This is a genomic window from Nocardia sp. NPDC127579 (assembly GCF_042672005.1).
In the GTDB taxonomy this organism is placed as follows: domain Bacteria; phylum Actinomycetota; class Actinomycetes; order Mycobacteriales; family Mycobacteriaceae; genus Nocardia.
Genome location: NZ_JBHXVZ010000003.1, coordinates 281996 through 395501, shown reverse-complemented (window position 1 = coordinate 395501; position 113506 = coordinate 281996). Strand labels below are relative to the sequence as shown.

The 113506-nt window shown below is 69.1% G+C and carries 101 protein-coding genes and 3 pseudogenes (1 of these 104 only partly in view); 57 read left to right on the top strand and 47 right to left on the bottom strand.

Annotated elements, in window-relative coordinates:
- Nucleotides 1–146 precede the first annotated feature (146 nt).
- Nucleotides 147–1574, bottom strand: a complete 1428-nt coding sequence (locus tag ACFVMC_RS14205; protein WP_379210221.1) for an MFS transporter — start codon at nucleotides 1572–1574, stop codon at nucleotides 147–149.
- A gap of 102 nt (nucleotides 1575–1676) precedes the next feature.
- Here ACFVMC_RS14205 and ACFVMC_RS14200 point away from each other — a divergent pair, with 102 nt between their 5' ends.
- Complete coding sequence (locus ACFVMC_RS14200; protein ID WP_379210219.1) at nucleotides 1677–2597, top strand: helix-turn-helix transcriptional regulator; 921 nt, start codon at nucleotides 1677–1679, stop codon at nucleotides 2595–2597.
- Between the two features lie 58 nt (nucleotides 2598–2655).
- Complete coding sequence (locus tag ACFVMC_RS14195) at nucleotides 2656–3996, top strand: MFS transporter (RefSeq protein ID WP_379210217.1); 1341 nt, start codon at nucleotides 2656–2658, stop codon at nucleotides 3994–3996.
- On the opposite strand, the gene ACFVMC_RS14190 is transcribed toward ACFVMC_RS14195, so the two are convergent.
- The 5 genes from ACFVMC_RS14190 to ACFVMC_RS14170 all read right to left on the bottom strand — a co-directional run bounded on the left by ACFVMC_RS14190 (nucleotide 3962) and on the right by ACFVMC_RS14170 (nucleotide 9458).
- Nucleotides 3962–5635 carry a bifunctional metallophosphatase/5'-nucleotidase gene (locus ACFVMC_RS14190; RefSeq protein ID WP_379210215.1) on the bottom strand — a complete coding sequence of 558 codons (1674 nt, stop codon included), beginning with the start codon at nucleotides 5633–5635 and terminating at the stop codon, nucleotides 3962–3964. The two genes, ACFVMC_RS14195 and ACFVMC_RS14190, sit on opposite strands and share 35 nt — an antisense overlap.
- A gap of 69 nt (nucleotides 5636–5704) precedes the next feature.
- The gene (locus ACFVMC_RS14185) at nucleotides 5705–6436 is read right to left on the bottom strand and encodes an aspartate/glutamate racemase family protein (protein WP_379210213.1); all 732 of its coding nucleotides are present in this window, start codon (nucleotides 6434–6436) and stop codon (nucleotides 5705–5707) included.
- Entirely contained in the window at nucleotides 6436–7890 is a 1455-nt protein-coding gene (locus ACFVMC_RS14180; RefSeq protein WP_379210211.1) for an NCS1 family nucleobase:cation symporter-1, read from the bottom strand. Before ACFVMC_RS14180 ends, ACFVMC_RS14185 begins: the two co-directional genes overlap by 1 nt.
- The gene (locus ACFVMC_RS14175; RefSeq protein WP_379210210.1) at nucleotides 7887–8699 is read right to left on the bottom strand and encodes a GntR family transcriptional regulator; all 813 of its coding nucleotides are present in this window, start codon (nucleotides 8697–8699) and stop codon (nucleotides 7887–7889) included. Before ACFVMC_RS14175 ends, ACFVMC_RS14180 begins: the two co-directional genes overlap by 4 nt.
- A 63-nt stretch (nucleotides 8700–8762) precedes the next feature.
- Nucleotides 8763–9458 (bottom strand): GntR family transcriptional regulator, encoded by a 696-nt coding sequence (locus ACFVMC_RS14170; RefSeq protein ID WP_379210208.1) that lies wholly within the window; start codon nucleotides 9456–9458, stop codon nucleotides 8763–8765.
- 254 nt (nucleotides 9459–9712) lie between these two features.
- On the opposite strand from ACFVMC_RS14170, the gene ACFVMC_RS14165 reads away from it, so the two are divergent.
- The 8 genes and pseudogenes from ACFVMC_RS14165 to ACFVMC_RS14130 all read left to right on the top strand — a co-directional run bounded on the left by ACFVMC_RS14165 (nucleotide 9713) and on the right by ACFVMC_RS14130 (nucleotide 21193).
- Entirely contained in the window at nucleotides 9713–10633 is a 921-nt protein-coding gene (locus ACFVMC_RS14165) for an ABC transporter permease (protein WP_379210206.1), read from the top strand.
- Entirely contained in the window at nucleotides 10630–11496 is an 867-nt protein-coding gene (locus ACFVMC_RS14160; RefSeq protein WP_379210204.1) for an ABC transporter permease, read from the top strand. The genes ACFVMC_RS14165 and ACFVMC_RS14160 overlap by 4 nt, the downstream gene beginning before the upstream one ends.
- Nucleotides 11493–13468, top strand: a pseudogene (locus ACFVMC_RS14155) (dipeptide ABC transporter ATP-binding protein). Before ACFVMC_RS14160 ends, ACFVMC_RS14155 begins: the two are co-directional and overlap by 4 nt.
- Before the next feature lie 31 nt (nucleotides 13469–13499).
- A complete protein-coding gene (locus ACFVMC_RS14150) occupies nucleotides 13500–15017 on the top strand; it encodes an ABC transporter substrate-binding protein (RefSeq protein WP_379210202.1) in 1518 nt (505 codons plus the stop codon).
- Nucleotides 15018–15023: 6 nt separating this feature from the next.
- Complete coding sequence (locus ACFVMC_RS14145) at nucleotides 15024–16265, top strand: amidohydrolase family protein (protein ID WP_379210200.1); 1242 nt, start codon at nucleotides 15024–15026, stop codon at nucleotides 16263–16265.
- Complete coding sequence (locus ACFVMC_RS14140; protein WP_379210198.1) at nucleotides 16258–17727, top strand: chlorohydrolase family protein; 1470 nt, start codon at nucleotides 16258–16260, stop codon at nucleotides 17725–17727. Before ACFVMC_RS14145 ends, ACFVMC_RS14140 begins: the two co-directional genes overlap by 8 nt.
- 326 nt (nucleotides 17728–18053) lie before the next feature.
- A complete protein-coding gene (zomB, locus tag ACFVMC_RS14135; protein WP_379210580.1) occupies nucleotides 18054–19799 on the top strand; it encodes a flagellar motor control protein ZomB in 1746 nt (581 codons plus the stop codon).
- Nucleotides 19796–21193, top strand: coding sequence for a glycosyltransferase 87 family protein (locus ACFVMC_RS14130; RefSeq protein ID WP_379210196.1), 1398 nt, complete (start codon nucleotides 19796–19798; stop codon nucleotides 21191–21193). The genes zomB and ACFVMC_RS14130 overlap by 4 nt, the downstream gene beginning before the upstream one ends.
- A gap of 10 nt (nucleotides 21194–21203) precedes the next feature.
- Here the strand turns inward: ACFVMC_RS14130 and ACFVMC_RS14125 are convergent, their stop codons facing one another.
- From ACFVMC_RS14125 to ACFVMC_RS14115, 3 genes are all read right to left on the bottom strand, one after another.
- A complete protein-coding gene (locus ACFVMC_RS14125) occupies nucleotides 21204–23036 on the bottom strand; it encodes a VWA domain-containing protein (protein ID WP_379210194.1) in 1833 nt (610 codons plus the stop codon).
- A gap of 118 nt (nucleotides 23037–23154) precedes the next feature.
- Nucleotides 23155–25071, bottom strand: coding sequence for a VWA domain-containing protein (locus ACFVMC_RS14120; RefSeq protein WP_379210193.1), 1917 nt, complete (start codon nucleotides 25069–25071; stop codon nucleotides 23155–23157).
- Between the two features lie 130 nt (nucleotides 25072–25201).
- Nucleotides 25202–26929 (bottom strand): GMC oxidoreductase, encoded by a 1728-nt coding sequence (locus ACFVMC_RS14115; protein ID WP_379210191.1) that lies wholly within the window; start codon nucleotides 26927–26929, stop codon nucleotides 25202–25204.
- 180 nt (nucleotides 26930–27109) lie between these two features.
- On the opposite strand from ACFVMC_RS14115, the gene ACFVMC_RS14110 reads away from it, so the two are divergent.
- Nucleotides 27110–27808, top strand: coding sequence for a TetR/AcrR family transcriptional regulator (locus ACFVMC_RS14110; protein ID WP_379210189.1), 699 nt, complete (start codon nucleotides 27110–27112; stop codon nucleotides 27806–27808).
- A 145-nt stretch (nucleotides 27809–27953) separates the two neighbouring features.
- Entirely contained in the window at nucleotides 27954–29981 is a 2028-nt protein-coding gene (locus ACFVMC_RS14105) for a CocE/NonD family hydrolase (protein WP_379210187.1), read from the top strand.
- 139 nt (nucleotides 29982–30120) lie between these two features.
- On the opposite strand, the gene ACFVMC_RS14100 is transcribed toward ACFVMC_RS14105, so the two are convergent.
- The 4 genes from ACFVMC_RS14100 to ACFVMC_RS14085 form a co-directional block, all read right to left on the bottom strand.
- Nucleotides 30121–31446: a family 1 glycosylhydrolase gene (locus ACFVMC_RS14100; RefSeq protein ID WP_379210185.1), complete on the bottom strand. Its 1326-nt coding sequence runs from the start codon at nucleotides 31444–31446 to the stop codon at nucleotides 30121–30123.
- A 269-nt stretch (nucleotides 31447–31715) separates the two neighbouring features.
- Nucleotides 31716–32531 (bottom strand): class I SAM-dependent methyltransferase, encoded by an 816-nt coding sequence (locus tag ACFVMC_RS14095; protein WP_379210183.1) that lies wholly within the window; start codon nucleotides 32529–32531, stop codon nucleotides 31716–31718.
- 41 nt (nucleotides 32532–32572) lie between these two features.
- The gene (locus tag ACFVMC_RS14090) at nucleotides 32573–34771 is read right to left on the bottom strand and encodes an MMPL family transporter (protein ID WP_379210182.1); all 2199 of its coding nucleotides are present in this window, start codon (nucleotides 34769–34771) and stop codon (nucleotides 32573–32575) included.
- Between the two features lie 184 nt (nucleotides 34772–34955).
- Complete coding sequence (locus ACFVMC_RS14085) at nucleotides 34956–35570, bottom strand: GNAT family N-acetyltransferase (protein ID WP_379210180.1); 615 nt, start codon at nucleotides 35568–35570, stop codon at nucleotides 34956–34958.
- 91 nt (nucleotides 35571–35661) lie between these two features.
- Here ACFVMC_RS14085 and ACFVMC_RS14080 point away from each other — a divergent pair, with 91 nt between their 5' ends.
- Complete coding sequence (locus ACFVMC_RS14080) at nucleotides 35662–36501, top strand: TetR/AcrR family transcriptional regulator (RefSeq protein ID WP_379210578.1); 840 nt, start codon at nucleotides 35662–35664, stop codon at nucleotides 36499–36501.
- Between the two features lie 204 nt (nucleotides 36502–36705).
- Here the strand turns inward: ACFVMC_RS14080 and ACFVMC_RS14075 are convergent, their stop codons facing one another.
- Nucleotides 36706–37848: an FAD-dependent oxidoreductase gene (locus ACFVMC_RS14075; protein WP_379210178.1), complete on the bottom strand. Its 1143-nt coding sequence runs from the start codon at nucleotides 37846–37848 to the stop codon at nucleotides 36706–36708.
- A 257-nt stretch (nucleotides 37849–38105) separates the two neighbouring features.
- Between ACFVMC_RS14075 and ACFVMC_RS14070 the strand changes: the two genes are divergently transcribed.
- From ACFVMC_RS14070 to ACFVMC_RS14035, 8 genes are all read left to right on the top strand, one after another.
- Complete coding sequence (locus tag ACFVMC_RS14070) at nucleotides 38106–39197, top strand: ROK family protein (protein WP_379210176.1); 1092 nt, start codon at nucleotides 38106–38108, stop codon at nucleotides 39195–39197.
- An 18-nt stretch (nucleotides 39198–39215) separates the two neighbouring features.
- Nucleotides 39216–40715, top strand: coding sequence for a sugar ABC transporter ATP-binding protein (locus ACFVMC_RS14065; protein WP_379210174.1), 1500 nt, complete (start codon nucleotides 39216–39218; stop codon nucleotides 40713–40715).
- Nucleotides 40712–41725 (top strand): ABC transporter permease, encoded by a 1014-nt coding sequence (locus ACFVMC_RS14060; protein WP_379210172.1) that lies wholly within the window; start codon nucleotides 40712–40714, stop codon nucleotides 41723–41725. Before ACFVMC_RS14065 ends, ACFVMC_RS14060 begins: the two co-directional genes overlap by 4 nt.
- Before the next feature lie 26 nt (nucleotides 41726–41751).
- Nucleotides 41752–42798 (top strand): substrate-binding domain-containing protein, encoded by a 1047-nt coding sequence (locus tag ACFVMC_RS14055; RefSeq protein WP_379210170.1) that lies wholly within the window; start codon nucleotides 41752–41754, stop codon nucleotides 42796–42798.
- A 16-nt stretch (nucleotides 42799–42814) separates the two neighbouring features.
- Complete coding sequence (locus ACFVMC_RS14050) at nucleotides 42815–43978, top strand: Gfo/Idh/MocA family protein (protein ID WP_379210169.1); 1164 nt, start codon at nucleotides 42815–42817, stop codon at nucleotides 43976–43978.
- Nucleotides 43975–44994, top strand: a complete 1020-nt coding sequence (locus tag ACFVMC_RS14045) for a sugar phosphate isomerase/epimerase family protein (protein WP_379210167.1) — start codon at nucleotides 43975–43977, stop codon at nucleotides 44992–44994. The genes ACFVMC_RS14050 and ACFVMC_RS14045 overlap by 4 nt, the downstream gene beginning before the upstream one ends.
- 703 nt (nucleotides 44995–45697) lie before the next feature.
- Complete coding sequence (locus ACFVMC_RS14040; protein WP_379210165.1) at nucleotides 45698–48343, top strand: hypothetical protein; 2646 nt, start codon at nucleotides 45698–45700, stop codon at nucleotides 48341–48343.
- Nucleotides 48344–49105: 762 nt separating this feature from the next.
- Nucleotides 49106–49690 carry a hypothetical protein gene (locus tag ACFVMC_RS14035; protein WP_379210163.1) on the top strand — a complete coding sequence of 195 codons (585 nt, stop codon included), beginning with the start codon at nucleotides 49106–49108 and terminating at the stop codon, nucleotides 49688–49690.
- A gap of 32 nt (nucleotides 49691–49722) precedes the next feature.
- On the opposite strand, the gene ACFVMC_RS14030 is transcribed toward ACFVMC_RS14035, so the two are convergent.
- From ACFVMC_RS14030 to ACFVMC_RS14015, 4 genes are all read right to left on the bottom strand, one after another.
- Nucleotides 49723–50667: a hypothetical protein gene (locus ACFVMC_RS14030; protein ID WP_379210161.1), complete on the bottom strand. Its 945-nt coding sequence runs from the start codon at nucleotides 50665–50667 to the stop codon at nucleotides 49723–49725.
- A gap of 183 nt (nucleotides 50668–50850) precedes the next feature.
- The gene (locus tag ACFVMC_RS14025; protein WP_379210159.1) at nucleotides 50851–52038 is read right to left on the bottom strand and encodes a site-specific integrase; all 1188 of its coding nucleotides are present in this window, start codon (nucleotides 52036–52038) and stop codon (nucleotides 50851–50853) included.
- A gap of 27 nt (nucleotides 52039–52065) precedes the next feature.
- Nucleotides 52066–52677, bottom strand: coding sequence for a DUF998 domain-containing protein (locus ACFVMC_RS14020; RefSeq protein ID WP_379210158.1), 612 nt, complete (start codon nucleotides 52675–52677; stop codon nucleotides 52066–52068).
- 54 nt (nucleotides 52678–52731) lie between these two features.
- Entirely contained in the window at nucleotides 52732–53595 is an 864-nt protein-coding gene (locus tag ACFVMC_RS14015) for an SDR family NAD(P)-dependent oxidoreductase (RefSeq protein WP_379210576.1), read from the bottom strand.
- Between the two features lie 177 nt (nucleotides 53596–53772).
- Here ACFVMC_RS14015 and ACFVMC_RS14010 point away from each other — a divergent pair, with 177 nt between their 5' ends.
- The 5 genes and pseudogenes from ACFVMC_RS14010 to ACFVMC_RS13990 all read left to right on the top strand — a co-directional run bounded on the left by ACFVMC_RS14010 (nucleotide 53773) and on the right by ACFVMC_RS13990 (nucleotide 59868).
- Nucleotides 53773–54183, top strand: coding sequence for a hypothetical protein (locus ACFVMC_RS14010; RefSeq protein ID WP_379210156.1), 411 nt, complete (start codon nucleotides 53773–53775; stop codon nucleotides 54181–54183).
- Nucleotides 54184–54224: 41 nt separating this feature from the next.
- Nucleotides 54225–54824 carry a TetR/AcrR family transcriptional regulator gene (locus tag ACFVMC_RS14005; protein ID WP_379210155.1) on the top strand — a complete coding sequence of 200 codons (600 nt, stop codon included), beginning with the start codon at nucleotides 54225–54227 and terminating at the stop codon, nucleotides 54822–54824.
- Nucleotides 54821–55693 (top strand): annotated as a pseudogene (locus ACFVMC_RS14000) (SDR family NAD(P)-dependent oxidoreductase); the annotation flags it as partial. The gene ACFVMC_RS14005 and the pseudogene ACFVMC_RS14000, both read left to right, overlap by 4 nt.
- 480 nt (nucleotides 55694–56173) lie before the next feature.
- The gene (locus ACFVMC_RS13995; RefSeq protein WP_379210153.1) at nucleotides 56174–59332 is read left to right on the top strand and encodes a PQQ-binding-like beta-propeller repeat protein; all 3159 of its coding nucleotides are present in this window, start codon (nucleotides 56174–56176) and stop codon (nucleotides 59330–59332) included.
- Nucleotides 59329–59868, top strand: coding sequence for an HAD domain-containing protein (locus ACFVMC_RS13990; RefSeq protein ID WP_379210151.1), 540 nt, complete (start codon nucleotides 59329–59331; stop codon nucleotides 59866–59868). The genes ACFVMC_RS13995 and ACFVMC_RS13990 overlap by 4 nt, the downstream gene beginning before the upstream one ends.
- Here ACFVMC_RS13990 and ACFVMC_RS13985 read toward each other — a convergent pair.
- Nucleotides 59865–60443 carry a TetR/AcrR family transcriptional regulator gene (locus ACFVMC_RS13985; protein ID WP_379210150.1) on the bottom strand — a complete coding sequence of 193 codons (579 nt, stop codon included), beginning with the start codon at nucleotides 60441–60443 and terminating at the stop codon, nucleotides 59865–59867. The two genes, ACFVMC_RS13990 and ACFVMC_RS13985, sit on opposite strands and share 4 nt — an antisense overlap.
- On the opposite strand from ACFVMC_RS13985, the pseudogene ACFVMC_RS13980 reads away from it, so the two are divergent.
- Nucleotides 60377–61051: pseudogene (locus ACFVMC_RS13980) on the top strand (DUF2867 domain-containing protein); the annotation flags it as partial. The gene ACFVMC_RS13985 and the pseudogene ACFVMC_RS13980 overlap by 67 nt on opposite strands.
- A gap of 108 nt (nucleotides 61052–61159) precedes the next feature.
- On the opposite strand, the gene ACFVMC_RS13975 reads toward ACFVMC_RS13980, so the two are convergent.
- The 4 genes from ACFVMC_RS13975 to ACFVMC_RS13960 are packed head-to-tail and all read right to left on the bottom strand — an operon-like array spanning nucleotide 61160 to nucleotide 63928.
- The gene (locus ACFVMC_RS13975; RefSeq protein ID WP_379210148.1) at nucleotides 61160–61933 is read right to left on the bottom strand and encodes a MerR family transcriptional regulator; all 774 of its coding nucleotides are present in this window, start codon (nucleotides 61931–61933) and stop codon (nucleotides 61160–61162) included.
- Between the two features lie 11 nt (nucleotides 61934–61944).
- On the bottom strand, nucleotides 61945–62730 hold the full coding sequence (locus tag ACFVMC_RS13970) for an alpha/beta fold hydrolase (RefSeq protein WP_379210146.1): 786 nt from the start codon (nucleotides 62728–62730) through the stop codon (nucleotides 61945–61947).
- 47 nt (nucleotides 62731–62777) lie between these two features.
- On the bottom strand, nucleotides 62778–63203 hold the full coding sequence (locus ACFVMC_RS13965; RefSeq protein WP_379210144.1) for a tautomerase family protein: 426 nt from the start codon (nucleotides 63201–63203) through the stop codon (nucleotides 62778–62780).
- Nucleotides 63204–63226: 23 nt separating this feature from the next.
- Nucleotides 63227–63928, bottom strand: a complete 702-nt coding sequence (locus ACFVMC_RS13960) for an SDR family oxidoreductase (RefSeq protein WP_379210142.1) — start codon at nucleotides 63926–63928, stop codon at nucleotides 63227–63229.
- Nucleotides 63929–64022: 94 nt separating this feature from the next.
- On the opposite strand from ACFVMC_RS13960, the gene ACFVMC_RS13955 reads away from it, so the two are divergent.
- Entirely contained in the window at nucleotides 64023–64502 is a 480-nt protein-coding gene (locus tag ACFVMC_RS13955) for a winged helix-turn-helix transcriptional regulator (protein WP_379210574.1), read from the top strand.
- Between the two features lie 67 nt (nucleotides 64503–64569).
- On the opposite strand, the gene ACFVMC_RS13950 is transcribed toward ACFVMC_RS13955, so the two are convergent.
- Complete coding sequence (locus ACFVMC_RS13950) at nucleotides 64570–65031, bottom strand: hypothetical protein (RefSeq protein WP_379210141.1); 462 nt, start codon at nucleotides 65029–65031, stop codon at nucleotides 64570–64572.
- A gap of 231 nt (nucleotides 65032–65262) precedes the next feature.
- Here ACFVMC_RS13950 and ACFVMC_RS13945 point away from each other — a divergent pair, with 231 nt between their 5' ends.
- The gene (locus tag ACFVMC_RS13945) at nucleotides 65263–66198 is read left to right on the top strand and encodes a tyrosine-type recombinase/integrase (RefSeq protein ID WP_379210139.1); all 936 of its coding nucleotides are present in this window, start codon (nucleotides 65263–65265) and stop codon (nucleotides 66196–66198) included.
- Between the two features lie 56 nt (nucleotides 66199–66254).
- Here ACFVMC_RS13945 and ACFVMC_RS13940 read toward each other — a convergent pair whose 3' ends face one another.
- The 6 genes from ACFVMC_RS13940 to ACFVMC_RS13915 form a co-directional block, all read right to left on the bottom strand.
- Nucleotides 66255–66635, bottom strand: coding sequence for a hypothetical protein (locus ACFVMC_RS13940; protein WP_379210138.1), 381 nt, complete (start codon nucleotides 66633–66635; stop codon nucleotides 66255–66257).
- A 318-nt stretch (nucleotides 66636–66953) separates the two neighbouring features.
- Nucleotides 66954–67397 (bottom strand): hypothetical protein, encoded by a 444-nt coding sequence (locus ACFVMC_RS13935; protein WP_379210136.1) that lies wholly within the window; start codon nucleotides 67395–67397, stop codon nucleotides 66954–66956.
- Nucleotides 67398–67486: 89 nt separating this feature from the next.
- Nucleotides 67487–67762: a hypothetical protein gene (locus ACFVMC_RS13930; RefSeq protein WP_379210134.1), complete on the bottom strand. Its 276-nt coding sequence runs from the start codon at nucleotides 67760–67762 to the stop codon at nucleotides 67487–67489.
- Between the two features lie 219 nt (nucleotides 67763–67981).
- On the bottom strand, nucleotides 67982–68761 hold the full coding sequence (locus ACFVMC_RS13925; RefSeq protein ID WP_379210132.1) for an AAA family ATPase: 780 nt from the start codon (nucleotides 68759–68761) through the stop codon (nucleotides 67982–67984).
- Nucleotides 68762–69187: 426 nt separating this feature from the next.
- Complete coding sequence (rmuC, locus tag ACFVMC_RS13920) at nucleotides 69188–70573, bottom strand: DNA recombination protein RmuC (RefSeq protein ID WP_379210130.1); 1386 nt, start codon at nucleotides 70571–70573, stop codon at nucleotides 69188–69190.
- Nucleotides 70574–70772: 199 nt separating this feature from the next.
- Complete coding sequence (locus tag ACFVMC_RS13915; protein WP_379210128.1) at nucleotides 70773–73808, bottom strand: Tn3 family transposase; 3036 nt, start codon at nucleotides 73806–73808, stop codon at nucleotides 70773–70775.
- A 477-nt stretch (nucleotides 73809–74285) separates the two neighbouring features.
- On the opposite strand from ACFVMC_RS13915, the gene ACFVMC_RS13910 reads away from it, so the two are divergent.
- On the top strand, nucleotides 74286–75266 hold the full coding sequence (locus ACFVMC_RS13910; RefSeq protein ID WP_379210127.1) for a hypothetical protein: 981 nt from the start codon (nucleotides 74286–74288) through the stop codon (nucleotides 75264–75266).
- A gap of 302 nt (nucleotides 75267–75568) precedes the next feature.
- Here ACFVMC_RS13910 and ACFVMC_RS13905 read toward each other — a convergent pair whose 3' ends face one another.
- Both ACFVMC_RS13905 and ACFVMC_RS13900 read right to left on the bottom strand, forming a co-directional pair.
- Nucleotides 75569–75769: a hypothetical protein gene (locus ACFVMC_RS13905; RefSeq protein ID WP_379210125.1), complete on the bottom strand. Its 201-nt coding sequence runs from the start codon at nucleotides 75767–75769 to the stop codon at nucleotides 75569–75571.
- Nucleotides 75766–76485, bottom strand: coding sequence for a hypothetical protein (locus ACFVMC_RS13900; RefSeq protein WP_379210123.1), 720 nt, complete (start codon nucleotides 76483–76485; stop codon nucleotides 75766–75768). The genes ACFVMC_RS13905 and ACFVMC_RS13900 overlap by 4 nt, the downstream gene beginning before the upstream one ends.
- A gap of 151 nt (nucleotides 76486–76636) precedes the next feature.
- On the opposite strand from ACFVMC_RS13900, the gene ACFVMC_RS13895 reads away from it, so the two are divergent.
- The gene (locus ACFVMC_RS13895; protein WP_379210121.1) at nucleotides 76637–77065 is read left to right on the top strand and encodes a MarR family winged helix-turn-helix transcriptional regulator; all 429 of its coding nucleotides are present in this window, start codon (nucleotides 76637–76639) and stop codon (nucleotides 77063–77065) included.
- 4 nt (nucleotides 77066–77069) lie between these two features.
- Nucleotides 77070–77588 carry a hypothetical protein gene (locus ACFVMC_RS13890; RefSeq protein ID WP_379210119.1) on the top strand — a complete coding sequence of 173 codons (519 nt, stop codon included), beginning with the start codon at nucleotides 77070–77072 and terminating at the stop codon, nucleotides 77586–77588.
- Nucleotides 77589–77904: 316 nt separating this feature from the next.
- On the opposite strand, the gene ACFVMC_RS13885 is transcribed toward ACFVMC_RS13890, so the two are convergent.
- Genes ACFVMC_RS13885 through ACFVMC_RS13875 form a run of 3 tightly spaced genes read right to left on the bottom strand, consistent with a single transcriptional unit; the run spans nucleotide 77905 to nucleotide 79822 of the window.
- The gene (locus ACFVMC_RS13885; RefSeq protein WP_379210117.1) at nucleotides 77905–78558 is read right to left on the bottom strand and encodes a GNAT family N-acetyltransferase; all 654 of its coding nucleotides are present in this window, start codon (nucleotides 78556–78558) and stop codon (nucleotides 77905–77907) included.
- 53 nt (nucleotides 78559–78611) lie between these two features.
- Nucleotides 78612–78860 (bottom strand): hypothetical protein, encoded by a 249-nt coding sequence (locus tag ACFVMC_RS13880; protein WP_379210115.1) that lies wholly within the window; start codon nucleotides 78858–78860, stop codon nucleotides 78612–78614.
- Entirely contained in the window at nucleotides 78857–79822 is a 966-nt protein-coding gene (locus ACFVMC_RS13875; protein WP_379210113.1) for a helix-turn-helix transcriptional regulator, read from the bottom strand. The genes ACFVMC_RS13880 and ACFVMC_RS13875 overlap by 4 nt, the downstream gene beginning before the upstream one ends.
- 53 nt (nucleotides 79823–79875) lie before the next feature.
- On the opposite strand from ACFVMC_RS13875, the gene ACFVMC_RS13870 reads away from it, so the two are divergent.
- Both ACFVMC_RS13870 and ACFVMC_RS13865 read left to right on the top strand, forming a co-directional pair.
- Complete coding sequence (locus ACFVMC_RS13870) at nucleotides 79876–80451, top strand: DinB family protein (protein ID WP_379210111.1); 576 nt, start codon at nucleotides 79876–79878, stop codon at nucleotides 80449–80451.
- Nucleotides 80448–80909 carry a VOC family protein gene (locus tag ACFVMC_RS13865; protein ID WP_379210109.1) on the top strand — a complete coding sequence of 154 codons (462 nt, stop codon included), beginning with the start codon at nucleotides 80448–80450 and terminating at the stop codon, nucleotides 80907–80909. Before ACFVMC_RS13870 ends, ACFVMC_RS13865 begins: the two co-directional genes overlap by 4 nt.
- Before the next feature lie 7 nt (nucleotides 80910–80916).
- On the opposite strand, the gene ACFVMC_RS13860 is transcribed toward ACFVMC_RS13865, so the two are convergent.
- Nucleotides 80917–81711 (bottom strand): class I SAM-dependent methyltransferase, encoded by a 795-nt coding sequence (locus tag ACFVMC_RS13860; protein WP_379210107.1) that lies wholly within the window; start codon nucleotides 81709–81711, stop codon nucleotides 80917–80919.
- 46 nt (nucleotides 81712–81757) lie between these two features.
- Here ACFVMC_RS13860 and ACFVMC_RS13855 point away from each other — a divergent pair, with 46 nt between their 5' ends.
- Nucleotides 81758–82342, top strand: coding sequence for a TetR/AcrR family transcriptional regulator (locus ACFVMC_RS13855; RefSeq protein ID WP_379210106.1), 585 nt, complete (start codon nucleotides 81758–81760; stop codon nucleotides 82340–82342).
- A 24-nt stretch (nucleotides 82343–82366) separates the two neighbouring features.
- Here the strand turns inward: ACFVMC_RS13855 and ACFVMC_RS13850 are convergent, their stop codons facing one another.
- On the bottom strand, nucleotides 82367–82828 hold the full coding sequence (locus ACFVMC_RS13850) for a MarR family winged helix-turn-helix transcriptional regulator (RefSeq protein WP_379210104.1): 462 nt from the start codon (nucleotides 82826–82828) through the stop codon (nucleotides 82367–82369).
- An 86-nt stretch (nucleotides 82829–82914) separates the two neighbouring features.
- On the opposite strand from ACFVMC_RS13850, the gene ACFVMC_RS13845 reads away from it, so the two are divergent.
- Both ACFVMC_RS13845 and ACFVMC_RS13840 read left to right on the top strand, forming a co-directional pair.
- On the top strand, nucleotides 82915–83238 hold the full coding sequence (locus tag ACFVMC_RS13845; RefSeq protein ID WP_379210103.1) for a rhodanese-like domain-containing protein: 324 nt from the start codon (nucleotides 82915–82917) through the stop codon (nucleotides 83236–83238).
- Between the two features lie 112 nt (nucleotides 83239–83350).
- Nucleotides 83351–83923 (top strand): DUF308 domain-containing protein, encoded by a 573-nt coding sequence (locus ACFVMC_RS13840; RefSeq protein ID WP_379210101.1) that lies wholly within the window; start codon nucleotides 83351–83353, stop codon nucleotides 83921–83923.
- Here ACFVMC_RS13840 and ACFVMC_RS13835 read toward each other — a convergent pair.
- Entirely contained in the window at nucleotides 83901–84596 is a 696-nt protein-coding gene (locus ACFVMC_RS13835) for a FadR/GntR family transcriptional regulator (protein ID WP_379210099.1), read from the bottom strand. The genes ACFVMC_RS13840 and ACFVMC_RS13835 overlap by 23 nt on opposite strands.
- A 134-nt stretch (nucleotides 84597–84730) precedes the next feature.
- Here ACFVMC_RS13835 and ACFVMC_RS13830 point away from each other — a divergent pair, with 134 nt between their 5' ends.
- The 5 genes from ACFVMC_RS13830 to ACFVMC_RS13810 are packed head-to-tail and all read left to right on the top strand — an operon-like array spanning nucleotide 84731 to nucleotide 89668.
- Entirely contained in the window at nucleotides 84731–85870 is a 1140-nt protein-coding gene (locus ACFVMC_RS13830) for an acetamidase/formamidase family protein (protein ID WP_379210097.1), read from the top strand.
- The gene (locus tag ACFVMC_RS13825; RefSeq protein ID WP_379210095.1) at nucleotides 85870–87027 is read left to right on the top strand and encodes an amidase family protein; all 1158 of its coding nucleotides are present in this window, start codon (nucleotides 85870–85872) and stop codon (nucleotides 87025–87027) included. The genes ACFVMC_RS13830 and ACFVMC_RS13825 overlap by 1 nt, the downstream gene beginning before the upstream one ends.
- Nucleotides 87028–87036: 9 nt before the next feature.
- Nucleotides 87037–87999: an ABC transporter substrate-binding protein gene (locus tag ACFVMC_RS13820; protein ID WP_379210093.1), complete on the top strand. Its 963-nt coding sequence runs from the start codon at nucleotides 87037–87039 to the stop codon at nucleotides 87997–87999.
- Complete coding sequence (locus tag ACFVMC_RS13815) at nucleotides 87996–88868, top strand: ABC transporter permease (protein ID WP_379210091.1); 873 nt, start codon at nucleotides 87996–87998, stop codon at nucleotides 88866–88868. Before ACFVMC_RS13820 ends, ACFVMC_RS13815 begins: the two co-directional genes overlap by 4 nt.
- 8 nt (nucleotides 88869–88876) lie before the next feature.
- Nucleotides 88877–89668: an ABC transporter ATP-binding protein gene (locus ACFVMC_RS13810; protein WP_379210089.1), complete on the top strand. Its 792-nt coding sequence runs from the start codon at nucleotides 88877–88879 to the stop codon at nucleotides 89666–89668.
- Between the two features lies 1 nt (nucleotide 89669).
- Here the strand turns inward: ACFVMC_RS13810 and ACFVMC_RS13805 are convergent, their stop codons facing one another.
- Nucleotides 89670–90923: an amidohydrolase family protein gene (locus ACFVMC_RS13805; protein WP_379210087.1), complete on the bottom strand. Its 1254-nt coding sequence runs from the start codon at nucleotides 90921–90923 to the stop codon at nucleotides 89670–89672.
- 84 nt (nucleotides 90924–91007) lie between these two features.
- Complete coding sequence (locus ACFVMC_RS13800; RefSeq protein ID WP_379210086.1) at nucleotides 91008–91634, bottom strand: GntR family transcriptional regulator; 627 nt, start codon at nucleotides 91632–91634, stop codon at nucleotides 91008–91010.
- Between the two features lie 198 nt (nucleotides 91635–91832).
- Here ACFVMC_RS13800 and ACFVMC_RS13795 point away from each other — a divergent pair, with 198 nt between their 5' ends.
- The 6 genes from ACFVMC_RS13795 to ACFVMC_RS13770 all read left to right on the top strand — a co-directional run bounded on the left by ACFVMC_RS13795 (nucleotide 91833) and on the right by ACFVMC_RS13770 (nucleotide 98028).
- Nucleotides 91833–92579 carry a sulfite exporter TauE/SafE family protein gene (locus tag ACFVMC_RS13795; protein WP_379210084.1) on the top strand — a complete coding sequence of 249 codons (747 nt, stop codon included), beginning with the start codon at nucleotides 91833–91835 and terminating at the stop codon, nucleotides 92577–92579.
- A 151-nt stretch (nucleotides 92580–92730) separates the two neighbouring features.
- The gene (locus ACFVMC_RS13790; RefSeq protein WP_379210082.1) at nucleotides 92731–93501 is read left to right on the top strand and encodes an ABC transporter ATP-binding protein; all 771 of its coding nucleotides are present in this window, start codon (nucleotides 92731–92733) and stop codon (nucleotides 93499–93501) included.
- The gene (locus tag ACFVMC_RS13785; protein ID WP_379210081.1) at nucleotides 93498–94334 is read left to right on the top strand and encodes an ABC transporter permease; all 837 of its coding nucleotides are present in this window, start codon (nucleotides 93498–93500) and stop codon (nucleotides 94332–94334) included. The genes ACFVMC_RS13790 and ACFVMC_RS13785 overlap by 4 nt, the downstream gene beginning before the upstream one ends.
- Nucleotides 94335–94363: 29 nt before the next feature.
- A complete protein-coding gene (locus ACFVMC_RS13780) occupies nucleotides 94364–95494 on the top strand; it encodes an ABC transporter substrate-binding protein (protein WP_379210079.1) in 1131 nt (376 codons plus the stop codon).
- 39 nt (nucleotides 95495–95533) lie between these two features.
- Complete coding sequence (locus ACFVMC_RS13775; protein ID WP_379210077.1) at nucleotides 95534–96982, top strand: S8 family serine peptidase; 1449 nt, start codon at nucleotides 95534–95536, stop codon at nucleotides 96980–96982.
- Between the two features lie 146 nt (nucleotides 96983–97128).
- Complete coding sequence (locus ACFVMC_RS13770; RefSeq protein ID WP_379210075.1) at nucleotides 97129–98028, top strand: DUF1295 domain-containing protein; 900 nt, start codon at nucleotides 97129–97131, stop codon at nucleotides 98026–98028.
- On the opposite strand, the gene ACFVMC_RS13765 is transcribed toward ACFVMC_RS13770, so the two are convergent.
- Nucleotides 98003–98464, bottom strand: a complete 462-nt coding sequence (locus tag ACFVMC_RS13765) for a hypothetical protein (RefSeq protein WP_379210073.1) — start codon at nucleotides 98462–98464, stop codon at nucleotides 98003–98005. The two genes, ACFVMC_RS13770 and ACFVMC_RS13765, sit on opposite strands and share 26 nt — an antisense overlap.
- 346 nt (nucleotides 98465–98810) lie before the next feature.
- On the opposite strand from ACFVMC_RS13765, the gene ACFVMC_RS13760 reads away from it, so the two are divergent.
- The gene (locus tag ACFVMC_RS13760; protein WP_379210071.1) at nucleotides 98811–100208 is read left to right on the top strand and encodes a three-helix bundle dimerization domain-containing protein; all 1398 of its coding nucleotides are present in this window, start codon (nucleotides 98811–98813) and stop codon (nucleotides 100206–100208) included.
- 106 nt (nucleotides 100209–100314) lie between these two features.
- Nucleotides 100315–101052, top strand: a complete 738-nt coding sequence (locus tag ACFVMC_RS13755) for a hypothetical protein (protein WP_379210070.1) — start codon at nucleotides 100315–100317, stop codon at nucleotides 101050–101052.
- On the opposite strand, the gene ACFVMC_RS13750 is transcribed toward ACFVMC_RS13755, so the two are convergent.
- On the bottom strand, nucleotides 101049–101531 hold the full coding sequence (locus ACFVMC_RS13750; protein WP_379210068.1) for a cation:proton antiporter regulatory subunit: 483 nt from the start codon (nucleotides 101529–101531) through the stop codon (nucleotides 101049–101051). The two genes, ACFVMC_RS13755 and ACFVMC_RS13750, sit on opposite strands and share 4 nt — an antisense overlap.
- 79 nt (nucleotides 101532–101610) lie before the next feature.
- On the bottom strand, nucleotides 101611–102312 hold the full coding sequence (locus ACFVMC_RS13745) for a GntR family transcriptional regulator (RefSeq protein WP_379210066.1): 702 nt from the start codon (nucleotides 102310–102312) through the stop codon (nucleotides 101611–101613).
- 113 nt (nucleotides 102313–102425) lie between these two features.
- Here ACFVMC_RS13745 and ACFVMC_RS13740 point away from each other — a divergent pair, with 113 nt between their 5' ends.
- The 5 genes from ACFVMC_RS13740 (at nucleotide 102426) to ACFVMC_RS13720 (ending at nucleotide 108169) form a co-directional block, all read left to right on the top strand.
- Complete coding sequence (locus ACFVMC_RS13740; RefSeq protein WP_379210064.1) at nucleotides 102426–104033, top strand: ABC transporter ATP-binding protein; 1608 nt, start codon at nucleotides 102426–102428, stop codon at nucleotides 104031–104033.
- Entirely contained in the window at nucleotides 104030–105106 is a 1077-nt protein-coding gene (locus tag ACFVMC_RS13735) for an ABC transporter permease (RefSeq protein ID WP_379210062.1), read from the top strand. Before ACFVMC_RS13740 ends, ACFVMC_RS13735 begins: the two co-directional genes overlap by 4 nt.
- Before the next feature lie 67 nt (nucleotides 105107–105173).
- Nucleotides 105174–106094, top strand: coding sequence for an ABC transporter permease (locus ACFVMC_RS13730; protein WP_379210060.1), 921 nt, complete (start codon nucleotides 105174–105176; stop codon nucleotides 106092–106094).
- Between the two features lie 61 nt (nucleotides 106095–106155).
- Entirely contained in the window at nucleotides 106156–107127 is a 972-nt protein-coding gene (locus ACFVMC_RS13725) for an ornithine cyclodeaminase family protein (RefSeq protein ID WP_379210058.1), read from the top strand.
- A gap of 76 nt (nucleotides 107128–107203) precedes the next feature.
- Nucleotides 107204–108169: a BMP family ABC transporter substrate-binding protein gene (locus tag ACFVMC_RS13720; protein WP_379210056.1), complete on the top strand. Its 966-nt coding sequence runs from the start codon at nucleotides 107204–107206 to the stop codon at nucleotides 108167–108169.
- 17 nt (nucleotides 108170–108186) lie between these two features.
- Here the strand turns inward: ACFVMC_RS13720 and ACFVMC_RS13715 are convergent, their stop codons facing one another.
- Nucleotides 108187–108834 (bottom strand): pentapeptide repeat-containing protein, encoded by a 648-nt coding sequence (locus tag ACFVMC_RS13715; RefSeq protein ID WP_379210054.1) that lies wholly within the window; start codon nucleotides 108832–108834, stop codon nucleotides 108187–108189.
- A gap of 326 nt (nucleotides 108835–109160) precedes the next feature.
- Here ACFVMC_RS13715 and ACFVMC_RS13710 point away from each other — a divergent pair, with 326 nt between their 5' ends.
- Together ACFVMC_RS13710 and mshC are read left to right on the top strand one after the other, a co-directional pair.
- Complete coding sequence (locus ACFVMC_RS13710; RefSeq protein WP_379210052.1) at nucleotides 109161–109901, top strand: dienelactone hydrolase family protein; 741 nt, start codon at nucleotides 109161–109163, stop codon at nucleotides 109899–109901.
- 208 nt (nucleotides 109902–110109) lie between these two features.
- Nucleotides 110110–111348 carry a cysteine--1-D-myo-inosityl 2-amino-2-deoxy-alpha-D-glucopyranoside ligase gene (gene mshC, locus ACFVMC_RS13705; RefSeq protein ID WP_379210050.1) on the top strand — a complete coding sequence of 413 codons (1239 nt, stop codon included), beginning with the start codon at nucleotides 110110–110112 and terminating at the stop codon, nucleotides 111346–111348.
- A 93-nt stretch (nucleotides 111349–111441) separates the two neighbouring features.
- Here mshC and ACFVMC_RS13700 read toward each other — a convergent pair whose 3' ends face one another.
- The 3 genes from ACFVMC_RS13700 to ACFVMC_RS13690 form a co-directional block, all read right to left on the bottom strand.
- On the bottom strand, nucleotides 111442–112485 hold the full coding sequence (locus ACFVMC_RS13700) for a hypothetical protein (protein ID WP_379210048.1): 1044 nt from the start codon (nucleotides 112483–112485) through the stop codon (nucleotides 111442–111444).
- A 5-nt stretch (nucleotides 112486–112490) separates the two neighbouring features.
- Nucleotides 112491–113042, bottom strand: a complete 552-nt coding sequence (locus tag ACFVMC_RS13695) for a TetR/AcrR family transcriptional regulator (RefSeq protein ID WP_379210046.1) — start codon at nucleotides 113040–113042, stop codon at nucleotides 112491–112493.
- A gap of 143 nt (nucleotides 113043–113185) precedes the next feature.
- Nucleotides 113186–113506, bottom strand: partial view of an SDR family NAD(P)-dependent oxidoreductase gene (locus ACFVMC_RS13690; RefSeq protein ID WP_379210572.1) — the end only. 528 nt of this gene lie beyond the right edge of the window; the window shows 321 of its 849 coding nt (coding positions 529–849); its start codon lies off the right edge, out of view; its stop codon occupies nucleotides 113186–113188.

Below are 113506 nucleotides of genomic sequence, written 5' to 3'. Positions count from 1 at the left end.
CGATGGCGGGCGTGCCGCACAAGTGAGTGGCGGCGCGAGACGGCGCGCTGCCCCGAACTCAGTAGTCGTCGTGCGTGCGCGGCGGCGTCGAGCGGCCGAGGGTATTCGGCCGTGGTCCGGAGCAGCCGGGGGTTCGTTGCCCTGGGTCAGCGGGCTGCACGTGCGCTGAGAGCGGCTGCCACCAGTACTGTGACGCCCTCCGCGACAGCGGTCCCGCCCAACGCGTGCGCGGCCGACAGGGTGGTGGCTCCGGCCAGGCTCAGGAACACCGTGCCGAACGCCGCGATGCCGACCACCGTTCCGAGTTGGGTGGCGGTCACCAGGATTCCGCTGGCGTCGGCGGCGACCTCCATCGGCACCTTGGCCAGGGTTCGGGTCATCAACGGGCTGTAGGCCAAGCCGTTGCCGATGCCCATGAGTCCGAACAGCAGGCAACCGGCAAGCCCGAAATCGGCGCCGTCGCGCAACATCGCGCCCAGGGCGACCATCGCCCCTGCCGCCAGCACCAGGCCACCGGGAATCATCGCGGCATGCAACCGCGCGGGAATCCGAGTCCAATACAGACTCGCCGCGGCGAACGTCAGACCCATGGGGATGAACAACAGGCCGGCGTGCAGCGCGCTGTAGCCGAGTGTGCTCTGCAAGTGGATCGCCATCACGAACATCCAGCCGCCGAAGGTCGACATCACCACGAACAGGGTCGCCCCCGTCAGCAGCAAGCCGGGCGCGGCCAGCGCTCGGCGCGCGAACAACGGTTCGCCGCCGCGCGCGGCCACCCAGCGCTCGATGACCGCGAACCCGGCGAATCCGAACACGCTGGCGCCCAGCAGAATCCACGTCCACAGCGGCCAGTCCTGCTCGTGGCCCAGCACCAGGGGAAGCACCAGCAACAGCACCGACACGGTCAGCGCCACCAGACCCGGCACGTCGACGGCACGGTGCGCACGCCGCGCACCGACCGGCAGGACGCGCGGCGCGACGAGCAGCAGCACCACGCCGATCGGCACGTTGACGAGAAACACCCCGCGCCAGCCGCTGCCGAACAGGTCCAGGTTCACGATCAACCCGCCGAGCACCTGCCCGGCCACCACGCCGCCGGAGATGATCGCCGAGAACAGGCTCAGCGCCCGGGCTCGGGCATTCCCGGTGAAGGTGAGCTGGATCGTGGACATGACCTGCGGAATCATCGCGGCCGCGCCGACACCCTGAGCGAATCGGAACACGATGAGCGACGTCTCGTCCCAGGCGAGTCCGCAGACCAGCGAGGCGAGCGTGAACAACGCCAGCCCGGCGATGAACATGCGCCGCTGCGAATACCGGTCGCCGAGCCGGGCTCCGGTCACCAGGAGCACCGCGTAGGCGATCACGTACCCGGCGACGATCAATTGCAGGGCCGAACCAGTGGTGTCCAGGTCGGCGCGAATCGAGGGAATGGCGACATTGACGATGGCGGTGTCCAGGACGGCCATGAACTGGCCGGACAGGATGACCGCGAGGATGGCGGCCGAACGGCGTGCGCCCAGATCGGACGGCGGCGGCGGTGCCACCACCGCGGGCGGCAGAGTCTGTGTCATGTATTGCAGCATGCGTGAGGTTCCACACCGGTAACAGGAGCCCGGTAAAACTAGTACTGGCAGCACCTGGATAACGTCTCGCGAGTGGGTGAGGATCAGAGGGTGACGACGGTCGTGGATGCGCGTGCGCTGGGCAAGGCGCAGCGAAAGGAGCTGGGGGCCTTCCTGAAATCGCGGCGCGCGCGGATCACGCCGGAAGAGGTGGGGCTGCCGCCGGGGCCGCGGCGGCGCACCCCGGGCCTGCGCCGGGAGGAGGTGGCGCAGCTGTCCGCGGTCGGTGTCACCTGGTACACCTGGCTCGAGCAGGGGCGCGAAATCAATGTCAGCGTCCAGGTATTGGAGGCGGTGGCCCGCACGCTGGGCCTGGACGCCGCGGAACGCTCGCATGTCTACCGGCTGGCGGGTGTGCCGACCGTGCCCAATCCGCATCCGGAAACCGGGCTGCCCGAGGAACTCCAGGTGATTCTCGACCACCTGGCGCCGTTGCCCGCAGTGCTGGTCAGCGCCCGCTACGACGTGCTCACCCACAACGATCCCTACGAGTGGCTGTGCCCGATCCGCGCGATCGGCGAGGTCGCCAAGGAGGTCAATCTGGCCCGCCGGGTCTTCCTGACGCCCAAGTGCTGCAACGCCTATCACCACAGCTGGGACGATCTGCGGCGCATGGTGGCCTATCTGCGCGGCGCGTACGCCAAGAATCTCGACGATCCGGTCTGGCAGGAGTTCATCGACGACCTGCGCACCAACAGCGAGGATTTCGAGACCCTGTGGGCGCTCAACGATGTGGCGGTCCCGATCGGCCGCGTGAAGACCATCCGCAATCTGGCCGTCGGCGATATCGACACCTACGTCACCTCGATGTCGCTGCCCGCAGTGCCGGGCTCCTGGGTCCAGATCTATACCCCCACCGACGAATCCGCGTGGGCCAAACTGCACGCGCTGCTCGCCATGCCCGAGGAGGAACGCGGCGAGCCCTGGCGGGAACACCGCCGCCGCAACCATCCGGAGCTGCTGGCGGGCTGAGCTCACGGCTCGTCACCACCTCTTGACGCGCCACCGCTTCGAGGTGGAGAGTGCGCCAATGGATGTCACCGCCGATATCTCCCGGACGACCCTGCGCAAGGTCACGATCCGCCTGGTCCCATTTCTCGGGCTGCTCTATTTCGTCAACTACCTCGATCGGGTGAACATCGGTTTCGCGGGTCCGAGCGGTATGAAAGCCGACCTGGGGCTGACCGAGACCGCGTTCGGCCTGGCGTCGGGCATCTTCTTCATCGGCTATCTGCTGCTCGAGGTGCCGAGCAACCTGGCCCTGCACCGTTTCGGCGCGCGCCGGTGGATCGCCCGCATCCTGGTCAGCTGGGGTGTGGTGGCCACCGCCATGGCCTTCGTGCCGAACGAAACCGTCCTCTACATCCTGCGTTTCGCGCTCGGCGTCGCCGAGGCCGGTTTCTTCCCGGGCATCCTGCTCTATCTGACCTACTGGTTCCCGCAATCCCAGCGGGCCAAGATCGTCGCGCTGTTCATGGTCGCGGTCCCGCTGTCCACCGCGCTCGGCGCTACCGTGTCGAGCCTGATAATCCAGTACGGTGACGGCGTTTTCGGCCTCAGCGGCTGGCGCTTCATGTTCCTGGTCGAAGGTATCCCCGCGATTCTCCTCGCCTTCCTCACCTGGTTCTATCTCACCGACCGCCCCGACCGGGCACACTGGCTGACCACCGCGGAAAAGGACTGGCTCACAGCCGAATTGGCGGTCGAGGACGCCCGGCGCGGCGAGCACTGGACCGTCCGCAAGGCCCTGACCCACCCCAGAATCCTCGCGCTCGCCTTCATCTACGGCGGCATCGTCTACGGCCTCTACGCTCTGGGCTTCTTCCTGCCGACCATCATCAACGGTCTCCAGGAACAGTACGGCGTGAAGTACTCGATCGTCGAACGCGGCCTGGTCAACGCGGTGCCCTACGCCATCGGCGCCGTGGTCATGGTCTGGTGGAGCCGCCATGGTGACCGCACCGGCGAACGTCCCTGGCACGTCGCCGTGCCAGCCCTGCTCGGCGGTATCGCGATACCGATCGCGCTCTATCTCGGCAATCCGTTCGCCGCCATGATCGCGGTCACTGTCTGCGCGGTCGGCGTCCTCGCCGCCCTGCCCACCTTCTGGGCCCTGCCCAGCACCTTCCTCACCGGCGTCGCCGCGGCGGGCGGTATCGCCCTGATCAATTCGATCGGCAATATCAGCGGGTTCGCGGCCCCGTACATCACCGGCGGACTCAAGGACTGGACCGGCACCCAGCGAGCGGGCCTGTGGGTGGTCGGAGCGTGCATGGTGGCGGCGGCCCTCGGAGTGCTGCTGCTGTGGCGGCGAGTTCGTGCGGACGGGGCCGCGCTCAGCGTCGCTGAATCCGGTTCGGCGGCAGACTGATCGGGCCGGTACCGGTCAGGTAGGCCTCGAACGCGTCGAGGTCCATCAGGCCGACCGTGAGCTCGGTGCCCTTGGTGAACCCGGTGAATCCGTCACCGCCGGAGGCGAGGAAGTTGTTGGTGCTGATCCGGTATTTCGCCACCTCGTTCAGCGGCTGGTCGCCGATCCGGACGGTGCCGTCGACGACCTTGTGCCCGGTCGGTGCCGCGTCGTCGTAGGTGTAGGACAGGCCCGCCACCGACAGCACCAGCGGCCGGTCCGGCTTGCTCCACTGCTGTTCGAGCAGGTCCAGGATCTGACGCCCGGTCAGTGCGAGGGTGACCACCTGGTTCCCGAACGGCTGGGCTTCGTAGATGCCGCCGAACGTGATCGGTCCCGCGCCGATGTCGGCGCGCACCCCGCCCGGATTCATGAACGCCGCCACCGCCTGCGCGGGTCCGGCGGTGGTGGCGAGCATGGCGTCGGCGATCACGTTGCCCAGCGGTGATTCCGGGCTCGAAGTCGATTGCTTCGGTAGCGATTCGGTGGCGGTGCCGACGACCCGTCCGGCGCGCGGCGCGGCCTCGCGGGCATAGAAGTCGATCAGCGCCACGGTCGCCGGGTCGGGCGTCACCTCGCGGGTGACCACCCGATTCACCGCTCGCACCGCCACGTCGCCGCCGTCGAAGCGCAGCGTGACATCGGTGACGAGGCGGCCGTACGACGCCGCCTGTGTCACCACCTTGCCGTCGATCTCGCACACGTAGGGCTGGTGGCTGTGCGCGGTCATCAGCACCCGGACGGCCGGATCGGTGCGCCGGGCCAGCTCGGGCACGTTCGCGCTGATGTTCGCGCACCCGTTGTAGTCGGCCTTCGGATCGGCCTGCTTGCCGCCGTCGTGCACCAGCCCGACGACGACTTCCGCGCCCGCGGCACGCATGTCGGGTACCTGGCGGTTGATTGCCTCGGCCGGGTCGCCGAAGGTGTATCCGTGGATGCCCTCCGGAAAGACGATCTGCGCCGTTTCCGGCGTCACCGTGCCGACCACCCCGATCTTGTGCCCGCCCAGTTCGAGCATCGTCCAGGCCCGCAGCCCCGGCGGCAGTTGCCCGTTCGCGTCGGCGACGTTGGCCGCGAGATAGGGAAACGCGGCCCCGGTGAACGGGGCGCCCGGCGAGCACCCGTCGAGCGCGCACCCGCCCCGCTGCATGCGTGCGAGTTCCAGTACCCCGTCGTCGAATTCGTGATTGCCGACCGCGGAGGCGCTGGGCCGCACCGAGTTCAGGAAGTTCACCGTCGGCTCGTCGTGGAACAGCGACGAAACCAGGGGACTGGCCCCGATATTGTCTCCGGACAGCAGCACCGCGCTGTCCGGGTAGGCGGCCCGCAGCCGCGCCAGGTGCGTCGCGAGATAGGCCGCCCCGCCCGCGGCATGCCCGGCGATCTGCCCGTTGGACGCCTTGGGCGGTTCCAGATTCCCGTGGAAGTCGTTGAATCCGAACAGATGTACCTCACCGGGCTGTGCGTCGGGCAGATCGCCGGTGGAGATGAGGGGCGGCGTCTCGGTCGGCGGCGTCTCGTCGCTGCCGGAGGTGCATCCCGCGAGCAGAACCAGGCTGAGCAGTCCGGCGCACATGGCGGCGGCACGTGAGCTACGCATGCCTACAGACTTTGACACAGTTGATGAGCCGATGGGTGACGTCACGATGAATTCGAGTTCCGCCCGGGCTCAGTCCAGCTGGAACGGCGACAGCAGTCCGGTATAGGGCTTGGGCGGGGGCGATGCGGACTCGCCGCGCCCGGCGGGGCGCAGGTCCATGGTGAGCAGGGACTGGACGGCGAGGGTGGCAGCGGCGACGCCGTCGACGACCGGGACACCGAGTTCGGCGCCGATCGAGGCGCACAGATCGGCCATGCCCGCGCAGCCCAGGACGATCGCGTCCGAATCGTCGGCGGCGAGGGCGGCGCGGCAGGACTCGGTGACGATCTTGCGGACCCGCGGATCGTCGTCGAGGGCCAGGACCGGAAGGTCGCAGGCGTGAATGCCACGGCAGAACCGTTGCAGCCCATGCAGATGCACCAGATCGGCGGCGCGGCCGATGGTGCGGCTCAGTGTGGTGACGACGCTGAATCCGCGCCCGAGCTGGGTGGCCGTGCGCATCGCTGCCTCGGCGATCCCGACGACCGGGCCGCGCGCCAGCTCACGCGCCGCCTCCACGCCGGGATCGCCGAAACAGGCGATGACATAGCCGTCGACGCCCGCCTGTTCGCCCGCCGCGATCGCGGCGAGAATGCCCGGCACACTGAGGGCTTCGTCGTAGTGGCTCTCGATCGAGGCCGGGCCCATACTCGAGGTGACCGCGTCGAGCCGGGTGCCGGGCCCGGCGACGGCCGCGGCGCACCGCCCGATCGTCGCGGTCATCTCCGAAGTGGTGTTGGGGTTGACGACCCGGATCCACATCAGTCGAGAGCTCCGATCCTGGTGATCCGGGCGGTGAGGTAGTAGACGGCGAAGCCGACGCCGCAGCCGATGAACCAGCTGTACTGGGCGGCGGTGTACATGCCGGGAACGCCGCGGGCCAGCACCGGGATCACCGCGATGATCGCCCCGGCGACGGTAGCCGCGATCGCCACGGGGTTGTATCCCGCACGGTACCAATAGGTTCCGTGCTCGGACATGGTGAACAGCGCGTCCACCCGCACCCGCTGGCGTTTGATCAGGTAGTAGTCGGCGATCAGCACCCCGAACAGCGGCCCGATGAACGCGCCCAGCGTCTCCAGCGTGTAGTGGATGACATCCGGATTGTTGTACAGGTTCCAGGGGGTGATGAGCACCGAACCCGCCGCGGCGATCATGCCGCCGGCGCGCCAGCTGATCCGCTGCGGGCTGACATGGGAGAAATCGAAGGCGGGGGAGATGAAGTTGGCGACGATATTGATGCCGATGGTCGCGATCGTGAAGGTCAGCGCGCCCAGCACGATGGCGAAGGTCGAGTCGATCCGGGCCACGGTCGCGACCGGGTCGGTGATGAGCTCGCCGTATACCGGGACCGTCAGCGAGGCGGTGATCACCACGAGCAACGCGAACACCAGGAAGTTGACCGGCAGGCCGAGCAGATTGCCGCGCCGCACCACCGCGAAAGACCGTCCGTAGCGGGAGAAATCGCCGAAGTTGAGCATCGGGCCGGAGAAGTAGGACACCACCAGGGCGATGGCGCCCAGCATCACCGGAATCGACGACCAGCCGGTGTATTTCACCTCGCCGAGGCTCAGATCGATCGCAGCCCAGCCCGCCTGCGAGATCAGGTATCCGCACAGGAGGAACATCACCACGTAGACGGCGGGCCCGCAGAAGTCGATGAAGCGGCGGATCGACTCCATCCCGCGCCAGAACACGCAGGCCTGCACCACCCACAGCAGCAGATAGCTGCACCAGCCCAGCAGTGACAACCCCAGGAAGCCGTAGTCGTCGACGACCGCGTACGGCGCCAGCGCCGGAAACAGCTTGATCAGCACCACATCCAGCGCGGCCGAGGCGAGGAAGGTCTGAATTCCGTACCAGGCCACCGCGATCAGGCCGCGGATGATGGCGGGGATATTCGCCCCGAGCACACCGAAGGCGCTGCGGCACATGACCGGATACGGCACGCCGGTCACCTGACTGGGCTTGGCAACGAGGTTGCAGAAGAAGTACACCAGGATGATGCCGATGATCAGCGCGGCCAGCACCTGCCAGCTGGCCAGGCCGAGCGCGAACAGGCTGCCCGCCGTCACGTAACCGCCGACGCTGTGCACGTCCGACATCCAGAACGCGAAAATATTGTAGGAGCCCCAGGATTGGTCACGCAGAGGCGCCAGATCCGGATTGGTCAGCCGGGGATGGTAGTCCGCGGGTGGCGTGAGCATGTCGGTCATGGTGGGTCCGATCCGAGGTGGGGCGGGGATGGACCGACGGTAGGTAGCACCGATTGCCGATGCGTTGCGCGATCGTCTCCGGGCGATTGCGCGAAAGATATATCGATCGTGGGCGCGAGCAGTCCGGTATCGGTGGGCAGGGTCGCGATCACCGCTTCCAACCTGCGGTGATGCCGGTCGGCCAGCAGCAGGAGCCGGTCGATGTCGCGGGCGCGGAAAGCCGCGAGCATGAGGGCATGGTCGGTGTGCAGCAGCGCGCGATCCGCGCGGGCGACGTGCACCATGGATTGCACCGGTTCGGTGACGTTCCAGGCGGATTCGAGCAGGTGCAGCAGCCGGAACATACGCGAGGGCCGGGTCATGGCGAGATGGAATTCCCGGGAGCAGCGCTGGTAGGCGATCGGATCGTCGTCGCGGATGGCCTGTTCGAGCCGGGAGTCGACCTCGCACAGGGCCGTGCGGTCGGCATCGGTGGCGTTACGTACCGCGGCGGCCAGCGACGCTTTCTCCAGTGTCTGGCGCACGATGTACATTTCGCGTAGCTCCTCGGCGGTGAGCTGGGCGACGGTGTACCCGCTGTGCGGCCGATGGGTGACCAGCGCCTCGCCGATCAGAGTTTTGAGCGCCTCGCGCACCGGGATGTGGCTGACCCCGAACAGTTCGGCCACCTCGCGCAGTGGAATCACCGTGCCCGGCGGCACCGCGCCGTCCAGGATCACCCGGCGCAGTTCGCCCAGAATGATCTGCGGCCTGCCCGGTGAGTCCACGACCAGCCGGGCGAGCAGGGCGGAGCGTCTGCGGGGCGGCATGGCGGCCACGCTAATTCGCGCGTGTTGCGGCCGTGGTCCGGCGTGTGACGACCGCGAAAACCGTTATCGGGCGGTATCACCCCGCCGCAGGGCGGCGATGATCGCGAGGGTGGGCGCGCGGCCCGCCTCGGTGTGGTCGAGCATCGCGTACTCGGCGAGCCGTTCGTCCCCGGAGACGATGGCGTCGATCAGGTGCTGGTGTTCGTCGAGCTGGGCCGCGACCGCACGCCGGGTGGTGAGGACGAACAGCCAGGCCATCCGGGCGAGGATGGTGCGCATCAGCTGGGAGAGCAGACTGTTGCCCGCCAACTCGACGATCGCGCCGTGCAGCGTGGCGTTCGCCTCGGCGATGTGCACCGGATCGCGGGTGGCCAGGGCGGCATGGGAGGCGTGCAGCGCGGCGTGCAGCGGGCCGGTGTCCGCGCCGTTGCGGACCCGGGCCGCGGCCAGGCGCGCCGCCAGTGGTTCCAGGCCGATCCGGACGTCGAAGAGTTCCTCGACCGCGGTCTCGTCCCAGGAGCGGACCACGGCGCTGCGGCGCGGGCTGACGCTGACGATTCCGTCGGAGGCCAGCAGCGCCAGTGCTTCTCGGACCGGCAGCCGGGAAGCGCCGAGCTGTTCGGCGAGCCGGGCCTCGGGGAGTTTCTGGCCCTCGGCGTAGCCGCCGGTGATGATGCCGCGGCGCAGATCCTCATAGACCCGGCGGGTCTGGGAGGTGTCGTCGATCGCCGGTGCGGCGGTCCGGAGCTCTGGGTGCACCGGTTCAGTCTACGAAACCGGACAGCCTGAAACAGCATTCGGTAGACCGAATGTGTCCGTAGGCATTGAGTCGGCGACACTGACCGCGCGGGGCCCGATCTCGCTATCGAGGTCAATTCACCTGGTATCAAGGCTTTTCTACCGCGATGGACTGCCGCATCGTTTCATCAACTCGAAACATCGCGAACACGTTCGGGATACGAGCCGTGCCGATTCTGTATACCGAATGCAGTACAGGCAAGGAGAGCTCGAGTTTGGCCGTCTACCTACTGCGCCGCCTGATCCAGGCGGTGATCACCGTCTTCGTCGTCGTTTCACTGGCCTTCGCGCTGGGGCGGCTCACCGGCAGCCCGGCTGCCGCGCTGCTGCCCGACACCGCCAGCGCGGCCGACATCGCCGCGTTGAACACCGAGCTCGGATTCGACCGGCCGCCGCTGACCCAGTACCTGGACTATCTGCGCGGCATCCTCGCCGGCGATTTCGGCGACTCGTACCGGCAGCAGGGCACCTCCTCGATGACGATCGTGCTCGAGCGACTACCCGCCACCCTGCAACTCGGCGTCGTCGGCTTCCTGATCGGGGTGCTGCTGGCGTTCACCGCCGTGCTCGCGGTGCATCTGAGCGGATTCTGGTCGCTGCGCGGCCTGCTGCTCGGGCTGGGCGCCGCGCGACTGGCGGTGCCGGACTTCCTGTTCGGACTGCTGCTGGTGCTGGTGTTCTCGGTCTCGCTGGGCTGGCTGCCCTCCCTGGCCGGCCCGAACCCGCTCTCGATCGTCATGCCCGCCGTGACCATCGCCACCGCCCAGTTCGTCGTGTATTCGCGACTGCTCGACAATTCGCTGACCACCGAGAGCGGACAGGACTACGTCCGCACCGCCTATGCCCGCGGCGAGCGGCGCCGGATCGTGCTGCTGCGTGACGTGCTGCCCAACGCGCTGCTGCCGGTGCTCACCGTGTCCGGGATCAACCTCGGCACCCTGCTGGGCGGTCTGGTGATCGTCGAGGCGGTCTTCGCCTGGCCGGGGCTGGGGCAGCTCATGCTCACCTCGGTGTTCAGCCGAGACTTCCCGGTCGTGCAGTCCGGGCTGATCGTGATCGCCACCCTGTTCGTCGTCGTCAATCTCTGCGTCGACATCCTGTACGGCTTCCTCGATCCGAGAGCGAGAGTCCGATGATCCCAGCACCCCGAAATCTGCCCGCGCTCATCGGTTTCGCGATGATCCTCGCGGTTGCGCTGTTCGCCCTGCTCTATCCGTTGCTGCCCGGCTACGATCCCTACGCCCAGGAGCTGAGCCAGGCGTTCACGCGGCCGTTCAGCACCGGTCACTATCCCCTGGGCACCGACGCGCTGGGCCGCGACCTGGCCAGCCGTCTGGCGCTGGCGGGCCGGATCACGCTGCTGCTGGTGGTGGTGATCGTGGGCGTGAACGCGGTGATCGGCGTCGTGCTCGGCACGGTGTCCGGATACTTCCGCGGACCGCTGGACAGCGCGCTCATGGGCTACGCCGATGTGCAACTGGCGGTTCCGATGAGCCTGGTGATCATGGCGCTCTCGGCGGTGCGTGGCCCCAGTGTCGGATTGATGGCGACGATTCTGGGGGTGACGTTCTGGGTCGGCTACGCCCGGGTGGCGCGCTCGGTCGCCCTCGGATTGTCTGCCCGCGATTTCGTGATCGCCCCCCGGCTGCTCGGTGCTCGCGCGACCTGGGTGCTGCGCAAGCACGTGCTGCCGCATGCGCTGATCCCGGTCGCCATCCTGGCCGCGGCGGATCTGGGGACGGTGATCATCATGATCTCCTCCTTCGACTATCTCGGCCTGGGCGTCCAACCACCAACGCCCAGTTGGGGACTCATGATCACCGACGGGCAGAAGTACGTGCGGCAGGCGCCCTACCTGACCGTCGTCCCGGCCGTGGCACTGCTGCTGGTCATCACCGGCACGCTGCTGGTCAGCCAGCGGTTCACCACCCGGGGTCCCGGCTTGCGGCGCACCACCGCGCGCCCGCGCCGCCTCGAGCGCACGGCGGTGCCGGCATGAGCGCGACGCCACTGCTCGAGATATCCGAGCTGACCGTGGGATACCTGGACGAGAACGGTGCGCGGGTCGTACTGGTGGACGCGGTCGACCTGCGGCTGGCCGACGGAGAGGTGCTGTGCCTGGTCGGCGAGTCCGGTTCGGGGAAGTCGGTGACGATGCTCGCGGTCCTCGGCCTGCTCGCCCCGCCGCTGACCATCTTCTCCGGCAGCATCCGCTACCGCGGCCGCGAACTGGTCGGCGCCGACGACGAGACGCTGCGGCGATTGCGCGGCGCGGAACTGGGCATCGTCTTCCAGGACCCGATGACCTCGTTGAATCCGGTACGGCGCGTGGGGGTTCAGATCGGGCGCGCGCTGGCGATCCATCAGCGACTGGACGCTCGCGCCCGCCGACGGCGGGTCGTGGAATTGCTGGAGGGCGTCGGTATCGCGCAGGCCGCGCGGCGGGCGCGGGCCTACCCGCACGAATGGTCCGGCGGCATGCGGCAGCGCGCCATGATCGCCATGGCGATGGCCAACGACCCGGCCGTGCTGATCGCCGACGAACCCACCACGGCACTCGACGTGACGATCCAGGCCCAGCTGATGACGGTGCTCGCCGAGGCGCGGGCGCGCAGCGGCGCGGCCATGGTGCTGATCACCCACGATCTCGGGCTCGTCGCCCAGCACGCCGACCGGGTCGCGGTCATGTACGCCGGGCGGGTCGTGGAAACCGGCACGGTCTGGCAGATCTTCGATCATGCCGCGCACCCGTATACCCGTGGGCTGCAACGCAGTCTGCTCGGTCAGGCGGGCGACAGCGCACGGGCCTATGCCATCCCGGGCGCACCGCCGACACCGGCCGATCGGCCCGCGGGGTGCGCGTTCGCGCCCCGCTGCGAATTCGCCGAACGCAACGACGACTGCGTGTCGGTCGTGCCCGCCGCGCGGCCGTTCGGGGCCGATCGCACCCTCGCCTGCCCGCCCGCGCTGGACCGCGCGCTGATCGAACCGGAGATCCGATGAACCGCGTCGACGAGGTCATCCAGGTCGAGGACCTGGCCGTGAGCTTCCCGATCCGCCGGGGCCTGCGAACACGCCGGCGGATGCGCGCGCTCGACGGCGTCAGCTTCTCGGTGCGCCGTGGCGAAACCTTCGGCCTGGTGGGCGAATCCGGCGGCGGTAAGTCGACGCTGGTCCGCACCCTGTTCGGCATCAACACACCCGACGCCGGTTCGATCCGCATCCTCGGCCACGACCTGCGCACACTGCGCGGCCGCGAGCGAAGGGCCTTGCGCAACCGGGTGCAACTGGTCTTCCAGGATCCGTACTCCGCGCTCGACCCGCGCCTGACCGCGCACGACATCGTCGCCGAGCCGCTGCGGATCGCGGGCGGCTACACCCGGGAGCGGGTGGTCGAACTACTCGGGCAGGTCGGCCTGGGCGTGGACGCGCTGACCCGGCGCCCGCCCGCCTTCTCCGGCGGGCAGCGCCAGCGGCTGGGGATCGCGCGGGCGCTCGCGCTGGAACCGGAGGTGCTGGTGCTCGACGAGCCGGTGTCCGCGCTGGACGCGTCGGTGCAGGCACAGGTGATCAACCTGCTCCAGGATCTCCAGCAGCGGCTCGGACTGTCCTATCTGTTCATCGCGCACGACCTTTCGGTGGTACGCCACCTCGCCGACCGGGTCGCCGTCATGTACCTGGGCAGGCTGGTGGAGGTCGGGCCGACCGAGCAGGTATTCACCAGCCCGCGCCACCCCTACACCCGGGCGCTGATCGCCGCCGCCCCGCCGCCGGATCCGCACCGGCGCGGTCACGCCGCACCGGAACTGGTGCGGGGCGAGCTCCCCGACGCCGCGAACCCGCCCAGCGGGTGCGCGTTTCGCACTCGCTGCCCGATCGTGACCGAGCTGTGCGCCCGGAGCGAACCGGCGCCGAGCCCGATCGGATCGGACGGCCACACCGTGGCCTGCCATTTTCCGGCACCCCACTGATTCACCGCTCCACCGGAATAGAGGAAACACTGTGCGATTCACCATGCCCGCCGCGCTGGCCGTTCTCACCGCCGCGGCGCTGCTGACGGGCTGTGCGCCCGCGGGCAGTTCCAGTACATCGGCGAAGGAGATCGTCGTCGGCGCGGTCACCGAGCCGGAGAAGCTCCCGGATCCGATCATCGACGGGTCCCTGGCCGGGTACAACTACTACTTCGCCGCGTTCGATCAGCTCGCCCGGTTCGACGAGGCGGGAAAGATCAACCCGCTGCTGGCCACCGCGTGGGAACACAACGAGGACTTCACCCGCTGGACCTTCACCATCCGGGAGGGGGTGAAGTTCCACAACGGCGAACCGGTCCGGGCCGCGGACGTCGCGTTCACCTACAACACGATCAAAGCCAATCCCACCGGCGACCCGGCCTCCTACATGGAGATGTTCGAATCGGCCGCCGTGGGGCCGCGCAACACCGTCGTCTTCACCTTGAACGCCGCGTATTCGGCGTGGCCCACCATTGTCACCGGCGTCTCGATCGTGCCCGAATCGGTGTACACCCGGCTCGGCTCGGCGGGATTCGCCGCCGCGCCGGTCGGATCGGGGCCGTTCCGGTTCGATCACTACACCCGCGGCATCGAGTATGTGCTGACCCGTAATCCGGACTACTGGGGGACACCCGCGCAGCTCGAGAAGGTGACCTTCAAGACGGTGGCCGACGCCGACGCCCGCCTCAACGGCGTGCAGTCCGGCAGCTTGGATGTCGCCTTGATCGCGCCGAATCAAGTTGCGGCGGTGACGGATTCCGCGAGCGTCAAGGTGCGGTCCATGAACTCCAACGGGGTCACCTTCCTGGGGATGAACTCCACGGCCGGACCCCTCGCGAACGAGCGGGTGCGCGCGGCAATCGGACTGGCCATCGATCGCGCGGCCATCGTCGAGACGGTACTGGCCGGGCGGGCGACGGTCGACAATCAGCTGATCGCGGCGAACGTGGGCGGGTTCGACCCGAATTATCCGGCGGCACAGCATGATCCAACCAAGGCCGCGCAGCTGATCGCCGAATCCGGCTATGCCGGACAGCCGATTCCCTTCCAGTACGCCACCAACGGCCGGATCCCGTTGAGTTCGGAGATCGCCCAGGCCATTCAGGGCGACCTCGCCGAGGTCGGGCTGAATGTGACCCTCCAGGGCACCGACCAGGCCAGCCTGTCGCAGATCATCTACGGCAAGAAGGCGGTGGCCGGTCTGTACCTGAACACCTACGCGCCCTCCACCATGGACGGCGACGCGCCGATCTCCTCCATGTTCGGCGGCCAGCAGAACGACTACGCCATGCTGCCCGAGACCAAGGCACTGGTCGCCGCGACGCGCACGGTCAGCGGACCGGCCCGCGTCGCGGCCTACAGCGCGCTGTTCCGGCTCAACGACGCCCGCGCGCTGCTCATCGGCCTGTACACCCCCGACACCAGCTACGCGGTGGATCCGGCGCTGGCCTGGACGCCGCGCGCCGACGGCATGATCACCGTGCACACCGCGAGCTTCGGAAAGGACTGAACATCGATGAACGACCTGCTGATCACCCAGGTGCGACCGTGGGGCGCGGACCCCGTCGACATCGTCGTGCGGGCCGGGGTGGTAGCCGAGATCGGCACGGCCGCACCGGATTCCGGTGCGGTGCTGGCGGGCGGCGGGCGGCTGATCGTGCCCGCGCTCTCGGATGCGCACCTGCACCTGGACTCCAGCTGCCTGGGCCTGCCGGTCCGCGCCTACACCGGTGCGCCCGGACGCTGGGGGCGGATCATGAACGACCGGCAGCACTGGCGCGGTGCGGAACGGTCGGTCGCCGAGCGGGCGAGCTTCACGCTGGCGGTCGCGATCGCCAACGGGGCCACCCGGATTCGCACGCATGCCCAGGTGGACGTCGACTCCGGACTGGCGAAGCTCGAGGGCGTCGTCGCGGCCCGGGAACGCCACGCCGACCTGGCCGACGTCGAGATCGTCGCGTTCCCCCAGGTCGGCATCCTGCGCGAACCCGGCTGCGCCGACCTGCTGGACGCCGCCCTGGGTGCGGGCGCCGACCTGATCGGAGGCATCGACCCGTGCGAGATCGATCGCGACCCGGTCGGCCACCTCGACGTCGTCTTCGGCCTCGCCGAACGACATCGGGTCGGCGTGGACATCCACCTGCACGAAGCCGGCGAGCTCGGCCTGTTCACGCTGTCGCTGATCCTGGACCGGGTCGAGGCGCTGGACATGCGGGGCCGGGTGACGGTCTCGCACGCGCGCTGCCTGTGCGGGGACCTGCCGGGTGTGTCGGCGGCGATCGACCGGCTCGCCGCGGCCGAGGTGGCGATCACGCACGCGGCGGGACCGCGCGGCTGGGACCTGCCGCTGCTCGACCTCGCCGCGGCCGGAGTGCGCGTCGGTGTCGGCATGGACGGCCAGCGTGACTTCTGGTCACCCTACGGCAACGGCGACATGCTGGACCGCGCTTGGCAATTGGCGTTCACCAACGGATTCTCCAGCGACCACGAGATCGAGCACGCCCTCGCGATCGCGACCTGGGGTGGTGCGAGCATCGTGGACCGCGCCCTGCGGCCGCTCGATCGGCTCGGCCTGCGGCCGGGGTTCGCGCCGGGCGACCCGGCCGAATTCCTGCTGCTCGACAGCCCGAGCACGACCGCCGCCGTGATGGATCGGCCGGTGGCGCGCACCGTCGTGCATCGGGGCGCGGTGATCTCCGTGGACACCGCGCTCGACGGTTTCGAGCTGCCCGATCGCTGGCGGAGCGCGAATGTCTAGGCGAGCCATCCGGGCCGACCATGTGCTCGGGCACTCCGACGGCGAGCACGTTCTGATCGCGGACGGCGAGGTCGTGGTCGAGGGCCGCCGGATCGTATCCGTCGGACCACGGGGGAGCGGTCCCGAGACCGAGGACGCGATCGAGCTCGGCCCGGCACTGCTTCTGCCCGGCCTGATCGACCTGGACGCGCTCACCGATATCGACCACACCCTGCTCGACTCCTGGCAGTCGCCCGAACTCGGCCTCGGCCTGCAGTGGTCGCGCGACTACGCCGAACACCGGCGGCGCGCCGTCTTCGACGCCGAGGAGCGGGCCTTCATCCGGGAATACGGTTTCGTCCAGCTCCTGCTGCACGGCGTGACGACCGCGATGCCGATCGCCTCGGAGGTGCACAGCGACTGGGCCGAGACCCACGCCGACGCCGTCGCGATGGCCGAGCGGGCCGAAAAGCTGGGTCTGCGCGTGTATCTCGGACCGAGCTACCGGTCAGGGGTCAATGTGGTGGATGCGGACGGGTCCCGATCCCTCTACTGGAACGAGGAACTCGGGGTCGCGGGCTGCGCGGGCGCGGCGCGATTCCTGGACTGGGCCGCCGCCCGCGAGTCCGACCTCGTGCACGGCGCGTTGCTGCCGTGCCGGATCGAGACGCTGAGCGAGGACCTCCTGTGCCGCACCGCGGAATTGGCGGCGGCCTCCGGTGTCCCGGTCCGACTGCACGCACTGCAAGGATTGCTCGAACGCGATCTCGTGCGGGCGCAGTTCGGCGCGACACCGCTCGAGGTGCTGGCGCGCACCGGGTTGCTCGGCCCGAAACTGCTACTGCCGCACGGGATCTATGTCGACTCGCATCCGCGCGTCGACGCCCGGACCGATGCCGATATCGCCCGGCTGGCCGAATCGGGCGTGACCGTCGTGCACTGCCCGCTGACCTCGGCCCGGCACGGGGCCGCGCTGCACGGTTTCGAACGCTACCGCGCGGCCGGAGTCGGTCTGGCGCTGGGCACCGATTCCTTTCCCCCGGACCTGGTGCGCGGCATCGACATCGGCGTGACCATCGCGAAAGTCCTCGACCATCGCCTCGACGCGGCGACCTACGGCGGTTACCTCACCGCCGCCACCCTCGGCGGGGCGGATGCGCTGGGCCGGCCGGATCTGGGCCGGCTCGCACCCGGCGCGACCGCCGACCTGGTCGCGTTCCGGCTCGGTGACCCGCTCGACGGCGTCATCGCCGATCCCGTGCGCACCCTCTGCATGAACAGCACGGCCCGGGCCACGATCTTCTCGATGATCGCCGGGCGAATCGTGGTGCGCGACGGCGCGATCGCGGGCATCGATCTGTCCGCCATGACCCGGCGCGCGCAAACGCTGTTCGAGCGCATGCGCGCGGCCTATCCGGAGCGGGACTATCGCGGCCGCACCATCGACCAGCTGTTCCCGCCCTCGTTCCGGACATGGGCGTGATCGCGATCCGACGCGCGGGCGGGGAGGGGGTGCGGGCCGCCGGGCGGCGACCGGCTATCTTGGGTCGTCTCGTCGCTCGGAGTGAACCGCCGAACCGGCAGCCGCCGGTGCGCTGATCCCTGGCGTATTCGACTCCGTACAAGCTCTGCCGCTCTACGTACAACCTTGTCACCAAGGCGTGTCGGTGGATGCCACCGCACCAGGGCACGGATCGGAGAGTTCAGGTGTCGGTATCGGTATCGCCGCCCACGTCGCGGCAGCTCGACGACGCGTGCGCGGCGCCGCCGCGACCGGAGCCGAATCCGGGTCTCGCGCCGCGCCGTTCGGTGCCGTGGGCGCGAACGGCCGTGGCGGCCGCCGGGATCACGCTGACCGCGACCGGTTTCGCGGTCGCGGCCTGGCAGCGCCGCTGGATCTCCGACGACGGCCTGATCGTGCTGCGCACCGTGCGAAATCTACTGGCGGGCAACGGTCCGGTGTTCAATGCCGACGAGCGGGTCGAAGCCAATACCAGCGCGGCCTGGACCTATCTGATCTGGCTGTTCGGCTGGCTGACGCAGGCCCGGCTCGAATACGTGGTGCTCGGACTGGCATTGAGCCTGTCGGTGGCCGCGATCGTGGTCGCCATGCTGGGCGCGGCCCGGCTGTGGGGCGGGTCGGCGCCGCTGCTTCCGGCGGGCGCGCTCGTCTACGTGGCGCTGCCGCCCGCGGCCGACTACGCCACCTCGGGCCTGGAATCCGGATTGGTGCTGGCCTGGCTGGCGGTGCTGTGGTGTTTGCTGCTGCGCTGGTCGCAGGGGGCGGGCGGGGTGATCGGCCCGGTGTTCTGGGCGGGGCTGGCACCGCTGGTGCGCCCCGAGCTCACGCTGGTCGCCGGACTCGCGCTGCTGGTGCTGTTCTGTGCGCCGGTGCCACGAAACAGGTTGCGGCCATGGGGTTTCCGGCTGATGCTGCTGGCGGTCGCCGGTGTCGTTCCGGTGGCATATCAGATCTGGCGGATGGGGTACTACGGGCTGCCGTATCCGCACACCGCGGTCGCCAAGGACGCGGGCGGTGCGAAATGGTCGCAGGGGTGGGTCTACCTGTGGGATCTGGTCGGCCCGTACTGGCTGTGGTTGCCGCTGCTCGCGGTGCTCGGCGCGACTGTCGCCGTGCTCCGCGGCACGACGCTCGGTGACCGGCGGCTGCGATCGCCCGTCACCGTGGTGGCCGTCATGGTCGCCGGGGGGATCGCGCTCACCGTGTACGAACTGCGTGTCGGCGGCGACTTCATGCACGGCCGAATGCTGCTGCCGCAGCTGTTCTGCCTGCTGCTGCCGGTCATGATGCTGCCGGTCCCCGCGGGCGGATTCCGCCGTCCCGCCACCCTTGTCGTGCTCGGATCGCTGGTCGGCACCGCCGGGTGGGCGATCACGGCCGCGCACACCACGGCCGTCACCGACGGCTCCGAGATCCGCGCGAACGGCATCGTCGACGAACGCGTCTTCTACGTGCTCGGCACCGGCCACGACAATCCGATCCGCGCCGAGGACTATCTCGACTATCCGCGTATGCGGTCGATGGTCCACGATATCGCCGACAAACCCGCCGGTGGCCTGCTCGTCGCGCTGCCGGATCAGACCCACTGGTATGTGGTGCCGCCGCCGGAACCGATCCCCGAGGGCGGTGCCGGGCACACCGTGTTCTTCCTGAATCTCGGTATGACGAGCATGAACGTGCCGCTGTCGGTCCGCGTCATCGACCCGGTCGGGCTGGCCTATCCCTTGGCGGCGCACACCGACCGGCTCACCGACGGGCGGATCGGCCACGACAAGAGCCTGGACGAGAGCTGGGCGGTGGTCGACTCGGGTGTGGTCGATCTGCGCCCGTGGCTGCCCGCGCACATCGATCCGGTCTGGGTGCGCCGCGCCCGCCTCGCCATGACCTGCCCGACCACGATGGATCTGCTGGCGTCCGCGCGCGCACCGCTGACCCCGACCCGGTTCCGGAGCAATATCGTGCAATCGCTGACCTTCGCGGGCACCGAGATCGATCGCGTCCCCGCCTACGAGCTCGTGCGCTGCGGGCGATGACGCTCATCGAAGCCAGACCCGCGGCCGAATCCGGGCTCCGCCGGGAGATTTCGAACGCGGTGCTGGCGGTCGCGGTGGTCGCCGCGCTCGCGGTGGTGAGCTGGCACGTCTACGCGATCCCGATCAAGGCGCCGTATTACGGGCTGTTCCACAACGACGTCGACCAGTACGTGTACACCGCCGGTGGCGAAGCCGTCCGGTACGGGGTCAGCCTGTACGACACCCCGGTCTTCTTCGAGATGGAGTTCACCTACACGCCGTTCGCAGCGCTGCTGTTCGTCGCATTCACGCTGACGGTTCCGGTGGTGGCCAAGACCGTGTGGTGGGTGGCGATCCTGCTCGCGCTCACCGCGCTGGTCGCAGTGAGCCTGCGCAGCCTGCGGTATCCGAACACGATGCGCACCTGGGTGTTCGCGTTCGCGCTCGCGGTGGCGTGCACCGCGTTGGAACCGGTGCGATCCACCCTCTGGCTCGGGCAGATCAATATCTTCCTGGTATTGCTGGTGGTGTGGGATCTGACCCGGCGGCGCGGCGCGGCGCTCCACGGGGCGGGCGTGGGACTGGCGACCGGTATCAAACTCACCCCGGCGTTCTTCCTGGTCTACCTGGCGTGCACCCGGCAGTGGCGGGCCCTGGGCATCGCGTCGGCCGCCTTCGCGGCCACCGTCGGGATCGGTTTCCTGATCCGGCCGACCGACTCCACCACCTACTGGAGCAGACAGTTCGACGCCGCCGGCCGGGTCGGCCCGGTCGACTCGCCCGCCAACCAGTCCGTCAACGGGCTGCTGGCTCAGCTGCTACGACACTACGACGTGGAACGCTATGCCGTGCAAGGGAACTCGGACACGATCGTGTACGTCCCGCCCACCTGGATGTGGCTGGGCGTCGCCGTCCCGTTCGTCGTGCTCGGCCTCGCGGCCGCTGTCCGCGCCTACCGCGCGGATCGGATCCTGCTCTCCATCACCCTGGCCGGGATGACCTCGGCGTGCGCGTCCCCGTTTTCCTGGGGCCATCACTGGGTGTGGTTCGTCCCGCTGTTCGTCCTCGCCCTGCACCACGCCCGCACCACCCGCCACTGGTGGCTACCCCTGACCGTCGCCCTCATCGCCTTCTGCTGGTGGTGGAACTATCCGGACCGCCCCCCGATCCGCGACGCTCCCCATCCCATCGGTCTCGGCCTGTTCATGCTCCCGCGCGACGACCTACCCGCCTGGTGGTCCCCGCTCGCCGTCCCGCTCTACGCCGGTTGCTATCTCCTGCTGTTCGCCGCGACCGCGGTGTACGTCCTGACCCGCCCGCGGAGCCCCGCTGACGCGGACTACGCCACCGGACCCGGCGGCCACCGCCGCGGTGACACAGTGCCCGGCTTGCCCGCGACATCGTCGCCCCAGTAGAACAGTATGGTCAGCGGGGGCCACGCCGGATCAATACGACAGCGACGAGTGCGCCGCAGAACAGCAGGGCCGCGGCGCCGGCGGTGAGGGTGAGCAAGCTGGTGGTGCGAGACTCGGTCGCCGGTGCGGCCACCGGTGTGGGCCGGGTGTGCTCACCGAAGGTTTCGTTTCCGGCGGCCAGGTAGACCGGGCCGGGTTCGGGGCTGCCGGTGATGGTGAGTTCGAGTTCGACGGGTACCGGCGGGGCGTCGATGCTGCCGGTGAGGGTGTGCGGACCCAGTTTCACGGCGATGTAGTACCAGCCCGGGACCGATTGCGCGGCAATCGCATCCGCGGAGGCGTCACGATTGCGGTAGCGGATGGGCACCGTGGCGAATGGGGAATCTGTGGGTATCGCCGTCTGCTTGCCGGTGTAACTGGTTCCGGCGGTGCGAAGTTCCGCGCGCCACGGCGTGTAGAGGGTGACGTTCGCCAGCGACGGCTCGTCGCTGTCTGTCTCGTGGAAGCGCACGCGCAGGCCCAGAGCCTGGCCCCAGTCCAATTTCACCTTGTAGAAGACGAATTCACCGCGGCGCAGGGTGTCGGCGTAACGCCCGGATCCGTCGAGGGTGGTTGCCAGATTGAAGGACCCGCTGCCGATCACCGGCACCGCGGGAGTCGTCGGCTCGGTGAACGCGGTCGGAGTCTGCTCGGTCGCGGGTCCCGCGTCGGAAACCCCGGGCTCGACGCCGACCATCAACTCGACGGGGAGTTGTGCTGGAGCATTGGCAGCTACATAGTCCCATTCGACGGCGAAATAATAGCGACCGCCACCTGTGCAACTGCCGGTCCCCGTCCGGGCCTGCGTCGCGCCGGTCCACACCTTGGCGACCGTGAGCGCGACGCCGTCGTCGGACCGGGTCGTCGTCTTGTGCGCGTCGACATGACAGTCGCGGCCGTCGGCGTCGAACAGCTCGAGCATCAGCCCGTTGCCGGAGAAGACGGCGTTCTTGCCACGTGGGAAGGCGACCGTGGCGCTGAGATACGCGGTCGAGCCGTCGGGAATGTCCAGGGCGTAGAAACGGCGCTTCTCGTGTTCGATGACGTCGAGGTACTGGCCGGGCGTCACCGGCGGTGCGTCTCGGTGGCTGCCGGTACCAGTGACCCGGGTGCCTGCCGGGTCGTAATTCCGCAACGCAGCAGCGCCGACACGTGGCAGCGCCCGGCCGAGGTCGGTTCCGTCGGTGTAGGTGCCGCCGGTGGTGTGCGCGATACAGGTCAGCTGGGCGCGGGCGCTGTCGTCGACGGCGAAACCGATGGCGTGTACGACGATTTCGTGTCCCTGCGCGCGTAGTTCCGCGGCGACCGCACAGGGGTCCGGCGGCGCGCAGGTGTCGAGTCCGTCGGAGACGAGCACGATCGAACTCGGTCCCGCCGCGGGCAGGGCCTCGGCCGCCGTTCGCAACGCCGTGCCGATCGGGGTGTAGCCGCGCGGGACGATCCCGTCGACCGTGGTGAGCATCGCGGGCTTGTCGACCGCTTCGGCGGTGCGCAGCACGCGGACATCCCGGCAGCCGGCGGCCTTGTCGGCCTCGGCGGATCCGGTGCCGGTACCGTACGCGGTCAACCCGATCTCGGCCTCGGACGGCGCGGCCGAGATCATCGCTCGGATGGCTGTCTTGGCGGCATCCATCTTGGTCCCGCCGCCGGAATCGGGCGCGAGCATCGATCCCGACGCGTCGAGTACCAGCATCGTCGGTGCGTACCGCGATTCCGGTTCTGGTTGGGCAGTGGCCGAGCCGAGGCCCGGGAACAGGACGATCAGTCCGGCCGCCACCACGCTGACGATCTTGGTGATTCGCACGAGCATTATGCTATGGCATAGCAGTGTGCGTCGAACAGACCCGGAATCCGGGGGGCCGCGCCAGAAAATGGCTGTGGGCCTGAGGATTACACAATCCGCAGGCCCACGATCCGGATCGTCAGTGCGAACCGCGGCGGCGCAGCAGCACGACCAGCACGACACCACCGACGAGCAGGACGAGCACCGCGGCGCCGGCGGCGACGGCCAGCGGGTCGATGCTGCCGGGCTCGGTGGCGGGGGCGGCCCGGGGTTCCTCGACGACCGGCTTGGCCTTGTCGCCGCCGAAGGTGGCGGTACCGGCGGCCTGGTAGGTCGGGCCGGACTCCGGGGTGCCGGTGACGGTGAGTTCCAACTCGATCGGCACCGGCGCGTTGCGGGCGGCCGCTCCGGCCGGGCTCAACTTGACCGCGATGTAGAACCAGCCGGGCACCGACTGCTCGCGCACGCTGACCACGTCGGCTTCCCGGTTGCGGTAGCGGATCGGGATGGTGCCGATGGACGCGTCGTTGGACGGCAGGATCTGCCCGCTGCCGGTGTAGGCGGCGGTGTCCATATCGATCTCGGTTCGGAACGGGGTGTAGAGGGTGGTCCGGACATTGGAGGTGTACTCGCTGCCGTGGTGCGGCGTGGGTGCGTAGCGCACCCGATAGGCCAGACCCTGACCCCAATCCAGTTTCACCTTGTAGAACACGAATTCACCGCGCTGCAAGGTATCGGTGTAGATGCCGGAACTCGGCAGCGCGGTCGCCACATTGAACGAACCGCCGCCGATCACCGGCTGGGCCGTGCCGGGCGGGGTGGTGAACTCGACCGGCTCGGTCTGCGCGGGCGCCGGACCGGGATCCGAGACGCCCGACTCCAGGCCGACATTCACCTCGAGTGTGAGCTGCTCGGGCGCCCCCGAACCGACCGAGGCCCACTCCAGTTCGAAGTAGTAGCGTCCGCCGCCCTTGCACTTGTCGGAGCTCGAGCTACCGGTCTTCTCCTCGGCGGCCTTGGTGAACACCTTGCCGACCGTCAATGCCACGCCATCGCCGGAGCTGGTGGCCTGCTCGTTCTCGTAGACATGGCAGTCGTGCCCGTCCGCGCCGTAGATCCGCAGGTCCAGTCGATTGTTGTCCAGCGCCGGGCTATTGGTGCGCGGGAACGACACGGTGCCGCTGAAGTAGGCGGTCGAACCGTCGGGGATATCGAGTGCGTAGGTGCGCTTGGTCTTCTGCGGTAGCACGTCGAGGTACTGGCCGGGGGTGACCACCGGTGCGGTGCGGTAGGTCTCGGTGCCCGTCACCCGGACGCCGGTGGGCGCGTAGTTGCGCAGCGCGGTCGCGCTGACCCGGGGGAGGACCTGCTCGAGGGTGGCACCGTCGGCCGCGTCGGTGTAAGTGCCGCCGGTGGTCTGCGCGATGCAGGTCAGCTGGGCGCGCGAAGCGTTGTCGACGCCGAAACCGATGGCGTGCATGACGATCTCGTGTCCCTGCGTGCGCAGCTCCTCGGCGACCTCGCACGGGTCGGGCGGCGAGCAGGTGTCCAGCCCGTCGGAGACCAGCACGATCGAGCTGGGCCCCTCCTTCGGCAGCGCCGCGGCGGCCTTGCGCAGCGAGGTGCCGATCGGGGTGAAGCCGCTGGGTACGATCCCGTCGACGGCCCCGGTGAGTGCCGCCTTGTCGATGGTCTCCGCCTTGCGCAGCACCGTGACGTCCTGGCAGCCCGCTGCCTTCTCGGCGTCCGAGGACCCGGTTCCGGTGCCGTACACCGTGAGTCCGACCTTGGACGCGTCCGGTGCGGAGCCGACGAAGGTGCGGACCGCGTTCTTCGCGGCGTCCATCTTGGTGCCACCACCGGGATCGGCGGCGAGCATGGACCCCGACGCGTCGAGCACGAGCATGGTCGGCGCGTACTCCGGATTGTTCTGGCCCCCCGGCGATTCCTGCGCGAGGGCGGGCGCGGCCCCCGGTAACAGACCGATCGCCCCCGCCGCGATCAGACCGACGATCCTCGCGCTGAGGCTTCTAGAGACCAGCGACACGCTATCCACTCCGTTTCCACCGCGTGTCGGACACACCCGGCGAAACGGACCCTACTGCAACCTCAGTTGCGATAGCCAGTCGAAAGTGAGGACAGCACATCGGGGACACCGAATGATATCCCCGATCGTGCCGGGCCGCTCAGGCGCTCGCGTTCTGCCCGTCGCGCCGGATCTCGACGATCGGCAAGGTCAGCGCGGCAGGCGAAGTCGCCGGGACCACCGGCTGCACTGGTGCGACCGGTGCGATGCGCTGGTAGCCAGACTCCTGCGCCGGGCGGGTGTCCTGCTCACCCTTGTTCGGCCAGTACGCGGCGGCGCGCTCGGCCTGCGCGGTGATGGTCAGCGACGGGTTCACCCCGAGGTTCGCCGAGACCGCCGCACCGTCCACGACGCTGAGCGTCGGATACCCGTACACGCGGTGATAGCCGTCGATGACACCGTGCGCGGCGTCCGCGCCGATCGCCGCGCCGCCCAGGAAGTGCGCGGTGAGCGGGATATTGAAGATCTCGCCCCAGCTACCGCCTGCGATACCGCCGATCTCGTCGGCCACCTTGCGGGTCACCTCGTTGCCGGCCGGGATCCAGGTCGGATTCGGTTCGCCGTGGCCCTGTTTCGAAGTCAGCTTGCGGCCGAAGACGCCGCGCTTGGTGTAGGTGGTGATCGAGTTGTCCAGGTGCTGCATCACCAGCGAGATGATGGTGCGCTCACTCCAGTTGCGAGTGGACAGGAAGCTGAACAGATCCAGCGGGCGGCGCAGCACCAGCAGCACGAAGCGCAACCAGCGCGGGATCTTGCCGCCGCCGTCGACCATCAGGGTCTGCAGCAGGCCCATGGCATTGGAGCCCTTGCCGTATCGGACCGGTTCGATATGGGTGTCGGGCGTCGGGTGGATGGAGGAGGTGATCGCCACGCCCTTGGTGAAGTCGACGCCGGGCGTGACTTTGCGCGTGGCCGCGCCGACGATCGACTCGGAGTTGGTGCGGGTGAGCACGCCCAGCCGGTCCGACAGATTCGGCAGCGTGCCCTTGTCGCGCATGGCGAACAGCAACTGCTGGGTGCCGCGCGTGCCGGCGGCGAGCACGACCTGCTTGGCCGTGAAGGTCTTGGGCTGCTTGCGCACCCACGCGCCGGTGCGGGTGGTCTCGACATCCCAGGTGCCGTCCGGCAGCGGCCGGATTCCGGCCACCGTGGTCATCGGAATGACCTCGGCGCCCGCGCGTTCGGCGAGGTAGAGGTAGTTCTTCACGAGCGTGTTCTTGGCGCCGAACTTGCAGCCGACCATGCAGTCACCGCATTCGACGCAGCCGGTGCGGTCGGGGCCGACGCCGCCGAAGTAGGGGTCGGACACGGTTTTTCCGGGCTCGCCGAAGAACACGCCGACCGGGGTCTGTACGAAGGTGTCGCCCACGCCCATGTCGTCGGCGACCTTCTTGAAGACCTCGTCGGCCGGGGTCATGTGCGGGTTGCGCACGACGCCGAGCATCTTCTGCGCCTGCTCGTAGTACGGGGTGAGCTCGTCGCGCCAGTCGGTGATCTCGCGCCACTGCGGATCCTGGAAGAACGGCTCCGGCGGGACGTAGAGGGTGTTGGCGTAGTTGAGCGAGCCGCCGCCGACGCCCGCGCCGCCGAGGATGAGCACATCGCGCAGCAGGTGGATGCGCTGGATGCCGTAGCAGCCGAGTTTCGGGGCCCAGAGGAACTTGCGCAGATCCCAGCTGGTCTTGGGCAGTTCGTCGTCGGCGAAGCGCTGACCGGCTTCGAGGACGCCGACCCGGTAGCCCTTCTCGACCAATCGCAGTGCGGTGACGCTTCCGCCGAATCCGGATCCGACGATCAGTACGTCGAAATCGGTCGCACGCTGGTCCATGTGGAGAACTCCTCGATGCCGGTCTTCTGTGACTGTCGGTAACACTACTCTCCGGTAGTGGTGCGGCTCACGCTCGGGTTTTCATCAATACGGTGGGCCGTCGATCGCGTCAAGAGCCGTGGGCAAGAGCAATGCTCGCAATTGTTGACATTGCTCTCTATCTGCGGCACGGTGAGAACCATGCCGACGACCCCGCGGGCCCGTGCTCGCGCCCAGACCATGCAGGACATCGTCCGGATCGGCCGCGAGCACCTGGCCACCGACGGCGCGGCGGCGCTGTCGCTGCGTGCCGTGGCCCGCGATCTCGGTGTGGTGTCCTCGGCGGTCTATCGCTACGTGCGCAGCCGCGACGAACTGCTGACGCTGCTGGTCATCGACGGCTACAACGCGCTCGGTGACGCGGTGGACGCGGCCCTCGCCGACGCACCCGACCAGCCGCGCGAGCAACTGCTGGTTCTGGCCCGCGCCGTGCGCGCCTGGGCCCGTGCCGAACCCGCGCGGTACGGACTGCTCTTCGGCACCCCCGTACCCGGATACGACGCGCCCGCCGACCAGACCGTCGTGCCCGGCACCCGGGTCATCGTTGCCATGCAGGCCATCTTCGCGCGCGCCTACGAACGCGGCCTGCTCACCGCGCCGGACCCGCTGCCGGAAATCTCGGCCGCCCTCTCCGGCAGCTTCGCGGTATTGCGCCGGGAGTTCGGGCACGACATCCCGGACTGGCTGCTGGTGCGCGGGGTGACGCTGTGGATCGCCCTGTTCGGTCTGGTCAGCGGTGACGTGTTCGACATGTACGGCGCCGACACCTTCGCCGATCGCGACGAGCTGTTCGAACTCCAGGTGGCGGCGCAACTGGACATGCTCGGCTTCCGCGGCTGAATCCCGTTGCAGCTCATCCCTGTTGCGCGATAGCAAACGAATTGTCCGGTGTCACAAGCGCTATTGCCCCGCACTGTGATCGGCGTTACCGTTACCCGCCAGTAGGGCCACGGCGCCGGTTCGGCGCCGAATCGAGCGGGGAATCATGCACGGACGACGACGTCTTCTGCGTGCCGCCATCACCTCGGTGGTGTCGGTGATCGCGGTCAGCAGCGGCCTGGTGGCCGTATCCACCGGGCAGGCCATGCCCGAGAGCGGCGCGCGGTGGACCGCCGCCCACGACGGCGAACCGGCCTATCCGAATGTCGCCATCGAATGGGACGTGCCGATCACCATGAGCGACGGCACGGTCCTGAAAGGCAATGTGTATCGCCCGGCCGACGCGGCGGGCCGGCCGATCAGCGAGCCGACTCCCACCATCGTCAACCTCACGCCGTATTCGAAACTGCTCAGCAATATCGCCGATTCGGCCATGAGCATTCCGATCCTCAGCGACGTCGTCCTGGGCGCGCTGCGCGATTTCGACCTGTCCGGACTCGGCCTCGGCGGCATCACCGAACTCACCAAGGCCCTGCCCGCCGGGCTGGGCCGCACCTTCAGCGTGGACCGGAAACTGGTGCGCGCCGGATACACCCAGGTGGTCGTCGACGTCCGCGGCACCGGCTTCTCCCAGGGGCAGTGGCAGGTCTTCGGCGAACGCGAACAGCGCGACGGCGTCGAGGTGATCGACTGGGCGGCCCGCCAGCCCTGGTCCAACGGCTCGATCGGTATGAGCGGTGTCTCGTACTCGGCGATCAACCAGTTGCAGACCGCCGAACGCAAACCCGCGGCGCTCAAGGCGATCTTCCCGATCGTGCCGGGCAGCGATCTGCTGCGCGATATCGCCGCCACCGGCGGCGGCATCGGCGTCGGATTCCTGCCGATGTGGCTGCTCGGCGTCAACGGCACCAAGCTGGTGCCGAACGTGCAGTCACTGCTGAACGGCAATTTCGACGCCCGCTGGCTGGCCGACCGTGCCGCCGATCCGCTCACCTTCTTCAATGTGCTGCTGGCCGCGCTGACCGTGCCGAGCATCGAGGAGATCCCGGATTTCATGCGCGATGTCTTGGACGACACCTCACCGATCCGCACCGCCTGGCTGGGCGACCCGCGGCGCATCGACATCCCGACCTTCGTCTACGGCGGCTGGCACGACATCTTCACCTACAGCTCGCCGCGGGTCTTCGACGCGGTGCAGGTGCCCGCGGGACAGAAGAAGCTGGTCATGGGCGACACCTACCATCTGACCACCGGCAGCGGCATGGGTGCCGCGGGTGGGCCGCCGCGGCTGGACGTCCTGCAACGCGCCTGGTTCGACAAGTGGCTCAAGGGAATCGACAACGGAATCGAGGAGTTCCCGGACGTCACCCTGTGGCAGCAGGGCGGCGCCTGGACCAGCACCACCGAATTCCCGCGCCCGGGAATGGAATACCGCCGGCTGTATCTGGATGCCGCGGTCTCCGGCACCGCCCGCAGCGTGCACGACGGATCATTGAGCGCCGCGCCCGGCCCCCCGGCCCGATTGACCGTCGCGCCCGGCCTGACCGGCCTGTGTTCCCGCGACGGCGCCACCGGCACCGCCGGGATGACCGCGGCACTGGATGTGTGCGCCAAGGACAATCGCGTCAACGAACTCAACGGGCTCACGTTCACCACCGCCCCCGTCGTTGCGCCGACGCAGATCTCCGGGCCGATTGCCGTGCATCTGAACACCGTGCTCGACGCCACCGACGGGTACTGGGCGGTGACGGTCAACGATGTCGCGCCCGACGGCCGGTCGACGGTGTGGACCAGCGGTCAGCTCCAGGCGTCGCTGCGCGCGGTCGACGAATCCAAGGCGCTGCGTTCGCCCAACGGCGACTACACCGACCCCTATCCCATCCTGACGCTGGCTTCCCGGCAGCCGCTCGTCCCCGGCGAACCGACAATCGTCGACATCGGCCTCCCCGCCACCGACGGCATCCTCCACCCCGGCCACCGCCTGCGCGTCGACATCTTCGCGCTGAACGCACCCCGCGGACTTCCCCTGCGCCCCTTGCTGAATGCCAGCGACCTGAAACCCCAGCACCTCGAGCTCGACCCGGATCGGCCGAGTTGGGTCAACATCCCGGTGAGTGGCAAGTCCGGCTGGTGACGATCAGACTGCACTCGATGGTCGCCGCCCGAGCGCACACTGGGTGAAGTGGGACACCACCGTGGATGCCTCTCGCGAAACGCCGCAGTCATGTCCCGTCTGACAGTCTGCACCACCATCGGTGACTTCGGGACAAGCGCTAGCCCGGCACGGTCACCGGGTCGAGGCAGCTGGCGAGGGCGTCGACGAACGAGCAGGGTTTCGGGTCGCGGGTGGGGCGGTAGTCGGCGGGGACGCCGCCGGTACGGGTGATCTCGGCGTAGGCGGGGACGGCGTCGGTCGGTTTGCGGGTGAGGGTAGGGTCGGTCAGCACGTCGACCGTGTAGAGGCCGAAACGTGGTGTGTAGGAACCCCACTCGTAGTTGTCGGTGAGGCTCCAATAGTTGTAGCCGATGAGATTCATGCCGTCGGCCTTGGCGCGCTGCAACCAGTAGACGGTGTCGCGCAGCAGATCCGCCCGGGAATAGCCGTCGGCGCGCGGGTGGCCGTTCTCGGTCGGCATGCCGTTCTCGACGATGTAGAGCGGTTTGCCGGGGAACGCGCGCGCGTAATGCTGGAGCGCGTAATAGATGCCCTCGGGTTGCAGCGAGTTCTTCCAGAGTTCGGCGAAACTGAAACCGCTCGTGAGGGTGTCGGGGGAGACGCCGTAGTAGTAGTCGATGCCGATGTAGTCGAGTTTGTGGGCGATGCGCGTCATCAGGGCACCGCTGACCAGATCGTCGGCCGTGGGAATGTAGGCGACATTGCTGGTCACCATGGCGCCGGGCTGCACCTGGTGGATGTAGTCGTAGATCGCGTTGTGGGACTGGGCGAGCCGGTCGTTCATGGCGGGCGCGTCGGCGACGGAGATACCGCCGTGGCGGGTCTCGTTGATGACGTACATGGCAGGCTCGTTGAACGTCACCCAGAGCGGGTCGGCGCGGGAGTAGCGGTCGACCACGCGGCGGGCGTTGGCCAGCCAGTCCTGCACCATGCGCGGGTTGGCCCAGCCGCCGCGATCGACCTCCCAGCCCGGGTAGACCCAGTGGTCCAGGGTCAGCATCGGGCGCATTCCGGCGGCGCGGATCGCGGCGATCACGTTGTCGTAGAACCGGAATCCGTTCTCGTCCCATTCGCCCGGGCGGGGCTGCACCCGCGCCCACTCGATCCCCATCCGGTACACCGAGACGCCGAGATTCGCGGCCAGCTGGATGTCGGAGGGGTATCGGCTGTAGAAATCGATCGATTCGCGGTACGGGTCCTCGGTCTTGCCCGCGGCCACGTACCGCGCCCAATTGCTGTCCGGCGCATGCCCTTCGGACTGATATCCGGAGGCGGCCACACCCCACAGGAAGTGCTCGCCCAACGGCTCGACCTGGTCCGGGGGAGCGGGTTTGGCCTGGGCCGTCCCAGTGGACCCGGCCAGCAGGCCGGCGGCGGTGGCGGACATGGCGGCAAGGGCTTGGCGACGGCTGAGCGAGCGCATGCCGGGGAGCCTAACTGGTCGACCGTCCGAACCGGGGGAGGATCGGAGATCGGCACGCCGAGGTAAAGGCAGGGGAGTGCGTGCGCGTATGTCGCGAAAAGGTTCCCGGCATAAGGACTTCGGCCGATTCCACTCGGTTGCACCCAAGTTATAGACATCCCTGTAGGTAGATATGCGCATCTAACTATGTATTGCTCACCTTTCTACCGAAACACCGGAAGACTGAGCACGACAGTGCAGTTCAATCATGAAAAGCAGCTTCGAGCGGGTCAGGCCGGGACGGTGACGGTGGCGACGAGGTAGCCCTTGGGGTCGCGCCAGGCTTCGCCGGGGTGGTGGCGGAACCAGTCCTCGATATCGGCGGTGAGGTCGGTGAGCACGGCGGCGCGGTGTGGATGGTCGGGGGCGATGCCGTCGAAGGTGAAGACGGATTCCGCGAAACGGATGAGCGGGTCGGGAGATTCGAAGACGAGAGCGTTGTCGCGGTGCAGCAGGCGGGCGGCGCCGAACAGCTCGTCGAGCAGGGGTGGGAGGGTGTCGGAGTCGACCGTGTACGGCGGCGCGTCGGCAGGGTCGATGCCGTAGGTGGCCGCGTGCGCGGTGATGAGCTCGCGGATGCGTGGGCAGGTGCGCGGTCGATTGACCACCAGGGTGATGGTGCCGCCGGGTTTGGTGGTGCGCCGGAACTCGGCGAGCGCGGTGGCGGGCTCCGGCACGTGGTAGAGCATGTGACGGGCGGTGAGCACATCGAAGGTGTTGTCCTCGAACGGCATCCGGGCGGCGTCGGCGCGGACGCCGTGCACTCCGGGAATGCTGTCGGCGGCGGCGACCATCGCCGGGGCGCTGTCCACCCCGAGCAGTGGTCCCCGATGGCCCGCAGCGGCCAGGTCGGCGAGGAAGCGGGCGTCACCGCAGCCGATATCGGCGAGGTATTCGGTGCCGTCGAGCTTCAGGGCGGCCAGGACGTCGGCGTGTGGATCATCGGGCCGTTCGGAGAACTGCCGATGGGTGTCGATCCGCACGCGCAGCGCGCTGGGGTCGGCGTATTCGGCTTCGAGCTGGCTGATCCCCGTTCGAGATGTCATCGGTGGTCCTTCGGGTCCAGTGGCCGTGGTGACTCCGCGTGTTATCTGGCGCGAGCGTACCGCGATCCGTCGCTGGGAAGTCCGGTTTCGTCGTCGAGGACGGGTTCGCCCAGCCCGGCGCGTTCGTGCAGCCGGCGCATCCAGGCGGGCGCCCACCAGCAGCGGTCGCCCAGTAGCTGCATGACGGCCGGGACGAGCAGCATGCGGATGAGGGTGGCGTCGATGAACAGGGCCGCGATCATGCCGAACGCGACGTACTGCATCATCACCAGGTCGGAGAAGGCGAACGCGCCGGTGACGACGAGCAGGATGAGCGCGGCGGCGGTGATGATGTTGCCGGTCTGGGCGGTGCCGATGCGGATGGCGTCGGTGGTGGTGGCGCCCAGGGCGCGGGCCTCGACCATGCGGGAGATGAGGAAGACCTCGTAGTCGGTGGACAGTCCGTAGATGATCGCGATAATGAGCACGAGCATGTTCGATTGGATCGGCTGCGGGGTGAATTCGAGCAGGTCGGCCAGATGCCCGTCGACGAAGATCCAGGTGAGGATGCCGAGGGTGCTGCCGAGGCCGAGGGCGCTCATGAGCGCGGCCTTGATCGGCAGTACGAGGGAGCCGAAGGTCAGGAACATGAGCGCGGTGGTGAGGAATAGGACCAGGGCGACCATGACCGGAATGCGGTACAGGAGTGCGTCGATGCTGTCTTTCTGCATGGCGGGCATGCCGCCGACGAGCATGGTGACGTCGTCGGGAATGTCTAGGTTGCGGAGGTAGTCGATGGTTTGCCCGGCTTGGTCGGAATCGACGAGCAGGGCGCTGGTCCGGTAGACGTCCTTGCGGGTCGACGATTGGGAGGGGATGGCGAAGTCCTGGGACAGGCCGGGTGCCTGGTCGGCCTGTTCGAGGATGGCTCCGATGGCGGGGGTGTTGCGGGAGATGAAGACGAGTTCGATGGGGTCGGAACGTTTCTGGGCGAATTCGGCGTCGATGGTTTCCTGGGCGAGGCGGGTGGGGTTGTCGGGCGGGAGATAGCGTTCGCTGAAGCCACCGAAGATGAGGTTGCCGACCGGGACGGTGAGCAGGAGCAGCAGAATGCACAGGGGGAGTGCGAGTTTGCGGGGGTGGCGTTGCACCCAGGCGGTGGAGCGTTCCCAGCGGTTGTCGTCGCGGGCGCCGTGGGGTGCGCGGCGGCGGGGCAGGCCGAGCAGGTCTACGCGGGGGCCGAGGATGGCGAGCATGGCGGGCAGCACGGTGATGGCGGTGAGCGCGGCCAGGGAGACGGTCGCGATGGCGCCGTAGGCCATGGATTTGAGGAAGGCCTGGGGGAACAGCAGCATGCCGCCGAGGCTGACGATGATCATGGTGGCGGAGAAGACGACGGTGCGTCCGGCGGTCTGGACGGTGCGGCGGACGGCGGTGGGTGTGTCGTGTCCGGCGGTGAGTTCTTCGCGGAAGCGGCTGACGATGAACAGCCCGTAGTCGATGGCCAGGCCGAGGCCGATCATGGTGACGATGGGTTGGACGAAGGTGTTGACCTCGGTGAGGGTGGCGACGTAGCGGACCAGGCCGTTGGCGCCGATCATGGTGAGCCCGCCGACGACGAGGGGCAGGGCGGCGGCTACGACGCCGCCGAAGATGAAGAACAGCAGCAGGGCGACGGCGGGCAGGGCCAGGATTTCGACGCGGTGGATGTCGTCGGCCATGGTGTCGTTGAGTGTGCCCGCGAGGGGTTGTAGTCCGCCGACCTGGACGTCGATGCCGGGAATGGTGAAGGCGTCCTTGACTTTCCGGTAGCTGCGCATGATGTCGGTGTCGTTGTCGCCGCGCAGGGCGAGCAGGGCGATGGCGCGGGTCTTGTCGGTGTTGGCGGCTTGGGCGCTGTGCCCGCGGGCGGTGACCGCGCGCCAGTAGGTGGCGTTGACGCCCGCGATCTGGTCGGGGTGTTGGCGGGGGAGCCGGTTGAGGCTGTCGGTGACGGCGGCGCTGAATTCCGGGTCGTCGATGGTCTTTCCGGCGGGCGCGGTGTAGAGGATGGCGACGTCGAAGTCGTGGTTGCGGCCGTAGGCTTGGTCGGCGATGCGGGCGGCTTCGGCGGATTCGGAGCTGTCGTCGAACATGCCGCCGGAGCTGAGGTGTTCGGCGAGGTCGGAGCCGTAGGCGCCGAGGGCGAGCAGGGCGGCGGTGACCAGCCCGAGGACGAGGAATCGGAGTCGTGCGACGAGCGCCCCCCAGTGCACGAACATCAGCGTCTCCTGCTGTCGGGGATCGGGGGTGTCGTGCTCGATGCCGTGTCGCCGCTGTGCATTCCATCAAAGGTACCGATTTTCGCGGTGTGCGCGCCGGTGTGCGAGCGGGTTCACGGTGAGGTGCCGCGGGCCGCCCAGGAGTGGGTGGCCCGCGGCTGGAAAATCTGTGCCAGTGCGTGATTCAGCCGCGGAACCACATGGGGCGCAGGACAGGTCCGTCTTCGGGGAGCGCGATGAGTTCGCCTTCGAGGGCGAATCCGCAGCGGGTGTAGAGGTGGGCGGAGCGTTCGGTGCTGGCTTCGAGGTAGGTCGGGAGTCCATCGGCGGCTGCGGCGTCGGCGCGGTCGGTGACGAGGGCGGCGCCGGCGCCTTTGCCGCGGTGTTCGGGCAGGGTGACGATGGCTTGGAGGTAGCGGTGTGGGAATTCGGCGGGGTGGGTTTCGCTGAGGAGGCCGGTGAGTGCGCGTAGTCGGCGCAGGCTGGGGTGTGGGGCTTGGTCGTAGAGGTCGCGGAGGTAGGCGGCGTCGCGGTGCAAGCGGTCGTGGGTGTGCACGGTCTGCCAGAGGGAGACGGCCCAGATTTCGGTGCCATCGCCGGCGACCCAGATTTCGTCGTCACGCAGGGCGTCGGCGATGGTTTGGGGTGCGAAGACGGTGCGGTATTGCTCGACGATGCCGGGTTCGTTGTCGGTGATCCATGCGGTGACGGCTTCGTCGGCGCCGGCGCGGGCGAATACCTGTGTCACCGTGTCGAGTTCGTGTGGTTCGGCGCGGTGCAGGTGTATCTGGGTTCCCATCTCGCTGACCTTTCTGTGAACGGTGTCTGCGATTGCCAAGGTATGGGGGTGGTGACGGGTTTACGACAATTTCGTCACACTAGAAGGCGTGATGAAAACGCAGCAGTCGCGGTGTGTCGTGTGCGGTGCGGAGGTCGAGCATCCGGTACGGGGCCGGCGGCGGCGGTATTGTTCGCGGTCCTGTCAGGCGCGGGCGTATCGGGCGCGGCGGCGCGCGGTACCGGCGCAGCGCCGGAATCCGCCGCGGCGGCTGACCACGGTCGCGGTGGTGCGTGCGGCGGTGGCGCTGGCGGATCGGGAGGGGTTGGAGGGGTTGTCGATGCGACGTCTGGCGATGGAGCTGGGTGTGGCGACGGCGGGGCTGTATCGCCATTTTTCCGATCGGGATGCGTTGCTGGCCGAGATGGCGGAGTTGACGTTGGCCGAGTTGGCGCCGCCGGCGCCGGAGGTGCTGGGCTGGCGGGCGGTGCTGGCGCACGAGGCGCGCGGTGAGTGGCAGCTGTATCGGCGTCATCCTTGGATGTTGCCGGTGCTGGCGCAGACGCGTCCGCCGATGGGCCCGACGCTGCTGGATTCGCTCGAGCGCCCGTTCGCGGCACTGCACTATCCCGGTATGCCGCCGAAGGATTTGATCACTGCCTATCTGGCGGTGTCGGGCCTGGTCCAGGGCCTGGCCCTGCTGGTCACCTCCGAGCATCGCCCGCTGGGCACGAAGTCCACCGCCGAGGAGATCGCCGCCCTGGTCACCCCCGCGGCCTACCCGATGCTGACCTATGTATTCGAGTCCGGCACTGCCGAGTTGACCCTGGACCTGGACCTTCTCCTGGACGACTGCATCGCCCTGCTCCTCGACGGCATCGCGGCCCGGCACTTCCCCGATGGGCTGTTCAGCCGGTGCGGACTCCGTCCGACGGGGGAGCCCACCGCATGACCGACGACGTCTTGAGTCTCCTGCGCCGTGCCGTCGACCTGTTGCGTGCGGACGCGGTCGCGGTGAGTGGTCTGACAGTCGATGATGTCCGGGGCGAGATCAGGCTCCGGGAGTGGAGATGGCGCTGTATGTGCTGATCACGATGTACGAGGGTCGGCCGCTGGTGGGTTCGGCCGAGGTCCTCGAGGTGGTGTCCGCGAGTCGCTAGTTGTTGGCGCGCCGGATGGCGCGGGCGACGAGGTGGCGGATGCCGGGCAGGGCGATGGTGCGGAGCATGAGTTCGCTCATTTGGACGTGGTAGGTGGTGGGTGGGGCGAAGCGGGCGATTCCTTTGCGGGCCAGGGCTTGTCGTTTGGTGACTTCGGGGCGCAGGGCGGTTTCCCAGGCGGTGAGGGCGGCGGGCAGGTCGCCGGGGTGGGCGGTGAGGGTGGCGCCGAGGTGGTCGGCGCCGTGCAGGGCGAGGGCGGCGCCGTAGCCGGCGAAGACGGTGACGCACCAGGCGGCGTCGCCGAGCAGGACGACGCGGCCGTGGTGCCAGTGGTCCATGACGATCTGGCCGACGGTGTCGAAGTAGGCGTCGTCGGGGAGTTGGTGCAGGGCGTGTGCGATGCCGCCGCCGAGGTCGCCGAACGCGGTGGTGAGGGCTGGTCGGGCGTGGGTGTCGTAGCCGCGGTAGGTGAAGAAGGCGGAGGAACGTCCGGGTCCGAGGTTCATGACGGCGGCGGTGCGGCGCGGGCCGAGGAAGGTGGCGCCGGTGCCTTCGGCGACGTGGTCGGAGACGTCGGTGAGCGGGAATGCCGCGACCATGTGCTCGAGGTCGAGGAGGTAGTCGGTTTCGGGTCCGAAGGCCAGTGCGCGGATGGCGGAGTGCACGCCGTCGGCGCCGATGAGCAGGTCGGCGCGTTCGGTGCTGCCGTCGGAGAGGGTGACCTCGACGCCGTCGGGGTCCTGTTCGAGGCTGTGCACGGTGGTGTCGAATCGTAGGTCGACGGTGGCCGAAACCGCCTCGTAGAGTGCGGTTTCCAGGTCGCCGCGGAACAGGCTCAGGGCGCGGGCGCCGACGGCCTGCTGTGCGACGGCGGCCGGGATGGTGAATTTCTCGCGTCCGTCGGGGTGGACGAGGGTGGAGGTGAAGAATCCGATGTCCTTGGCGCGTAGTGCCGGTAGGAGTCCGAGTCGTTCGGCGGCGTCGTATCCGGGGCCGTGCAGGTTCAGCAGGTATCCGCTGCTGCGGCGTTCGGCCGCGCGTTCCAGGACCAGGACGTCCCAGCCGGCTCGGTGCAGGCGTAGTGCGGCAGCGAGTCCGGCGATTCCGGCGCCGGTCACGATCACCCGTTGAGTTGTCACGGTGTGTTCCTCCATTCCGATGTTGCGTCAACCATAGGTTGACGCAACAGGGTCGTCAACTTTGAGTTGACGACTACTTTGTCTTGCTACAGAACAAACTCCGGCCAACTTTTCCGAAAGTCCACCCATCGCCCGACAAAGAGGCGTTCAATCTCGCTATGCGGATCGCGACTCGACCCGAAAATGCCCACCAGGTAAGGCTTTTGCGGCTACTGCGCGATCGCGGCCCGCAATCACGCTCGGAACTGGGGCATCCGATGGAGCTGTCCCGCTCGAAACTCGCCGTCGAACTGGACCGCCTGGCCGAACTCGGTCTCGTCGAAGCGGGCGGGCTCGCAGCCTCGAGCGGCGGGCGGCGTTCGGCGATCGCGCGACTGGCCGCGGGCCTGCGCTTCGCGGCCGTCGACATCGGCGCCACCTCCATCGACGTCGCCGTCACCGACGGCGAATTGCGCGTGCTCGGACATCTGTGCGAGCCCTGCGATATCCGGCAGGGCCCGGCGGCGGTCCTGGAGCGGGTCCTGGACCTGCTCGGCAAACTCCGCGCCGAACACGCCGCCGGTGGCCGCCTGCACGGCGCGGGCATCGGGGTGCCGGGGCCGGTGAGCTTCCGCGACGGCATTCCGGTCTCGCCGCCGATCATGCCCGGCTGGCACCGGTTCCCCGTCCGGGAGGTGGTCGCCCAGGAACTCGGCTGTCCGGTCCTGGTCGACAACGACGTCAACCTGCTGGCACTGGGCGAAATGCACTCAGGCTCAGCACATTCGGTCGCCGACTTCCTGCTGGTCAAGATCGGCACCGGGGTCGGCTGCGGAATCGTGGTCGACGGCGGGCTGTATCGCGGCGTGTCCGGCAGCGCGGGCGATATCGGGCATATCCGCATCGCCGAGGACGGACCGGTCTGCGCGTGCGGCAACACCGGCTGCCTCGAGGCCTACGCGGGTGGGGCGGCGCTGGCCCGCGAGGCCACCGCCGCCGCGCGCGCCGGACGCTCGGCCGTGCTGGCCGAACGCCTGGCGCGCGCGGGCAGTCTGAGCGCGGTCGATCTGGCCGACGCGGCCGCCGCGGGAGACCCGGTGGCGGTAGCCATGATTCGCGAGGCGGGCGCGCACCTGGGCACGGTGCTGGCGGGGCTGGTCAGCTTCTTCAACCCGGGGCTGGTGGTGATCGCGGGCGGGGTCACCGGTTTCGGGCACCCGCTGCTCGCGGAGATCCGCAGCGTCGTCTACCGGCGCTCACTACCGCTGGCCACCGGCAATCTGCCGATCGTGCTCTCGGAGCTGGTCGGGGTCGGCGGTCTGATCGGCGCGGCCCGGCTGATCAGCGACCACGTGTTCAGCGTGGCGTGAGCGGCGAGGAGATCGGCCATGGACACCGTGCTCACCATGCGGGGCATCGTCAAGCAATTCCCGGGCGTGCGGGCCCTGGACCAGGTCGATCTCGAGGTGCGCGCCGGTGAGGTGCACTGCCTGCTCGGACAGAACGGCGCGGGCAAATCGACACTGATCAAAGTGCTTTCGGGTGCGCACCAGCCCGACGCGGGGGAACTGCGCTGGCGCGGGGAACCGGTGCGGCTGTCCGGGCCGGCGGCCGCGACCCGGCTGGGCATCGCCACGATCTATCAGGAACTCGACCTCTGCGACGGCCTGAGCATCGCCGACAATATCTTTCTCGGACATGAGCATTCGCGTTTCGGCTGGACCCGGCGCGGCACCGCCGCCCGGGCGGCCACCGAGCTGCTCGCCCGCCTCGGACATGCCGAACTCGATCCCGCCGCCGCGGTGGGCCCGCTGCCCACCGCGGCCAAACAGGTGGTCGGTATCGCGCGGGCGCTCTCGCACGACGCCCGTCTGATCGTGATGGACGAACCCTCGGCGGCGCTGGGCAACGACGAGGTGGCCAACCTGTTCCGCATCATCGGCCAGCTGCGCGGCGAGGGGGTCGCGGTCGTCTACATCTCGCATCGGCTCGCGGAGATCCGGGCCATCGGCGACCGGATCACCGTGCTCAAGGACGGGCGCACCGTCGCCGCCGGTCTGCCCGCCGCGACCACCGGCACCGAGCAGGTGGTGTCGCTGATGACCGGCCGTACCGACCTGCGCGCCGCCGCCGCCCGCGACACCGCCTCGGCCACCGCCGAGGTGTTGCGTGTCGAGCAGCTGAGCCTGCCCCGGCGATTGCATGACCTGTCGTTCACCGTGCACGCCGGGGAGATCCTCGGCCTGGCCGGACTCGTCGGCGCGGGCCGCTCGGAAATCCTCGAAACCGTCTACGGCGCACGTCGTCCGGCCGCGGGCCGGGTCACCGTCGACGGGCGCCGGGTTCGTCCGGGCAGCACCCGCGCCGCCGTCGCCGCCGGGCTCGGCCTGGCTCCCGAGGAACGCAAATCCCAGGGCCTGTTCCTGTTGGAATCGGTGGGCCGCAATATCTCCGCCGCTTCGCTGCCCCGCTATTCGCGGCTGGGGTTCTTCGATCGCCGCCGCGAACGCGCCGATACCCGCGCCGCGCTCGCCCGGGTGGGTGTGCGCCCGCCCGACCCGGCGCATCCGGTGCGCGAGTTGTCCGGCGGCAACCAGCAGAAGGCGATCCTGGCGCGCTGGCTGCTCGACGACGCGCGGGTCCTGCTGCTGGACGAACCCACCCGCGGCGTGGATGTGGGCGCGCGTGCCGACGTGTACGCGCAGATCCGCCGCCTGGCCGACCGCGGGGTCGCGGTGCTGCTGGTCTCGAGCGACCTCCCCGAACTGCTGGCGCTCTCGGATCGGGTGCTGGTGTTGCGCGAGGGCGTGGTCATCCACGCCGCGCCCGCGGCCGAGCTCACCGAGAGCGCCGTCGTCGGCATGATCATGGAAGGAAGTGCCCTGTGAGCGCACCGGATCGAGCGGCGCCAAATGCGGCGGTCGTGGTGGCGGCGCGCGGCCCGGCGGGTATCGCGCGCAGAGAGTTCCGCAAACACGCGACGCTGGTGGCCGCGCTCGCGGCGCTGGTCGCGGTCGGCGCGATCACCAAGGGCGCGGATTTCCTGTCCACCGGCAATCTGATCACCATTCTGACCCTGGCCTCGGTGATCGGCGTGGTCACCGTAGGGATGACGTTCGTGATCGTCGGCGGCGGCATCGACCTGTCGGTGGGTGCGATCATCGCGCTGTCCTCGGTGTGGTGTACCACCACCGCGACCCAGTCCTACGGTGTGGCGGGCATGGTGTTCAGCGCGCTGGCCGTCGGCGCGGCGTGCGGTCTGCTCAACGGCGTGCTCATCGCCTACGGCACGCTGGTGCCGTTCATCGTCACTCTGGCCATGATGGTGGCCGCGCGCGGTCTGGCGGAGGAGATCTCGGGGCGGCAGTCACAGCTGGTGACCACCGATCTGCTGAGGCTGGCCCAGGACCGGGTGCTCGGTGTCCCGCTGCTGGTGTATCTGTTCCTGGTCGTGGTCGCGCTCGGCTGGATCCTGTTGGAGCGCACCACCTTCGGGCGGCGCAGCTGTGCGGTCGGCGGCAATCCGGAAGCGGCGCGGCTGGCCGGTATCGACGTGCGCCGCCACACCCTGCTGCTGTATGTGATCTCGGGGGTGTGCTGCGGGATCGCCGCGGTCATGCTCACCGCGCAGACCACCACCGGCGCCAGCACCAACGGCCAGCTCTACGAACTGGACGCGATCGCCGCGGTGGTCATCGGCGGCACCCTGCTCAGCGGTGGCTACGGCACCATCACCGGGTCGATCCTCGGCGTACTGGTGTTCACCGTGATCGAGGATCTGTTCATCCTCAACAACCTGGCCCAACCCATCCAGGCGATCGGCAAGGGCGCGATCATCGTCGCCGTCCTGCTGTTCCAGCGCTTCGGCCGCGCTCGGGCCGTCCCCGTTCTCACTTGAGAATCGTTCACGCACAAAGGAATACGATGAGCACCCTGTCTTCTCCTTCCCGTCGCGGTCTGCTGCTGGGCACCTTGGCCGCAGGCGCCGGTCTGGCCGCGGCGGCCTGCACCTCCAACGAGACCACCTCGAGCACCCAGGTCGCCGGGCCCGGCGCCGACAACGCCGCCGCCGGGCCCGAGGTGCGGATCGGGTTCTCCGCACCCGCCGCCGACCACGGCTGGACCGCCGCCATCACCCGCAACGCTCGCGCCCAGGCGCAGGGGTTCGAGGATGTGGAACTCGACCTGACCGAGGGCACCAACGATGTCGCCCGCCAGATCGAACAGGTGCAGACCCTGATCAACCAGAAGGTCGGGGTGCTGGTGATCCTGCCCTTCGACGGCAACGCGCTCACCGAGGTCGCGAAAAAGGCGATGGCCGCGGGGATTCCGGTGATCAACCTGGACCGGGTGTTCGCTTCCGCGCTGGCCTACCGCACCTGGATCGGCGGTGACAACTACGGCATGGGCGTGAACGCCGGTAACTTCCTGGCCGCGCGGATGCGGGAGCAGAAGATCGCCGACCCGGTGATCGTGGAGATCGCAGGCATCGACAACCTGGCGCTGACCCAGGAGCGCAGCGCCGGATTCCGGGATGCGATCGCGGCGGCCGGATTCCGGATCGCGGCCCGCCAATCCACCGATTTCACCGCTGCGGGCGGGCAGCAGGTGGCCAGTCAGATGTTGCAGGCGGTCAAGAAGATCGACGCCATGTGGAATCACGACGACGACCAGGGCATCGGCGTGCTGGCCGCGATCCGCCAGGCCAGTCGGGCCGGGGAATTCGTGATGGCCGGCGGCGGCGGATCCACCCAGGCGATGAACGAGATCAAATCCGGCAATTCGCCGTTGCGGGCGACGGTGCTCTACAGCCCGGCCATGGCCTCCTCGGCGGTGGCGTGCGCGCGGCTGCTGGGTCAGCGCAAAGCCCTCGGCGATCTCGCCGAACACGATGTGCCCGCGAAGATCACCACCTACTCCGCGGTCGTCACGAAAGACAATGTGGATCAGTACTTGGCCAACGGGTACTGATCCGGGACGGAGCCCGATGAGTTCGACCAATCGCCCGAGGCTCGGCGTCGCCGTGGTCGGCCACGCGTTCATGGGCCGCGTCCACTCCCACGCCTGGCGCAGCGTCGACGCGATCTTCGAATTGCCCGCGCGGCCGGTGCTTTCGGTGCTGGCCGGCCGCGACATCGGCCGGACGCGAGCGGCGGCGACGCGGCTGGGCTGGGCCGACGCGGTCGATGACTGGCGTGCGCTGCTCGAACGCGACGATGTCGATCTGATCGACATCTGCACCCCCGGTGACACGCACGCGGAGATCGCGCTGGCCGCGCTGGCCGCTGGAAAACATGTGCTGTGCGAGAAGCCGCTGGCCAATTCGGTGGCGCAGGCGCAGGCGATGGCGGCTGCTGCCGAACGCGCGGCCCGTGACGGGGTGCGTTCGATGGTCGGATTCACCTACCGGCGGGTGCCCGCGCTGGCCTTGGCGCGCGACCTGGTGGCGCGGGGCCGGCTCGGCGCCATCCGGCACGTGCGGGCGCAGTATCTGCAGGATTGGCTGGCCGACCCGGACGCGCCGCTGAGCTGGCGGCTGGATCGGCAGCGGGCCGGGTCGGGCGCGCTGGGCGATATCGGCGCGCACATCATCGACGCGACCCAGTTCGTCACCGGGGAGGCGGTGACGGGGGTGTCGGCGTTGCTGGACACCTTCGTCACCGAACGGCCGCGCCCCGACGGGCCGGGCCGGGGCCCGGTCACCGTCGACGACGCCGCGCTGTTCCTGGGCCGGTTGTCCGGTGGCGGGCTGGCCTCGTTCGAAGCCAGCCGGGTCGCGACCGGTCGCAAGAACGCTTTGCGGCTCGAGCTCAACGGGACTCGCGGCAGCCTGTCCTTCGATCTGGAGGAGATGAACGTGCTGTGGTTCCACGATCAGGACGAGCGGGCCGAGACCGCGGGATTCCGGCGCATCCTGGTCACCGAATCCGAGCACCCGTACGCGGGTGCGTGGTGGCCGCCCGGGCACGGCCTGGGCTACGACCATGCCTTCGGCAACGAGATCGCCGATCTGGTCGTCGCGATCGCCGCGGGCAAGGACCCCGACCCGAGCTTCGCCGACGGTCTGGCGGTGCAGCGGGTGCTGGCCGCCGTGCAAGCCAGTGCCGCCGACGCCGGTCGCTGGCACCCGATCGCAGGAGCCCGGCCATGAGACCGATCACGTTGTTCACCGGACAGTGGGCGGATCTGCCCTTCGAGCAGGTGTGCGCGCTGGCCGCCGACTGGGGCTACGACGGCCTCGAGATCGCGTGCTCGGGCGATCATTTCGAGGTCGACCGGGCACTGGCCGAACCGGGGTATGTGCACGAGAAGCGAAAAACGTTGCGACGGTACGGGTTACAGGTGTTCGCGATCTCCAACCATCTGGTCGGCCAAGCGGTCTGCGATCACCTCATCGACGCGCGCCACCGCGCCATCCTGCCCGCGCGGATCTGGGCCGACGGCGACCCGGAGGGTGTGCGGCGGCGTGCGGCCGCCGATATGGCCGACGCCGCCCGGGCCGCGCGCGCCTTCGGGGTCGACACGGTCGTCGGATTCACCGGGTCCGCGATCTGGCACACGGTGGCCATGTTCCCGCCGGTGCCCGCGGAGACGATCGCGGCGGGCTACCAGGATTTCGCCGACCGCTGGAATCCGATCCTGGACGTCTTCGACGCCGAGGGGGTGCGTTTCGCCCACGAGGTCCATCCCGGAGAGATCGCCTACGACTACTGGAGTACCGCGGCCGCACTGGACGCCCTCGATCATCGTCCGGCCTTCGGATTGAACTGGGATCCTTCACATTTCGTGTGGCAGGAGCTCGACCCGGTGGCTTTCATCCTGGATTTCGCGGACCGGATCTACCACGTGGACTGCAAGGACACGCGGCTGCGCTGCGGTGACGGCCGCCGCGGCAGGCTGTCCTCGCACCTGCCGTGGGGTGATCTGCGCCGCGGCTGGGATTTCGTGTCCACCGGTCGAGGGGATGTGCCGTGGGAGGACTGTTTTCGCGCGTTGAACGCCATCGGCTACACCGGCCCGATCTCGGTCGAATGGGAGGACGCCGGTATGGACCGGCTGGCCGGCGCCCCCGAAGCGCTGGCTTTCATCCGCGCCCGCAACGCGATCACCCCACCGGCGACCGCCTTCGATGCCGCGTTCACCCACCGGGATTCGCGCGGCGGGTAGATTCCGCTTCGACCTGGGCTTCGATTGCCGATGGATAGCCGTACGCTCGTACTGGGAAATCTCTACCAGGTCGAGTTGGCCGTGCAGAGTCCTTTTTGCCAGCATCGATGCAGCGAACCGGATATCTGCGCCGGGCAGCTGAAAGGCCTTGGTAACCAGTCCCTATCAAGCGATTGGCCGGGCATTCGCCAGAATTCGATTTCGCTCCAAGTGAATGGCTTGGAGCGATCGAATCCCTACTTGGAGAATCGAAGTCGACTCATAGGCCCTGGTCAAGATGTGTTGGAGTTGTCGGGCGGTAGAGTTTGCCCGAGTTGGGTGAGTCCAGCGTTGTCTTCGCCTCCGCAGCGGGGCAGACTGGTTGATGCCTCCGGTGCAGCAGGAGGTAACGCGCTTGTTGCTGACATGCGGTCAGCGGCGCGATCGGAGTTGCCGCGACCTCGGATCCGGGCTGCACCCGCGACGAGGGACACGTTGCTCGCGCTCGGGCCTGGCGCGCATACCTGGACCCGTGCAGCTGAGCGGCTCGGATTCGAGTCTGCGCGTGTGTACGGCATCTCCGATATCCCAATTGGAGGAAACCCGAAGTGCTGAACGCCCGTGTGTGGGGGCCGGTCTCCTTATCCGTGCGCGGTGTCGAGTGTGTGGGAGCGCGACTAGCCGGTACCGCCGGAGTCGGGCGCGGGCATCCAGCGACAGAACGGTGAGCGCGCCGGCGTCGGCGCGCGCGCACCAACTCGCCGGCGAGGGCCATGCCGCGGTCGCGCTGCTGGTGCTCGACCCGAAGTTCGCCTGCTTTGCGGATCTTCGAGTCGAATACCGCCAATTCCTTGCCGCGGTCCTGGAACAGTCCGGGTTGACGGCCACTGCCCTCGCCCGCGCATCCCATGGCAAGCTCAGCGACAGCACGATCCACAACTACACCAAAGATCCCGCCTACAAGTACCTTCCGACCAAGCCCCGTGTCATGGCCTTCCTGCAAGGATGCGGCTTGTCGGCCGAGGACCTGCGGATCGGGCTTGACCGCTGGCAGTCGATCCAGGATCGGCGTGCCGCCGAAACCGCCGGTACGGTGGGCGCGACGTCGCAGCCGCCGCCCGACCCGACGCCGAAGTCGATGGTGGAGCGGGCGCTGGCGGCGCTCGCGGCCTTGGAGGTGCCGATTTCCGCGGCAGCGGTCGAATTCCTGCGCACGGCGGCGGCGGACGCGGCGCTGGATCCGGAGATCGCCGCGTTCCGCCGGGACAACGCCGCCCTGTTGAAGCCGCCCCTGACATGTACGTTCCCGCACCGGCGCGTGGCCGAGGAGGATCGGCCACCGGAGCCGGAGCCGCCGCCCGAGCCGGTCGCCTCCGCCCCGGAATCGGCCGCGCAATCCTCGCAGCCGGAAGCGATGGCGCTCAGGGTGGATTCGATGCCGGTCACGCAAGCCCGGCGGCCGCGGTGGCGCTACAGCGTGGCGACGGCGGTGTTCTCCGCGGCCCTGCTGACAATGCTGTTGACATTGCATGTGGTGCACGAGATCCATGAGCGGGTCCAAGCCGTGGCGGAGTCCGTGCTGAGCGTTCCGGCGATGTACGCGGTGGGCGTGTTGTCCGTGATGGTGGTGTTGGTGGCCCGGGGTGTGCTTCCGATGCCGGGTCACCGTGCCGAATGGGCCCGGCTGCGTAGCTGGCCGCCGCTGTTGGTGTTCACCACGGTTCCCCTGGGAGTGGCATGGGCGGTGAGCTACCACTTCACCGGTGAGATGCCGGCGGCGCTCATCGCGATCGTGATGCTGGTGACCCTGCTCTACACGGCCTGGTGGGTGGCTACCGTCGACGTGGCGGGCCTGCGGAAGCTCTCGGAGTGCGCGCGCGGGCTGGTGGCGCTGTGCCTGACCCTGTGCGTGACCGCGGGTGCCGCGGTCGGCGTCGTGCTGGCGGTTGTGGAGTTCGGTCACCACCGGGTGCCGCTGCCGACCGCGAGCTGTGCGGGCATGCTGGTGGTGGCGACGGGCCTGCATCTACTCGGCGCCGCGGGCGCGGAGATGCTCGATCACCTGCACCGTGCCGCCGCCGCGCCCCGGATCGCACGGCCGCAACCACCAGCGCGCGACCAGCCGCGCGCCGCGGCCGTGGCAACGCGCGTGCGGCGGGCGCACGCGTTGCCGCAGCGGCCGTCGCGCTGGAAGATGATGTGGCTGTTGCGCCGTTGGCAGCGTGGGCTGGCGATCGAGGCGCGGCCGCTGTCGCTGGCCGTCCCGGGGTTGACGGCCCCAGAGGTACCTGCGAGTTCCGGTGTGGCCGAGCTGATTCGGTACGCGCGCTCGGGAATCGGTCGCGGTCTGGGGCCTTACACGCCGATCATCAGGCTGCGTTCGCCCGGCGAGCTCGCGGCCGCGGTGGCGCTGTCGCGGCTGGGTGAGCGCTGTCTGCTTTCGGCGATAGTGGTGCGCGATGCCTTCGCCGAGATCGGTATCGCGTTGCCGGGGAACACCTTCGAGCAGTCGCTGGCGGGAGATCCGGTGTCGTTGGACATGATCGAGATCGGCGATTTGATCGTCTCCAGCGATCACCGGGTCAGCGGTCTGTACGTCGGCCAGGACGTCATCGTGACGGTCCGGACGGACCGGGAACCTCGGGTCGACCTCGTCGGCTTCGAACGGCACGAACCCCTCGAGGGTCGTTTCACGGTGCGCCGACTTGCCCGCTGGGAGTGCCCGGCGACCGACATCGTCCGAGGCCGAACGCTGCTCGGGAATGCACCGCGCAATGCCGAGGCGGGGCCGCGACGTGCCTCATCCAACGCCGGTGTCCTGATCGGCCGTGCCACCCCACCACGGTCCGATACGAGCCCGAAGCCGCAGGGAGAGGCGGCACGGGCGAGCGGCGGTGCCACCGCGCCGGCGCCGCAGAAGAACTTTGTCGCACGGTCGGCAGCCACGCTGCGCCATTTCATCACCCCGGGCACAGCGGAGAAACGGTCGGTACCCGAGGCGGGTGCTGAACACACCCCGGTCGAGGTTCAGGACGATTTGCGGGCACTGGAACGGGATTCGCCGCGGCCCGCGGACACATCACCTGATGAGGTTCCGTTCACCGCGGTGGTGGGTAGAGAGCACATCGTGCGGCCGGAATCGATGGCTCATACCCAGCCAATGCCTGCGGTCGATGCGACAGCCGGCGTCCCGGTGGCGCCGACCTCGCGCTCACGCTCGCGTCAGGCCCGGAGGCTCGAGCCGGGTGCCCGTCAGATATCGGTCGCCGAACTGGTGGCCAAGCATGGTCAAGGCCCCAGCCAAGGCCGGCGAAAGCACCACCGGAGACCGCCGACATCCGAGTCGACCACCGAGCGCCCCGGGAAGTAGGCGTCACTCGTTGTGCGGTAGGGGCGAATGCGGCTACTCATCCCCCCATGCCTGCCGCGGGGCAGGAATTCACGCTGAGGGTGGACCGCCGTAGCCAACGGCAGTCCACCGGTTCACCCCGATTCTCGGTCACGTTCCGTCGCGTGAGGTCCGGGGGAGCGTCCGTGCAATTGTGCGAACGAAGCGCTCAGGGATCAGCATCACGGGGCACGAGGTGGGTGTCAACCCTGATCGGCGTGTCCGTTGCTGTTGCCCGGAGGTCGAGTCGCGTGCTTTCTATCTCCAATTGCGCTGTTCCCGACCGTATTCCAATTCGAATCATCGTCTGTTGGGCCCGGGCGAAACGCTCGTAATTGGAGAGTTGGAGAAACGGTCGCACCGTGGCTGTGGTTCTCCCCGTGCTGGCGCTGACTGGCGGAAATGTGCTGCGATTAGTTGAGCCTTACCTGTTGGAACAATCCAATTGTGAACTGGATCACGAACCGATTCTTTGGGTCTGCTCTCGGCTTGCTTTTGCGCATGTTGGGCGCGTTAGACTTTCGGGGCATCGCTTCCGCGGCGATGTGGATTCCGGCCTAGCCGACCGGGATTCGGGAAACAGTGCAGTACCTCCTCTGACAGATCGCCTTCGGGTGTCCGGTCACGTTCCAGAAGAAAATGCGTGTGGTCCGCATTCGAACGTCGAATCAACCGCGTTCGAATGCGGACCAATCGAACTGTCGTCGCGCTACGTCGCGTCGGGAAAGTGAGATAGGTCAGGAAATGACGAATCCTCCAGTCGTTGCCGAAGGCGAAGACGGGCAGGACGGCGCCGAACTGCCGAACATCGCCGCCGAGCCTCCGTACCCGGTTCGGATCGGCACTCCTTGCACTGGATGTGCTGGTGACGCCGAGCCGGTCGGCTCGGCGAATCCGCTCGCGGCCGGGCTTGTCGCCACGACGTCCGAGGCCGCCGCGCAGCCCGCGGTCCAGGCTCTGCGGGAGCAGGAGTCGCAGCGAGTCGAAGCGTGGCTGCTGGTCGCGCTGGTCGCACTGGTATTGGTCTTTCTCGGATTTCAGATGTGGCTGGGTACCGAGATCGATTCGCGCAGTGTCGCGATCCTGATGGGGATCGTCGCCGCGCTGGCCACCGTCGCGTTCCGCAAACGTGTCGGCGCGACGACGGCCAAGGTGGTGCTGCTGTCGATGATCGGGTTCGCGGTCGGTGCGATCGCGATGGCCACGGTGGTGAAGGCAGGTGCCGACGGCGTGATCTCGGTGGCGACCTGGATGAAGTCCACTGCGCAAAGGAGGTCGTCGATCGGCGCTCACGCGGCCGCCGTCGACGTCGGGGAGGATGCAGGCTAGGGCATTCAGGTCTTGCGACCGTCGAGAACAGCTCAGCTCACTGTTGTCGCGCCCGGCAGGGCGCGGACGTAGCGGCGGCCGGTGTCGGATTGGTCGGGTCGGCCGAGGCGGATGAGGGCGTGGGGGTAGGCGCATTCGTAGAGGACGTTGTCGCGGACGCCGGAGCGGACGTCGGGGACGGTCATGGTCTGGGTGAGCAGCGAGCTGGCCAGGCCGTGGCCGGCGGCGGTGAGCACGATGGAGCTGGCGGCGGCGCCCGCGCTCAGGTGCGAGGCCGGGTCGTCGATGGGCGTGCACAGCACGAGCAGCTCGGCGGCGTCGGGGCTGCGGTCGGCGAAGGGGTCCTCGGGGGCTTCGCGTTCGATGCGTTCCGACGCCCAGGTGGGGGTTTCGGGTTCGAGGACGGGCTCGCGTTGATCGACGCGACCGGCGACGCCGGTGAGGAATTCGCCGAAGTCGGTGTTGCGGTCGGCGGCCCGGCGGTAGGCGGCGGCCAGGTCGCTGCGCAGCCCGTCGGGGACGTGGCGGGCGGCGGCGCGGGTGCCGGCGGCGCCGCGGCTGATCGAGCGGATCAGATTGCTGGGCATCTCCCAGGGGCGGAACCGGTTGTGCTGGAACTGCCGCTGGAAGATCGCTCCCGCCAGCTCGATCTGGTCGCGGGTGGCGGTGGCGGGTGTGAGATGCAGTACCGCAAGGTAATTCGGGTCGATCGGGTCCGGTAGCGGTACGGTGTCGGCCACTGCCCAGCCGAAGGCGGGCAGTGCGGTGGCCAGGTGGTGCAGTGCCGCGCCGTGGCCGATCATCTGGGTGCGCCGGATCGCTGGATCGATGCTGACCGCGATTCGCGAATCGTCGAGGCGAATATGGAGTGCGGCCCCGTTCAGCCACCATTTCCAGGGCAGCGTGGCGCCGGCCAGTGGAGCTTCTTGCGCCATGTCCAGTGCGGCGCGAATTGTTTCCTCGGTGGGTAGATGCATGACTCGGTTTCCTGTTGGGATTGTGCCGCTGACCGACGAATTCAGGCCGCGGCAGTCAGAAAATCTGAAAAGCCGATACGTCATACAGTGAAACAGCTGGTAGAAGACCTGTCTACCCGTGGAGACCTGCATCACCCGGCAATCGGGACATTTTCTCGGCCGACGAGAGGCACCTCACACGAATTACAGCCCGAGTTTGGTGACCGCGTTGTCCTCGAGCGGATTGGCCGTGCGAATGTAATTGTGCACGGTACGCGGATTCGTCCAGCGTCCCTGCCGCATGATTTCACGATCGGACGCGCCGCCGAGCGCGGCCTGGGTCGCGAATCCGGCGCGCAGCGAATGCCCGGAGAACAGATCGGGATCCAGTCCGGCACGGGCGGCATACCGTTTGACGAGTTCGGCGACCGCGCGCCCGGACATGGCGGTCGCGCCGATCCCGCCGTGCCGGGTGATGGCGGGAAACAGTGGCAGGTCCGGGTTCTCGGCCAGCGCGGTTCCGGTGAAGCCGTGGCAGCGGTGCACCGCCGTCGCGGCCGGTGCCTGCGCGAGCCACTGCCGGACGCCGAGTGTGCCTGTGGCGTAGTGGATTTCCAGCAGCGCGAGCCAATCGGCGAACGCGCACACCGGGCAGGTGCGCGGATGTTGCCCACGCGGCAGCGCCACCCGCTGCTCACCGACACCGGTGGGGTCGGTCTTGGTCGTGGGCAGATGCACCAGCAGCAGCGGTTCCCCGGTGCTGTGATCCACGCTCACCCGCACATCCACGACCCGCAGACCCGCCAGTTCGCTGCGGCGCAGCGCCCCCGCGAAGCCGATGAGCAGCGCGAGGCGGTCGCGGCGGCGGGCGGGTTCGGTGGGCCAGCCCGGTTCGGGCAACCCGGCCAGCAACTGTTCGAGCGTGTGCAGCAACACCGGGCGTTTGCGCGTCGGCGGCGTACGGCGAGTGCGGCGGATACCGCGCAATGTCAACCGCACCACATCCGAGCGGGTCGGCGAGACGAGCCCGTTGGCGGCGTGCACGGCCGCGATCGCCGCCGACTTGCGTTCCAGGCTTGCCGGGCTGAACGCCCACTCGCCGTTGTCGCGGCGCGCGTCGGCGGCAGCGGCCAGATAGACCGCCACATCGAGCGGGTCCGCGGGCAGCGCCTGCCGGTGTTCACCGGCACACCAGCCCGCCCAGGCGATCCAGTCGGTGCGATAGGCGCGCAACGTGTTCGCCGACTGCGACGCCTCCAGATACCGGCGCAGCGACCCGGCCTGCCCGTCGTCGAACCGCTCCCGCACCAGCCGCAGCGCCGCCGCGTCGACCAGCACACTGCGCACACCCCGGCGCAACTCGTCGCGCACCAGCTCGGGAACCGCTTCCACCGCACCGCCTTTCCAGTCGGCTCAACCCTAGGCGCTCGACACCTCCTTCGACAGGAACGCCAGCACGGTCAGCCACGTCCAGCCGGCGACGATCGCGATCCGCTGCCACAATCCGCCGACCTCGACCAGGTTCGGCGCCTGCGCGAATCCGCTGCCGGCCAACATGAATGCCACTCCGAACACCAGTCCCGAGGCCAGCGAATAGCCCAGCCACAGCCAGCCCCGGTCCCCGGCGAACACGAAACACGCCGCGGTGAGCCCGATCAGCACCAGCACCGAACACAGGTTGTGCAGGGTGGAATGCAGGCTGGTGTCCGGTGGCGCGGCCACACCCGGCGGGTAGCCGCTGACCGGGTCGGTGTCGAAGACGCCCAGTCCGAGCAATCCCACCGACCAGATCCCGACCATGATCGCCGCCGCTACCGCGCCCGCCCGCCACAAACCGGTCGCGAACACCAGTCCCAGCAGCCCGCAGGAGGTGAACACGATCCCGGCGGTCCAGCCCCACGGCCCCAGCGACAGCGCGCTCACCGGATGCCGCACCGGACTGTAGCCGTCGCGGACCGCGCCCAGCACGCCGAACGCGAGGATGAACAGCGGGCCGGTCGAGAGCCCGCACCAGCGGTGCACCGTCGTCATGGGGTCAACCGCGGGAGTTCGCGGGGGAGCCGTATCGGCGCACGAAAATGCCTGTCACAGTGACGATTCCCCGACCAGTCGTGCACTGTCTCGCCACAACGCCTGACCGGTCTTCTCCTCGCGCGCCAGCTCCGAGGGTTGCAGCCCGACCAGCCTTCCGTGTCGCAGCGCGGCGTATCCGCCTGGACTTTGGAGTCGGAAAACCAAGTCCGCCAACGCGTTACCGGCCTCGGAGACCGTATTGCGGGTCGCGCTGAACCGGCGCACCGGCCAGCCGACCGGCGTGCCCATGACCTTCCACGCGATGCGCAACGGCAGCGCCAGATCCTTGGCGAGCCCGGTGCCGAACACCTGCCCCGGATCGAAAGCCACCGCCGTTACCCCGCGTTCGCTCAGTGCGCGAGCGGTGAGCACCGTGCACAGTTTGGACGCGGTGTACGCATGCTGCCCGGCCCGGCTCGGTTTCGGGTCTGCGCCGCGGTCGCGGTCCGGGTGCGCGAGCAGATCGGCATCGGCGTGGCGGGGCGTGACCAGGGCCGCTTTCGTGGCCGGATCGTGGGTGCCGCTGGTGGTGAGCACCACGATCGCGTCCTCGGCCAAGGCGTCGAGCAGCAGGCGCAGCAGCAGATAGTGCCCGAGATGATTGACCGCGAAGGTCGTCTCGAATCCGTCGACGGTGCGGCCGTCGGAGTCGGGACGGACCAGCCCCGCGTTGAGGATCAGCGCGTCGATCGGGGTGTCGCCGAGTTCGGTGCGGACGGCGGCGGCGAATCCGCGCACCGAGGACAGATCGGCCAGGTCGAGCGGGAACACGTCGGTACCGGGCCGCCGGGCACCGAGCAGGAGCCGGGCATTGCCGCCGCGCAGACGCCGCGCCGCGACCGCTCCGAAGCCGGACGTGCCGCCGGTCATCACCATCGTGGTCACGGTGCCCCCTTGTGGAGCCGACATCGATTTCCCTCCAAACTACGCCGGCCCGGTGCACACGGCGGCGATACCGGGATGTCGGTCAATCCGCTCCGCCGGTCTGTGGCCGGGCGTACCGTCACGAGTGTCGTTATGCGGGAAGGACATCCAGTGATGATGGTTCGGCAGATGGCAGCAATCGCAGGAATCGGTGCGGCCGTTCTCGCCGCCGCGCCCGCGCAAGCGGATCCGCTTCCCCAATTCGCACCCTTCGGTGCCACCCTGTTCAATTTCGGCGACGCCAACTTCTGCGCGGGCGCGGTGAGCATCGCCTTGGAGGCGGCGCCGCAGCGGCCCGGTTTCGTTCGCGCCCATGTGCGTTCGCTCGGTTACCAGCGTGGGCCGTGCGGCAATCAGGTCTCGCTGGGCTGGGTGGGATCTGCGGGGGCCCGCCACCACAACCTCTACGTGCGCGCGGCCGCGGGCCCCGGCCAGGTCGTGACCGCCGACCTGTTCATCGGCATGGGCCCCGCCAAGATCATGGCGGCGAGCTGGCCGATGCAGGGGACCTTCGCGGAGTGGTACCTGTACGTGCCGTAGCACCCCTTGACTCCGTATGTAACGATCCCTACAGTCGGGTTGTGGCGAAGAAACCCGGCATCTCACGGGACCAGATACTGGACGTGGCCGAACAGCTCATGAGCGTGAACGGCTATGCCGGCACGGCGGTGTCGGCGATCTGCAAGGAGGCCGGAGTCGCACCGACGTCCCTGTACTGGCACTTCGGCAGCAAAGAAGGGTTGCTGGCGGCCGTCATGGAACGTGGTGCGGCGCGCTGGTTCGACGCACTGCCCCGGTGGGCCGGTGAGAACCCCGGCGAGCAGGTCCTCATCGAACACGGTGCCGCCGCGGTCGGCGCGCACCCCATGTTCCTGCGCCTGTTCTATCTGCTGGCACTCGAAGGCGACGCGGTCGCGCGCGAACTGGTGGACCGGGTGCGCGAACGCGCCCGCGACTACTTCACCGACGCCATCGCCGGACTGCTCAGCTCGGTCGTCGACGCCGAGATCGCCCGTGCCGCCGCCACTGAGCTGGCGCGGTTCGCGGTCGCGTACTCCGACGGCTGCTTCTTCGCGAGCCAGCTCGAACCCGGCGAGGTCGACCTGGCACGCATGTACACCGATCTCGTGACCGCGCTGCGGGCCCTGGCTCCGGCCGCGATCGAACGCGCGGCCCGATGAACACCGTGCTGATCACCGGCGGCACCGGCAGTCTCGGCTATCAGGCCGCCGCGGCGATCCTCGCGGCGGACCAGCGCCGGCAGGTCGTGCTCACCGGACGCCGCGGCGTTCAGGAGGCGGCCCGGAGCCTGGGCGAGCGCGCCCTCGGCCTGCCGCTGGATCTGGCCTCACTCGAGGACGTGCGCCGGTTCGCGCGCGAATTCGCCGGACACCGGCTGCCGCCCCTGCACGGGATCATCTGCAACGCCGGCACGCAGATCGTCTCCGGCACGGTCTGGACCGTCGACGGCTTCGAACAGACCTTCGCGGTCAACCATCTCGCCCACTTCCTGCTGGTCCAGGAGTTGCTGCCGCAGCTGCGGTCCCCGGGCCGAATCATCTTCGTCGCCAGCGACACGCACGACCCGGCCAAGCCGACCGGCATGCCTGCCCCGGTCTATCGCACTGCCCGCGAGCTGGCCTGTCCGCCGCAGACCGGCGAGGACTCGCCCGGCCCGACCGGCCGCCGCCGCTACACCACCTCCAAGCTGTGCAATGTGCTGACCGCCTATGAACTGGCCCGCCGGCTCGACACGGTCACCGTCAACGCGTTCGACCCCGGCCTGATGCCCGGTACCGGACTCGGGCGCGACTACTCCGGGGTCCAAGGGCTGGCCTGGCGTCATCTGCTTCCCGCGCTCACCGTGGTGCCCGGGCTGAATGTGCACACCGCGCGGCGGTCGGGGCGGGCGTTGGCCCGGCTGCTGCTCAGCCCGGAACTGAACGACGTTACAGGGCAATACTTCTCCGGTTATCGTCGAATCCGATCATCGGCGGACTCCTACGATCCGGTCAAGGCCCGCGACCTGTGGACCACCAGCCTCGAACTCACCACCTCAGCGCAGCACGCCGCGCGATACCCGGCAGTACCAGGCGAATCCCACCGTCAGCAGGAGCACGACGAGGTCGAACAGGGCGAGGTGGGGGCCCAGCGCCTGCCAACGATCACGGAAGCCGAAGGTCAGGATATCGAGGGTGATCACGGCGGCCAGCGCGGTAGCGGCGACGGTCGGGGCCCAGCGGCGGCGCAGTAGCAGCAGGGCCGCCCTGAGCGGCGCACCCCACACGCGAACACCGCGGGCAGCAGCGGAAAGTCGGTGAAGCAGCGGATCGGCGGGGTGTCGTAGTTCTGCGACCGGAAGTAGTCGGCGGTCTCGCTGGCGGCTCATCGGTCGCCGACCGCTCTCTGATTGCGTGAAATACATGGATTGCATGATGACGCGTGTGATTTCGTGTGCCGTCCAGTGCGATGCGATCGTGGCGGCAATGCCCGAGAATGGTCGAATTGTTCGGACGGAGGGAATCGGAAGATGTCGATGCAGCACGCTCGCTGGAGCGTCCGGCCGCTGGGACCCCTTGCGGTCGCCGCGATCTCGCTGATCGGGCTGGGGTTGGTGCTGAGCCTGATCAGCGTGATCGCCGACGGCATCGCGCTCGCGGATTTCGAAAGCAGCTGGGATCGGCTCGGGCGGACGGGCGCATGGCCGGCCGGGGCGCAACAGGAATGGAACTCCGATACCTGGCTTCGAAGCATCGCGGTGGCTCTGCAATTCGCGGGTGCGGTCGTGTTCCTGTGCTGGCTGTGGCGGGCCCGCCGCAATGCCGAGGCGTTGTTCGCCGGACGGCACCGGCTCTCGATCGGGTGGGTGATCGGGGCCTGGGTGTGCCCGATCGTGAATCTGTGGTTCCCGCGCACGATCATGGCCGATGTGGTGCGGGCCAGCGACCCGCGCACTCCGGACGGTGACCTGCGCGCCTGGCCCGGCGGCGGACTGGTCAACGGGTGGTGGGCGACGATGCTGCTCAGCTGGTTGCTGACTTTCGTCGCGCTGGTGCTGCGCCTGCCGGTCACGCGAACCGAATCCACCGACACCTACATCGCTTTCGGCGTCGCGCCCCTGGGCGGGTTCGGCCTGATCGTGGTGGAGTTGATCGAGATCGGCGCTCTGGTATTCGGCGCGGTCCTGCTGTGCGCCCTCATGTTCCGGGTGCGGCGTGGGCAGGAGGTGCGCGCGGCCAACCTTTCCGCGGGGCTGCCGGGCACCGCCGCGCAGCAGGGGTACTGGGCGCAGCCCGCGGTGCCCGACCGGCAGCCACCGGGCGTGCCGGTCGGCGGCTCGCAGCCGGGAAGCGGTGCCGTAGCGCAGGCGGGCGGTGCATCCGATCAGCCGCGATCGGGCCGTGCGACGGCGGCCACCGGCGTGGCGCCGGACTGGCGCTGGTGGAGTGGCGCTGGTGCATTCGCGGGCGCGGCGTCCGAGCAGGCGTTGGCGACCGGTGCGCCGGCTGAGCCTCGATTCGGGTCCGGTACCGAACCGGGATCGCTGGCGAAGGGGTCCGCCGAACCGCCTACGCTGCCGATGCGAGACGGCGACCCCGCCATGATCGGTCGGTTCACGCTGCTCGGCAGACTCGGGTCCGCCGGTATCGGTACGAGCTATCTGGCTCGGGGCGAGGATGCCGGACCGGCCGTCGTGCGGACCGTGCGCCTCGATCCGTTGGACCGTACTGAACTCGCGCGCACTTTCGCTGCGGCGCGCACACTGCCCGGGACCTGCGCTCCGGTGGTGCTCGACGCCGATTCGGAGGCCGAACATCCTTGGATTGCAACCGAATACGCCGCCGGGGCGACCCTGCGCGACCTGGTGGACACGCGCGGACCGCTACCGTATCCGGTGGTCGAGGCCCTTGCCGCCGAGCTCGCGCGTGTGCTGTCCACGGTGCACGCCGCCGGTCTCGTGCACGGCGATCTCACCCCTGACACGGTGGTGGTGACCGAGGCCGGTCCCCGGCTGCTCGCCGTCGGTCTTCCGGCTCTGCCGTCCTCGTCGTTCGGCGCACCCGAACAGCTCACCGGCGACGCGGCCGGGCCCGCGGCCGATATGTGGTCCTTCGGCGGCGTCCTGGCGTACGCGCTCACCGGCCGCGCACCATTCGGTGACGGCAGCGGTCCGAACTTGCTGCACCGCATGACAACTCGACCGCCCGACCTCACCGGCATCCCCGAATCCGGACTGCGCCTGCTGCTCGTCGGATGCCTGGTCGGCGCGCCGGACGCGCGACTCACCACCGCGCAGGTCATCGGACAACTCGCCGCGGCAACGCATGCGGGTGGTCCCTTGCCGTCGGCCGGTTCTCCATCGAGCGGTTCGGCTGTGCCGTCGCAGGACCCTGGGCCGTCGCCTGGTCCGCCGTCGTCGGCGGGCTCGTCGTCCTCGGGCGTTGCGCCTGCTTCGCAGGGCCGACCGGCAGCGCCGGGGAATCCACCGGGCGGTTTGATCGAGTCGGGTCCCTGGGACGGCGGGCCCACGCCGTCGGGCGCGACATTCGGGCCGACGACACCGGCGGGCGGGCCGCGTGGCCCGGGGCGGCGGGTCGTGCTCGCGGCCGGAATCGCTGTGGGGCTCGGCGTCGCGGGGGTCGGCGCGTTCGCGGTCACCCGGTTCCGGGGTGGCCCCGAATCAGGTGCGGCCGTTGCCGGTTCGGGGCCGGGCCGGGTGCGCTGGAAGGCTGCTATGTCCGCACATTTGGATCTCGTCGCGCGCGGGCCGGCGGTGGCCCGGGGGAAGGTCTTCGTCGCCGGCGACGGGTGGTTGACCGCGCTGGACACCGCCACCGGCCGAACCGTGTGGCAGAGCCCGCTCGGGGACATCAATGTCGCGACCGGCCCCGTGACCAGCGGCGGTGACACGGTGATAGTCGGTGACATCGGCGCTGTGGCGGGGTTCGACGTCGATTCCGGTGCCCGGCGCTGGCAGGCCGCGGCGAGTGCGCTGTGGACCCTGCACGCCACCGACGAGCCTGCGAATGTCTACACCCGAGCCCGTGCCGAGGACCGGGTGATCGCCCTGGATGCCCGAACCGGCCGGCAACGCTGGGGCGCGCCGCAGAACACCCCCAGCAACGGCGGTCTCGCTGCCGCCGGCAACGCCGTGGCCGTCATCGACGGGACCGCGCTCGTGTTGCTGGACGCGACAACCGGTGTGCAGCGGTGGCGCGTCGAACTCGGCGGTCAGCCGATCGGCACCGAGACCGCGATCGTGGGCGACACCGTCCTGGTACAGCTGCTCATCGATGACAACTTCCGCGTCTTCGACCTGGCCACCGGTCAGCGCCTGTGGACCTCGGCGTCCAAGGCCGCCTTCGGCGTCGCCGTCGGCGACATCGCCTATATCGGTGGGGCCTACCGCAACTACGGTGGCGGCGACCCTCAGTTCGCGCCGCTGAAAGCCTACGACCAGCGCACGGGCAGATCGCTGTGGCGGGCATTCGAGCGGGTTGTGGGTGCACCGGCGGTCGCCGACGGGAAGGTCTATGCCGTCTGGGACTCCGAATTGCACGCCCTCGACGCCGCGACCGGCGACCTCCGGTGGAGCACGGCCGCGCTCGATGTCACCTCGGGCCCTGTCGTCGTCGATCGAACCGCCTTCGTATACACCCGCTCCGGTATCGCTGCCATCGACCTATGACGCGTCCACTGCTGTTCCTCGACGTCGACGGACCACTGCTGCCGTTCGGTGCGGGGCCCACGCCCGAGGTCATAGTTCGCGTCGACGCGAAACTCGGCGACCTCGCCCGCGCGCGGCGTGGCGAGCTCGGCGGCTCGGGCGAAGAAACGAATCCCCTGGTGGCGCAGCTGGATTACCGGCTCGGGCCGCTACTGGCGGCTCTGCCCTGCCAGCTGGTGTGGGCGACGACCTGGACGCACGAGGCGAACCGGACGCTGAGCCCACTGCTGGGCCTGCCCGAGCTCCCGGTGGTGGACTGGCCGGAGCCGGTCGACGATCGGGTCGACGCGTGGTTCGGCCTGCACTGGAAGACGCGCCCGCTGATCGACTGGGCGGCCGGTCGATCCTTCGTCTGGATCGACGACGAGCTCACCGACGCCGACCGTGCCTGGGTGGCCGAGTGGCACGACGGGAGCGCGCTGCTGCACCGCGTCGATTCCCGGATCGGTTTGCGCCGCGGCGACTTCGAGGCGATAGCGGAGTGGATCGGCGGTTAGGGACGTGGGTCGGCGGGCCGGTCGAGGATGAGCGCGGAGGCTCGGGCGCGGACCTGGGCGCGGGTGCGCTCGCCGTGGTCGGCGGCGAGGAGGTGGGCGCCGATCGCCAGGCAGAAGGCCAGCAGGCTGCGTGCTTCGACCTCGTCGGGGTCGGCGCAGAAGGTGCCGATCATGGTGCGCAGCAAGTCGATTCGGGCATTGTCGACGCGGCGCAGGCGTTCGGCGACCGCCGCGTCGCGCCGGGCCCAGTCCCGGACCGCGAGGTCGACAGGGCGCAGGTCGTCGGAGAAGGTGAGCAGCCCGGCGCGGCGGATCATGGCTTTCGGGTCGCTGCCTTCGCGTTCGGCGCGCGCGATGGTCTCCTCGGTGCTCGCCCGCTCCCAGCGGTCGAGTATGGCCTCGAGCAGGGCGTTGCGGTCGGCGAAGGAGCCGTAGAACCCGCCCTTGGTGACGCCGAGGTTCTTGGCGAGCACCTCGATGCGGACGGCGTCCGGGCCGCCGGCGCCCAGTGCCCGCAACCCTTCCTCGATCCATTTGTCGCCTGGCGTGCGAGCCGTCTCGATGCCGTGGTCCACCTCACTCCTTTCCGTATATACGCTGCCGTATATACGGGCTAACCTCGTCGTATACGCTACCGTGCAAGGAGGTCGTGACCGTGAGGCTCTCGAACAGCGCGCACACCACCCGTCCGTGGCGGATCCATGACATCGCCCCCGACTTCCTTATCGAAGACGTCTGGGCACTGCCCACTCCCGGCGGGCCCGACGATCTGGAATGGCTGGTCCGCCAGATCGCCGACGGGGTCAGCGACGGCGTGAACGGCGACGGTTTCCTCGCCCGCGCGCTCTTCGCGATCCGCTGGAAGCTCGGCGCGCTGCTCGGCTGGGACGCGCCCGGCACCGGCGTCGGCGGGCGGGTGCGGTCGCTGCGCGAACGGATGTCCGCCGACCTGCGTGACGGCCCCCGAGGCCCCGACCTCGGTTCGTCTCCGTTCAGCTCGCTCTATCAGCTGCACGACGAGTGGGCCGCCGAGATGGGCAACAAGACCGTGCACTCGGTGATGCACATCGGCTGGGTCTCCGACGGCGCCGGGGGTTATCGCGGTCAGATGGCGGTGCTGGTCAAGCCGAACGGAGTGTTCGGGCGGCTCTATATGGCCGGCATCAAGTCCTTTCGCTACATCGGCGTCTACCCGGCGCTGCTGCGCGCCATCGGCCGCGAATGGGAGGACAACGCCGCCGCGCGGGGTGCGCGCCGACCTTCGATCAGCCTGCGCGCCAATGCATTCCGATCAAGGTCCGGGCGTGGCGGGACGGAGTTCGGTCCAGCCGGTCCAGCCGCGTTCGGTCAGCAGCTCGATCAGGCGGCGAGCCGGCGGGGCGGTGCCGAGAACGAGCGCGTCCAGCAGCTCGACCAGCTCGGGTTCGAAATCGCCGCCGACATGGTCCGCGCCCTGCTCCTCGGCCAGGCGGGTGAGGTAGGCGGCCAGTTCGTCGACGGCCTCGACCAGGATCGGGTCGTCCTCGGGCCGGTCGAGGACGTGGCCGAGCGCACGGTAGAAGGTGAGCAGCGGCGGATGGTCGAGCTGATCGCTTTTGCGGGCGATCAGTTCGGGGATCCGTTCGGGTATGTGAGCGGCCAGCGGGATCCAGCCGTCGCGCTCGACCCGGATGATCCGCTTGTCGACGCCCAGCGCCCGCAACCGATCCAGGAACTCGACCACCTCCGGTGGCAGCGCGAGACTGTCCCCGGCCGCCAGCCGCGCGATGCGCGCACGGTGTCGCTGCCGCTGGCGGATCTCGGCACGCAACCGGGCGTCGATCTCGGCGATCGCCGCCGCGAAATCCGCCGGATCGGCCTCGAGCAGTGCGCCGACGCGGGCCAGCGGAACCCCGGCCGCGGCGAGCGTGCGGATCTTGATCAACTCGACGACCACGCCGGCGTCGTAGCGGCGATAGCCCGAATGGTCGCGTTGCGGTTCGGGCAGCAGCCCTTTGGCGTGATAGTGGCGTATCGCGCGCACCGTCACCCCGGCATGCGCGGCCAGTTCGCCGATCGTCAGCATCGAACCAGTCTTCACCGAATCCGCCGGATCAGCCCGGCGATCTCCGCGGCGTGGGTCAGTACCAGTGCGTGCGTGGCGTCGACCCAGGTCACCGACACGCGCGGCTGTTCGCGCACGAGGCGTTCGACCCCCGCCCGCCAGAGTCGATTGTGCCGCGCCGCACGGCCTTCGACGCCGGCCATCGTCGTCGACATGATCAGCTGGATCGGGCAGTCGATGGCGCGGTAGCGGTCCAGGATTCCGGGTCCGTCGAGATCGATGCCGCAGCGCAGGATATCCAGTTCCACGTTGAGGTCGAGGATCTCCTGCGGGGTGAGCAGTACCTGGCGACCGGTGCCCCGGGTGGTTTCCAGCCAGCGCGCCTGCTCCTGCCACACCGCGCGGAGTTCGGGCAGATCGGCGGCGGTGAGGAACGGCGCCGGAATCGGGTTCGCGCCATCGATGACGATCAGTTCACCGACCGCGCCGGGGTTTTCGGCGGCGTAGTGCACGATCAGGTCGGCCCCGTAGGAATGTCCGGCCAGCACCGGCGAGTCCAGCGGGCCGACCGCGGTCATGACCGCGGCGAAATCGTCGAGGAACGAGCCGAAGTCGTAGCGGGCGGCGGGGGAGAAGCCGTGGCCGCGCAGATCGAGGGACACCACATCGAAGTCGCGGCGCAGTAGGTCGAGGAGTTCACGCAGTTCGGTTTGCGTCGAGGTCAGGCCCGGGCAGAAGACCAGGGGACGGCCGTGGCCGCCGCGGGACACCTGGATCGCGGTGTCTGCGCGGCGGACGGTGAAATGATCGGTTGTCATGGCGACCATGGTGCGAGGTTGACCCTGCGTCAGGGTCAAGCCCGCGATCAGTACACAGAAGTCGCGTTCTCGCGCGCCCAGGTCCGTTCGGCCTCCGAACCCCCTGGGGGCGGGACGATTCCGTTGATCATCCAGAGGTCGGCGCTGGTCTCGTCGACATGGAACTCCCAGTGCAGACCGGTGTGCTGTTCGAGGTGAGGCCCGAGAATGCCCTTGATCCACTGCGCAGTTCGACGGCGCGACTCCTGGTCGGGGTTGTGCCGGGCGATGTGGTCGATGACGACCCGCACGCCCGCCCGGGTCGGTTCCCCGCCGACGTAGCAGTCCTCGGGACGGGTTTCCTGGAACAGGGTGACCACATAGAACCGGGGCAGGCCGACCTTCTCGTAGTGGTCGGCGATGCGGGCGGCGAGCTGGTGTTTGTCGTCGGCGGTGAAGACCGCGGGGGTGTGGTGGATGGTCCACAGCGGCATGATCGGTGCTCCTTCGGATGAACTCAGCCGGCGGCCGAGAAGGTCAGGTGTTCCACGGGGCCGGACAGCGCCGCTTTGACGGTGTGGGTGACCTCGTCGGCGAGCACCTCGGTGGCGCCGGATTCGAGGCCGTCGATGATGCGCGCCGCGATCGCCGCGGGTGTGGCCTTGGGCCGTCGGATGGCCGCGACCATGTCGGTGTCGATGAATCCCGCGTGCACGCCGACGACCTGGGTGTGCTGGGCTGCCAGTTCGAGTCGCAACGAGTTGGTGACCGACCAGGCCGCGGCCTTGGACGCTCCGTAGGCGCCGCTACCAGCCAGCCAGGACAGCACCGAGTGCATGTTGATCAGCGCACCGCCGCCGTGCCCGGCCAGGATGGGCGCGAACGCGCGCGCCACCCGCAGCGGGCCGAAGACATTGACGTCGAATGTTTCGGTGGCGGAGTCGATATCACCGGTCAGCAGCGCGGCCGGACGTAGGACCCCGGCATTGTTGAAGACGAGCTCGGCATCGGCGGCGCGCGCCGCCAGCGCGGCGATCGACTCCGCCGAGCGGACCTCCAGTTCCGCGGTCACCACCTCGCGGCGCGCATCGGCGAAGGCCGTGCGGCCGGTGGCATACACCTTGCGCGCCCCGCGTGCGAGCAGTTCGTCCACCAGCGCCGCGCCGAGCCCGCGCCGACCGCCGGTCACCACGGCCACCCGGCCCGCTACGTCCACCATTGCGCCTCCTCCAACTGAGTAACGATGTCGTTAGTTAGACTCAACCACGCGACTGCTGGATAACGCAAGCGTTAGTTACACTGGGGTGGTGGCGATGGAATTCGAGGAAGCCCTGCGCGACCGGAGCACCTGGTCGATCGGCGACGGCTGCTCGGCCGAGCGGGTGCTCGGCCTGCTGAGCACCAAGACCGTGTTCCTGATCGTCCGCGAATGCTTCTACGGCACAACACGATTCGAAGACTTCGTGACGCGGATCGGGACTTCCGCGCCTGCCGTGTCCCGGGCGCTCAAGCAGCTGGAATCCGCGCGGATCATCGAGCGCACGCCCTATCGGGAACAGGGCAGACGAGCCCACGACGAATACCGGCTGACCGCGTCCGGCGAGGACCTGCTGCCGGTGTTCATGTCCCTGATGCAGTGGGGAAACCGGTATCTACAGGACGGCCGTCCGCCCCTGTCGTTCGTCGAAGCCGGCAGCGGGCGCGCGGTGCGAGTTGCCGTGACAGCCGAGCCCGCTTCGGAGGCGGCGTCCGGAGAGATCGAGATCCGTCTCAATCCGGATCGGCGTAGGTGAGCCCTCGGATGCGATGAGGGGGTGGCACCGCCGCGCGGTGCCACCCCTCATTCACTTCCGGCAGAACCTAGACGATCTCCGAGGTTCCCGAGCAGGTGACCGTCTGGGGGACGAACCCGCTGTTGTGCACGGTGAAGTCGGTGCGGACCATGCCGGTGCCGGTGGGGGGACGGAAATGCAGGGTGCTGCCGTTACCGAGGATGAATCCCACGTTGCCGCTCTGGGTTTCCGAGCCGGACGCGCCGGTGGTGAGGTTCGTCCAGTTCAGGGTGACCGTCGTTCCGTAGCCACCCCAGAGGCTGCCGCCCGCGTGGACGGTGAAGTACGGAACGCCCGGGACGCTGTAGGGCTGCGCCCCGATGACCTGACCGGAGTACGGCTGGTCGACGATATTCGGGCTGGTGCCCCGGCATACCGTCACCTCCCAGCTGCCGGGGGCCGCCGCCGCTGTCCCCGCGCCGGACAGCGCCATCACTGCCGCGACCGCTCCGATCGCCGCTGTCTTCCACCCGATCTTCTTCTGTGTCACCGTTTCTCGACTTTCTTCGAGTTGAACATCAACACCCGAAACGCTACAGGAGTCGCGTCTGGGGTCATCGCTTCGGCGGTCCGGGAACATTGACGAGAAAAGTCACGCTAAGGAGTTATCGCACATAGTGACATACTATGTGCGATAACTCCTGAGTCGTCCTGGCACTATCGGCATTCCACACACCCGCGACTCCGGAAACTATCTGCGGTAGCGGTATTGGGAGGCGCGATGGGACGAGTGCGGATGTTGCCACGGCCGGTCACCGGCGTGCGGTTGGCCGATGCGGTCCGGATCTACTTGGACACCATCACCGTGGCGAACACGCGCGCGACCTATGCGCCGGCGCTGGAGCGCCTGGTCGCCGATTTCGGCGCTGATACTGATGTGGCGTTGCTGGATTCGGAGCCGGACCGGGTCAGTGGCTGGTTCACCTACGTGTGGGGCGCCAAGTCGGCGAAGACCTTCAACATTCGGTTGACCGCGCTGGGTTCGGCGTTCGGTTACTGGCGCGAGCAGAACTGGCTCTCCGGTGACCCGCTGGTGCGGTTGCGGGCTCGGCCCGCCCCGCCGGACACCAGCAAGGCGCTGAGCCGGGACCGGATCGCGCAGATCCTCGGATCGGATGCGCCGTTGCGGGAACGGGTGTTGTGGCATCTGCTTTACGAATCCTCCGCTCGCGCCGAGGAAGTGCTGATGCTCGACGTGGGCGACCTCGATACCGGTAACCGGTGCGCGGTGGTGAGCCGCAAGGGCGGCGCCCGCGAGGTCATCGCGTGGCAGACCGGCACGGCCCGGCTGTTGCCGCGGATGCTGGCCGGGCGCAAGTCTGGCCCGGTGTTCCTCACCGACCGCAAGGCCCGTCCCTCGGTGGCGGTCAACGATGTCGACCCGACCACGGGACGGGCGCGGTTGTCGTATCGGCGCGCCGCCGAGCTGTTCGAGGAACACACCACCGGTTTCGACACCGGCCCCCACACGCTGCACCAGCTGCGTCATTCCCGGCTGACCCACGCCGCGGAGGAAGGCGCGTCGACGCCGGTGCTGATGAAGCTGTCCGGGCACACCTCGGTGCGCAGCCTGGTGAAGTACGCGCGGGTCTCCGACGAGGGCCTGCGCCGGTTCCAGGCCGACACCGATCCCGTTGCGCGGCGGCGGGGCCGCTGACTCGAATTCATTCCCGGGGCAAGCGAATTCGAGGGGTGGGAGAAGCGCGCTGGGCTCTACTGCTCGCCCTCGTGAGATTGCTGGCCGCGTAGTTGCTGCTCAGCTCGTTCCAGCAGTACCCGGACGTGGCCGTAGGCGGCCAGGTAGTCCTCGGTGGTAGGTCGGGCATCGACGCCGCGGGCCTGCGCTGCTGCGGTGTGGGCGTGGGCATCGATTTCGCGTTCGGCTTCGGCTTCGAGGACGTGGCGGGCGTCTTCGGCGCGTGCGGCGCCGGCCTGGGCCGGATGCTGTTGCTCCCACGCGCGGGCCGATTCCACGCCCTGACGCAGTAGCCGAGACAGGCACGCGGTGGCGATCCATCCCGACAGATCATCTCCGGCCGCCTGCTGAACCTGGGCCAGCAGCGCGTCGTCGATCGAAATCGTTGCGGTTGCCATGCCCGGCAAGGATAGGCCCTCGACGGCACCGGCTCACCGAGATTGCTCCCGGGGTTCCGGTAGCAATCGCCGAAAATCGGGCGGATATGACATAGTCTCCGCCTGAACAGGCACCGACGACCCGGCTCGACCTGGAACCGCAAGTGCTGTTCGCGTCCGTCGGTGCTGGCTGATCCCCGCACTCGGTGCGGGTGGGGCGAATCTGTTCGCAAACCTCGATCGCGGCGGCGAAACCGGACGTACGAAACAAGAACTTCGTGCGGGCTGCGGAACTCCACGCCGTGGCTGCGAAGCCCGGTGACTATGGAGAGGAGGATGTCAGGTAAGGGCCTGGAATTCGGTGACGGCTCGAGGAGTGAGCCGAAGAATGGTGACGGCTCGCGACTTGGTCGTGTCGATGGGTGGGGGTGGTGGCGTGTTAGTGCTTGTTCGGCAGACGGTCGCGGTCCAGCGGTCGTCCCAGTCGCTGGTGCGAGTCCACCCCATTTTGCTGAGCGCGGTGTCGAAGGCTTCCGGATCGAGGTCGTCGGGTGCATCGATCCACTGCCGGTCGTGGTGCTGATGGCCGCCCTCGTCCCAGGTGACGGTGATCGGCGTGCGGTTGATCTCTGCCGCTGCGGCACTGTCAGCGGGGTCGGGTGCAGTGTATGCAGAGGCTGATGGGGCCTTGGCGGCTGCCGCTTCCCGCGCTGCATCGACTGTGGTCTTGTCCAAGACTTCCAGGAAGGCCCGGCCGTGAACTGTCGATTGCGACGGTGTCATAGCCATCGAGTATTCAACGACGTGCGGGAGTAGTCAACGACGTGCGGGGCGGTCGGCTGCGCCGCCCCGCACGTCAAATGGCTGTTGGGTCAGATGTGATACAGCAGCAGCAGCCACACCGTTGCACCATTGCTGGTTTGGTGGGGGACACACATGGGGACGGTGCCGGGGCGCTGATACGCGCGAGTACTGCCCAGGCACTCCTGTTCCGAATTGAAGACACGGACAACCAGATCCCAATCGATCTGGGTTCTCAGGATTCGCGTCGAATGCACGGGTTCCGCCGGTACGGCATGGGAGGCCGCGGTGGCCGGAACGAGGGTGAACAGGACGAGTGCGACAGTGGCGAGAATCGTGCGATGCATAGCAGCCCCCCGGCTATGTTGTAGGTCGCTACCCTCGGAGGGGCGGCAGACCCTACATGATGGCTTTCCCTCATCGTTTGGAACGATCTTGCGATCGATTCGGAGTTTACACGGGTATCTGATTGCAGCGCCGCGGTTTTCGTGTCCCAGGATTCGTTGCGCGTGCCGAATGGAGCTGCCCGGTCGCTGAGTGCGGGGATCGGCCAACTCTGGTAATGCTCAATGGCCGAAGGGCTCGTCGGGGTCCTCGGTCAGCAAGTAGTGCAGAATTTTCTCTGGGGCGGAAAGGAATTCGCGGGTCAGGCGGACCGGCATCGCCTCATCGTAGGAGACGGGGCCGATCGTGCCGTCGTCGGCGATCTCGAGGATGGCCGCACCCGGCAACGCGAGAAGGATCGGCGAGTGGGTGGCCACGATGATCTGGCAACTCTGGTTTGCGAGCTCGGTCAGTCGTGCCAGCACGGCCATGCATCCACGCACCGACAACGCCGCCTCGGGCTCGTCGAGCAGATACAGCCCACAAGGGTGGAAACGATGCACCATGAGATCGACAAAAGACTCTCCGTGCGAGCGTTCGTGCGGGGAAATCCCCCCGAGAGCTGCCAATTGGTCCGGCCCGAGCCGCTCGCTCTCGGTGGCCACGTTGTAGTAGCTCTCCGCCCGCAAGAAGAACCTGCTCCGAGGCTTGTCCACACCCCAGCGCACCACCAGCTGCTCACCCAGCAGTGATTCGGTGGATCGCGTCGCGAACCGGTAGTTCTGACTGCCGCCTTCTGGATTGAGACCGGTGGCGACGGCGATCGCCTCGAGGAGAGTGGACTTGCCGCTGCCGTTTTCCCCCACCAGGAAGGTGACCCCCGGCTGCAACGACAGGCCTCCCGAGTCGGCCAGGTACCGGACCGCCGGCAGTATGAACGGGTACGAGCCGGTCACAGCCCGTGACGGAAGCGCGACCTGCCGGATGAAGCCCCCGGGCGACCTGAAACGCTCGTCGGTCATCGGATTGAGCCGGTCTCCGTGCGGGAGTCGTTGCCGGGCAACGACTCGTCGGAACCGCCGGGCGCGGCGTAGGAGACTCGCTGCTCATGGGGTTGTCGGTCGGGCCGATCAGGATCTTCGGTCACAGCGTCGATCTTAGGCGGCAGCTCGGATACGAATTCGTTGCTGGTGGTGGCCGTGGGGACGCGGCGCTGGACGGCGGTGGCCATGAGTGGCACGTCCCGGCCAGCAGCGCCGACCAACAACATCACCGGCAGCCAAGCATCAACCCGGCCCGCGCGCACCTCGAAGCCGAAAACTGGTGTCTACCAGTCAGCTACGCCATACCCGCCCGATTTTCGGCGAATGCTACGGAGACCCCGAGCCGGTGCCGTCGAGCGTTGTATCCCGCTGCCCCGCCGGGCGATCCCGGCGGGGCAACGGCGATCACGCCGTGGCGGTGGCGGTGCTGCTGGTGCCGGGGAACGACAGCGCTCGGACGCCGCGCTCGACGGGTGCCAGGTCCTTCAGCGTGGCGTCGGCTCCGCGCAGTTCGGCCATCTTGCGGGCCCCGGGAAGTACGCGCCCTTCGAATGAGCCGACCGTTTTGTTGAAGTTCTCGACCGCCTTGCCCAGGCTGGCGCCCGTGGCGTTGAGGTGCTCGACCATCGTGGCGATCCGCTTGTAGAGGTCGGCGCCGAGTTGCGCTATCTGCTCGGCGTTTTCGGCGAGAGCCTGCTGCTGCCACATGTAGGCGACCGTTCGCAGCGACATCAGCAGATTCGCCGGGGTCGCGATGATGACCTTGCTGCGGATAGCGTGATCCCACAGCGTTGGGTCGTGCTCGAGTGCCGCGTGCAGGAAGGCATCGGCGGGCAAGAACATCACCACGAATTCCGGGGTGCAGGTGAACTGGGCCCAATACTGTTTGCCCGCCAGCTGGTCGACGTGGCGGCGGACATTGCGCGCATGGGCGAGTGCGCGCTCGTGGCGGGCAGCATCGTCTTCGGCATCCTGTGCTTCCAGGAACGCTCCGAATGGTGCTTTCGCATCGACCACGATCGTTCTGCCGCCACCGAGGTTGATCACCATGTCCGGCCGTACGTGGGTCTCGTCGGTGGCGACACGGACCTGCTGTTCGAAGTTCACGTGCTCGACCATGCCGGCCGCTTCGACGATGGTGCGCAGTTTCAGTTCGCCCCACTGCCCACGCACGCCCGGTTTACGCAGCGCGGTGACCAGGTGTTCGGTCTCCTTGCGCAGCCGCTCGCTGGTGTGGTTGGCCATTTTCACCTGCTCGCTGACCTTCGAGAACGTCCCGACGCTGCTTTCCTGGAAGGTCTGGACCTTGGTGTCGAGTTTGTCGAGCACCTGACGCAGCGGCGCGACCATGGCCTCGATCGCCGTCTTGCGCTGATCCATCTCCCCGGCGGCGGCCTTCGCGCGATGATCGGTCATCTCGGTGAACCGCGCGATCAATTGTGAACCGGACTGCGCCAGCACCTCCCCGGCCATCTGCCGGACGGTGTGCTGTATCTGCTCCTGCGCGTTTTCGAGCACACCGAGCTGCTCGGCGAAGCGCCGCCGCTCGCCGTCCAGCTCGGCTTGCAGGGACCCCTGGGTGGCCGCCGCCTCCCGCAGCTGCTGTTGCAGCTCCTGAACCTGCGCCGTCGCGGTGTCGCGTTCGCTGCGGGCGCGTTCAGCTTGTTGATGTTCTTGCCGGGCCTGCTCTTGGCAGGCGTCGGCGCGCCCGCGCGCGAGCATGTAACCGGCTGCGGCCGCCAGCGCGGCGACGAGAACAACGACGAGAATGAAAGCAAGTGAACTGATCACACCAAACCCTCCATAACTCAAGTGATTTCGGGTACCGGCTCGTCGAGCACAGCCGGTCGAGGTGACGCAGGTGATCGGCGCGAGCTTTCACCGGTGCCGATCGGCGCAGAGCATCCCACAGGGCACCGACACGCTGCGCTGGGCGAGGGTTGTTGCGGTGCGGCAATATCGAGGTGCGGTCGTGCTAGGTTGCGAGGTTTCAATCCTCGGCGTCGGCGTCCGGATCGCGCAGCGGGCGGTGGGTTCCGCCAAGATCGGGCAGGTGGAAGCTGTAGTGGCCGTCGATGCCGATGTGGGTGCGGACGAACGGGGACAGCCGCGCGATATCGGCATCGAGCACCGGATACTGCTGGGCGCGTAGTTCGGTCAGGGCGCGGTCCATGTAGACGGTGTTCCACAGCACCACGCAGTTCAGCACCAGTCCGAGCCCGCCGAGCTGGTCTTCCATGCCGGCGTAGTAGGCACGGAACACTTCGCCCTTGCGGCCGTGGAAGATCCGGCGCGCGAGATCGTGGCGGCCTTCCTGGAGATTGGCCTGGGCCTTGATCTCACGGCGGTAGGGTTCGTCGTCTGCCGGGCGCAGCACGTGCAGGGTCTTGAAGATCCGCCCGAAGTGCGCGACCGCGTGCCCGAGCGAACTCGGTTGCCCGTCACGGGAAATCATGCGAGTGACCTCGTGCGCGGACACTTCGCCGGTGTGGATCGAGACCGCGATCCGGCACATGTCCTCCCAATGGCGTTCGATCCGGTCGACATCGATGCGCCCGCGCGCGGCCTTGTCCAGCGGCCCGTAGTCCGCGGCCGCGTCGATGCGCCACAGCCGCTGGTCGGGCAGGTTCGCCAGCTGTGGCCGGTATTGGCGGCCGAGCAGGTGCAGCAGCCCGAACACGATGTCGCTGTAGGAGCCGGTGTCGGTGATGATCGCCTCAGGCACCACACCGCCGGACTGGCGCAGCACCACATCCACGGCATGCAGCGAATCGCGCGGGGTACCCGAAAGTACTTGGGCGGCAAGCCCGGCGGCTTGGTCGTTGATCATGTTCAGCCAGGTGATGCCGCGTTTCCGGCCGAAGTATTTCGGGTTGGGGCGGGCGTGGATGGTGCGCACCGGCACCACGAACCGCAACCCGTCCACGCTGGCGACCAGCCCGCCACCCCAGGCTTGGGCGAGCGGGATCCGCGCCTGGGCCTCGACAAGGGCCACGTTGGCCGCAGTGAGCGTGTCGAACCGGATGTAGGACTGCTCGACGTGGTGCAGACGATCGCGGGTCAGCGCTTCGACACCGGGGCTGATCACCGGCGCGAAGCCGACGTTCATCGCGTGCGCGCACAGTACCGCCGCGACCGAGAGCCCGAGATCGGAGACCCGCGCGGGGTTTCCGGAGGCGTGGGTGAACGCCTCGGTGAAGCCGGGCTGCCACGACATCACCTCCAACACCAGCTCCGGCAGGTCGATACGCGGCAGCATTGCCTCCACCCGGCGGCGCAGATCGGTCAGGCTCGGCGGATCCGGAGTCGCGGTCAGCGCAGCCGCGTGCAGCTTGCCCTCGTCATCGACGGTGGCCGGGGTGTCGGCGTCCAGGCGGGCGGCGACTTCCCGGAACGCGGTGTCGAGCGCTTCGGCGTGCACCCGCAGCAGGGCGGCGGCGTCGCCGGGAAGCCCGAGCGCGTTCAGCCCGGCCTCGCGGGCGGCGTCCCAGCTCGCGCCGGTAAGCAGGTGCGCGCGTGGATCCCGCCACTTCGAGGAGGATTCGGCGAAGATGTTGCGGTGCTTGAGATGGCGGTGGAACTGTTCGAGCACGCAGAAGGTGTAGGCCGCGCGATCGACAGTCTCGGGCGGGCGCCCGGCCGGGTACACCAGCCGCGTCCAGGCCCCGCCGATCAGGTCGTGGTCGACGGCGCGCGCATCCAGCCACCGGGCACCGACCTTGGTCGATCTCGCGGTGATCATCTGCCCGAGCCCTCGCATCGCCGCGAGCACCGGTGCGCCGTCGGCGGTCGCGCCGAACTCGAGGGTGGCCATCAACCTCGGCAGAAACGGACGCACCGTGGCGAAGCGCCCGGCCAGCTCGACCGCGCGTTGCCCGTCGAGTTCGGCGTCCCCCGCTGGGACGAGTTCACCGATGACAGCGACCGCTGAACGTAGCTCGGCGCCAGAGACTTTCGCTTCGATCAGATCCCACACCACCGACAACTCGACCTGCTGATCGATCTCCACCATCTCCAGCAGCACCGCCACCGCCTCGGCCAGCCGGCCCGCGTTGCGTGAGATCCGCGGATACCGGTTCAGCTTCTCCTCTTTGGATTCACGTTCGGCCTTCGACAGCAGTTCGGTGGTCATCAGCAGGTCGAAAAGCTCGAGCACGTCATCGGCAGCGCGAGCGGACAGGATCTCGATCGTGGCCACCAGCACCGCGAGCCGGTGCTCACGGCTCATCCGCCGCAACCCGGTCGCCTTGCCCGCCAGGCCGTGCTGAGCCAGACCCAGCAACCTTCTCGGCGGCACGGACGAGACATCCACACGCGCCGACCCGGCGGCAGTGAGATCGGTGACCCGCTCGAGCGCGGACAGCAGCCCTTTCGACGAAGCCCGGAACACGCCCTTGCGCAACCGATCCAGCTCGCTGACCCGCTGCTTGGTCCCGGCCGGGACCTCCAGCAAGCCGAGCAGAGCAGCGGCTTGCGGCGCGGTGAGCTGGTCGGCCAGCTGCGACCACAGCCGCTGCTCGGCCGCCTCACGGCCGGCGGCGACGAGTTTCTCCAGCGTCGTGATTCCCGGCAGCAGGACCTGGCGGGCCCGGCACCACGCCACCGCGCCGTCGAAGATCGCTTTCGGCCCGTCACCGGTGATCCACGCCTGATCAGCAATCCACGTGCCCAGTTCGGGCTCGGCATCGGCGAACGCCCTCAGCCCGTACTCGGCGACGATCTCGGCCTGGTGCTCGAAACGGGTGGTCCGGCGCACCATGTACTCGTCCAGACAGCCCGGATCAGCGATCTCGAGCTGTTCGGCCAGGTAGGCGACCAGCTCGGACAGGACCGCGATCGGGTCGGACAGGAACATTCCCAGGTAGCGGACCGTGACCGCTTGCACCGCGAACCCGAGCCGGTTGTAGTCGCGGCGCCGGGCCGCGATCAACCTCTGGTCCTCGTCATCGAGGTAGCAGAACCGTTCGAGTTCCACGCGGGACAACGCACCGAAACGCCCGTACTCGGGCAATACCTGATCAGTCACGCCGACATGAAATCACCAGCACAGCAACAGGATTCACCCTGTCGGCTTAGCGTGACTTTCCTCCCAGATGTTCCTCAACCCCCGCTTCGGCAGCACAGTTTTCGGTGGCTTTCGTTGATGTTTCGTTTCGTTTGATTCAACCAAACGTAAACGTAATAACTTCAAGGTCGACAAGAGGGCTCCCAGGTTCTGACTTCCGATAATGTTCACTTATCGGAGGTCAGTACGAGATGAGTCGCTTTGGTGCGACACGGATTTCGTTTCGTGTGAATACGTTGGATTTGACGGAAACAACGCTACGATTTCGAGGTGTCCAGCGTATGCAGCTATCCGGGATGTGTCCGACCGATCACGCGCGGCGGTGGGCCGGGCCGCCCATCGGAATACTGTGATCACCCCGAACACACGCGGTGGCGGGCGTGGCGGGAAAGGCAACGGCAACAACAGGAGTCGCAGGTACCCGAGGGTTCCGTCACTGTGACGCCACAGGGGCCGGTGACGGTGGCGCGCTTGCGAGCCGACGAGCTGCTCGGTCAATTCCGCCTGCTCGCCGACCAATTGAGCGTCAACCTCACCGCCGCCGTCGCCGAACTCTCCACCCTGGCCGACCCGTCGGTAGCCGAAGCCCAAGTCCAGGCGGTGCAGGCCGAGGCCGGGCGGCGGATCGCCGAAGCCGAGATCGCGGCCGTCGCCGCCGAACAGGCCCGCCGCGACGCCGAAGAAGCCCGGACCCTGGCCGAATCCGCCGCCGACGACGCGGCGAACGCGGCCGAAGAAGCCGAAACCCTGGTGGCCGAGGCGAACACCGCTCGCGACGACGCGCTGCGCGAAGTGGAGCGGGCCAGTAAACAGGCCGCCGACGACGTGTTCGCCGCCCGCAGTGCCGCCGAAACCGAGATCCGCACCGTGCGCCGCGACGCCGCCGACGATATCGCCCGCGCGCGCGAACAAGCGGAGGAGGAGATCGAGAAGGCGCGCCGCAAGGCCGCCACCGAGATCGAGCAGATCCGCCGGGAAGCTGCCCAGCAGGTCACCGCTGCGAGCGCCGAACGCGACCTGGCCGTCCAACGCGCTGCCGACGCCGAACGCGCCATCGACCGCGCCGAACAAGCCGCAGCAGAACGCGCGGCCGCCGCCACCGAGGCCCGCGACGAATCCCGGCGCATGCGGACCGAGCTCGACTCCGTCCGCGCCGAACTCGCAGAGGCTCGCCGTATTGCGGCCGAGGAAGCCGCGGCCGCCCGCACGGAAGCCGGCGCTTCGCTCGAGCAGGTCCGGGCCGAAACCGCCATCGCGCTCGAGCAGGTCCGGGCCGAAACCGCCCAGCGCATCGCCGCGCTCGATCAGGCCCGCGCCCAAACCCAGGCCCGCGCCGAACGCGCCGAATCCCAACTCGACGAACTACTCGCCACCACCCGGCGCACCGCACCCCGGACCGCCGACCGCGACGCGGGATAACCGGTCCGCAGGCGTGAATTCTGCCGCGTTCGAATGTCTCGGCGGGCGACCACCGGTACGCGCGCACCCCGGAGGCTGACGCCTACGCCACCTGCGCCGATCCCGCACTGGCCGAACCGATTCCCGCTGTGGGCCGACAGGTCGTATACGAGCGCGTCGGCGGGTCGCCGCTTCGGTCTGCGGGTCGAGCTCGACGTACCCGCCGCCACGCTGTCGGTCGGGCCGGATGACACGATCGCCTGGCTCCGGCAGTGGCTTCCTCGGCGAGTGAGATCAGCGACGCCGGCGAGTGACCGATCCGGTCATTCCGGGTCCGCGGGTATCGGCCGAAACATCTCCGCCGGGTGATCCGGCGGAAGCTCGCGGCTGAAACTGGCGTACACCTCGCCCCAGCGGGTCGGGATGGTGAGGTGCTCGAACTGGTCGAGTTCGCTGGTGCACCAGCGTTGCAACAGGCGGAAGAAGAGTTCCCTGTCGGCTTGGTTCATCGGCGCGCCGGTCATCGTGGGGCGCGTGATCCGACGGCGGCGGTCAGTGTGTCCAGTGTCCATGCGGTGTCGCGGGTGACCCGGACTTCCGGCATCGCCTCGCCGTGCAGGAAGTGGACTGTGACGGTGTGGTCGAGGTCGGTGCCCGATATCGCGCACACCGCGCCGATCTCGAAGGCGAGTTCGGCGAAGAACCGGCGAAAGGTGCTGGACCAGCAGAAGATCGGATGCAGCGATCGGGAGAAGGTCGTGAAGTGCAGCTCGGCGTAGCCGGGGTCCAGATCGGCCGAGGTGGAGACGAGCAGGCTCAGGCCGACAGCGGTGGTGCCGGTCGCGACGATGATGCCGTGGTCACGTAATTCTTCCTTGTCGTGCAGGTCGGCCATCATGTCCAGCTCGGGGGCGGTCAGGTCGTCGCGATAGCGGTAGCACCGGCCATCGATCTCGGTGAAGACGGTGTGGGAGGTGTACAGGCCCAGTGCTGTCGCGATGTGTTCGTCGATCGGGATCTGTGGGCGCACCCGGAACCGCGCCCGCGTGGGCGGATCGGTAAGGGATACGGTGTCGCCGTCCGGGTCGGCTTCGAACGGCACGGTGATGCGTTGCCCGCGCGGAAGATTCACCGTTGTCGATTCCTCCGCGCCCGCCGCGGTGTGCTCGGCGAGCGCACGCAACGCTCGCGGAATGTTCTCCTGCGGAATGACCAGGTCGTAGCTGAACTGCGCACCCATAGCGGCAAACCTATGGGGCGGTCAGGCTCGGCGACAAGTGAGTTCCTCGCCTCGAGCACGGCGGGTCGTGCTGACACCACAGCACGAAGCTTGTCGCCGACGCGGAACAATCTGGTTGCACAGTCGAACTAAATAGTTGTATCGTCGAACTATGTCGGATGCACGTGAACTCCAGGACGCCGTAGGGCGTTTCGTGCGCGCCTTCGGTCTGCACCAGCCGGACCGGACGCCGTGCGGGCAGCCCATCCCGGTGTCGGAGGCGCACGCGCTGGCCGAGCTGGCCCGGTGCGGTGCATTGCGGCAAAGCGATCTGGCACAGCGGCTGCGGCTGACGAAAAGCACAACCAGCCGTCTGGTCACGCAACTGGTGGAGCGGGAATGGGTCGGGCGTTCTCCGGCCTCGGAGGACGGGCGCGGCGTGCTGGTCCAGGTCACGCCCGCGGGTTCGGCCGCCGCCGTGCAGTTGGCCGAGGCCAGGGCGGCGCGTTTCGCCGCGGTCCTGGACCGCGTGCCACCGGAGGAGCGGGCCGGTGTCGTGCACGCGCTGGAAGTACTGACCGAGGCAATCGATGAAAGGTGAGAAGTTGAGCGAGAGACGGATTCCGCTGCTCGTCGCCGGGCTGGCGGTGGTTGCCGCCGCAATGGCCGGTTACGTGTTCGCCGGTCAGAACGACGGCCCGGGTAATCCGCAATCGTCCGAACGGCACGCGGAGGTCGCGGCCAAGGGACAGCAAGTGATGCCGTTCGACCTGAATCGCACAACACACCAGTTCACGAAGTCGGCCACCGGCGGCGTCCAGTCGGTCACCGCCGACGACCCCGCCGACACCGAGCAGATCACGCTCATCCGCGGGCACCTGACCGAGGCGGCCGCCGGCTTCGGCCACGGCGACTACGGCGACCCGGCCGCCATCCACGGAACCGGCATGCCGGGCCTGCGCGAACTCCAACAGGGCCACACCCGCATCGAGATCCGCTACGCGGAAACACCGGCCGGAGCGCAGATCACCTACACCAGCTCCGACCCGTCCCTGGTGACAGCCCTGCACACCTGGTTCGACGCCCAGGTCTCCGACCACGGATCCCACGCCGAACACGGCTGACCGCCCGCCGAGGGTTCCGCCCACAGGCTGGGCGGGACCAGGTCAGGGGCTGATCGGGTAGATGGATTGGAAGATCAGGCGATGATCGGCGGTGGCGGCGATGTCGGTGAGTTCGTCGTCGAGGTCATGAACACGTGCCATGGCTGTTCGTGGGGGCCAGGTGCTGTACCACGAGTTGTTCGAGGTCGGGGACGCGCTGTGCCTTGTGGGGCCTCGAGGTTTACCAGGAGAACCTCGACTTGCTCCGGTAGCGACCGCAGCTCCGAATTTCCGGGGTCGGTCAGCGCTCGTCGCAGCAGCGGCGTGTGTTGCTGGTTCACGATGTTGTCAGGCCGAACATCGGGAGGCATTCGGTGAGGCCGGTGACGTGTACGGGGGTGGTGCGGTGGGATTCCCAGCGGTCGCGGGGCAGGCGCAGGCGGTGGATGACGGCTGGTTCGCCGCGGACGGCGTGGGTTTCCAGGCCGTCGGGTTCGTAGCCGAATTTGCGGGAGACGGCGAGGGAGCCGTGGTTGTCGGCGAAGGCGCCGGAGACAGCGGTGGCGGCCCCGAGGTGGGTGAAGGCGAAGTCCAGGACGGCGGCGCGCATTTCCGAACCGATGCCCTGACGCTGATGGGTGCGGCCGACCCACGAGCCGGTGCTCACCTGCGAGCAGACGGCGAAGTCTTTCGCCGCGACGGTCTGGGTGCCGACGATCTCGCCGTCGCGCGCCGCGACCAGGTTGAGCCGCCAGTCCTCGGGCCGCCAATCGGCCCAGCACTGCCAATGCCAGCGCAGCACGCGCTGCGCACGTTCGTCCGGTTCGGAGTCGGTCCAGGCCGCGGTGAACGGCTGCATCGCCGGATCGTGGACACCTTCGGCCGCCAGCCCGGCGAGCGCGGCCAGATCCTCGAGACCGGGCATCCGCAATTCCAGACGCGGTGTGCGCAGCCGCAATCCGGCCAGTGGCCAATAGGCGAGAAGTGTCATGCCGCTCATGATGGGCGGCGGAGCAGGTTCGCGGCCACCGGATTTCGGCGCACCTACCCGAACTCGGCCTTGCGGCGGGCGAGATAGGCGGGCCAGTCGGCGCGAGCCGCGAGCACATCGTCGATGGACAGTTTGATCACCGCACAGTGGCTCAGCGAACACGCGCGCGGCGCGGTGGCGTCGATGAGCGAGATGCCGCCGATCTCGTCACCGTCCTCGATGTAGGTGCACAGGACCGGGTGGAAATGGCAGTCCTCGTAGATGTCTCCCGGGCGGATCGCGCCCGGCCGATCGACGGTCATGAACCAAGCATGGTGGTGCTGCCCGCGGCGAGCAAACGCGCGGCGAGCTCGCGGGATCGCGCGGCGAGCTGCGCGGGTTCGAGGATGTCGAAGTCGTGACCGAGCAGCAGCACGTGCATGAGGACCGCGTCGAGATTGTCCGCGCCGCTGGTGATCTCGCAGCGATCCGCACCCGCCGGGCGCACCACCGCGGCCGAAGCGGGGACCTGGGTGCGCACGAGCTCGGCGGGAGCGTGCACCAGGAAACGGGCTCGATGACGATAGGCGCGGCTGGCGACGCCCTCCTGCACGTAGGTGGCCGCGTCGGGGGCCGGCCGGGGACGGAACCGCCAGGTGCGGGGTGTCACCGCGGTCATCTTGTCGACCCGGAAACTGCGCCAGTCCTGCCGGTCGAGGTCGTAGGCGAGCAGATACCAGCGGCGATCGGAGGCGACCAGCCGATAGGGCTCGACTCCGCGGGTGCGCCGCTGCTCGCCGGAGGGGTAGTCGAAGCGGATCTCGACGGCGTCGCGGCAGGTCCGGGCCAGCGTCATCAGTACCTCGGGATCGACCGGAGTGCGTCCGCCGCCGAAGGATTCGACCGCACCCGAGAGCGCCTGGACCTCGTGGCGCAGCCGGGCGGGCAGCACCCGGTCGAGTTTGGTGAGCGCGCGCAACGCGGCATCACCCGCTCCGGCGACGGCGCCGCCCGCGCCCAGCAGCAGCGCGACCGCGGTGACGATCGCCTCCTCGTCGTCGAGCAGCAGCGGCGGCAGCGCCTGACCCGCGCCGAGCTGATATCCGCCGCCGACACCGTGGCCGGCGTGCACGGGATAGCCCAGCACGCGTAACCGTTCGACATCGCGGCGGACGGTGCGTGCCGTGACCCCGAGCCGTTCGGCCAGTTCGGGACCGGTCCACACCTGGCGCTGCTGCAACAGCCCGAGCAGGGTGAGCACCCGCTCGGTCGTTCCTCGATCCATTTCGCTCACGATAGCGGACCGATTCTGTCCGCTAGTCGTGTCAGGCTGTCGGCATGGACACCACCGAGATCGATTGGAATCAGACACTGCGCGAGCAGTGGGAGTTCCACTGGAACCACCAGATCCGGGCCCGGCTCGACGGTCTGACCGACGAGGAGTACTTCTGGTCGCCGGTGCCCGAGGCCTGGAGTGTGCGCCCGCGCGGCAGTTCGACCGCGCCGGTGCAGGCCGGCGGCGGCGATTTCACGATCGACTTCGCGTTCCCGCCACCGGAGCCCGCGCCGCTGACCACGATCGCGTGGCGGCTCGGGCACGTCGTCGTCGGTGTCCTGGCGCTGCGCAACGCGGCCCATTTCGGTGCCGCGCCCGCATCGTATGAGACCTGGGAGTACGCGCCCGACGCCGCGACCGCGCTGGCACAGCTCGATCAGCAGCTCGAGCGCTGGCTGACCGGGGTGCGCGGGCTCGACGAGGCCGCGTTGCGGGCACCGGTCGGCGCGAAAGAGCCCTACCCCGATCTGCCCATGGCCGCGCTGGTGCTACATATCCATCGCGAACTTATTCACCACCTGTCCGAGGTCTGCCTGCTGCGCGACCTGTACCTGCACATGAACGGAGCCACCCGATGAGCCGCCGGATCCAGATCACCTTCGACGCCCGCGATCCCAGGGCGCTGTCCCTGTTCTGGCGCGAAGTCCTCGGCTACGTCCATCCCGGACCGCCCGGAGTCGAGGTGCCCGCGGGCACCGATCCGCTCGATGCGTGGGAGGAGTTCCTCGCCCGTATCGGGGTGCCGCCCGAGCAGCGCAATACGCGCTCGGCGATCGAGGACCCGCAGGGCAACGGCCCGCGCGTGTTCTTCCAGCAGGTGCCCGAGGACAAGATCGCCAAGAATCGGGTGCACCTGGATGTGCGTGCGGCGCCGGGACTTCAGGGCGCGGAGCGGATGGCCGCGCTCGAGGCCGAATGCGATCGGCTCGTCGGCCTGGGCGCCGTGCGTCTGCGGCGGTTCGAGCCCGAGCCGCCGCTGAGCGCGGGGCACATCGTGCTGGCCGACCCGGAGGGCAATGAGTTCTGCTTGGACTGAGCGGGTTTCAGCGGCGCACGGCGGTGGTGGCGAGCGTGGTGTATTCCATGGTGAAGCTGCCGCCGAGCGCGTCGATGGCCGCGCCGACGGCGTCGAGGACGACGGTGAGCTGTTCGGGGCGCAGCCGGGTCAGGCCGCCGGTGGTGGGCAGCAGTGCCAGCCATTCGTCACGGGTGTAGGGCCGCTGCCAGTCGAACTGCCACAGGTGCGGTTCATCGAACCGGCCGGTGGCGCGGAGCTGGTCGGCGAAGGCGGTGTAGCCGGCGCGGTAGAGCTCGAGCGGGCGTCGCGCCGGTTGCGTGCTCAGCGGTGAGTCGGGTGCGGCCTGTGCGAACGCGGCCGCGAAGGGTGCGGCCACGGCGTCGGGTGGTTCGTAGACGTGGCCGAAGATCGCCAATCGTCCGCCGGGGCGCAGTAGTTCGGCGGCCTTGGTGGGCCCGGTCGTCGCGTCGACCCAGTGCCAGGACTGGGCGGCGATGATCGTGTCGAAGGTGCGGGTGCCGGGCTGCCAGGTCTCGAAGGTGGCGACCTCGACATCCAGGCCGCGGTCGCGGGCGTATTCGGCCATGCGGGCGTCGGGTTCGACGCCGAGCACCGTGCAGCCCGCCGCCTGGAATTGGCGGGCGGCGATGCCGGTGCCGCAGCCGATGTCGAGCAGGTCCGGGCCGGGCGATCCGGTGCGGATCGCGGTGATCAGTGCCGCGGGATAGGCGGGCCGGGCCCGGTCGTAGCGCGGGGCGTCCACGCCGAACGATTGGGCCATGCCCTGGGACGACGCGGGTTCGGGCGATAGTATGGGCATGCGCCCACTCTAGTGGGCGTATGCCCACTAGGTAAAGGATGCCCGCGTGCCGACCGGAGTGCACCTGCGCGACGCCCGACAGCAACTCTTCGACGCCGCCGAGCGCATCCTGCTGCGCGAGGGCCCGAACGCGCTGACCAGCCGCGCGGTCACCGACGAGGCCGGATGCGCCAAAGGTGTGCTGCACCGCCACTTCAGCGACTTCGACGCCTTCCTCACCGATCTCGTGCTCGACCGCGCCGCGGTCCTGCGGGAGCAGGTGAGCGCGCTGCACGCGGGGGAGGCGACGGTGGTCGCCAATCTGACCGGCGCACTGGGCATCCTGTTCGGGCCCGTGCCGGTCGCGATCATCCCGCTCATCACCTTCCGGGACGAACTGCGCGCCCGGCTGCGGCAAGCCCGCCCCGGCGGCGGCATGGCGATTCTGGCCGAGGCGACCGCGGCGATCTCGGCCTACCTGGCCCAGGAGCGCGAACTGGGCCGCCTCTCCGCCACCGCGGATCTGGATGCGCTGACCCTGTCGCTCGTGGGCGGCGGGCACCTGATGTTCGCCGACCGCGATCTCGGCGGGCCGGAGCCCGCGGCGATCGAGAAGTTCGTGGCCGCAACGATTTACGGGGTTACTCGCTGACTCGGAGTGTGGTCGGTCGGCGTGTCAATTCGGGCGCAAGTCGAGGTCGGTGGGCCCCAGGACCTTGCGCAGGGCGGTGCCCAGCGCGCCGAGTTCGGCCTCGTCGAGACCGGTGAAGCGACGCTGGATCGCCGCGAGGTAGTGGGGAGCGGTGGCCCGCAGGCGTTCGCGGCCGGTGTCGGTGATGGCGACGAAAGCCGAGCGCCCGTCGTCGGGATTGGATTCGCGCCGGACCAGGTCGTGGGTTTCGAGTTCGGTGACCAGCCGGCTGACCCGGGTGCGGCTGAGCACCACGCGTTCGCCGAGATCGCTCATCCGCAGCGGGGCCGGGCCGTCGAGTTCCAGGAGGACGTCGTACCAGCTCAGGGGAATTCCGGTGCGGCGGCGCAGTTCCGCGTCCAGGTCGGGGACGAGCCGGGCGTGCACTTGCAGCAGTGCGGCCCAGGCGCTGACTGCCGGGTGGGAGCGGTTCACGGGGTTCGGCACGGTGCCATCCTAGCGGTTGCGTGCGTGCGCACGCATCGATAGTATCGTGCGCACGCACATAAATTCGTTCGAGAAAGGCAAGACCCATGACCGTCCTGATCACCCGCGACGAACTGGTGAAAGAACTCGAGACCGGATCGGTGATCGTGCTCGACACCCTCGGTGGCGAGTACTACGCGAAGGCGCACCTGCCCGGCGCGCTCGAACTCGTCGAAGCCGATGTGGAATCGCGTGCGGCACAGCTGCTTCCGGACAAGGCGGCGGCCATCGTCACCTACTGCTCGAACCCGGCGTGCGCCAACAGCGGATACGTCGCGACCAAGCTGGAAGCCCTGGGTTACACCAACGTGCGCAAGTACCGCGAGGGCATCCAGGACTGGGTCGAGGCGGGCCTGCCGGTCGAACCCTGATCGCCGCTTCCGTGTGTCCGCGGCCCGCCGCGGACACACGGAAGAACAGCGACGCACCGCGAATGCGGGCAAACCGCAGGTTATTGCGACCTAGCGCCCATATCATTGCGCTATGCCCGACAACGGTGTGGTGCCGAGGGTGCTGGGTGGGCGAGCGGCGGTGCTGGCCTCCGGGCTGATCACCGGGATTCTCGGCGTCGTGATCGCGGTGTGGCCGGACAAGACGGTCGCGGTGACCGAACTGCTCGCGGGTTCCTATCTCCTCGTCAGCGGGTTGCTGCAACTGTGGATCGCGGTCGCCGCCAGGTTTGCTGTCCCATTGCGGCTACTGGTGCTCGTCGGTGGCGTGGTCTCGCTGCTCCTGGCGGCGCTCGCGGCGCGCGGCGGCAATTCGATTCTGCTGGTGGCCCTGTGGCTGGGCATCGGCTGGGCGGTGCGCGGCGTCATCCACGCCACCGTCGCCGTATGGGACGACCGGCTACCCGGCGCGGGACGCCACGAACTGCTCGGCCTGTTCACCATGCTGCTCGGTATCGCCCTGCTGGCCATCCCCTTCGACTCCGTCGAGGCGCTGACCCTGGCCGCCGGCGGCGCGATGATCGTGCTCGGGATCCTGGAGTTGCTCAGCGCGGGAATCGCGGCGCCGGCCGGTCGGCCGTCGCTCAGTCCTGGCGCGGTGCACTGAGATCGCGTACCTCACGCAGATGGCGTTCCATCGCCGCCGCGGCCGCGGCACCGTCGTGGCGGGCGACGGCATCGTAGATCAGCCGATGTCCCTGGATCGACACCCGCCGGGCCTCTCGGGTGCGATGCGAGAGCCGCCGGGTACGGCGCGTCCACTCGGTGGTCATGGTGCACAGGGTGACCAGCAGTGGATTCTGTGCCGCGTGCGCCAGCAGCGTGTGGAATTCGATATCCAGTCGCAGGGATTCGGCCGGGGAGAGGTGATCGGTCGAGCGCGCGAGTACCTCGCTCAGTGACAGTAGATTCGAGTCGACCGCACGCAACGCGGCCAACGCGGCGATCCGCGGCTCCACCAGATCACGCAACTCGGTGGCATGGGCGAGCTCGGTGTCGAGTTCGGCGAGATCGCCGAGCAGGCGCGCGGCCTCCGGCGGCTGAACCACCGTACTGCCGCGTCCCTGCCGCCGTTCGATGAGCTTCTTGGACTCCAGTTCGAACATGGCCTGCCGCAAGGACGAACGCGAGACGTTCATCGACGCCGCGAGCTCGCGCTCCGGGGGCAGCCGATCACCGGCCCGCAGCTCCCCGTTGATGATGAGCCCTTCCAGATGAGCCGCGACCTCCGTGCTCACACTGCGGGAACGCCGCCGCGGCGGCGGTATCGATGCGGTCATCGGCCCACTCTAAATCGGTTCTCGGGCAGGCTATTTCCGAGCGGTAAAGCACGCGTAACGTTCGGTTTCCTGCGCTGCACCTGGTCGTTCATCTGGCTTACGGTCGGTTGGTCCGACCAATCGAGAGGCTGACAGTGACATCGAGCACGCAGGACATCGCCCCCGCGTTTCCGGCTCTGCAACCGGGTGCGGGCATCGACCGCGACGCGATCTACGTCCCGGCCGACCCGTCGACCGTGCTGTGGGGCCGGCTGCCCTGCGCGCGCGAAAGCGCGGTCGCCACCGTCGATTCCGGGCAGACGCTACTCGTGGACACCATCAGTCACGAGGGCATCCTCGAAGATCAGGGATCGGATCCGCTGGCCTACTTCGGCCGCCACGGCGTCGAACCCGATCAGGTACTCGCCGATGCCGTCGAGGTGACCGCCGCGCTCCGCCGCGATCCGCAGGCGGGTCCGCACATCGTCACCGGTCCGATCGCGGTGCGCGGCGCGAAACCCGGTGACCTGCTCGCGGTTCGGGTCGAGGAGCTCACCATGCGGGCGCCCTACGGCGTGATCTCCACCCGGCACGGTCGCGGCGTGCTCACCGCGCACTCCGATTTCGACGGTGACTACGGCCAGTTCTGCACCGTGCGCCGCCACGACGACGGCTGGTTCGCGAGCATGCCACTGCGCGACGGGCAGCCGCCCACCCGGTTCCCGCTCGCTCCGTTCCTGGGCATCATCGGCGTGGCCACCGATACCGTGTCCCGCGTCTCCTCGGTGCCGCCCGGCCGCCACGGCGGCAATATCGACATCCGCCGATTGACCGCCGGTGCGACACTCTTCCTGCCCGTCCAGGTGCCCGAAGCGCAGCTCTACATCGGCGACCCGCACTTCGCCCAGGGCAACGGCGAGGTCGCCCTCACCGCGCTGGAGGCCCCGCTGCGGGCGCGCCTGAGCGTAGAGGTGATCACAGCCGCGCAGGTGCGCGCGGGCCTGGGCCGTTCGGTGGGTCCGTTCGCGGCCGCGCACGGCCTGCTCATCCCCACCGGCTTGGACGCCGACTTGAACGAGGCGCTGTCACTGTGTGTCGGCAATGCGGTGGAATTACTGGTCTCGCTGTTCGACGCCGATCCGCGCCGGGCCTACCTCTATCTCAGTGCCGCCACGGATTTCACGATCTCGCAGGCGGTGGATCAGGTGCGCGGCGTACACGGTGAGATCCGGGTCGCCGATTTCGCGCGACGGGCCGACACCGAACTCGCCCGCCGGATCCTGGAGCGGGTGTAGTGGACGAGACGGTCTGGCGCGCGCTGGGCGCACCGCTGGTGGCGGGTTCGGGCGGCGGGGTGCTGCGCGGGCACACCGTCGCGGTGAAGGATCTCTACGCCGTGGCCGGCTTCGCGGTGGAGGCCGGCGTGCCCGGCTACGCCGGTGCGCCGGAGACCGAGCACGCCGCCGCGGTCGCGGCGCTGCTCGCGGCCGGCGCCGACCTCACCGGAATCGCGCGCACCGACGAGTTCGCGTACAGCATCACCGGCGGCAACGGAGCAACCGGCATGCCGGTCAATCCCGCTGCGCCGGACCGGATTCCGGGCGGTTCCACCAGCGGCCCGGCCGTCGCGGTGGCCAGCGGGCAGGTCAGCGTCGGGCTCGGCACCGACACGGCCGGATCCATCCGGGTGCCCGCCGCGTATCAGGGACTGTGGGGAATCCGCACCACTCACGGCCGGATCGACACCCGCGGCCTGCTGGCGCTGGCGCAGTCCTTCGACAGCGTCGGCTGGCTGACCAGGGATCCGGAAACCCTTGCCGCAGTGGGCGATGTCCTGCTGCCCGAGGACGTGACCAGCGGACCCGCGCGGGTGAGCATCGCACCGGGACTCTGCGCGCTCGCCGATCCCGACCAGGCGGCCCCGGCGCTCGCGGCGGCCGCGGCGCTGGACGCGGAACGCCTCGACCTCGACGCCGACCTCGACAGCTGGTTCGCCGCGTTCCGCACTGTCCAGGCCCACGAAGCCTGGGGCAACCACGGCCCGTGGATCACCGCCCATCCCGATGCCCTGAGCGCGGAGGTCGCCCAGCGCTTCGCCTACGCGGCCACGGTCACCACCGCGGCCGCGACGATCGCCCGGGCATTGCTCGCCACCGCCGCCACCACCCTGCGCTCGGCCCTGCGCGGCCGAATCCTGTTGCTGCCGACCGTCGCCCGCGCGCCTTCGCACCGCAGGGCCGCACCGGCCGTGCTGGAGGCCGATCGCGCGCACACCCTGCGTCTGACCTGCCTGGCCGCCCTGGCGGGACTGCCCGCCGTGACCCTGCCCGCGCACCGTGCCGGCCATCCGCCCGCGGGGCTGTGCCTGCTCGGCGCGCCGGGCACCGACCGTTCCCTGATCCGCCAGGCCCGCAGCAGCGCCGCTGCCGTGACCGACGCGCTCGCCCAGTAAGGATCCACCATGCCCAGACCCGTCCACCGGTTGCTCACGGCGCTGCTCACCGCGGCGCTGCTCGTGCTCGGACTCACCGCCTGCATCGCCACCCCGGACAGCGCCGCGTCCGGCGCCACCATCCGGATCGGCACGCTGCGCGGCCAACCTCACCTGTACGCACCGTATTTCATGCAGCGATTCGCCCCGGACGACAAGTTCGAGATCGTACTGTTCAACAGCTCCCCGGACATCAAGAACGCGCTGGCCTCCGGCGCGGTCGACTTCGGCGTACTCGGTGCACCCTCCACACTGAGTGCCATCGCCGCCGGTCAGCGGCTCAAGATCGTGGCCTCGGCCGCCGACGGCGGATCCGGCTTCGTCGGCCGCCCCGAGATCACCGACGTCGCGGCGCTGCGCGGCAAGAAGATCGGCTTCCCGGCGGGCTCCTCGCAGGAGATCGCGCTGCGGCTGACCCTGGGCGCGCACGGCCTGGACCCCGAGACCGATGTCGAGCTGGTGAATCTGGAGTACTCGGACATGGTCAACGCCTACACCTCCGGTCGCATCGACGCGTTCCTCAGCGCCGAGACCGGCGTCTCGATCGCCCTGCGATCCGGTGCGCACCGGATCGTCTCACCGTATGACACCCCGATCGGCGCGGTGAACATCGTGTTCGCCACTCGAGAGCAGCTGATCGAGCAGGACCGCGACCGGGTGCGCCGCACCGTGGACAGTTTCGTCAAGGCGATCGGTCACATGCGCGGTGACCGCGCGGCCTGGGCACAGGGACTGGTCGACACCTTCGGGGTGGACCGCGCGGTCACCGAGACCGCCATCGACAATGTCACGCTGCGGTACGCGCTCGACGAGGAATACCGCCGGCGGGTGGGCGCGCTGGCCGCCCAGATGGTCGCGTTCGACCAGCTGGCACAGGCGCCGGACATGACCACGGTGTTCGATGCCGGATTCCTGCCGGGCGGTGCGCCGTGATCGTGCTCGAAGTGCCCGTGCGGGCCGAAGCCTGCGAACCGGAAACCGCCACGCGCGCAACGGGACTGCGCGACCGCCTGATCACCCTGCTGTGGGCACTGCCGGTCCCGGTGCTGGCGATCGTGCTCTGGGATCGCGGTGTCACCGGCGGCTGGCGACTGCCGTTCGGCATCCAGATGGGCTTTCTGCCCACGCCCTGGGAGGTGGGCCGGCGACTGGTCGATCTCGCGGTCGGGGGAGTGCTCGACGACAGCTACAGCGGCACCCTGTGGCTGCATGCCTACGCCAGCGCGATCCGGGTAGCGCAGGGTTTCGCGATCGCGGTGGCCGTGGCGGTCCCGCTCGGTATCGCGATGGGCCGCTCGCGCACCGCGTATCGGATGCTCGAGCCCACGCTCAACCTGATCCGTCCCATCCCGGTGACGGCGTGGGCGCCGCTGGCGCTGCTGATCATCGGCTTCGGCGACCGCTCGACCATCTTCCTGGTCTTCCTGGCCGCGATCTTCGCGATCCTGCTGAACACGATCGCCGGCGTCCAGGCGGTGCCGCCACGGCTGTTCGAGGCCGCCGCCATGCTCGGCACCCGCCGCTCCCGCACGCTGTACACGGTGGTGCTGCCCGCCGCGATGCCCGGCATCGTAGCCGGTCTGCGGATCGCGCTCGGGCTGTCCTGGGTGATCCTGGTGGTCGGTGAAACCGTCGGCATCCGCGTGGGATTGGGCGCGCTGATCACCCAGGCCCGCGAACAGTCGCGCACCGATCTGATCGTCGCGGTCATGATCGTCATCGGCCTGGCCGGATTCCTGGCCGACCGTCTGCTCATGCTGGTGATCCGTCTGATCGCCGGCCGTCGCCCCCTGCTCCCGTGAGGCCGCCTGTGACCATCGAGCCCGCCACCGCCGTCCACCCGGCCCGGATCCGCCTCGAGCGGCTGGCCAAACGCTATCCCGGTGCGGCGCTGGACGCCGTCACCGGCATCGACCTCGAGATCGACCCCGGCGAATTCGTCTGCGTGGTCGGGGCCAGTGGATGCGGTAAATCCACACTGCTGCGCATCCTCGCCGGATTCGAGTCCGCCACCGCGGGCACGGCGATCGTCGGCGCGGCCCGCATCACCCGCCCGGGCCCCGATCGCGGCGTCGTCTTCCAGGACTACGGCTTGTTCCCGTGGCTCACCGTGGCCGAGAACATCGCCTACGGCCCACGTCAGGCCCGCATACCGCGCGCGCAGACCCGCACCCGCACCGACGAAGCCCTGGCCGCCGTCGGGTTGACCCGGGTGCGGGATTCGTTCCCGCACCAGCTCTCCGGCGGTATGCAACAGCGGGTGGCGATCGCGCGGGTACTGGCCAACCGGCCCGCGGTGCTGCTGATGGACGAACCCTTCGGCGCGCTCGACGCGCTCACCCGCACGACGATGCAGGCCGAACTCGAACGCCTGCACCGCGACACCGGTGTGACGGTGGTGCTGATCACCCACAGCGTCGAGGAGGCCGTCTACCTCGCCGATCGGGTGGTCGTCATGGTCGGCGGCGTCGCCCACGGCAGCCCGGGCCGGATCCGCGAGATCGTCCCCGTCACGCTGCCCCGGCGTCGCGACACCAGCACTCCGGAGTTCAACGAGTGCGAGCGTCGCATCGACGCGCTGATCCACGACGGCGGAAGCTGAGTCATCGGATCGGCAGCAGTTCCCGAATCCGGCTGGTACGTGCCACGATTCGGCCCGCCTTGATCACATAGCAGCGATCCGGGCGATCCAGCAGCGCGTCGGCGACGCGGTGGCTGGACAGCACCACCAGATCGGCTACGGCCCCCGCGCGCAGGCCGTAGCGATCGGCGATGCCGATCACGGTGGCGGCCTCGGTGGTGGCCATCGCCAGCACCCGGGTCAGATCCCGCGCGCCGGACAGGTGACAGGTCTGGGCCAGGAACAATCCGATGTCGAGCAGGTCGGCATTGCCGTAGGGGGTGAAGGCATTGCGGATGTTGTTGGAGGAGTAGGCGGTGGTGATGCCGGCGGCCCAGAGTTCGCGCACGGGCGCGATACCGCGCCGCACGACGCCGACATCGCAGCGACCACCCAGGTGCATGTCGGTGGCAGGCAGCGGAACCACCGCCACACCGGCCTCGGCCAGCAGGGCCAGGGTGCGCGCCCGCGCGGCCGGAGCGCGCCCGGCCAGGGAGGTCATGTGCCCCAGGGTGACCCGGCCGCCCATACCGGTGCGCGCGGTGGTCTCGGCGATGTAGTCGGCCATCGCGAAGCGGGGGTCGGCGGGGTCGTCGGCGAAGTCGGCGTGCATATCGACCGGGACGCCGAATTCGGCGGCCAGTTCGAAGACCAGGTCGACGTGGCGGCGGCAGTCGGCCACCGTGCGTTCGTTGTAGGCGCAGCCGCCGATCACCTCGGCGCCGCGGCGCAGGCTCGTGCGCAGCAGATCGAGCGTGCCGGGGGCTTGCAGGATGCCTTCCTGGGGGAAGGCCACGATCTGGATGTCGATGCGGTCGCGGTATTCCTCGCGCAGTTCGAGCAGCGCGTCGACACCGCGCAGGCCGACGATCGGATCGACATCGGGGTGGGCGCGAATCACGGTGGTGCCGTTGCCGATCGCCAGATCCAGGACCCGGCGGGCGCGTTCGCGAATGGCGGCCACGGTGAAACCGGCCTTGAGTTCGGCGGTCACCGCGATGGCACCGGCCAAGCCGGCGTCGTGGGCGGGGCGGTCGGCGTCGAGCAGCGCCTTGTCCAGGTGCAGGTGTGATTCGATCAGGCCGGGAATGACAACCCGGGCGGCACAGTCGATTTCGGTGCTGCCGCGGTCGGGCAGGTGCGGGCCGAGCGCGGTGATCAGGCCGTCGCTGACGGCGATGTCGACCAGCTCGCCCGCATCGTCGACGCGGGCCGCGCGCAGTACCAGATCCGCCATGGATTACCTCCCGAGAGCACTAGGTGACAACGGTTGTATACGACCGATGTGTTTCCAGTGGTGGCGGCGGATGCTGCCGCGAGGTTACGAACTGCGCTGGCGCAGCCGGTAGGCGGAGGCTGCGTGGGCGATGTGCTCGCCGACCACCCGCGCCGCGCGCTCGGGATCCCCGGCTTCCAGTGCGGCACAGATCTCTTCGTGCTCGTGCCAGGAATCGCCGGCCCGCCGCGGCAGCTCCACCGCGTACACCCACGCGATCTTCCAGCTCAGCTGGGTGATCAGCTGGGTGAGCAGCGCACTGCCGGAGGCTTCGGCCAGCACCTCGTGGAAGCGGCTGTTCAGGCGGGTCAGCTCGTCGAGGCGTCCCTCGCGCACGGCCTCGAGCCCCAGGGCGGTGAGTTCCTTGAGCCGGCCGAGGTGTTCGGGAGTGCGGCGCAGGGCGGCACGGCTCGCGCACAGGGGTTCCAGACGGGCGCGGATCTCGAGCAGGTCGGCGGCCTCGGCCTCGCTCAGCTCGGCCACCACCACGCCCGCGTAGGGGCGTGAGGTGGCGAAACCTTCGGTCTCGAGCACGCGCAACGCTTCGCGCACCGGGACGCGGGACACTCCGTAGCTCTCGGCCAGCGCGTCCTCGGTCAGCCGCTGGCCGGGTGCGAAGACACCGCGAACGATGTCGTCGCGGATGGCGCGGCACAGCTGCTGGGGGGTCATGCGCCGGACGGTGCTGCTCACAACGGCCTCACAGGCGATTCGGGGACGGGTCGGTTGCATACGATCCGGAGCGAATTCGGATCGATTGCCCGTAAATCTACGCCGGTAGCGGCCCCGGACGTCGCGCCGGTGCGGCCGGCTCGCCGCTTGTCCGTGCTTTGTATACGATCGTCGGCACGTTCGTTCCGGAAGGAAGTCATGGATTCCGCGCATGTGATCCTGCTGCTCGTCGCCGGTTTCGGGGCCGGGGTGTGCAATGCCGTCGCCGGTGGCGGCAGCCTGCTCTCGTTCCCGGCCCTGCTGGCCACCGGCATGCCCCCGGTGCTGGCCACCGTCACCAACTCGGTCGCGGTCTGGCCCGGCTACCTCGGTGGCGCGGCCGCGCTGCGCACCCGGCTGGCCGAGCACCGGTCGCTGCTGCCCCGGCTCGTGCTCACCGGGGCGCTCGGTGCGACCGGCGGTGCGATCGCCCTGCTCGCGGCGCCGCCACAGGTTTTCGCGGCCCTGGTGCCCTATCTGATCCTGTCGGCCACCGCCCTGTTCGCGGCCCAACCGGCACTGTCACGTCGGCTGGCGGCGCACCGGGCGGGCGAGTCGCGCCTGCCGCTGTTCGCCGGGATCTTCCTCGGCGCCGCCTACGGCGCGTACTTCAACGGCGGCATGGGCATCGTGCTGCTCGCCGCGCTGGCCCTGGGCATCGACGCCTCGATCACCGCGCTCAACGGATTGAAGAGCGCGCTGACTCTGACCGTGTCGAGCACCGCGGTGTGCGCGGTGGCGCTGTTCGGGCCGGTGCAGTGGCTCGCGGTGGCGGTGCTGGCCCCGGCCTGCCTGCTCGGCGGCGTCGCCGGGGCGCGCCTGGCGGACCGGTTGCGGCCGAGCGCCTTCCGCGCTGTGGTCATCGTCTTCGGGGTCGGCGCGGGTGCCGCGATGCTGGCCTCCTGACCGGCCCGCCGCGCCGAATTCGGCCCGTTCGACGCCGACTGCGTGGCGAACCGGGTGCCCGCCGTGATTCCCGCGGACAGATCGTATACGAAACAGGCATGTAATCGTCTGGACCGCGAATGGCAACGCGTCGCCGATACAACTGACAGCCATGAGCACCATCGCTACCTCGGGCCTGGCCTTCGAGCAGGTCGGGCTGGTCTTCGACAACGGCACCCACGCGCTGGCGGGCATCGACATCACCGTCGGCGCAGGCGAATTCGTGTCGCTGGTCGGCCCGTCCGGCTGCGGCAAATCCACACTGCTGCGGCTGGCGGCCGGCTTCGAGCAGCCGACGCAGGGGGCAGTGCGGCTCGGCGGCGGCACACTCGGCTACGTCTTCCAGGACCCGACCCTGCTCGCGTGGCGGTCGGTGTTGCGCAATGTCGAACTGCCGGCCGAACTGGCGGGCGTGGACAAACGCACCCGCCGCGCCGCCGCCCGCGCGGCCATCGAGCTGGTCGGACTGGGCGGCTTCGAGAACCACAAGCCCGCACAGCTTTCCGGCGGCATGCGGATGCGCGCCTCCATCGCCCGCGCCCTGACCGGGGCACCGGAGCTGTTCCTGTTCGACGAGCCGTTCGGCGCGCTCGACGAGATCACCCGCCAGCGGCTCAACGAGGAGGTCAGCGCACTGCACCGCCGGTCGGGTTTCACCGGGGTGTTCGTCACGCACTCGATCGCCGAGGCGGTGTTCCTGTCCACCCGGGTGGTGGTGCTCACCGGCCGACCCGGCCGGGTGGCCGCGGATATCGCGGTGCCCCTGGACTTTCCGCGGACTCCGCAGTTGCGCTACAGCCCGGAGTTCGGCCGGATCGCCGCCACCGTCTCGGCCGCCCTGCACGAGGCCGAGCAGCCCCGAGAGATCGGGCACGCGGCATGATCGCCGCCGCCACCGCGGCGCCGTCGCGCAGACTCCGGTGGCCGTTCGCGATCGCCCCGATGCGGGTGCTCGCTCCGGTACTCGTGTTCGTCCTCGTGCTGAGCGCCTGGTCGGTCGCCTCGCACCAGCTGATCGCCGAGGACTCCCGTTTTCTGCTGCCCCCACCCGAATCGGTGCTGGCCAAGGGCCTGTTCGACAGCGCGACCCGCACCGAGATCCTGACCGCCCTCGGTTCCACCGTGCAGATCGCGCTGCTCGGGCTGGCCCTCGCCCTGGCCCTGGGGGTCGGTTTCGCGGTGGTGATGAGCCAGGCGCGGTGGGCCGAGTTCTCGCTCTACCCGTATGCGGTGATTCTGCAGACCATTCCGGTACTGGCCGTGGTGCCGCTGTTCGGGTTCTGGTTCGGTTACGAGTTCGGCAGCCGGATCATCGTCTGCGTGATGGTCTCCCTGTTCCCGGTCATCACCAACACCCTGTTCGGGCTGAAATCGGTGCGCGAAGCAGAACATGACCTGTTCACCCTGCACGGCGCCGGTCGCTGGCAGCGCCTGCGCAAACTCCAGCTCCCCGCGGCGCTGCCGGCGATGATCTCCGGATTCAAGATCTCCGGCGGGATGGCGGTGATCGGCTCCATCGTCGCCGACTTCTTCTTCCGCCAGGGCCGGCCGGGCATCGGCCGCATGATCGATGTCTACCGGCAGCGTCTGGCCACCGAGGAGCTGCTCACCGCGCTGCTGCTGTCGTCGCTGGTCGGGCTGATCCTGTTCTGGTTCTTCGACTTCCTGGCCGGGCGCGTGGACCGCGCGCACGGCACCACCCGGGCTCGCCCGTAGCCGACTCCCACTCGCACCAAGGACATCTCGTGAACACACGCGCACTCGCCGCGGCCGCCTTGGCCTCCGGTCTGGTTCTCACCGGCTGTAGCGGCGGCTCCAGCACCCCGAAGCCCACCGGACACGGTGAACTCGCCGGTGTCTGCCCGGACACCGTGGTCATCCAAACCGATTGGTTCGCGACACCGGAACGCGCCGCCGCGTACCAGCTCGTCGGCCCGGGCGGCACCGTCGACGTAGCCAAGGGCGCCTACATCGGCCCGCTCGGCGACACCGGCGTCAATGTCGAAGTGCGCCTGGGTGGTCCGTTCCTGGGCGGTCAGCCGGTGCCCGCGCAGATGTATCAGGACACCGGCATCACCTTGGGAATGGTGCCGACCGACGAACAGGTCCGTGCCCGCGCCAAGACGCCGGTGACCGGTGTCTTCGCCTCCCTCGACATCAACCCGCAGATCATCATGTGGGATCCGGCCAACTATCGGATCACCGCCTGGCCCGATATCGCCGCCAGCAATGCCCCCGTCGTGTACTCCGAGGGCAAGATCTTCATGGACTTCCTGATCGCGCAGGGCTATGTCGGCAAGGACCAGGCCGACTCCTCCTTCGACGGCACGCCCAGCCGTTTCGTCGCCGAGAAGGGCCGGGTCATGCAGCAGGGCTACATCTCCAACGAACCCTATCGCTGGCGCCACGACGTCAAGGGCTGGCAGAAACCCACCGGACAGTTGCTCGTCCATCAGGCCGGCTACGAGATCTATCCGCACGCCTGGTCGGTGCGCAGCGGCGAGCTCGAGGCCCTGCGCCCCTGCCTGCGCGCACTGGTTCCGATGCTGCAACAGGCCGAAATCGACTATGCCGCAGACCCCGGCCCCACCAACGCGACGCTGCTGCGCATCGCCGAGTCCATCCCGGACGGTCCGCCGATGACCGCCGCCGGCAACACCGACTCGGTGAAAGTGCAACTGGCCGAGCAGATCATCGGCAACGGCCCCGACACCACACTGGGCGATTTCGACCCGGCCCGCGTGGATCGCGTGATCGCCGCCGTCACCCCGATCCTGCGTGCGCGCGGCCAGCAGATCCCCGACGGGCTCTCCGCCGCCGACCTGATCACCAACGAGTTCATCGACCCCGCGCGCGGATTGCGCACGCCGAGTTAGGGACTGGCGGGGGATGCGCGCAGCGGGTTCACTGTGTCTATGGCACCTACTGATCAACGTCGGAGTTCGGCGCACCCGCAGGCCCCGGCCACGATGCCCGCGCCCGCGGAACTGATCGTCGTCACCCACGGCACGGGCGCGCCGATCCGGGCGAGCGCCCTGCGTGAGACCGTGGCCGCCGCCGAGCATCTGGACACGTTGCTGCCGCCGGGCGCGCGGCTGCGGCGAATCTTCGGCCCGCCCAACCGGTTACCCGATCGGCTGCTGGGCACCGATCAGGAACCGGTCGGGGCCGAGTATCTGAACTACTTCGCCGTCGACGGCGCGGTCCACGACCTCGAGGCGGTCGCCGCGCGGCTGCGCGCCGATGACGCGGTCGACGGCGCCTATGTCAAACCCGGCGCCGAAGCGCCGCTGGCCCCGCTGCACACCCCGGCCCGCTCGATCGCCGACGCGCCGCCGGTCACTCCCGATTTCCAAGCGCGGCAAGGGTATCTGGATCCGGCCCCGGCCGGTATCGACGCGCGCTGGGCCTGGACGCAGGCCGGCGGGCGCGGCACCGGGGTGCGGGTGATCGATATCGAGGGCGCGTGGTTGTTCAGCCACGAGGACCTCACCCAGAACCAGGGCGGTGTGATCGGCGGCGAGGCCAGCGCAGACGAGGGCTGGCGCAATCACGGCACGGCGGTCGCGGGGGAGATCAGCGGCGATGTCAACGCCTTCGGCATCACCGGGATAGCGCCCGAGGCCGCGATCCGGGCGGTGTCGATCTTCGGCGCCGGGTCGGCCGCGGCGATCCGCACGGCCGCCGACGCGCTCGATCCCGGCGACATCATCCTGCTCGAACTGCATCGTCCCGGGCCGCGCCACAATTTCGCCGACCGCCCCGATCAGGCCGGTTACATCGCCATCGAATGGTGGCCCGATGATCTGGCCGCGGTCCGCTACGCGCACGCACGCGGGGTGATCGTGGTGGGAGCCGCGGGCAACGGCGGCGAGGACCTGGACGCCGCGATCTATGACACCGCGCCCACCGGGTTCCCGGCGACCTGGCGTAATCCGTTCCGCGCCGCGGATTCGGGGGCGATCATCGTCGGGGCGGGCGCGCCGCCGCCGGGCACGCACGGGCGTGACCACGGTCCGGCCCGCTCGCGACTGGATTTCTCCAATTACGGCAGCCGGGTCGACACCCAGGGCTGGGGCCGGGAGGTGACGACCACCGGCTACGGCGATCTGCAAGGCGGCGGCGACGAAGAGTGCTGGTACACCGACACCTTCAGCGGCACCTCGAGCGCCTCGCCGATCGTGGTGGGCGCGCTGGCGTGCGCGCAGGGGATTCTCGCGGCCGGTGCGGGCCGGCGCACACCGGGCGAGCTGCGGGCCCGGCTGCGGGCATCGGGGTCACCGCAGGCCGACGCACCGGGGCGGCCGCTGACCCAGCGGATCGGGAATCTGCCCGATATCGGATCGCTGGTCGCCGGCGGTTGAGCGGCTGCGGCCGAGGGGCCGGCCGCAGATCGGGCGGCGTCCCGGGCCGATCAGCCGCGATGCCGGTGCCGGCCCGAGTGAGAACCGGCACCGGATTTCGCCGATCCGGCCCATTTCGAGAACGTGTTCTAGGTACGGTTCCGGGCGTGAGCAAGAGCGAGTCCCTGGTTCGGGTCGGCGTCGTCTATGTGGTGGCGTTCGCCGCGGGGGGCGCCTGGCTGGCCTGGGGCCCCGACACCGCGTACCTGTGGCTGGACGGATTGATCGCCGACGCGCTCGCCACGGTCGTGGTCTTCGGCGCCAGTCGCCTGCACCGGAATTCGAGCTTCTACGACGCCTACTGGAGTGTGCTGCCGCCGTTGCTGATGGCGGCGTGGTGGCTCGAACTCGGCGGCGCGAGCGCACGCGCCTGGCTGTTGCTGGGCGTGATCGTGGTCTGGTCGCTGCGCCTGACCGGCAACTGGATCTACGCCTATCCCGGTCTGCCGCACGAGGATTGGCGTTACCCGAGCCTGCGTGCGCGCGCGGGGCGAGCGGAGGCGGCAGCCGATCTGCTCGGTATCCACCTCTTCCCGACCGTGCAGGTCTTCGCGGCGATGCTGCCGGTGTATGTCGTGCTGACCCACCCGGGCCGTGGCCTCGGGTGGCTGGACTGTCTCGCCGCCGCGGTGGGCCTGGGGGCGGTGGCGCTGTCGTTCACCGCGGACTGGCAGATGTATCGGTTCGTCGCCCGCCGCCGCCCCGGCCAGGCCATGGAGCAGGGCCTGTGGAGCTGGTCGCGGCACCCGAACTACTTCGGCGAGTTCGCCTTCTGGTGTGCACTGGCGCTGTTCGGCCTGGCCGCCGCACCCGCCACCTGGTGGTGGGTCGGAGTGGGCGCGCTCGGCATGTTCGTGATGTTCCAGGCCGCGAGCATCCCGATGATGGAAACCCGCAGCCTCGAACGCCGGCCCGGCTATCGGGACGTCATCGACCGGGTGCCGCGTTTCGTGCCGCGCCCGCCGGGGATCAGGACGCCGTTCAGTACGGGGCGGGCACGTCGATGACGACCTCGGGCGGAGTGGGGTTGGTGCTGACCTGGACCGCGACCCGGCCCGCACCCTCGAGGGTGAAGAAGGCGGCGTGCCAACCGTAGTGGCCGTCGTACTGGGTGGTGCGGGTCTCGGTACGCGTGGCGCCGGTGTCGAGGTTGTGCAGGGTGACCGTGGCCGAGACCTCGCAGCTCTGGGCCGACAGCGAGGTGAGCGGGTTGGGGTCGGGGGTGAAGTTGACCGCGACCCGGGCCGCGCTGTCGATGAAATCGGCGAACTCGCGGGCCTGCTGGCCCCGGCTGGCCGAGACCTCGGCCCGGACCGTGCCCGCGCATCCTGGTGTGGTGCCCGCGGCGTGCGCGGATTCGAAGTACACCGGCTCCTGCGCGACGGCCTGACCGGTGGGTATGACGAACGCGAACAGCGGTAGCAACAACGCGGCGACTCGCATGGGGATCTCCCGTCCTCGCACACTCGGCGGACTGGCTGACGACCTAGCGAATTTCCACGCTAGCACCGGGAATCGCCGCCCCTCAACCCGGTGAACTCGCGGACAACACCGGGTAGCGCGAAGTGAGAGGGTGTTGAATTCTGCGCGTCGGCGCGTCGCGGCGCAACGGCGGTGCGGTCGGCGGCGCGCGGCCCGCTGACCTGGGCGCAGAGCCCGTCGAGAGCGCTTCCGCCGCACCGAATTCCGCACTCGATGCGATCGTGCGCCGACTGTCACGCCGCGCGATTGCCGGTAGGGTTCGGCCGGATTTGATCATGTGGCCGGGCTGCGCGCGCGAGGAGAAACGGTGGCTGTCGATACTGTCCGCGAAGAACAGGCGATCCGCCGGTTGATCGACAGTCTGCTCGAGACCTATGCGGACTCGCATTCCCCGGACGACATCCAGACGACGGTGACCGCGGTGCGCGCCCGCTTCGACGGGCATCCGGTGCGGGAGTTCGTGCCGATCCTGGTCGAGCGCATCGTGCATCGCGAGCTGGCGCCGCCGGCCCCGGGCAGCGTCATCGAGGAGGCCGCCGCGGCGGTCGAGCAGCCCGCGGCGGCGAGCAGCCGGGCCGATCGCCGGCGGGCGGCGCGCGGCGCGGGCCTGGTGATCGACCGGCGCACCCTGGTGGGTGCCGGTGCGGCGGTGATGGTCGGGATCGTGGTGGTGGCGCTGGTGACTCGTGATCGCGAGCCCACGCCGTCGGCGACACCGGCGATCCCGGGGCCGACGGTGGTGCGCGGGGTGGTCGGTTCGGAGAAGTTGGCCTACTTCGAGGATGCGCGCGTGGTCGAGGCGCTGGCCCGGCACGGGTTGCGGGTCGAGGCGCAGCCGGCGGGGTCGCGCCAGATCGCGCAGTCGGTGGATCTGAGCGCGTTCGATTTCGCGTTCCCCTCGAGCAGCCCGGCCGCCGAGCGGATTCAGCGCGCCCGCAACATCAACACCAAATACACCCCGTTCTCCTCGCCGATGGCGATCGCGACCTTCCAGCCGATCGCAGATCTGCTGACCGAGGCGCGGGTGCTGCGGCCCGGCCCGGTGCCGACCTTCGACATGGCCCGCTATCTGGAGTTGGTGAACACCAACACCGAGTGGGCGCATCTGGCGAACAACACCACCTACCCGGTGCGCAAGAACATCCTGGTCTCCACCACCGACCCGCGGACCTCCAATTCCGCGGCCATGTACGCCGCGATCGCCAGCTTCGTCGCCAACGACCGCGCGGTCGTGCAGGACGAGCGGGCCACGCAGGCGGTGCTGCCCACGTTGCAGCGGCTGTTCGCCGGTCAGGGCTACACCGAGAACTCCACGCAGGGCCCGTTCCAGGAGTACCTGGCCGCGGGCATGGGCCCGTCGCCGCTGGTGCTGATCTACGAGGCGCAGTTCGTGGAGGCCGCCGTGCAGGGCCGCACCGCCCCGGGCATGGTGCTCACCTATCCGTCGCCGACGGTACTGTCGCGCCACACCCTGGTCCCGCTGCGCGCCGACGGTGACCGGCTCGGGCGGCTGCTGTCCACCGACCCGGACCTGCAGCGCCTGGCCGCCGAGCACGGGTTCCGCACCGGCGATGCCGACCGGTTCGCGAAGGTCACCGCCGAACACCGGGTTCCGGTGCAGCCGGACCTGATCGACGTGGTGGACACACCGACCTACGACACGCTCGAAGCGTTGCTGGACGCGGTCGCCAAGTCCTACAACTGATTCCGAGTAGTACCGCGGACGGATTCGAGTAGCGCGGCACTCGGGAGTTCGGGACGGTTTCGTGTCACGGTTCAGAGGCAGGGCTGAACCGGAAGGAGCCTTCCGCATGAACGGGATCCACACACCGACACCCGAACGCGCCGGTGGCCCGGCCGAGACGACGAGCAGCCACGCCATGCTGGTCTTCGGGACCGGGGTCGACTGCTATCTGTCGAACCTGGCGAGATTCTCACCGCCACACAATGCCCAGGCCGTGCTGGCTGTCGAGCTCGACGACCGCGGGCGGCGCGCGCTGGGCGCGGATCGCCGCCGCGGCTACGACGGCCTGCACACCTTCGTGCCGGAGGAGTTCGCGCCGGCCGAGCTCGCCGACGGTAGCCGGAAGTCGCTGCGCGGCACCCTGTTCCGCGGACATGTGCGCCGTGCCTCGAGCGCGCCGGTCGCCGAGGTGGCGGCCGATATCCGGCAGGTGGTGTACTTTCACGAGCTCGCCCCGCGCCGGGCCCCGACCGCACTGACGCACCTGGTGTTCGGCGCGCCCGGCCGGTTGTATGTGGCGCACCGGATCGGGGCGCGTCCGAGCTTCGATCAGATCGTGGCCGCCCGGCTCGTCCCGGGCACCGTCACCGACCTGCTCGGCGTGCCGGATCCGGCCAGAGCCCAGGCGGCGGACTCGGGTTTCGAACGCGCCCAGGAGATCATCCTGGGCCGGCGCGACTTCGCCGGGCAGCGGCTGCGGGCGGGCGAACGCGCGGTCGCCGCGTTCGGCTCCGACGACGACGGCTATCTCGCCGAACTCGAGGTGCTGCGGCAGATCTACCTCGAGGTCGCCGATCTGGTCTAGCCGTCGAGGAGTATGGCCGCCGCCGCCTCGAGCCCCTCGGCGGTGCCGACGACGATCAGCAGATCACCGGTGGTGAACTCGAAATCCGGGCCGGGGGAGGGAATCGGGTTGCCCGCGCGCATCACCGCGACGATGGAGGTGGTGGTGCGGGTGCGCATCTCGGTAGCGCCGAGGCGGCGGCCCGCATACGGTGAGCCCTTGCGGATCGCGAGCTGCCTGGTGGTGACCCCGTCGAACTCGCGGTGCTCCTCGCGCAGCTGCGCCACCAGCTGCGGCGCGCCGAGCAGGTTGGCCAGCACCGACGCTTCGGTGGCCGACAGCGGGATCTGCTCGCTGTCTTCCGGATCGCCGGACTTGCCGACGATCAGGTCGATCGATCCGTCCCTGTGATCGATGATCCCGATGCGGCGCCGTCCGCGTCCGAGCGCGAACTCCTTGCGCACGCCGATACCGGGCAAGGGGGTTACCTCGACGTTCACCTCACCAGGTTAGCCGCCGCGAGCGGTCCCGAAACCAGTGGTGATCGGAAGGGATTAGCACGCAACCGATTCCGGGCGGCTAGGTGGTCCTGGCGCGGCGGCGACGGCCCTTGGCGACGAGTTCGGGGTCGAAATCGGGGTCGGACCACTGCTCGGCCAGCGCCATGCTCAGTGCGCGACCGGCCGCGACGTGGGCCAGCGCGCACGCGGCGGCGGCCTCGGCGCGACCGGCGGCGATCAGCGCGTAGAGCTCCTCGTGTTCGGAGCACTGCTCGCCCGGATCCCGGGATGCGGTCAGGCGGAACAGCCATTCGGTGCGCGCGGCGAGCGGGCTGAGCAGCGTGCTCAACAGCGGATTGGCGGCCAGGTCGACGATCTGGGTGTGGAAGGCCGCGTTGGCGGCCGCGATCCGGGGCAGGTCGGCGGCGGCGGTGGCGGCGCGGGCGGCGGCGAGGCGTGCGGTGAGCGGGGCCAGGGTCGCGGGGGTGGCGCGTTCGGCGGCCAGGCGCGCGGCCAGTGATTCGAGCACTTCGCGGATGTCGAACAGATCGCGCACGTCGGCGGGAGAGAACGTGGCCACCAGGGCGCCCTTGTGCGGTACCAGCAGCACCAGCCCCTCGGCGGCGAGCATGCGCAGGGCCTCGCGCAGCGGGATGCGCGAGACCTCGAGTTCGGCGGCGAGGTCGCGTTCGACCAGGCGGGCGCCGGGATGCAGTTCGACCTCGACGATGCGGCGTTTGAGCACCTGGTAGGCGTGGTCTCGGCGCGAGGGGGCAGTCACGAGAATCCACAGTATCGGTATCCCGCACGGGTTTTCACAGACGAAACACGGCCGGAATACGCCCGCCACACCGTACCGTCAATTTAACGGTATACCAATACTTGGAGGTGACCGTGGCGGCGACACTGGAGCTGACCGGCGTCGGCAAGACCTACGGCGCGGTGCGCGCCCTGGCCGAGGTGGACCTGAGCGTGCACCCGGGCGAAGTGCACTGCGTGCTCGGCGAGAACGGGGCGGGCAAATCCACGCTGTGCAATCTCGTCTACGGCGGTGCGCGCCTGGACACCGGCCAGATGCGGCTGTTCGGCGCGCCCTATCGGCCGCGGCGACCCGCCGACGCGCTCGGGCGCGGAATCGCCATGGTGCATCAGCATTTCAGCTTGGTGCCGGAGCTGACGGTCGCCGAGAATCTCGTCCTGGGCACCCGCTCCTGGCTGCGGGTGCCGCGACGCGAACTCGCCACGCGGGTGGCGGTGCTCGGGCAGGAGTTCGGTCTGCGGGTCGAACTCGACGCACCCGCCGCCACGCTGTCGGTCGGTGATCGCCAGCAGGTGGAGATCGTGAAATGCCTGCTCCGGGACCCGCGGCTGGTGCTGTTGGACGAGCCGACCGCGGTGCTCGGCCCCGCCGAGATCGCGGCCCTGCTCGACACCTGCCGCCGGATCGCCGACTCCGGCCGGGCCGTGGTCCTGGTGACGCACAAGCTCGGCGAGATCGAGAAAGCCGGAGACCGCGCGACCGTGCTGCGCGGCGGGCGGGTCGCCGGGAGCGGGCCGCTGCGCGAGTTCAGCCGGAACACGCTGGTGGAGTTGATGATCGGCCGCCCAGCCGGTGCGTTGAATCCCGCGCTGATCCTGGGGGCGAACGCGGGCATGAGCGAGGGCGGCGCTGAGGGGGCAGACAGCGTTTCGGGCACAGCGCGGCGCGGCAACCACGACAGCGCGGAGCAACCGGCGCCGACACGTCCGGATCGAGAGGTGGTGCGGGTCGACGGGTTGCGATCGACCACGCCGAGTGGAGGATTCGCCCTCGACGGACTCGACCTGCGGTTGCGGCCGGGAGAGATCACCGGGATCGCCGGGGTGGAGGGCAACGGACAGAGCGAACTGGTGGCGGTGCTCAGCGGGGCGCGGCGGGCGGAGGCGGGCAGCGTCGAACTCGACGGTCGCGACCTCACCCATGCCACGCCCGCGGCCCGCACGGCCGCCGGACTGGGCGTGATCCCGGAGGATCGACACCACGAAGGCTGCATACCGGCGATGAGCGTAGCCGAGAACCTGTATCTTGGCCGGCTGTCGGAATTCCGGCGGCGCGGCCTGCTGGATCGACGGGCCCTGCACGCGGCGGCCGCGCGGGTCATCGCCGCGCACGACATCAAAGCCGCCGGGCCGGGCGCGGCGATGGCCACCCTGTCCGGCGGCAACCAGCAGAAGGTGGTGGTGGCGCGCGAACTCGCGCTGGATCCGCTGCGCTGCCTGGTCGCCGCGCATCCCACCCGCGGCCTGGACCTCGGCGCGGTCGACAGCGTGCTGACCCGATTGCGGGCCGCGGCCGCCGCCGGTGCCGCGGTGCTGATCGTCTCCCACGAGGTCCCCGAACTGCTCACCCTGTGCGACCGGATTCTGGTCGCCTATCGGGGCCGGCTGCACGGCCCCGTCGACCCGGCCGACCCCTCGGCCACCGACCGGATCGCCCATCTCATGCTCGGAACCGCCTCATGAACACTGTTCTTCGCCGCGCGAACTCCGCGCCGGTCCTGGCCGCGCGCCGTGATATCGCCGTCTACGGCGGTGCGGTGGCCGTGACACTGCTGGTCGCGGTGGTGCTCGTCGTCGTCGGTGGTGCGCAACCGGGCGCGGCCGCGAATGCCCTGTGGACCGGCATGTTCGGCTCGCCCTACGGTCTCGGCAGCGCGCTGAACGCGGCCGCGGTGCTGGCGCTGATCGGCACCGGGTTCACGATCGCCTACCGGGCCGGACTGGTCAACGTCGGCGCGGAAGGCCAACTGGCGCTGGGCGGTATCGCCGCGACCGCCGTCGGCGTGCACCTGCCCGCCGCGACTCCCGCCGTGCTCGGCGTGCCGCTGATCCTGCTCGCCGGGTTCGCTTCGGGTGCGGCGTGGGCGGGCATCGCCGCCGGGCTGACGGTGTGGCGCGGCACCAGCGAGGTCATCACCACGCTGCTGCTCAACTTCGTCGGCCTGGGGGTGGTGACGCTGGTGGTGCACGAACCGGCGCTGCTGCGCCAGCCCGTCACCTCCGCCGACACGCTGCCGCAGTCCGCGCCCCTGATCGAGGGCGCGCGCCTGCCGCTGCTCGGCCTGCCCGATTCGCCCGCGACCATCGCGGTCGCGCTGGCCGTCATCGCCGCCGTGGGCGCGTCGATCCTGTTGCGCCGCACCGCGATCGGCACTCGGCTGGCCGCGGTCGGCCTGTCCGAACCCGCGGCCGCGCGGCTGGGCCTGCCGGTGGCGCGGCTGCGTTTCGGTGCGCTGGCCGGTGCGGGCGGGCTGGCCGGAGTGGCGGGGGCCGGGCTGGTCGCGGCGGTGCCGTTCGTGCTGGCCGAACACTTCACGTCCGGCTACGGGTTCGCCGGGCTGGTGGTCGGGTTGCTGGCGCGTGGCTCGTTGACCGCGGTCGCGGGCATCGCGCTGGCGTTCGGGCTGCTGGCCTCGGGCGGGATCAATCTGCAACTGGCCGCGGGGGTTCCGGCCTCGAGCGTCCAGGTGGTGCAGAGCGTGCTGATCATTCTGGTGGCCGGTGCGGTCATCCTGCGGCGAGGTGGGCTGCGATGAGCGAGCGAACAGCAGGCACAGCCGCAGTCGCGGTCGGGCCGGAGCCGAGCGGCAGCGAGGTGCAGGCATGAGCGCGATCGGTGAACTGCTCGACGGCGGTGTACGCCTGGCAATTCCGCTGCTGCTCGCCTCGGCGGGCGAGCTGGTCAGCGAGCGGGCCGGTGTGCTCAACCTCAGCGTCGAGGCGATGATGTTGACCGGCGCGTTCGCCGGGGCCGTCGGCGCGCACGCCAGCGGCAACGCCGGGGCCGGTCTGCTGTGCGCGGTGATCGCCGGTCTGCTGGTGGCGTCGTTGCAAGCGGTCCTCAGTGTGACGTTGCGGGCCGATCAGATCGTCACCGGTATCGCCGCCAACGCGCTGGCGCTGGGCGCCACCACCTACGGCTCGCGGCTGTACTTCACCGGCGACCGCACCGTCGCGGGGTTCGACCGGCTGGAAATCCCTCTGCTGCACGAGATTCCGTTGCTCGGTCCGGCGCTGTTCGCGCAGACCGCGCTCGGCTACCTCGGAATCGCCGTGGCGGTGGTGCTGGCGGTGCTGTTCAGTCACCGCAGCGGTCTCGGGCTGGCGGTGACCGCGATCGGCGCCGACCCGGTCACCGCCGATCGCAGCGGCCTGCCGGTCACGGCGATTCGCTACGCGGTGGTACTGCTGACCGGGCTCACCGCGGGGCTGGCGGGTGCGCACCTGGCGCTGGCCGACGTGCACGCCTTCACCGACAATCTCACCGCCGGCGCCGGATATCTGGCGGTGGTCGCGGTGATCGCCGGGCGCTGGAAGGCGTGGCCGACCATGCTGGCCTGCCTGTTCTTCGGCATCGCCCAGGCGCTGCAATTCGCGGCGCCGTCCTTCGGCTGGCATCTGCCGACCGCCGTGCTGGTGATGTCGCCGTACCTGCTGGCCGTGCTGGCCGTCAGCGGACTGGTCGGCGCGTCGCGCGCACCGGCCGCGCTGACCCGCCCCTTCCTGCGCGAGGCCAAGGCGTGACGGCCCTGGTCACAGTGCTCGCCCTGCGCACCCAACCGTTTCCGCGAGAGGCCACCGTCCGATGACACTGATCCTGACCCGCTCCGAGGTGCTGGCGATGCTGCGGCTGCCCGAGGTGATCGCCGCGGTGCGCGCGGCCCATATCGAGCTCGCGCGCGGCGACGCGGTCGCGCCCGCGCCACCGGCGATGCGGCTGCCCGGTGCGCAGGCCAGTTTCCTGGCGATGGTGGCGGCCTCACGCGGTACGGGGCTGGCGGCGGTGAAACTGCTCGCCGACATACCCGCAAACCGTGAGATCGGTTTGCCCGCACAGCGTTCGGCGATTCTGACCGTCGACACCGCCGACGGTGCGTGCGCGGCGCTCATCGACGGCGCGGCGGTCACCCGATTCCGGACCGCGGCCGCCTCGGCGGTCGCCACCGCCGCGCTGGCCCGCCCCGACGCCCGGGTGCTCGGGTTCGTGGGGGCCGGGGCGCTGGCACATACGCATCTGCAAGCCTTGCGCGCGGTGCGCGAATTCGAGCGGGTGCTGGTGTGGAGCCGCAGCACCGCGACGGTGCGCGCGTTCGCGGAGGCGACCGGAGCCGAGATCGCCGAGTCGCCCGAACAGGTGGTGCGGGCATCGGAGGTGCTGTGCACCCTCACCCCGTCGCGGCGGCCGGTGGTGCGCGGGGCGTGGTTCCGGCCCGGCCTGCACGTCAACGCGGTCGGTGCGCCGCCGCGCCCGGATCATCGCGAAATCGACTCCGAGGGGATCGCGCGGGCGCGAGTGATCGTGGACAGCCGCTCGACCGCCCTGCACGAATCCGGTGACGTGCTGATTCCGCTGGGCGAGGGCGTGATCGACGCGGCGCACGTCGGCGACGAGATCGGAGAGGTGCTGCTGGGCTCCAAGCCCGGGCGCGGCGACGCCGAGCAGATCACCCTCTACAACTCTCTCGGTGTCGGGTTGCAGGACCTGGCCGTGGCGCGGCTGCTCATCGACGCCGCGCGCCAGCGCGGGCTGGGCACCGAGATCGACCTGGCGAGATGAGAAACGCGCACGAAATGCGCTGGTAATCACCCACTTCTACGTTAATGGCATACCGCAAAGTTATAAGGAAACGCCCATGAAGAAACTCGCCGTCACCGCCCTGCTCGCCCTCACGGCCGGCACGCTCACCGCCTGCGGCACCAGCGCCGACACCGACGGCCTGAAGGTCGGCGTGATGTTCCCCGGCTCGCTCTCCGACGACGGATTCATGCAATCCGGATACGAGGGCTATCAGCGGCTGCAACAGAACCTGACCGGCAAGGCCGCGCTCACCAAGGTCGAACAGGTGCCCGCCGCCGACTACCAGCAGGTCCTGACCCGCCTGGCCACCGGCTCGGATCTGGTCGTATCCTTCGGCGGCCAAACCGATTCCGTACTGCGCCAGGTCGCGCCGGCCTTCCCGAAGGTCAAATTCGTGGAGATCGGCGGCCCCGCCGACGCCGCACCCCTGGCCAACCTCGCCTACTACGACCCGGTCCAGGCCGACGGCGGCTTCCTGGCCGGCGCGTACGCGGCGCTGGTGACCAAGACCGGCAAGGTGGCCTTCGTCGGCGGTATGGAACTACCCGCGATCGTCAAGACCGCCAAAGCCTTCGAACAGGGTGCCCGGCACGTGCGGCCGGAGGTGAACGTGCTCGCGCCGCAGTACGTCGGCGACTTCAACGACGTCGCCAAGGCCAAACAGGCCGCCCAGGCCGGGGTCGGCGCCGGAGCGGGCGCCTTCGGCCAGCAACTCAACCTGGGCCGGCAGGGACTGGCGCAGGCGGCCAGGGAAGGCGAGGCCGCCGTCGTCGGCGGGCCGCTGGTCAAGCCGTGCGAGACGGGATACGCCGGGTATGTGAAAAGCGATACCGGCGCCGAACTCGAGTACGCGGTGCAGGCGGTACTGAACAACACGTTCAAGGCCGAGCAGGTGCGGTTCGGGCTGGCCTCGGGCACCGGGGCCACCGACATCGTGCTGTGCGCGGCCAGCCCGGAGGCGGCCGCGGTGATGGACAAGGTGAAAGCCGATATCGCCGCCGGGGCGATCACGGTCGGCTGAGCCGAGAGCGCGGCGGGTCAATCGTCGCGGACGACGACACCTGCCGCGTGCGCGAACGCGGGCGCCAGATCCAGCAGCTGGGTGTGGTTGATGGTGGCCCCGCGCAAGGCGTCCATGCCGCTGGCGACGTCGATGGAGCGGGCGCCGCGCAGATCGACATCCTGGAGGCGGGCACGGTCCAGCGCCAGGCGGGTCAGCGTCGAGCCCGCGAAGGTGAGCCCGCGCAGGGTGGCTTCCGCGAAATCGACATCGCGCAGCACACAGTCGACGAACTCGATATCGCGCAGCGTGCAATCGCGGAAGTTCACCGACTCGAACTTGCAGCTCTCGAAACGGATCCGCCGCATGCCGGCGCTGACGATCTCCACACCGGACCAGGCGGAATCGATGAGCTCGGTGTCCTGCCAATCGCTCTGCCCCAGGTTCGTACCGACCAGCCGCACACCGCGCAACCACGCATCGGTGAACCTGCCGAACCGGAAGCTGCCGCGCAGCACCGTCAGCTCGGTCAGCGCTGATTCGACGAAACGCGTACCGCGGCAATCGGGTTCGTCGAACTCGCGCCCGTCCAGATGGAGATTGTCGTACTCCTGATCGGGTTCGAGGTCACCGTCGAAGGACGCGAGGCGGCGCGCATAGGGGAGATCGGCCAGCACACGAGACATCCCACGAGCGTAATCGGCACGCGGACCCGGTAACCGCACGGTCCTGTTCGCGCTGTACCACTTCTGGTCACCGTGGGTGGTGCTGTCCCGGGTCGTCTTCACTCTGGATCTCCTGTAGGGCAGAGAACCATGGCCCGTGCGATAGGCTGGGCGGCGATGTCTACCGGGACGGCCTTGCGCCACACACGGATCGGCGACCCGGTGCTGTTCTGAGCACCGGGCGGGCCGGTGCGTGCCCGCTGTCGATATCGCGCGGACCTGCGCGGGCACCCCCCGTCGTCGCGATTGATCGCCGACTCGAAATATCAATCACGACAGGATGATTCATGCGTATCGAAACACTGCTCGTTCCGACCGCCGATGGCCGGGCCGACGCATTGGCCGTCCACCCCGGCGACGGCGCGTCCCACCCGGGTGTGCTGATGTATCCGGACGGGTTCGGTATCCGGCCCGTGCTGCGGGAGCTGGCCGTCGAACTGGCCGGGCACGGATACTTCGTGCTGGTGCCCAACCCGTTCTATCGCCACGGCCCCACACCACTGCTGGACCTGCCCGAGCACATCGGCGACGATCTCCGGCCGCAGATCTTCGCCCAGGTGATGCCGTTGATCCGGGCGCACACCCCCGACCGGGCGCGCCGCGACGCCGCGGCATACCTGGACCACCTCACGAGCCGCCCCGAGGTGAGCGCCGGGCCGGTCGCGGTGACCGGCTACTGCATCGGTGGCCTGCTGGCCGCGCGCACGGCCGCCGCGCACCCCGGCCGGGTAGCCGCCGTCGCGGGATTCCACAGCCCGTTCGGCGCCGACGAGACCGAGCGGCACGAACTGCTCGCGACGCTCACCGCCGAACTCCATCTCGGTCACGCCGCCTCCGATCTCACACCCGAGACACTCGCCGACCTCAATCGGGACCTGGACGCGGCGGGAGTGAAGTACTGCTCCGAGATCTACCCCGGCACGGTTCACGGGTACACGATGGCCGACACCGACAGCTTCGATGCCGCGGCACTGCAACGGCACTGGGACGACCTGCTGGCGCTACTGGCTCGCACACTCGCGGGCTGACCTCGCTCGTAGTCGCGTTCGCGGCCCGTGCGACACGAGCTCCATGCCTGCGCACCGACGGCTGGACCGGAATTCCGGATGAGCGAAACGGTTGACATTCCCTCGATGCCCGATTCGCCCAGCTCGGCGATGGGGTGGGCGGGGTGATCGGTGGTCGCTGGACCGGCCCGGGGCGCACCGGCCGCGATCACACCTCTACCCTCGAATCATGCAGTCCTGGTCCGATACCGCCCTACCCGCCGTGCCCGGAGCGGGGCCGCCGCTGCGCCTGTACGACACCGCCGACCGCCAGGTGCGCCCGGTCACGCCCGGCGCCACGGCCGGGCTGTACGTCTGCGGGATCACCCCCTACGACGCCACCCATCTCGGCCACGCCGCCACCTACCTGACCTTCGATCTGGTCAACCGGGTGTGGCGGGACGCGGGTCACGAGGTGCACTACGTGCAGAACGTCACCGACGTCGACGACCCGCTGTTCGAACGCGCCGACCGTGACGGTATCGACTGGCGGGATCTGGGCACCCGTGAGATCGACCTGTTCCGCGAGGACATGACCGCGCTGCGTATCCTGCCGCCCCGCGAATACGTCGGCGCCATCGAATCGGTGGACGAGGTCGTCGAACTGGTCGAGAAGCTGCTCGCCGCGGGCGCCGCGTACACGGTCGAGGACGCCGAGTACCCCGACATCTACTTCCGGGCCGACGCCACCGAGCAGTTCGGCTACGAATCCGGCTACGACCGCGCCACCATGGAACGCCTGTTCGCCGAACGTGGCGGTGACCCGGATCGTCCCGGCAAACGCGACATCATCGACGCGCTGCTGTGGCGGGCGGCGCGCCCGGGTGAACCGTCGTGGCCCGCGCCGTTCGGCGCCGGTCGCCCCGGCTGGCACATCGAGTGCGCGGCGATCGCGTTGAACCGGCTCGGCCCCGAATTCGATGTGCAGGGCGGCGGCAGCGACCTGATCTACCCGCATCACGAGTACTCCGCCGCGCACGCCGAGGCGCTGGGCGACACCCGCCGGTTCGCCCGCCACTACGTGCACGCCGGGCTGATCGGGCTCGACGGGGAGAAGATGTCGAAGTCCAAGGGCAATCTGGTGCTGGTCTCCACCCTGCGCCGCGGCGGCACCGATCCCGGCGCCATCCGCCTGGGCCTGCTCGCCGGTCACTACCGCGCCGACCGCATGTGGACCGCCGAGGTCCTGACCGAGGCCGAGGCCCGCCTGGACCGCTGGCGCCGCGCCGCCGCCCTTACCGCGGGCCCCGACGCCACCGACACCGTCGCCCGCCTGCGCCAGCACCTGGCCGACGACCTCGACACCCCCAAAGCCCTTGCCGCCGTGGACAACTGGGCCGACCAGGCGCTCACCTACGGCGGCCCCGACCGGTCCGCGCCGCCGGTGATCCGCACCGCCGTCGACGCCCTGCTCGGCATCGCCCTCTGAGCCGTACCCGGGCGGTCCGGACGCCGTCGCGCGTGCGGACCGCGCCGGAGGTGTTGTGCGCGTAGGAGTTCCGAGTGTCGACTGCGGTATCGGTCAGGCCGGGTCGCCAGGCCGCGGATCGGAATCGGATACCGCCGCAGGGCGGGTTCGGCTGCGAAGCCACAGGTAGCCGACGGTTATTCCGGCGAGAACGACGAAGTGGAACACGATGTCATCGGTCCGTCCGCCATTGGCGACCAGGAAGAGACCGAACAGCCACAACGCCAGCACGGCGCCGAGACAGCCGTTGAGTCGATGTCGCCGGCTCCAGCCCGGTCGCGCCGCCCAGCGGCGCATGATCCCGGCGAGGGCCGCGGCGAATACCAGCGCTGCGAGTGTCCACACCACGAAGGGCGCCGGGCTGCCGATGAACGCGACCAGATACAGCATCAGCCACGCCAGTCCCGCACCGAATCCGAGCCAGCCGACGGTCGCAGGTTCGGGGCTGCGCTTCGTCGAGGTGGTGGCCCACGGTCGCCGGCACCTGCCCGCCGACCACACCAGGATGATCACCGCGGCGCAGCCGCCGACGATCTGCGCGGCGGACAGGCGGAAGTCGGACCGAACGAGCGAGATGAACACGAACAAGGCGAACCCGACGGCGAACACACCCGCGAAAACGCTCAGCATCGAACGCGACAGCCAGGCGGCGTGCCGCTCGGCGGGAAAGGCCAGGTGCGTCAGCACAATCGGAACGACGATGCTCCACACCGCGTGGTATCCGGCGACCACGACCGCCCACAGCCAGTTCACATCGAATGCCCGCCCGTAGACGGTTTCGCCGTCCATCCCTTGCGGATCGAAGATCGTCTGTAGCCCGAGCCCTTCCTCGAGTACTGCGAACGCGAGGGCGAGCAACAACAACCCCCACCCGTCGAGGCCCCGGCGTCGCACTGCTTCCCGGACCAACAGCACACCCGCACCGTAGAAGCACACGATCGCCGCGGCCCGCAGCGGCTGGGCGAGATAGCTGAATCGAAACGCCGCACCGACGATTTCGCCGATCAGCGGCGACAGCAGGAAAAGCACCAGGACCGGCCCGGGGTGAGCGTGCTGGTCCCCACCCGGCTTCGTGGAGCGGTTGCGACCGGCACCCATGATCGTCACCCCTCGTCGTCCCGAACGGCGAGAGCATTGACGAACAGCAACGGCCAATCGCGTTCGAACACTGACCGGTCGGCGTCGCCCCGGTCGCGGATTTCGCGCGGCAGATCCGTCATCGCGTTCATCAGCACCGAGGCGACGAGCCGGGCGTCCACCGGTCGGAACTGGCCATACTGCTGTCCTTCGGCGATGAACGTGCGCAATTCCGCCAAGCCCTCGGCCTGCTCTGCGTCCCGGGCCGCCCCGCCTGCCTGGTCGTGGCGTTCGAACTGCGTCGACACGAGCATGGCCGGCAAGTTGTCGAGGCAGTGCGCGGCGAACCGCCGAAGCATTCCTTCGAGCGCCGAGACGTAGCTGTCGTCCTCCTCGACGGGCTTCATGGCTTCGTCGACTCGCTGCTGGATCGTTGCGCGCATCTGATCGATCAGCCCCTGCCGAGATCCGAAGTGGTAGCTGATCAGTGCCGGGCTCACCTGCGCGCGAGCCGCTATCGCGGCGTTCGACGCCTTGGCCAGCCCTAGATCCGCGATCGTCTCGATCGCGGCATCCACGATCTGGCGTCGACGCGCCAGCTCGATGAAGCTCGGCCGCTCGCGTGCTGATTGCATAATCAGAATTTTAATCGCAACAACAGGAATTCTGCCTCGGGGCTCCCTCGAGCACGTCGACTATCGAAAAGCGCTGGTCAGGGGTGTCAGCTGAGGTTCAGCAGGATCGAGTCGGCGGTGGCGGGCGCGAGGGCGCTGACCGCGCCGATCATCGGGACATAGCGGGGGCGCAGGTGGCGGGCGCGGGTGCGGATGGCGGTGATCATCCACTCCGAGGCCTGTTCGGGAGTGAGCGCGGGCTTGGCGCGATAGGTGGCGGTGGGTGCGATCATCGGCGTGCGCACCAGCGGGAAGTGCACGGCTGTCACGTGGATTCCGTGTTCGGCGACCTCGGCGGCGAGGCTGTGACCGAAGGCGGTCAGCGCCGACTTGGAGGCGTGGTAGGCGGCGAACTTCGGCATCCGCTC

Excerpts from the sequence above, each read along its gene's own strand:
- ACFVMC_RS14205 (WP_379210221.1), bottom strand. The coding sequence starts at position 1,574 with ATGACACAGACTCTGCCGCCCGCGGTGGTGGCACCGCCGCCGCCGTCC.
- ACFVMC_RS14195 (WP_379210217.1), top strand. The coding sequence starts at position 2,656 with ATGGATGTCACCGCCGATATCTCCCGGACGACCCTGCGCAAGGTCACG.
- ACFVMC_RS14190 (WP_379210215.1), bottom strand. The coding sequence starts at position 5,635 with ATGCGTAGCTCACGTGCCGCCGCCATGTGCGCCGGACTGCTCAGCCTG.
- ACFVMC_RS14185 (WP_379210213.1), bottom strand. The coding sequence starts at position 6,436 with ATGTGGATCCGGGTCGTCAACCCCAACACCACTTCGGAGATGACCGCG.
- ACFVMC_RS14180 (WP_379210211.1), bottom strand. The coding sequence starts at position 7,890 with ATGACCGACATGCTCACGCCACCCGCGGACTACCATCCCCGGCTGACC.
- ACFVMC_RS14175 (WP_379210210.1), bottom strand. The coding sequence starts at position 8,699 with ATGCCGCCCCGCAGACGCTCCGCCCTGCTCGCCCGGCTGGTCGTGGAC.
- ACFVMC_RS14160 (WP_379210204.1), top strand. The coding sequence starts at position 10,630 with ATGATCCCAGCACCCCGAAATCTGCCCGCGCTCATCGGTTTCGCGATG.
- ACFVMC_RS14145 (WP_379210200.1), top strand. The coding sequence starts at position 15,024 with ATGAACGACCTGCTGATCACCCAGGTGCGACCGTGGGGCGCGGACCCC.
- ACFVMC_RS14140 (WP_379210198.1), top strand. The coding sequence starts at position 16,258 with ATGTCTAGGCGAGCCATCCGGGCCGACCATGTGCTCGGGCACTCCGAC.
- ACFVMC_RS14130 (WP_379210196.1), top strand. The coding sequence starts at position 19,796 with ATGACGCTCATCGAAGCCAGACCCGCGGCCGAATCCGGGCTCCGCCGG.
- ACFVMC_RS14115 (WP_379210191.1), bottom strand. The coding sequence starts at position 26,929 with ATGGACCAGCGTGCGACCGATTTCGACGTACTGATCGTCGGATCCGGA.
- ACFVMC_RS14110 (WP_379210189.1), top strand. The coding sequence starts at position 27,110 with ATGCCGACGACCCCGCGGGCCCGTGCTCGCGCCCAGACCATGCAGGAC.
- ACFVMC_RS14105 (WP_379210187.1), top strand. The coding sequence starts at position 27,954 with ATGCACGGACGACGACGTCTTCTGCGTGCCGCCATCACCTCGGTGGTG.
- ACFVMC_RS14100 (WP_379210185.1), bottom strand. The coding sequence starts at position 31,446 with ATGCGCTCGCTCAGCCGTCGCCAAGCCCTTGCCGCCATGTCCGCCACC.
- ACFVMC_RS14095 (WP_379210183.1), bottom strand. The coding sequence starts at position 32,531 with ATGACATCTCGAACGGGGATCAGCCAGCTCGAAGCCGAATACGCCGAC.
- ACFVMC_RS14090 (WP_379210182.1), bottom strand. The coding sequence starts at position 34,771 with ATGTTCGTGCACTGGGGGGCGCTCGTCGCACGACTCCGATTCCTCGTC.
- ACFVMC_RS14085 (WP_379210180.1), bottom strand. The coding sequence starts at position 35,570 with ATGGGAACCCAGATACACCTGCACCGCGCCGAACCACACGAACTCGAC.
- ACFVMC_RS14080 (WP_379210578.1), top strand. The coding sequence starts at position 35,662 with ATGAAAACGCAGCAGTCGCGGTGTGTCGTGTGCGGTGCGGAGGTCGAG.
- ACFVMC_RS14070 (WP_379210176.1), top strand. The coding sequence starts at position 38,106 with ATGGAGCTGTCCCGCTCGAAACTCGCCGTCGAACTGGACCGCCTGGCC.
- ACFVMC_RS14065 (WP_379210174.1), top strand. The coding sequence starts at position 39,216 with ATGGACACCGTGCTCACCATGCGGGGCATCGTCAAGCAATTCCCGGGC.
- ACFVMC_RS14055 (WP_379210170.1), top strand. The coding sequence starts at position 41,752 with ATGAGCACCCTGTCTTCTCCTTCCCGTCGCGGTCTGCTGCTGGGCACC.
- ACFVMC_RS14050 (WP_379210169.1), top strand. The coding sequence starts at position 42,815 with ATGAGTTCGACCAATCGCCCGAGGCTCGGCGTCGCCGTGGTCGGCCAC.
- ACFVMC_RS14045 (WP_379210167.1), top strand. The coding sequence starts at position 43,975 with ATGAGACCGATCACGTTGTTCACCGGACAGTGGGCGGATCTGCCCTTC.
- ACFVMC_RS14035 (WP_379210163.1), top strand. The coding sequence starts at position 49,106 with ATGACGAATCCTCCAGTCGTTGCCGAAGGCGAAGACGGGCAGGACGGC.
- ACFVMC_RS14030 (WP_379210161.1), bottom strand. The coding sequence starts at position 50,667 with ATGCATCTACCCACCGAGGAAACAATTCGCGCCGCACTGGACATGGCG.
- ACFVMC_RS14020 (WP_379210158.1), bottom strand. The coding sequence starts at position 52,677 with ATGACGACGGTGCACCGCTGGTGCGGGCTCTCGACCGGCCCGCTGTTC.
- ACFVMC_RS14015 (WP_379210576.1), bottom strand. The coding sequence starts at position 53,595 with ATGGTGATGACCGGCGGCACGTCCGGCTTCGGAGCGGTCGCGGCGCGG.
- ACFVMC_RS14010 (WP_379210156.1), top strand. The coding sequence starts at position 53,773 with ATGGCAGCAATCGCAGGAATCGGTGCGGCCGTTCTCGCCGCCGCGCCC.
- ACFVMC_RS13995 (WP_379210153.1), top strand. The coding sequence starts at position 56,174 with ATGTCGATGCAGCACGCTCGCTGGAGCGTCCGGCCGCTGGGACCCCTT.
- ACFVMC_RS13990 (WP_379210151.1), top strand. The coding sequence starts at position 59,329 with ATGACGCGTCCACTGCTGTTCCTCGACGTCGACGGACCACTGCTGCCG.
- ACFVMC_RS13975 (WP_379210148.1), bottom strand. The coding sequence starts at position 61,933 with ATGCTGACGATCGGCGAACTGGCCGCGCATGCCGGGGTGACGGTGCGC.
- ACFVMC_RS13970 (WP_379210146.1), bottom strand. The coding sequence starts at position 62,730 with ATGACAACCGATCATTTCACCGTCCGCCGCGCAGACACCGCGATCCAG.
- ACFVMC_RS13965 (WP_379210144.1), bottom strand. The coding sequence starts at position 63,203 with ATGCCGCTGTGGACCATCCACCACACCCCCGCGGTCTTCACCGCCGAC.
- ACFVMC_RS13960 (WP_379210142.1), bottom strand. The coding sequence starts at position 63,928 with ATGGTGGACGTAGCGGGCCGGGTGGCCGTGGTGACCGGCGGTCGGCGC.
- ACFVMC_RS13955 (WP_379210574.1), top strand. The coding sequence starts at position 64,023 with ATGGAATTCGAGGAAGCCCTGCGCGACCGGAGCACCTGGTCGATCGGC.
- ACFVMC_RS13945 (WP_379210139.1), top strand. The coding sequence starts at position 65,263 with ATGGGACGAGTGCGGATGTTGCCACGGCCGGTCACCGGCGTGCGGTTG.
- ACFVMC_RS13940 (WP_379210138.1), bottom strand. The coding sequence starts at position 66,635 with ATGGCAACCGCAACGATTTCGATCGACGACGCGCTGCTGGCCCAGGTT.
- ACFVMC_RS13935 (WP_379210136.1), bottom strand. The coding sequence starts at position 67,397 with ATGACACCGTCGCAATCGACAGTTCACGGCCGGGCCTTCCTGGAAGTC.
- ACFVMC_RS13930 (WP_379210134.1), bottom strand. The coding sequence starts at position 67,762 with ATGCATCGCACGATTCTCGCCACTGTCGCACTCGTCCTGTTCACCCTC.
- ACFVMC_RS13925 (WP_379210132.1), bottom strand. The coding sequence starts at position 68,761 with ATGACCGACGAGCGTTTCAGGTCGCCCGGGGGCTTCATCCGGCAGGTC.
- ACFVMC_RS13905 (WP_379210125.1), bottom strand. The coding sequence starts at position 75,769 with ATGACCGGCGCGCCGATGAACCAAGCCGACAGGGAACTCTTCTTCCGC.
- ACFVMC_RS13900 (WP_379210123.1), bottom strand. The coding sequence starts at position 76,485 with ATGGGTGCGCAGTTCAGCTACGACCTGGTCATTCCGCAGGAGAACATT.
- ACFVMC_RS13895 (WP_379210121.1), top strand. The coding sequence starts at position 76,637 with ATGTCGGATGCACGTGAACTCCAGGACGCCGTAGGGCGTTTCGTGCGC.
- ACFVMC_RS13885 (WP_379210117.1), bottom strand. The coding sequence starts at position 78,558 with ATGACACTTCTCGCCTATTGGCCACTGGCCGGATTGCGGCTGCGCACA.
- ACFVMC_RS13880 (WP_379210115.1), bottom strand. The coding sequence starts at position 78,860 with ATGACCGTCGATCGGCCGGGCGCGATCCGCCCGGGAGACATCTACGAG.
- ACFVMC_RS13875 (WP_379210113.1), bottom strand. The coding sequence starts at position 79,822 with ATGGATCGAGGAACGACCGAGCGGGTGCTCACCCTGCTCGGGCTGTTG.
- ACFVMC_RS13870 (WP_379210111.1), top strand. The coding sequence starts at position 79,876 with ATGGACACCACCGAGATCGATTGGAATCAGACACTGCGCGAGCAGTGG.
- ACFVMC_RS13865 (WP_379210109.1), top strand. The coding sequence starts at position 80,448 with ATGAGCCGCCGGATCCAGATCACCTTCGACGCCCGCGATCCCAGGGCG.
- ACFVMC_RS13860 (WP_379210107.1), bottom strand. The coding sequence starts at position 81,711 with ATGCCCATACTATCGCCCGAACCCGCGTCGTCCCAGGGCATGGCCCAA.
- ACFVMC_RS13845 (WP_379210103.1), top strand. The coding sequence starts at position 82,915 with ATGACCGTCCTGATCACCCGCGACGAACTGGTGAAAGAACTCGAGACC.
- ACFVMC_RS13840 (WP_379210101.1), top strand. The coding sequence starts at position 83,351 with ATGCCCGACAACGGTGTGGTGCCGAGGGTGCTGGGTGGGCGAGCGGCG.
- ACFVMC_RS13835 (WP_379210099.1), bottom strand. The coding sequence starts at position 84,596 with ATGACCGCATCGATACCGCCGCCGCGGCGGCGTTCCCGCAGTGTGAGC.
- ACFVMC_RS13820 (WP_379210093.1), top strand. The coding sequence starts at position 87,037 with ATGCCCAGACCCGTCCACCGGTTGCTCACGGCGCTGCTCACCGCGGCG.
- ACFVMC_RS13805 (WP_379210087.1), bottom strand. The coding sequence starts at position 90,923 with ATGGCGGATCTGGTACTGCGCGCGGCCCGCGTCGACGATGCGGGCGAG.
- ACFVMC_RS13800 (WP_379210086.1), bottom strand. The coding sequence starts at position 91,634 with ATGACCCCCCAGCAGCTGTGCCGCGCCATCCGCGACGACATCGTTCGC.
- ACFVMC_RS13795 (WP_379210084.1), top strand. The coding sequence starts at position 91,833 with ATGGATTCCGCGCATGTGATCCTGCTGCTCGTCGCCGGTTTCGGGGCC.
- ACFVMC_RS13790 (WP_379210082.1), top strand. The coding sequence starts at position 92,731 with ATGAGCACCATCGCTACCTCGGGCCTGGCCTTCGAGCAGGTCGGGCTG.
- ACFVMC_RS13785 (WP_379210081.1), top strand. The coding sequence starts at position 93,498 with ATGATCGCCGCCGCCACCGCGGCGCCGTCGCGCAGACTCCGGTGGCCG.
- ACFVMC_RS13775 (WP_379210077.1), top strand. The coding sequence starts at position 95,534 with ATGGCACCTACTGATCAACGTCGGAGTTCGGCGCACCCGCAGGCCCCG.
- ACFVMC_RS13765 (WP_379210073.1), bottom strand. The coding sequence starts at position 98,464 with ATGCGAGTCGCCGCGTTGTTGCTACCGCTGTTCGCGTTCGTCATACCC.
- ACFVMC_RS13755 (WP_379210070.1), top strand. The coding sequence starts at position 100,315 with ATGAACGGGATCCACACACCGACACCCGAACGCGCCGGTGGCCCGGCC.
- ACFVMC_RS13735 (WP_379210062.1), top strand. The coding sequence starts at position 104,030 with ATGAACACTGTTCTTCGCCGCGCGAACTCCGCGCCGGTCCTGGCCGCG.
- ACFVMC_RS13730 (WP_379210060.1), top strand. The coding sequence starts at position 105,174 with ATGAGCGCGATCGGTGAACTGCTCGACGGCGGTGTACGCCTGGCAATT.
- ACFVMC_RS13725 (WP_379210058.1), top strand. The coding sequence starts at position 106,156 with ATGACACTGATCCTGACCCGCTCCGAGGTGCTGGCGATGCTGCGGCTG.
- ACFVMC_RS13720 (WP_379210056.1), top strand. The coding sequence starts at position 107,204 with ATGAAGAAACTCGCCGTCACCGCCCTGCTCGCCCTCACGGCCGGCACG.
- ACFVMC_RS13715 (WP_379210054.1), bottom strand. The coding sequence starts at position 108,834 with ATGTCTCGTGTGCTGGCCGATCTCCCCTATGCGCGCCGCCTCGCGTCC.
- ACFVMC_RS13710 (WP_379210052.1), top strand. The coding sequence starts at position 109,161 with ATGCGTATCGAAACACTGCTCGTTCCGACCGCCGATGGCCGGGCCGAC.
- mshC (WP_379210050.1), top strand. The coding sequence starts at position 110,110 with ATGCAGTCCTGGTCCGATACCGCCCTACCCGCCGTGCCCGGAGCGGGG.
- ACFVMC_RS13700 (WP_379210048.1), bottom strand. The coding sequence starts at position 112,485 with ATGGGTGCCGGTCGCAACCGCTCCACGAAGCCGGGTGGGGACCAGCAC.